This is a genomic window from Microbacterium sp. NPDC057659, assembly GCF_042799915.1.
Taxonomy (GTDB): Bacteria; Actinomycetota; Actinomycetes; order Actinomycetales; family Microbacteriaceae; genus Microbacterium.
On record NZ_JBHVHU010000004.1, the window covers coordinates 1 to 111,422 of the forward strand.

Genomic DNA, 111,422 nt, shown 5'->3' on the forward strand with positions numbered 1-111,422 from the left:
AGGGGGGACCCTGTGGGAGAGTAGGACACCGCCGAACTCCTTCTAAACGAAAGAGCCACCCAAAGCTGGGTGGCTCTTTCGCGTTAACACGGACTTGATTTGACTTCCCCTGGGCCTCGGCTATGGTCGTTGGTTACGCCAGCCATCAGAAGGGGAAGCGATAACCATGTCTGGAAAGACACCGCAGTCACGCGCAGGAAAGAAGGCGCCCAAGCTCTCGTTGAAGGAGAAGAGAGCGGAGAAGCGGGAGCCGGAGACGTTCATCAAGCCTCGCAAGGGCGCGAACGCCTGACACGACTCCATCTCCTGCGGGCGTCGCCGCGGACCGTCTTCCGGTTCGCAGCGGCGCCCGTTCTCTTTTCAGGACACCGCTCTCACGTGCCCGTCGAGGGTGCAATCCGGCGAGACAACGCGGTGGCTGCGGCACGGGTCGCCGATGCGATGGCCTCTTCGTCCGCGTCCCCCTCCCAGGTGACGGCGACCGCGGCCGCCGGCCAACCGGCGTGGTCGAGCACAGCGACTCCGATCGACCGGAATCCCGGTGTCACCTCGCCGTTCTCGGTGGCGTGCCCGTGCTGTCTCGCAGCCTGCAGGAGCTCTCTGAGCTGTCGTGGGGAGGACGGCCCGTTGCCGGTCCGATCGGTGAAAGCACCTGCATCCGGGTACAGCGCCCGTACCTGGGCCCGGGGCAGCGCCGCGAGCATCGCCCGCCCTGTCGCCGTGAGGTGCGCGGGCAGGCGCACACCCACATCGGTCACCAGCGCCGGACGGCGCACCGCACGCTCCTCCACGATGTACAGCACGTCTCGTCCGCTCATCACCGCGAGATGCGCGCTCTCACCGAGACGGTCGGCGAGTCCGGCGACCAGCGGGCGGCCGAGTCGCGCCAGCGGCTCCTGCCGGGCGTAGCCCCCGGCCAGCTCGAATGCGGAGGTGCCGAGGCCCCAGCGGCGGTCCTGCGCGAGATGCACCACGAATCCGTGCTCCTCGAGCGTCGCGAGCAGGTGATAGATCGTCGAGCGCGGGATGCCGAGGTCGCGCGCCAGCGCCGATGCGGCGACGGGCGCGGGACGGCGTGCCAGATGGCGCAGGATGCGCAGGGTCTGGTCGGCCGCCGGCACCTGCGGCCGGTGGTCGGCATCGTCTGAGATCACAGACAAAGGATGCCACATTCCTCTGTTTCCGGGGCGGGCCCGGGTGTGGAATCGAGGTATGCCTCAGAACTCCTCGGTCGTCGTCGGCGCCGCACCCCTCGCGCCGGCCGATGTCGTCGCCATCGCCCGCCATCACGCATCCATCGTCATCGATGACGGAGCGCTCGGACGTGTCGCCGAATCGCGCCGCGTCATCGACGCCATGGCCGCCGACCCGGTGCCGCACTACGGCGTCTCCACCGGCTTCGGCGCCCTCGCAACGACCTTCATCGCTCCCGAGCGCCGCCGCCAGCTGCAGGTCAGCCTGATCCGCTCGCACGCCGCGGGCACCGGCCCCGAGGTCGAGACCGAGGTTGTCCGCGCGCTGCAGCTTCTGCGTCTGCAGACTCTGGCCTCAGGCCGCACCGGTGTCCGCCCGGTGGTCGTCGAGACCTACGCAGCCATGCTCAACGCCGGCATCACTCCGCTGGTCCGTGAGTACGGTTCGCTCGGCTGCTCCGGCGACCTCGCCCCGCTCGCGCACGTCGCCCTGTCGGCGATGGGCGAGGGGGAGGTGCGCAATGCCGATGGCGACCTGGTCGCGGCATCCGACGCTCTCGCGGCAGCCGGCATCGAACCGCTCGTCCTCGAGGAGAAGGAGGGGCTCGCCCTCATCAACGGCACCGACGGGATGCTGGGCATGCTGGTGCTCGCCCTGCACGACCTCGAGATGCTGATCACCACGGCCGACCTCTCGGCGGCGATGTCGATCGAGTCGCAGCTGGGCACCGACGCGGTGTTCGCCGCGGACCTCATGGCCCTGCGCCCGCAGGTCGGGCAGGCTGCGTCCGCCGCGAACCTGCGCGCGTTCCTCGGCGACTCGCCCATGGTCGCCAGCCACAAGGGACCGGATGACGGACGGGTGCAGGACGCCTACTCGCTGCGCTGCTCACCACAGGTGCACGGTGCCGCTCGCGACACGATGGCGCATGCCACCATGATCGCCGAGCGCGAGCTCGCCTCCGTCGTGGACAACCCCGTCGTCACGGTCGACGGACGCATCGAGTCCAACGGGAACTTCCACGGTGCCCCCGTCGCCGCAGTGCTGGACTTCCTGGCGATCTCGGTCGCCGATGTCGCATCCGTGTCGGAGCGCCGCACCGACCGCGCGCTCGACCCGGCGCGCAGCCACGGCCTGCCGCCGTTCCTCGCATCGGAGGTGGGCGTCGACTCCGGGCTGATGATCGCGCAGTACGCCGCCGCCGGCATCGTCTCCGAGCTGAAGCGCCTCGCCGCACCGGCATCCGTCGACTCGATCCCGTCGTCGGCAATGCAGGAGGACCACGTGTCGATGGGCTGGTCCGCGGCACGCAAGCTGCGCCGCTCGATCGACGGGCTCGCCCGCGTGCTGGCCATCGAGATCCTCACCGGCGCTCGTGCCCTCGACCTGCGCGCACCGCTCGAAGCGGGACCCGCGACCGGTGCCGTGCGCGACCTGGTCCGCACCGTCGCCGGCGGCCCCGGCCCCGACCGGTTCCTCTCGCCCGAGATGGAAGCCGTCACCGAACTCGTCACCTCGGGCGCCGTCGCCCGCACCGCGAAGGAGAACGCGAATGTCTGACGCCACCCAGTCCGGCCCCACCCTGCACGACCCGTCCCGCAGCATCCGCGCGCCGCGCGGCAACGAGCGCACCGCGAAGAGCTGGGGCGCCGAGGCCGCCAAGCGGATGCTGATGAACAACCTCGACGCCGAGGTCGCCGAGCACCCCGAGGACCTCGTGGTCTACGGCGGCACCGGTCGCGCGGCGCGGTCGTGGGAGGCGTACGACGCGATCGTGCGCACCCTCGACGAGCTCGAGCCCGACGAGACCCTGCTGGTGCAGTCGGGCAAGCCGGTCGGCGTGTTCCGCACCAACGAGTGGGCGCCGCGGGTGCTGATCGCCAATTCGAACCTCGTCGGCGATTGGGCCACCTGGCCGGAGTTCCGCAGGCTCGAGGAGCTCGGGCTGATGATGTACGGCCAGATGACCGCCGGATCCTGGATCTACATCGGCACGCAGGGCATTCTGCAGGGCACGTACGAGACCTTCGCGGCCGTCGCCCGATCGCTCGGCAAGGACTCGCTGAAAGGCACCCTGTCGCTCACCGGCGGTGCCGGCGGCATGGGCGGTGCGCAACCGCTCGCCGTCACCCTCAACGAGGGCGCCGTGCTGATCGTCGACGTCGACGAGTCGCGCCTGTCGCGCCGGGTCGACCACGGCTATCTCGACGTCTACTACACCGACCTCGACGAGGCCGTCGCCCGTGCGGTCGCCGCGAAGGAGGCCGGTGAGGCGCTGTCCGTCGGCATCGTCGGCAACGCCGCCGAGGTGTTCCCCGAGCTGCTGCGCCGCGGTGTGCCGATCGACATCGTCACCGACCAGACCAGCGCGCACGACCCGCTCGCCTACCTGCCCATCGGCATCTCCGTCGCGGACTGGAAGGCCGAGGCCGAGCGCGACCCGGAGGAGTTCACCCGCCGCTCCCGGGAGTCGATGGCCGCGCACGTCGCCGCGATGGTCGCGTTCCAGGACGCCGGTGCCGCCGTGTTCGACTACGGCAACTCGATCCGCGCCGAGGCCAAGCTCGGCGGGTTCGACCGGGCCTTCGAGTTCCCGGGCTTCGTGCCGGCCTACATCCGCCCGCAGTTCGAAGAGGGGCGCGGCCCGTTCCGCTGGGCTGCCCTCTCCGGTGACCCGGAGGACATCTACAAGACCGACCGCGCCATCGCCGAGTTGTTCCCCGAGGACAAGGCGCTGCACCGCTGGCTGGAGAAGGCCGGCGAGAAGGTGCACTTCGAGGGTCTCCCGGCCCGCATCTGCTGGCTCGGCTACAAGGAGCGCCACCTGGCGGGCCTGAAGTTCAACGAGATGGTCGCCTCGGGCGAGCTCTCCGCCCCGATCGTCATCGGCCGCGACCACCTCGACTCCGGCTCCGTCGCCAGCCCCTACCGCGAGACCGAGGCCATGAAGGACGGCTCCGACGCGATCGCCGACTGGCCGCTGCTGAACGCGCTGCTGAACACCGCATCGGGTGCGAGCTGGGTGTCGCTGCACCACGGCGGCGGTGTCGGCATCGGCCGCTCCATCCACGCCGGGCAGGTCACGGTCGCCGACGGCTCCGACCTGGCCGCCCAGAAGCTCGAGCGGGTGCTCACGAATGACCCCGGCACCGGAGTCATGCGACACGTCGATGCGGGCTACGAACACGCCAAGGACATCGCGCGCGAGCGCGGTCTCACGGTGCCGATGGGCCTCTGATGTCGACGCTCATCACGAACATCGGCGAGCTGACGACCAACGCTCGCCCTGAGCCCGACGAAGGGCCGGCTGACGACCGCCTCGGCACGCTGCACGACGCAGCGGTGCTGATCGAGGACGGCAGGATCGCGTGGGTGGGAGCCTCGGGGGATGCTCCCGCCCACGCGGATGAGGTGGTGGATGCCGGCGGACGCGCCGTGATCCCCGGCTTCGTCGACAGCCACAGCCACCTGGTGTTCGGGGGCGATCGCGCCGCCGAGTTCGAGGCTCGGATGGCCGGCCAGAAGTACGCCGCCGGCGGCATCCGATCCACCGTCGCCGCGACGCGCGCCGCATCCGATGACGAGCTGCGCGAGCGACTGCGCGGCTTCGTCCGCGAGCTGCTCACGCAGGGCACCACGACCGTCGAGATCAAGAGCGGCTACGGCCTGGATGTCGCAACCGAGGAGAAGCTGGTGCGGCTCGCGGCCGAAGTCACGCCCGAGGTCACCTACCTCGGCGCACATGTCGTGCCGGCCGAGTACGCCGACGACCACGACGGGTACGTCGACCTGGTCGTCGGGGACATGCTCGACGCCTGCGCGCCGCACGCGCGCTGGGTCGACGTGTTCTGCGAGACAGGCGCGTTCACCGTCGCGCAGTCCCGGCGGGTGCTCGAGGCGGGCATCGCGCGCGGCCTGAAACCGCGCGTGCACGCGAGTCAGCTCGGCCCCGGTGAGGGTGTGCGGATGGCGGTCGAGCTCGGCGCGGCATCCGTCGACCACGGCACCTACCTGACCGACGACGACATCGCCGTACTCGCGGCGAGCGACACGGTGCTGACGCTGCTGCCCGGCGTGGAGTTCTCCACCCGGCAGCCGTACCCCGATGCCCGTCGGCTGATCGACGCCGGCGTCACGGTCGCGATCGCCTGCGACACCAACCCCGGTTCGAGCTTCACGAGTTCGATGCCGTTCTGCATCGCGGTCGCCGTGCGCGACATGCGGATGACGGTGGCCGAGGCGGTCTGGGCTGCCACGGCCGGCGGCGCGGCCGCATTGCACCGCGACGACATCGGCGTGATCGCGCCGGGCAAGCGCGCCGATCTGGTGCTGCTGGACGCCCCGACGCGGGTGCACCTGGCCTACCGACCCGGTGTTCCGCTCGTGAAGCAGATCTGGAAGGACGGGGTCGAGGCGCTCTGACCGGTGCCCGCACCTCGCTCCGGGCGTAGCGTGGAGGCATGGCTCGGATCCTGATCGTCGGCGGCCACGGAAAGGTCGCCCTTCTGCTCGCTCCTCTTCTCGTCTCCCGCGGCGACGAGGTCACGGCGGTGATCCGCAACCCGGCCCACGCGGCCGAGGTGCGGCTCACCGGTGCTGAACCCGTCGTGTTCGACATCGAGCACGAGGACCGTGCCGCGTTCGCCCGGCTGATCGCAGGCCACGATGCGATCGTCTGGTCGGCCGGCGCCGGCGGCGGCTCGCCGGAGCGCACCCGCGCCGTCGACTTCGAGGCGGCGGTGCGGTCGATGGATGCCGCGAAGGATGCCGGTGTGCGGCGCTACGTCATGGTCTCCTACTTCGGCTCTTCGCCGGATCACGGCGTGCCCGAGGGGAATTCGTTCCACGCCTACGCCGAGGCGAAGGCCGCGGCCGACGAGTACCTGCGCGCGACCTCGCTGGACTGGACGGTTCTCGGTCCCAGCAGTCTCACGCTGGGCGCGGGCACCGGACTGATCGACGCAGAGGCCGAGAGCTCCGCAAAGGTGTCGCGGGCCAACGTGGCCCTGGTCATCGCCCAGGCTCTCGTCGAGCCCGCGACCATTCGGCGCACGATCCGGTTCAACGACGGCGGGCGCCCCATCGCGGAGGCGCTCGCCGGCTGACGCGGCCTCAGCGCAGCACGGCGATCGCTGCGCGGTCGAGCAGCCAGGCCGCGAACAGCGCGATTCCGAAGCCACCCAGCCCGGTCGCCCACAGTGCCGCACCGACACCGCCGAACAGCACCGTCTCGAGCACGACGCGCGCAACCGTCGGCAGGGTGATTCGCGCCCTCGGCGAGAGGAACAGCCCCCACACCACGGCGATGAGCACCGGAACTGCGACCGCGGCGACCCACGACCATCCGCCCGGCGCCAGCCGCCATGCGGCCACGGCCGCACCCGCGAGCAGCGCGAGCTCCAGCAGGAAGCGCACGATCAGAGCCGCGCGCCGACCGGTGCCCGCGGACTCGAACGGATCCTCGCCGTTCATCCGGCGCCGACGAGTCCGGCGAGCAGCTCCAGTACGCACAGCGCCGCGAGGCGCACGGTGCGGCCGTCCTCGGCGTCGACCGTGGCGTCCACCTCGGCGAGGTCGGCGCTGGTGACCCTGGCGTCCGCTCCGACCGCACGCGTCAGCGCGCGCAGCTCCCAGGCGGCGAGGCCGCCGGGCACGCTCGCGGGGCAGCCGGGTGCGACGGAGCGGTCGCACACGTCCACGTCGATGTCGAGATGGATGCGGGGATCCGCTCCGGCTCCGGCGATCTCGAGTGCCTCCGCCGTGACATCGGCGATGCCGCGCGCCCGCAGCTCGTCGAGCGTGATCACCCGGATGCCCCAGTCCGCGGCGCGCTGCGCGTAGGCGGCGGAGTTCGCGTAGTCGGCGATGCCGATCTGCACGATGCGACGCGGGTCGAGGCGCTCGCCCGCCGGGGCATCCTCGACGAGGCGGCGTACCGGGGTGCCGTTGGACACGCCGTCGCGCAGGTCGAAGTGGGCGTCGAAGGTGATCAGGCCGGTCGCGGCCGCGCCGCGCGCGACCGAGTAGGTCAGCGAGTTGTCACCGCCCAGGGCGATCACCCGGCGGCTCGCCGCGGCGAGCTCCGCGACGCGGGTGACCGTGCGCTCGGTGCCCTCGTCGCCGTCGGGGTCGGGGACGTCGCCGGCGTCCACGATCCGCAGCGCCTCATTCAGATCGACGACGGGCGGCCCCATCAGCGTCGCGCTGTACCGGGGGAGGGCCTCGCGGATCGCCACGGGCGTCGCGTGCGCGCCGGTCGGGGACAGCGACGTGCGCCAGACCGGTACCCCGACGATCGCCGCATCCGCCCGGGCGCCGTCGAAGGCGGGCCAGGCTCCGGCGCGGGGCCAGGACGGATCGTGCGACAGTGCCATGAGGAGTCCCTTCGACTCGGATGCCGGATGACGCATCCGGGTTTCAGGGTGTCACACCGCGGTGAGCGGCGGATCGCGGGTCGCGGGCGAACTGTCTGGCCCACGAGACAGCAGGTCACACCGGGATCAGTGCATGAGCGAGGGCGAAGATCGCCACGCCGGCGAGGGCGCCGACCACCGTGCCGTTCAGGCGGATGTACTGCAGGTCGCGTCCGACCATGAGCTCGATCTTCTCGGTGGTCTCTGCGGGGTCCCAGCGCTCGATCGTGTCGGTGATGATCGAGGCGATGTCGTGCCGGTAGCGGTCGACGGCGAAGACCGCGGCATCCGTCACCCAGCCGTCCACGCGGCTCTGCAGCGCAGCATCCGTCGTCAGCCGCGTGCCGATGTCGGCGATCGCCGATGCGGCGCGCGTGCGCAGCCCGCTCTGCGGGTCGTCGAGGGAGCGGATCAGGCCGGTCTTCGCGGCCTGCCAGGCCTCCGCCGCCAGCGCGGCGACGCGCGGGCTGTCGAACAGCCCGGTCTTCGCGTTCTCGAGCTTCGCGCGCATGGACGGATCGTGCTGCAGCCGATCGGCGAGGCGGGCCAGGTATCCGTCGATCGCGATCCGCGCCTGATGCCGCGGATCGGCCTGCACCGCGTGCACGAACTTCACCGCTTCGCGGTAGACGGTGTCGTCGACGAGCCGATGGGCGACCCCGGGAACCCAGGACGGCAGCCGCCGGGACACCAGGCCCTGGAAAGCGTGCGCATTCGCGTCCAGCCAGGTCGCGATGCTGTCGACGGCGAGGTCGACGGCGCCATGGTGCGCGCCGGCGTCGACGATGCGCTCCAGCCAGGCGCCAGCCGGCGGGCCCCACTCCGGATCGACCAGGTTCTGACGGGCGAGGTCGGCGATCACATCGCGCACGTCGTCGTCGCTGAGGGCGTGCAGCACGGCGGTCGCGACCGTCGCGCCCTCGGCACCGACCCGCTCCGCATGGGCGGGCCGGCTCAGCCATTCGCCGAGCCTGCGCGCGACGTCGGTCTGCTCCAGCTTCGTGCGCACGACCTCCGCCGAGAGGAAGTTCGTCTCGACGAACTCGCCCAGGCTGCGCCCGATCTCGTCCTTGCGGTTCGGGATGATCGCCGTGTGGGGGATCGGCAGGCCGAGCGGATGCCGGAACAGCGCCGTCACCGCGAACCAGTCCGCCAGGGCACCGACCATCCCGCCCTCGGCCGCGGCGCGCACATACGAGAGCCAGGGGTGCCGATCCTCGAGCGCGAAGGCGATCACGAACGCGATCGCCATGAACAGCAGGGCGCCCAGCGCGACGCCCTTCATCCTGCGCAGGCCGCGCAGCCGCTCCTGATCGGCGGCGGACAGAAGCGCCATCGGGGTACGCGACATGCCCTCATCCTGCCACGACGGGTACCCTCGATCTGTGATCGAAGACATCAAGAAGCGTGCTCTGCACCGCACCAGCATCCTCGAAGGTCAGCTGCGCGGCATCGCGCGGATGATCGAGAGCGACGAGTACTGCATGGACATCATCACGCAGTCGCGCGCCGTGCAGCGCTCCCTGGAATCCCTGAACCGGCTGCTGCTCGAGAACCACCTGCGCACGCACGTGACGCACATGTTCGAGGAGGGCGGCGAACAGCGCGAGCAGGCCGTCGACGAACTGCTGAAAGCATTCGACTTCCACAGCAAGTAAGTCGTGAAGCGACGGATATCGTCGCTCCGAGACCGTTTCGCAACTGTTTCCGCTTCCGTTGTGCCCTCGGGTGTGAAAGACTCCCTCCACTGAGATTCTCAATGAGGAGGATGAATGGCTGATACCCGGGCCATGGCAGGCGGCGTCGACATCACCGGCGTCACGAAGCTGTATGGAGACGCGACCGCCGTCGACGACCTGACTCTGCACGTCGAGCAGGGCGAGTTCCTCTCGCTGCTCGGACCGTCCGGCTGCGGCAAGACCACAACGCTGCGGATGATCGCCGGGTTCGAGCACCCGGATGCGGGAGACATCCGCATCTCCGGTCGCAGCGTGCTGGGCGAGCCGCCGTACCGGCGCGAGGTGAACACGGTCTTCCAGGCGTACGCCCTCTTCCCGCACATGACCGTCGCCGAGAACGTGGCATACGGCCTGCAGCAGCGCAAGGTGCCCAAGGCCGAGCAGCGCGAACGCGTCGCCGAGGCGCTGGACATGGTGCAACTGCGCAGGTTCGCGGACCGGAAGCCCACCCAGCTCTCCGGCGGCCAGCAGCAGCGCATCGCGCTGTCGCGGGCGCTGATCAACCGCCCCGCCGTGCTGCTGCTCGACGAGCCGCTCGCCGCCCTTGACCGTCAGCTGCGCGAGGAGATGCAGCTCGAACTGAAGCTGCTCCAGGCCCGGCTCGGCACCACCTTCGTGTTCGTCACCCACGACCAGGCCGAGGCGCTGTCCATGAGCGATCGGATCGCCGTGATGCGCGCCGGCCGGATCGAGCAGCTCGACACCCCGTCCGCGGTGTACGACGAACCGGCATCCGCCTACGTCGCGTCCTTCATCGGCCAGCAGAACTTCCTGCACGGCGTGGTGGCCGTCGGCGGCGCGGCCCTCGACACCAGTAACGGCGCGGTGCACGGGCGCTGGGGCGGAGCCGAGGCACCGGCCGGATCAGCGGCCGTCGCGGCCATCCGCCCGGAGTTCGCGCGTCTCGCGCCGGCGGGGTCGGACGGCCCGGGCATCGACGGCACTGTGCTCGGGGTCTCACACCTCGGTGAGACCCTGCAGATCGCCGTGGACGTCGCCCGCGACCGCGCATTCCTGGTGCGCATCCCCGCGCCGACCGCCCCGGCGGTCGCCGTCGGCGACGCCGTGCGCTGCACCTGGAGCCCCGACGACGTGCGTCTGTTCGCAGACGACCAGTCGCTCTCCGCCGCGACCCACGTCATCGCGCTGCCCAAGGCGGCGGCCTGATGGCGCAGCCGCCGGTCCGCGTACTCGCGCACCGCGGCGCCGCCGGCATCCTGCGCTCCGAACTCACCCGCCGCGGGTTCCTCGCGACCGCGCTCGCCGCCGGCGGCACCATGCTCTTCACCGCCTGCGCGCCGCCGAAGGGGGCCGTGTCGGCGCCCGCCAGCGGCGGTCCGCTCGAGGACCGGCTGTCGATCTACACCTGGAGCGACTACGACGACCCCGAGGTGCTGGACGCGTTCACGAAGCAGTCCGGCCCGAAGATCGTCGTCGACGCGTTCAACTCCAACGAGGAGCTGATCGCCAAGCTCGTCGCCGCGCGCGGCACCTCGGGCTACGACATCGTGGTGCCGACCGGCGTGTTCATCGAGCCGATGGCGCAGAACGGACTGCTCGAGAAGCTCAACCTCGACCTGATCCCGAACCTCGCCACGATGAACCCTGCGTTCATCCACCGCGCCTGGGATCCGGGGAACGACTACTCGATCTGCAAGGCGTGGGGCACCACCGGCTTCGTCTACGACAAGAAGGTGATCTCGCGCGAGCTGACCTCGTGGGCCGACTTCATCGACGCCGCCCAGAACGAGGCATCCGGCAAGACCTCCCTTCTGGACGATCCTGCGCCGCTGTGCGGCGTGTACTTCTGGTCGCACGGCATCGACTGGAACACCACGAAGAAGGCCGACCTGGACGCCTGCGAGAAGTTCATGACGAAGCAGGTCGCACCGCACGTCTCGGCGTTCGACTCGGCCCCCGGCGGGCAGATCATCCCGCAGGCCACCCATGCGCTGGTGCAGACCTACAACGGCGACGCCCGCACCGGGATGACCGAGTCGGATGACCCGGAGCGCTGGCAGTGGGTGCTCGGAGCACCCGCCACCGAGCTGTGGATGGACAACTGGGCGATCGCGAAGGGCGCGCCGCATCCCGAGGCGGCGCATGCGTTCATCAACTACATCATCTCGCCCGACGTGCAGCTGGCGCAGGTCGACTACATCGGGTACGACACCGGCGTGCAGGGAGTGCAGCAGCAGGCCGAGGAGGCGGGGCTGGACATGCTCGACATGGTGTTCTTCGAAGAGGAGCAGATCAAGACCATGCACGAGGGCAGATTCACCAGCGCACAGGAGCGCATCGTGGAGATCTGGAACGCGACCAAGGCGGCCGCCGGTGCGTAAGGTCGCTCTGGCGCTGCCCGCCTGGGCCTGGCTCGTCGTCTTCTTCGTCGTCCCGATCGGCGTCGTGGTCTGGTACAGCTTCGGCTACAAGCCCAGCATCTTCGCCACCAACGCGAACGACAAGCTGTCCTTCGACCGATACATCGAAGCCCTCTCGCCGACGTTCTTCGCGACCTTCCAGAACACGCTGTGGGTCGGGATCGCCGGCACCGTGCTGTGCCTGCTGATCGGGGCGCCCGTGGCGTACTGGATCGCCATCAAGTGCGCGCCCAGCCGGCGCAGCCTGATGCTCGTGCTGGTCATGGTGCCGTTCTGGACGAACTTCCTGGTGCGGACGATCGGATGGCAGATCATCCTCGCCCCGGAGGGCTGGTTCTCGCACGCGCTGCAGGCCATCGGCGTCATCCCGGGCCCGCTGAACCTGCTGAACTCCCGCGGTGCGGTGCTGCTCGGCGTGGTCTACAACTACCTGCCGCTGATGATCCTGCCGCTGTTCGTCGCCTTCGACCGCGTGAGCGGACCGCTGCGCGAGGCCAGCAAGGACCTCGGCGCCAACAGCTGGACCACGTTCCTGCGCATCACGGTGCCGCTCGCGCAGCCCGGCATCATCGCCGGCGTGCTACTGGTGTACATCCCGCTGATGGGCGACTACATCACGGCCACGGTGCTGGGCGGGGCGAAGGGCAACATGGTCGGCCAGATCGTGGCCAGCCAGTTCCAGACCGCGCAGAACTGGGCACTCGGCTCGGCGATGGCGGTGCTGCTCATCCTCATCATCGGCCTGTCGATCGCCGTGGCGGCCGGCCTCATCTGGCTGATCTCGCTGCCGATCCGCAGACGCAACAGTCTCGTCCTCGGGGAGGCATAATGACCGCGGTCCAGAACCGTCCGGCATCCGTCCGCCGTGCACCGCGCAACTGGAGCGCCATCCTGCTGCCCGTCTGGGCGACGCTGGTGTTCGTGTTCCTGTTCCTGCCGATCGCCGTGGTGATCGTGCACTCCTTCAACGTCGGCCGCCTGTTGATCTCGTGGGATCACTTCGGCTTCGACTCCTTCGCGGCGATCGTCACGAAGGCGGCTGTGCGCGACGCCGTGCTGGTGTCGCTGCGCACCGGTCTGATCGCCGCCGTGTTCGCCACGGCTCTGGGCACGCTGGCCGGCATCGCGATGGCGCGCACGCCCGGCCGCTGGGTGCCGTGGTTCCTCGGGCTGCTGCTGCTGGTGTCGGTGACGCCCGAGATCGTCGACGCGGTCGCGCTGCTGCCGTGGCTCGTCTTCCTCGGGCAGGATGCCGGCATGTGGGTGTTCAACGACGGCACCGTGCGCCTGGTCGTCGGTCAGTCGCTGTTCTCGATAGCGATCGTGTCGTACATCGTGCGGGCGCGACTGGTCGGCCTGGACGCGAAGCTGGAGGAGGCCTCGGCCGATCTCTACGCGCCGCCGGTGCGCACGTTCATGAAGGTGACTCTGCCACTGGCGATGCCGGCCGTGCTGGCCGGCTTCCTGCTCTCGTTCACGCTCGGCCTGGACAACACGGTGGTCTCGGCCTTCGTGCAGGTCTCCGGCACCACTCCGTGGCCGGTGTACGTGCTGAGCGCGCTGCGCAGCGGTCTGCGGCCCGAGATCGCCGCGGTGTCGACGGTGATGCTCGTGCTCACCCTCGGCGCGCTGGCGCTGGTCGCGGTCGTGCTCAAGCGGGCAGGCGACTCTGCGGCCGACATCGCACGGACGATGGCGGGCGGCTGAGCCGTCCTTCGTCTCGCTTCGCTCGCTCAGGAGCCGGGGCAGGGAGAGGATCGCTCGCTCAGGAGCCGGGGCAGGGAGAGGATCGCTCGCTCGGGAGCCGGGGCAGGGAGAGGGGCGCTCGCTCAGGAGCCGGGGCACGCAAGAAGGGGGAGGATCCGCGGATCCTCCCCCTTCTTGCGTGCCGGGTCAGGCGGTGGTGTAGCCGTCCGCCACGGTGAGCGCCTCGTCGATCCCGGCGAGGCCGCGCACCAGGTCGTCCTCCGAGATGACCAGCGGCGGCGCGATGTGCGTGCGGTTGAAGTGCAGGAACGGCCACACGCCGCCCTCCTTCGCCGCGGCCGCGAAGGCGCCCATCGGGGCGGCATCCGCACCGGCTGCGTTGAACGGCACCAGCGGTTCGCGGGTCTCCTGATCGCGCACCAGCTCGATCGCCCAGAACAGGCCGCGACCGCGCACCTCGCCGACCGACGGATGCTTCGCGGCCATGGCCTGCAGGGCAGGCTCGACGACGCGCGAGCCGAGGTCGCGCACGCGCTCGAGGATGCCGTCGCGACGGAACACCTCGAAGGTCGCGACGCCGGGCGCGCAGGCCAGCGGATGCCCGGAGTAGGTCAGCCCACCGGGGAACGGCACCTCGTCGAAGTGCTTCGCGACACGGTCTGAGATCACGACGCCGCCGAGCGGCACGTAGCCCGAGTTGACGCCCTTCGCGAAGGTGATCAGGTCGGGCCTCGCGCCGAAGGCGTCGATGCCGAACCACTCGCCGAGGCGGCCGAAGCCGACCATGACCTCGTCGGCGATGTACAGGATGCCGTGCCGGTCGCACAGCTCGCGCACGCCGTCGAGGTAGCCGGGCGGCGGGATCAGCACGCCGTTGGTGCCGACCACGGTCTCGATGATGATCGCCGCGATCGTGGACGGACCCTCCAGCAGGATGGTCTGCTCGAGGTGCTCGAGGGCGCGCTGCGACTCCTCCTCGATCGTCGTGGCGTGGAACGCCGAGCGGTACAGGTACGGTCCGAAGAAGCGCACCGTGCCGTTGTCGCCCACGTCGTTCGCCCAGCGCCGAGGGTCGCCGGTGAGCGAGATCGCCGTCGCGGTGGAGCCGTGGTAGCTGCGGTACATCGAGAGCACCTTGCGGCGGCCGGTCACCTGGCGGGCCATGCGCACCGCGTACTCGTTGGCGTCGGCGCCGCCGTTGGTGAAGAACACCTTCTCGAAGCCCTCGGGCGCGACGCCCGCGATCAGCCGCGCGAGCTCGCCGCGGACGTCGTTCGCCATGGAGGGCTGGATGGTGGCCAGCCGGCCGGCCTGCCGCTGCACGGCGGCGATCAGGTCGGGGTGCTGGTGACCCAGGTTCAGGTTCACCAGCTGGCTGGAGAAGTCGAGGTAGGTGTTGCCCTGGTAGTCCCAGAACGTCGATCCCTCGCCGCCGGCGACCGGCACCGGGTCGATCTTCGCCTGAGCGCTCCAGGAATGGAAGACGTGGGCGCGGTCGTCCGCGCGCACCCGCGCCTCGGATGATGCGGTCTGTTCAGTCATGATGCTCCTCCTCAGCGGTTGCTCGGGAAGCCGAGATCGACCTGCGCCTCGGTGTGGTCGGGCCAGCGGGTGGTGACGACCTTGGAGCGGGTGTAGAAGTGGATCGACTCCGGGCCGTAGATGTGCGAGTCGCCGAACAGCGAGGCCTTCCAGCCGCCGAAGGAGAACGCACCCACCGGCACGGGGATCGGCACGTTCACTCCGACCATGCCGACCTCGATGTCGAACTCGAACTGGCGGGCGGTGCCGCCGTCACGGGTGAAGATCGCGGTGCCGTTGCCGAACTGGTGGGCGTTGATGAGGTCGACCGCCTCCGCGTAGCTGTCCACGCGGACGATGCCGAGCACCGGGCCGAAGATCTCGTCCTCGTAGAGCTTCATGCCGGGCTTCACACCGTCGATCAGGCTGATGCCGGTGAAGAAGCCCTCGCTCTCGATGCGCTGGCCCGCTGCCACCCGCTGGGTGCCGTCGATGAGCACGGTCGCGCCCTCGGCCTCGGCGCCGGTCACGTAGGACTCGACCCGGTCGCGGTGCTCGCGGGTGATCAGCGGGCCCATCTCGCTCGCGGCATCCGTGCCGTCACCGATGCGCAGATCCTGCACCTTCTCGGTGATCGAGGCGATGAGCGGCTCGGCGACGTCGCCGACGGCGACCAGCACAGACACGGCCATGCAGCGCTCGCCGGCGGAGCCGTAGGCGGCGGAGACGGCGGCGGCGGCAGCGCCGTCGATGTCGGCGTCGGGCATGACGACCATGTGGTTCTTCGCGCCGCCGAGGGCCTGCACGCGCCTGCCGTTCGTGGACGCTCGCTCGTAGATCGACTTCGCGATCGGGGTGGATCCGACGAAGCTCACCGCCTTGACGTCGGGGGAGTCCAGCAGCGCGTCGACGGCGGTCTTGTCGCCGTTGACGACGTTCAGCACGCCGTCGGGCAGGCCCGCCTCCTGGAAGGCCCTCGCCAGCCAGATCGCGGCGGACGGGTCCTTCTCGCTGGGCTTGAGCACGACGGTGTTGCCGCACGCGATCGCGGAGGCGACCATCCAGAGCGGCACCATCACCGGGAAGTTGAACGGGGTGATGCAGGCGACGACGCCGACCGGCTGCTTCACCGAGTGCACGTCGACGCCGCGGGCGACCTGCTCGGCGCGCTCGCCCTTGAGCAGGTGCACGAGGCCGGCGGCGAACTCCACGTTCTCGATGCCGCGGGACACCTCGCCGGCGGCATCCGAGAGCACCTTGCCGTGCTCGCTGGTGACGATCGCCGCGAGCTCGGGGGTGCGGTCGGCGAGGATCTGGCGCAGGCGGAAGAACACGTCGGCGCGCTTGATCAGGCTGGTCGCGCGCCAGGCGGGCAGCGCGGCCTTGGCTGCGGCGATCGCGCGCTCGGTCTCCTCGGCGCTGGCGACGGCGACCTGGCGGTGCGCCTCGCCGGTGGCGGGGTTGTAGACGGGCAGCGTCCTCGCTGCCTCGGCGCCCTCGACGCCGTTGATCCAGTGGGGAACGAGAGTCATCTGCTTCTCCTTATCGAACACTCTGACCGATGCGGAGGCGCACCGGGATATCCTTAGCCTGACGCTGATCGGGAGGACGTCATGGCCGCAGATCGTCAGGATTCGGAAGTCATTCGGACAGAACGTCCGGATGCGGGTGCGGTGATCACCGTCGCCGACGCGCTGGCGATCCCTGCGCTGCGAGCCGGGCATCCGGGGGTGCTCGTCGGAGGCGATGCGCTCGAGACTCCGGTGCGCTGGGCGCACATCTCCGACAGTGAGGACGTCGCGCGGATGCTGGCGGGCGGCGAGCTGCTGCTCACCACGGGCGCGGGCTGGCCCGGTGCGGAGGATCGGCTGCGCGCGCTGGTCGACGCGCTGCACGCCGCGCACGCCGCCGGCGTGGTGCTCGAGCTCGGCGGACGGTTCCCGGCCGTGCCGCCCGCGCTGGTGCAGGCATGCCGCGAGCACGGCCTGGCGCTGGTCGTGCTCGAGGAGGAGGTGAAGTTCGTCGCGGTCACCGAGGCGATTCACCGCCTGATCACCCGGGTGCAGTTCGACGCGCTGCAGGCCAGGCAGCGGGTGCACGACCTGTTCACCGGCCTGAGCCTGCGCGGGGCGCCCGCCGGAACCGTGGTGCGCGAGACCGCCCGCATCGTCGGAGCGCCGGTGCTGCTGCGGACCGCGGCCGACGAGACGGTCGCCTTCGACGCCGCCGGTCGCGAGGAGGCACCGGTGCTCGACGCGTTCCGCGACGGCGAGGTGTGGGAACGGGTCACGGTCGAGGCACGTGGCGCCCGCTGGGGCAGACTGCACGCGCACCCGGATGCCGGGCACCCGGCCGGAGTCCTCACCGTGCTGGAGAGCGCGGCCACCGCGCTCGCGCTCGGGCGCCTGGCCGACGGCGACGATCGCGCCTGGGAGCGTGCGGCCAGCACCGCGCTGGTGCGCGACCTGCTCGACGAGTCGTTCGCGACGCCCGCCGACGCCCGCGCCAGGCTCGAGGCCGGCGGGTTCGGGGTTCGAGACCGGGTGCTGCACACGCTCGTCGTGCGCGACGCGGATACCGGGATGCTCGACACCGTGACCGCGCCGTTCGCCGCACACGGTGCCGTGCGACAGGCCGTGGACGGGCGGGACGGGATCGTGCTCGTGTCGCTGCCCGCCGGCATCCGTTCGGGTGAGATGGATGCGCTGCTCGCCGCGGTCGCCGATGCGCTCGCCGCAGCGGGAACGGGAGCGGCCTGGGGGCCACGGGCCGACGGCGTCGAGGGGCTCGCCGCATCCGTGCGCGCCGCGCGCGTGCTCGCCGCGCGCGCCGCGGCCGGCACCGTCGCGCGCGGGGACGGCAGGCCGCTGATCCGGCTGGCGGGGGAGCTACAGGGCGATCCGCGGCTGGCCGCGCTGCGCGACGAGCTGCTCGCCCCGCTGGAGGAGTGGGATGCCGCGCATCGCGGCGACCTGGTGGAAGTGCTGCGCGCGCTGGTCGCGCACCCCACCAGCCGCACGGCCGCGGCCGCGGCATCCGGCCTGTCCCGCTCGGTGTTCTACCAGCGCCTGGAACTGATCGGCGACCTCACCCGTGCCGACCTGGAGGACGGCGAGACGCTCGCCGCCCTCCAGCTCGCGCTGCTGGTGTGAGCAGGCTCAGGCGATGTAGACCTTGCGCACCGTCTCGGCGACGGTCCACGTGGTGCGCATTCCTTCGGCGAGGCGCACCACCGAGCCGGGGCCGATCGGCAGGTCGGGCAGCGCCGGGTCGTCGAAGGCGATGACGGCCGCGCCCGAGAGCACGACGAACAGTTCATCGGCCTCGGTGTCGGTCGCCACGCCTGGGGCCATCTCCCAGATGCCGATCTCGCGATCGCCGGTGTCGTCGAGCACGGCGACGGCCGCGGTCGGCGCACCCGCGATCACGGCCGAGGCGGGCAGCGCCTCGTGGTCGAGCGCGAGATCGGCGAGCGCGGTTCCGGCGGCGGGCAGCGCGGTCACGAGTCGAAGCCCATGCCGACGGCGTCGAGCACCTTCAGCAGCGGGCCGCGGCGACCCTCGTTGTGATCGGCACGGTCCATGGCCGCGCGCACCATGTTCACGCCGATCGATGCGGCAGGCTCCGGCGGGAACGGGATCGGCTTCTTGCGCACCATCTCCAGCTCGGTGCGCTCGGTCTGCTCCCCGGCGAGCTTGTCCAGCATGACATCGGCGCCGAAGCGAGACGCACCCACCCCCAGCCCGGTGAAGCCGGTCGCGTAGGCGACCCGGCCCTTCCGTGCGGTGCCGTAGAACGCGCAGAACCGGCTGCACGAGTCGATCGCACCGGCCCAGCGGTGGGTGAAGCGCAGCCCCTCGAGCTGCGGGAACGTCGTGAAGAAGTGCTCCGCCAGCTTGCGGTGGCTCTCCATGCGGTCCTCGTACTCCGAGCGCACCTTGCCGCCGAAGTGGTAGACCGCGTCGTAGCCGCCGAACAGGATGCGGTTGTCGGCGCTGAGCCTGTAGTAGTGGAACTGGTTGGCGCTGTCGGCCAGACCCTGACGGTTCGACCAGCCGATCGACGCCAGCTGCTCGGTGCTCAGCGGCTCGGTCATCAGCACGTAGTCGTACACCGGCACCGTCATCAGCGCGTTGCGCTTGAGCAGCGAGGGGAAGACGTTCGTCGCCAGCGCGACGTGCTGCGCGCTCACGCGACCGCCGTCGGTCACCAGGCCGACAGGGCCTGAACCGTCGCCCTCGAGACGCGAAACCCGGCTCTGCTCGTAGATCTCCACGCCCAGGTCGGCGGCGACGCGGGCGAGCTCCAGGCCGAGCTTGGCGGGATGCACCATCGCGCAGCCCTCCTTGTCCCACGCGCCGGCCAGGTAGGTGTCGGAGTGCACTTCGGCCTGCACCGCCTCGCGATCGAGGAAGCCCTCCTCGTCGCGCAGCCACTCCACCTGGTGCGGCTCGACGGCCAGCGCCAGCTGACCGGTGCGCTCGAAGTCGGCCTTGATGTCGTACCGGCGGATCGACTCCTCGATGCCGTCCAGGTTCTCCAGACCCATCCGTTCGAGCTGCTCGATCTCGTCGGGCCAGCGGCTCAGGCCGTTCTCGTGGCCGTGGGTGAGGCTCGCCTCGCAGAAGCCGCCGTTGCGGCCGGTGGCCGCCCAGGCGACGCGGGAGGCCTCGAGGAGCACGACCCTGCGCTGCGGGTCGCGCTCCTTGGCGCGGATCGCGGTCCACAGGCCGGTGTATCCTCCGCCGACGATGGCGAGATCGGCGTCGATCTTCGCGGTCAGGCGAGGGTGCTGTGTGCGGTGCACGTCATCGAGCCAGAAGACCGCGAAGGCGGTGTCCTGCAGCGCGTGATCGACGACGGTCGGGTTCGGGCGACGGCGTTCGAAGACCGTGGTACCCATCTATATCATCCTCTCGGGTGGCATCCGCCGGGGGCGGCTGGTGGGGTCGTCAGAGCCGGGCCGCCGCCTCCCCGAGCACGCCGCGCAGGATGCTGCCGATCTCGCGGAACTCGGCGGGACCGATGGTCAGCGGCGGTGCGAGCTGGATGACGGGGTCGCCGCGGTCGTCGGCGCGGCAGTACAGCCCCGCCTCGTACAGCGCGGGGGAGAGGAATCCGCGCAGCAGCCGCTCGGACTCCTCATCGTCGAAGGTCTCCTTGGTCGACTTGTCCTTCACCAGCTCGATGCCGAAGAAGTAGCCCTCGCCGCGCACGTCGCCGACGATCGGAAGGTCGAGCAGGGTCTCGAGCTCGGCGCGGAACAGCGGGGAGTTCTGCACGACGTGCTCGTTCAGGCCCTCCTCCTCGAACAGGTCGAGGTTCTCCAGGGCGACGGCCGCCGAGACCGGATGCCCACCGAAGGTGTAGCCGTGCGGGAACATCGCGTCGCCGCTGGCGAACGGCTCGTGGATGCGGTCGCTGATGATCGTCGCGCCGATCGGCGCGTATCCGCTGGTCATCGCCTTCGCGCAGGTGATCATGTCGGGCACGTAGCCGAGGCGGTCGCAGGCGAACATCGAGCCGAGCCGGCCGAACGCGCAGATCACCTCGTCCGAGACGAGCAGCACGTCGTGCCGGTCGCAGATCTCGCGCACCCGTGCGAAGTAGCCGGGCGGGGGAGGGAAGCATCCGCCGGAGTTCTGCACCGGCTCGAGGAAGACCGCCGCGACGGTGTCGGCGCCCTCGAACAGGATCGCCTCCTCGATGCGGTCGGCGGCCCAGCGCCCGAACGCCTCGAGGTCGTCGGACGGCGCTCCCATCTCGGCAGCGCGGTAGAAGTTCGTGTTCGGCACCCGCAGGCCGCCGGGCGTCACCGGCTCGAACATCGCCTTCATCGCCGGGATGCCGGTGACGGCGAGCGCGCCCTGGGTGGTGCCGTGGTAGGCGATCGAGCGGGAGATCACCTTGTGCTTGCCCGGCTTGCCCTGCGTCTTCCAGTAGTGCTTGGCGAGCTTGAACGCGGTCTCGACGGCTTCCCCGCCGCCGGAGGAGAAGAACACCCTGTTCAGGTCTCCCGGCGCGTAGCCGGCCAGTCGCTCGGCCAGCTCGATCGCCGCGGGGTGCGCGTACGACCACAGCGGGAAGAACGCCAGCTCCTCGGCCTGCTTCGCGGCGGCCTCGGCGAGCCGGCGCCGGCCGTGGCCGGCATTGACCACGAAGAGGCCCGCCAGCCCGTCGATGTACTTCCGCCCCTCGGCATCCCAGATGTGGTGCCCTTCGCCGCGCGTGATGATGGGCACCTCCGGGAGCGTGGACTGCCGGGAGAAGTGCATCCAGAGGTGGTCGCTCGCGCTGGCGCGCAGGCGGTCGGCGTCGTAGGTCATCGGGTCCCCCAGTTGTAGAGCTGCTTGTGCAGGCGGGCGTAGACGAAGGTGTCGGTGGACAGCACCCCGGGGATGCTGCGGATGCGGCGGGCGAGCAGCTCGAGCAGATCCTCGTCGCTCTCGCACACGACCTCGGCGAGTACGTCGAAGCCGCCGAGCGTGACGACGACGTAGTCGATCTCGGCGATCTCGGCGAGGGCGGCGGCGACCGCCTCGGGGTCGCCGCTGACGCGGATGCCGATCATCGCCTGGCGCAGGAAGCCGAGCTGCAGGGGATCGGTGACTGCGACGATCTGCATCACGCCGGACTCCGTCATGCGCTGCACCCGCTGGCGGACGGCGGCTTCGCTGAGCCCGACCTCGCGGCCGATATCGGCGTACGCACGCCGGCCGTCCTCCTGGAGCAACTCGATGATGGTCTTCGACACATCGTCGAGAACAGCGTGCTTCTGCTTTGAGGCCATGTGCTGATCCTGACACTCCAGAGCATCTCTGGCAACAGAATCCGTCGGATTTAATGCTGAGAACAACTGATCTCGTTGAATTGTCGTAGCATGAACCCATGCTGACAACGGTGTTGCGCAACGTGATCGCGGGTCGCGCCGCGGAGGTCCCCACCGAGGCGACCATGGACCTGATCGACCCGGCGACCGAAGAGGTCTACGGCCGAGCGCCCATCTCCGGCGCCGTCGAGGTCGACGCAGCCTATGCCGCCGCTGATGGCGCCTTCGCGCAGTGGCGCGATGCCACCCCCGCCGACCGGCAGCTCGCGCTGTTCCGCATCGCCGAGGAGATGAAGGAGCGCGCCGAGGAGTTCGCCGACCTCGAGTCGCAGGACACCGGCAAGCCCCGTGCGAGCCTGGTCGCCGATGAGATCGACCAGTCCGTCGACCAGCTGCGCTTCTTCGCGGGCGCCGCGCGCAGCCTCGAGGGGCGAGCCGCGGGGGAGTACCTCGCCGGGCACACCTCCTATGTGCGCCGCGAGCCGGTCGGCGTGATCGGGCAGGTCACGCCCTGGAACTACCCGCTGAACATGGCGGTCTGGAAGATCGGCCCCGCGCTCGCCGCCGGGAACGCCGTCGTGCTCAAGCCCGCCGAGACCACCCCGCAGAGCACGCTGCTGCTGGCGGAGGTGGTCGCGAACCACACCCCCGAGGGCCTGTTCAACGTCGTGCTCGGAGACCGCGAGACCGGACGGATGCTGGTGGAGCACCCTCGTGCCGACATGGTCGCGATCACCGGCTCCGTGCGCGCCGGCATGGAGGTCGCGAAGTCCGCGGCATCCGATCTCAAGCGCGTGCACCTCGAGCTGGGCGGCAAGGCGCCGGCCGTGGTCTTCCCCGACGCCAACCTCGAGAAGGCCGTGGAGGGCATCGTCACCGGCGCGTACTTCAACGCGGGCCAGGACTGCACCGCGGCCACCCGCGTGATCGTGCACGAGAGCATCCACGACGAATTCGTCGCGGCGCTCGTCGCGCGCACCCACACGCATGCCCGCACCGGCGGGCCGCATGAGGACGGCATCCTCTACGGCGCGGTGAACAGCCGTGCCCAGCTCGACGGCGTCTCCGGTTTCATCGAGCGGCTGCCCGCCCACATCCGCGTCGAGACCGGTGGACGGCGTCAGGGCGACCGGGGCTACTTCTGGGAGGCGACCGTGCTCTCGGGCGTCCGCCAGGACGACGAGGTCGTCCAGCGCGAGATCTTCGGGCCGGTGCTCACCGTGCAGTCGTTCTCGGATGCGGACCAGGCACTCGCCTTCGCCAACGGCGTCCCGTTCGCGCTCGCCGCGTCGGTCTGGACCCGCGATCACGCGACGGCGATGCGGTTCACGCGCGATCTGGACTTCGGATGCGTGTGGGTGAACACCCACATCCCGTTCGTGTCCGACATGCCGCACGGCGGCTTCAAGCACTCCGGCTACGGCAAGGACCTCTCGCAGTACGGGTTCGACGACTACACGCGCCTGAAGCACGTGATGTCGGCGCTGCAGGTCTGAGGGCGCTCGGCCTCGCCCGCGGACGCCGATGCGCACGCCTGCCGCAGGGAGGCGTGCGCATCGGGTCGGGGTCAGTCGGCGGCGTGGATGTCCCTGTCCTTGCCCTCCGGGGCGATGAGCATCGCGATCCCCGCAGCGATGAGCACGACGATCCAGAACACGGCCACAGGCCAGACGGCGCCGGCAGCGACGACCAGTCCTGTCGCGATCAGCGGCGAGAACCCCGCCCCGAGGGTGGAGGCCGACTGATAGGCGACCGAGGCGCCGGAGAATCGCAGCGAGGTCGGGAACTGCTCGGCGACGAACGCGCCCACCGGGCCGTACACGAGACCCTGGACGAGGCCGTTGCCCAGCACGATCGCGAGCGCGAAGCCCCACACCGTGCCGGTGCCCAGCAGGAGGACGATCGGGAACGCGAGGACGGCTCCGAGCGCGCAGCCGGCGACGATCACCGCCCGTCGTCCGATACGGTCGCTCACCTTCGCGGCGAGGATGCCGATCACCACGGTGAGCACGGCTGCCACGGCCTTCCAGTTCAGCACGCCGGTGCGGTCCGCGCCGTGCTCGACGGCCTCGGCGACGCCCCAGACGGTCATCAGCCCCTGCGTCGAGGTGAACGCGAGGACGGCGAGCAGCGACAGCACGACGGCACGCCAGTGATCACGCAGAACCTGGACGATCGGCACCCGGGGGCGCGTCGCCTCCGCCCGCTCCGCCAGGCGCTGGAAGTTGGGGGTCTCGGCGACCTTGAGACGGATGATGAGCCCGACTCCGACGAGCACGATGCTGAACAGGAACGGGACGCGCCAGCCCCAGGTCAGGAACTGCTCGTCGGGGAGGACGGAGAAGAGCCCGAGCATCAGGGTCGCGAGCACAGCGCCGACGGGCCCGCCCGCGCTGGAGAAGGCGGCGGCGAGGCCGCGGCTGCGGGCCGGCGAGTGCTCGAGGGCCACGAGCGTGGCGCCGCCCCACTCGCCGCCCACGGACACGCCCTGCACGACGCGAAGCACCACGAGCACGATGGGGGCGACGATGCCGATCTGCGCCGTGGTCGGCAGCAGGCCCATGAGCGTGGATGCCGCACCCATCAGGACGAGCGTGAGCACGAGCACGGCCTTGCGGCCGCGGGTGTCGCCGAAGTGGCCGAAGATCACGCCGCCGAGAGGGCGTGCGACGTAGCCGACCGTGAACGTGGCGATCGAGGCGAACAGCCCGAACTCCGGCCCGAGGCCTGCGAAGAACACCTGGCTGAACACGATGCTGGCCGCCGTCGCGTACAGCACGAAGTCGTAGAACTCGATCATGCTGCCCATGAAGCTGGACATGATGACGCGCCGCATCTCGCGCGTCGTCAGCGACGGCTGGGTGCCGTCGGCGCTGTGCGGCACGCCGGCGGCCGGGGCTTCGGGGGTCATCTTCTCTACGGTATTGCGGGTCATCATCGACCTCTCTGAGCGGGGTGGGAACTCGGTCTCGGGTGGGAGTCAGGCGACGGCGCGGGAGCGGGCGCCTTCGAAGGTCAGGGTCTGCAGGTCATCGGGCACGATGACCGCGCGGTCGTCGCCGCACTCGGCCAGCCATTGCCGCGTGGAATGGTGACCGGGCACCAGATGGTGCAGCGCGAGTCGCGCGGCACCCGCCTCGCGGGCGAGGTCGATCGCCTCGAGCACGCTCGTGTGCGACCGGCGGTGATGGTCGACCGAGGCGCGGGACGTCGCATCCGTCGCGCCGCCGTACTGGCGGTCCACCCAGTCGAAGCTGATCGCCTCGTGGAGCAGAAGGTCGGCGCCGGCGGCGAGACGGGCCATATTGGCGGTCTTCCGCGTGTCCCCGGAGATCGCGATCGTCGCATCCTCGGTCGTGAACCGGAACCCGAACGCCGGAGCGATCGGCGGGTGCTCGACGAGGATGGCGTCGACGCGGACGCGGTCGTCCTCGAACACGGTGAACGGCTCCATGTCGGGGGTCATCGCCTCGTTGGGGTGATAGCCGATGCCCTCGGGGAGCGTCACGTCGCGCGCATCGAAGAGGTCGAGCGGCGAGGGACGCAGTGCGTCCAGCACGCGGTCGTTGAGATCGGTGGCGTGGGCCTCCATCAGCAGCCGGAACATGTCCGCGGTCCCCGGCGTGGGCAGATGCGGTGCGACGGGCCTCGGAGGCACGATCGCCCGTGAGGACACGGGCGGGGTCATCCCGCGGTCACCGGGGCCGATGATCGGGATGCGCGAGCCCCCGCCGGAGAGTCCGAACATGCCGAACAGGGCGATGTTCGCCAGATCCGTCGTGTGGTCGGAGTGCAGGTGGGTGAGGAACACTCCGCCGAGCTGGTCCATCGTGAATCCGGCCCGGGCGAACTGACGTCCGGCGCCGATGCCCGCGTCCACCAGGTAGACCCGATCGCCGACGACGACCGCGGTGGAGATGCCGAAGCGGGAGTGCGCGTCGATCGGGGTCCACCAGCGCGGTCCGCCTGCGGTTCCGAGTGCGACCACGGATGTGCCGGTCATGGTTGTCCTCCCAGTCCGTTCGGGGTGATGCCTCCATGGTGCGGGTCGTGGAATCATTTGAAAAACGGGAAAATCAGAATGAATCCATAAGGAGAAGCGATGATCGGCAGCACGCTGCGGCAGCTCGAGTACTTCGTCGCGGCCGTGGACATCGGCACGGTCAGTGGAGCGGCCGCCCACTGCAGGGCTTCGCAGGCCGCCGTGTCGGCGGCGCTGAACGACCTCGAGCGTGCGCTCGGCATGCAGCTCCTGGTGCGCCGTCCGGCCAAGGGGGTCACCCTGACCGGCGGCGGCCGGAGCGTGCTCCCGATCGCGCGCCGGATGCTGGACGACGCGGCCGAGCTGGCCGAGGTCGCCGCATCCGAGCACGGCGACGTCGCGGGCCCGCTGCGGATCGTGTGCACGAACGCGCTCTCGCCGCGTGTGCTGCCGCTGCTGGCGGCGACCTTCGGCGCCCGGCACCCGCGGGTGGATCTGGACGTGAGCGACGGGCTGGCGACCGAGGTGCAGGAACAGGTGCTCACCGGAGCCGCGGACGCGTGCCTGCTCTATCGCAGGCAGCTCGGCGAGGGACTCGACGCTCGGACGGTGCGCGTGGTCGAGCCCTACGCGGTCCTCGCCGCCGACCATCCGCTGGCGTCCCGGGACGACCTCGCGCTCGGCGAACTGGCCGGCGAACAGCTGATCATCGTCCGAGCGGCCGAGTCCAGCCGCGTGATCGAGGCCCTGATGGAGGATGCCGGGATCGAGCCGCATCCCGGATGGTCCTTCTCGAACCCCGAGACGGTGCGGGCGATGGTGGCGCACGGACTCGGCTACTCCGTGTTCAGCGGCAGGCCGGTCGGAACGGAGGCCTTCGACGGGCGACGCGTCGCCTATGTGCGCGTGAGCGACGAGGTCGCGCCGAACGAGGTGGTGCTGGCGGTGCCGCGAGGGCAGCGCCCGAACGCGAGGCTGGACGCGCTGTGGGCGATGCTCGGTGAGGCCGCGGTGCAGGCGGCGTTCGGGTGACCGTGGCCTCGGAAGCTGTCGGACGCCGCGGGGAACGGCATCGGGGCCGGATCAGACGGTCGGGATGCTCAGCGTCTCGGTGTCGGGGTGCGGACTGGGATCGCGGTGCCGCAGGTCGGGGAACGCCCTGACGAAGACCACCGCGACGATGACGCCGGCGATCGCGAACAGCGCCGCCGCCAGGTACGCGCCCTGCGGGCCGCCGTGGTCGATGAGGAAGCCGGCGACGGCGGAGCCCGCGGCGGCGCCGATCAGCTGCCCAGTGCCCGCCCAGCCGAACGCCTCGGCGGTCTCGGAGAACTTCACGCTCGCTGTGGTGATCGCGAACAGCACCGCAAGGGCCGGGGCGATGCCGATGCCGGCGGCGAACAGCGTGCCGCCGAGCCAGAAGACGTTCAGCGACACCATGGTCAGCACCAGGCCGACGGCGACGATCGTGAGGCGACGGGCCATCGCCCACGGTCCGATCGGGATGTGGCCGAGGCCCAGCCCGCCGACCAGGCTGCCCACCGAGAACACGGCGAGCACGAGCCCCGCCTCGAGACCGCCGTGCCCGAAGGTCGAGACGACGCCGACCTCCACGGCGGAGCAGGCGCCGATGAGCAGGAAGCCGATGATGGTCGCGAGCAGCACCGGGGGCTTGAGCACCACCCGGCCGAACGCGCGGCGGCTGCGCGGGATGCGCACCCGGCCGACCTCGGGGGAGAGGATGAACCACGCGCCGCCGCCGATGAGGATGGCCGCGACGAGCAGCAGGCCCTGCACCGTGCCGATGCCGGTGGAGACCAGGGTGATCACGACCGGCGCCACGATCCAGATGATCTCCTGCAGCGAGGCGTCCAGCGAGAACAGCGGCGTCAGCTGGGAGGAGTTCACCAGCTTGGGGTAGATGGTGCGCACGGCCGACTGCACCGGCGGGGTGGACAGACCGGCGATCATGCCGAGCGCCATGTAGCCGGGCAGGTTCAGCGGCAGCAGCGCCAGGCCCAGCACCGAGAGCACACAGACGGCGAGGGTGAGGGTGAGCACCCTGCGCATTCCCCACGCGCCCATCCAGCGACTCGTCACGGGCCCCGCGACGGCCTGGCCGACGGACGCCGCGGCGAGCACGAGTCCGGCCTCGCCGTACGACCCGGTCTGCTGCTCGACGTGCATGAGGATCGCCAAGCTCATCATCCCGTTGGGGAAGCGCGCCACCAGCTGCGCGGCGATCATGCGCGCGACGCCGGGCGTGCGAAGAAGGTCCCGATATCCCGCCACGAGCCAACGATATCCGACACGCCGCGACACGCCGGAGCGTCCTCTCCACAGAAAATCCGATGTCGGTGCCCCGGCGTAGCGTCCGGTCTGTGGATGGATTCCGATCCGGCCTCCGCGACCCGCAGGATCTCGCGGTTCGGGGCCGCCGGGGAGGGCTTCCGAACTGTGGATGGATGCGTGGAGAACCTGTGTCGAACCCGTGGAGAACGGTGGAAAACTACAGAGATGTAACTACTAGCCCTTGTGGTCGCATCCAATGTCCGTCCCTATATGTAGTATTGAAGTCCCGGCGGGGGGTCTGCCGGAAAAGTAACGTTTTGAGGGGAAGAGATGTCGATCACCGTCTACACCAAGCCTTCGTGCGTGCAGTGCAACGCCACCTATCGTGCGCTCGATGCCAAGGGCATCGAGTACGAGGTCCACGACCTCTCCGCCGACGCCGACGCTCTCGAGCAGGTCAAGGCTCTGGGGTACCTGCAGGCGCCGGTCGTCGTCACCGACGAGGACCACTGGTCGGGCTTCCGTCCCGACAAGATCGACGAGCTGGCATCCCGCCTGGCGTGATGCCCTTCGGCGGCGCTCAGGAACCGGGTGAACTATGAGCCCAGTCGCCACCGCCGCGCCGCTCCTGGTCTTCTTCTCGAGCGTCTCGGGGAACACCGCCCGCTTCATCGACAAGCTGGGCCTCCCCGCCCGCCGCATCCCGCTGCACCGACAGGACGAACCGCTCGTCATCGACGAGCCGTTCGTCCTGGTCACCCCCACCTACGGGGGCGGGCAGGGGAGCGGCGAGGAGAAGGGCGCTGTCCCGAAGCAGGTCATCCGGTTCCTCAACGATGAGCGCAACCGCAGCCTGATCAGGGGAGTGATCTCCGCGGGCAACACGAATTTCGGCGAGTCGTTCTGTCTCGCAGGCGAAATCATCAGCCGTAAGTGCCGCGTGCCGCACTTGTACCGGTTCGAACTCTTCGGCACGCAGGACGACGTCGATCGCGTGAGCGACGGATTGGAACGATGGTGGACAGCACAGTGACCGAGACGGTGGCCTTCAAGACGAACCCGGCATACGAGGGGCTCGACTATCACGCCCTCAACGCCATGCTGAACCTGTACGACGCGAACGGGAAGATCCAGTTCGACGCCGACAAGCGCGCGGCGCGGGAGTACTTCCTGCAGCACGTGAACCAGAACACGGTGTTCTTCCACTCTCTCAAGGAGCGCCTGGACTACCTGGTCGAGAAGGAGTACTACGAGCCCTCGGTCATCGAGAAGTACTCGTTCGACTTCATCACGAAGCTCAACGAGTTCGCCTATGGCAAGAAGTTCCGCTTCGAGACCTTCCTCGGCGCGTTCAAGTACTACACCAGCTACACGCTTAAGACCTTCGACGGCAAGCGCTACCTCGAGCGCTTCGAGGACCGCGTCGTGATGACCGCCCTCGCACTCGCCGACGGCGACGAGAAGCTCGCGACCTCGCTGGTCGACGAGATCATCTCGGGTCGCTTCCAGCCCGCTACCCCGACCTTCCTCAACGCGGGCAAGGCGCAGCGCGGCGAGCTCGTCAGCTGCTTCCTGCTGCGCATCGAGGACAACATGGAGTCGATCGCGCGCGGCATCAACTCCGCCCTGCAGCTGTCCAAGCGCGGCGGCGGCGTGGCGCTGCTGCTCAGCAACATCCGCGAGTCGGGTGCGCCGATCAAGCAGATCGAGAACCAGTCCTCCGGCATCATCCCCGTGATGAAGCTGCTCGAAGACAGCTTCAGCTACGCCAACCAGCTGGGCGCGCGTCAGGGCGCCGGCGCGGTGTACCTCAACGCGCACCACCCCGACATCATGCGGTTCCTCGACACCAAGCGCGAGAACGCGGACGAGAAGATCCGCATCAAGACGCTGTCGCTGGGTGTCGTCGTGCCCGACATCACGTTCGAGCTGGCGAAGAACGGCGAGGACATGTACCTCTTCTCGCCGTACGACGTCGAGCGCGTCTACGGCGTGCCCTTCGGAGACATCTCGGTCACCGAGAAGTACCGCGAGATGGTCGACGACCCGCGCATCAAGAAGACCAAGATCAACGCGCGCGAGTTCTTCCAGACCCTCGCCGAGATCCAGTTCGAGTCGGGCTACCCGTACATCATGTTCGAGGACACGGTGAACAAGGCCAACCCGATCAAGGGCCGGATCAACATGTCCAACCTGTGCAGCGAGATCCTGCAGGTGAACACCCCGACCACCTACAACGAGGACCTTTCGTACGGCCAGATCGGCAAGGACATCTCCTGCAACCTGGGCTCGATGAACATCGCGCTGGCGATGGACGCCGACGACCTGGGCAAGACGGTCGAGACGGCCATCAGGGCGCTGACCGCGGTCAGCAACCAGAGCCACATCGGCTCGGTCCGCTCGATCGAGGACGGCAACGACCGCTCGCACGCCATCGGCCTCGGCCAGATGAACCTGCACGGCTACCTCGCCCGCGAGCACGTGTTCTACGGCTCGGAAGAGGGCCTGGACTTCACGAACATCTACTTCTACACGGTGCTGTTCCACGCGCTGCGGGCCTCGAACGAGCTCGCGATCGAGCGCGGCGTCGCCTTCGACGGCTTCGAGGACTCCACCTACGCGTCCGGCGAGTTCTTCGACAAGTACATCGACCAGGCCTGGGTGCCCGCCACCGAGAAGGTCAAGGAGCTCTTCGCCGGCAAGCACATCCCCACTCAGGAGGACTGGGCTGCGCTGAAGGACTCGATCCAGAAGCACGGCATCTACAACCAGAACCTGCAGGCCGTGCCGCCGACCGGCTCGATCTCCTACATCAACAACTCGACCTCGTCGATCCACCCGATCGCCTCGAAGATCGAGATCCGCAAGGAGGGCAAGCTCGGTCGCGTGTACTACCCGGCGCCGTTCATGTCGAACGACAACCTGGAGTACTACCAGGACGCGTACGAGATCGGCTACGAGAAGGTCATCGACACCTACGCCGCCGCCACCCAGCACGTCGACCAGGGCCTGTCGCTGACGCTGTTCTTCAAGGACACCGCCACCACTCGCGACATCAACAAGGCCCAGATCTACGCCTGGAAGAAGGGCATCAAGACGATCTACTACATCCGGCTGCGCCAGATGGCCCTCGAGGGCACCGACATGACCGAGTGCGTCTCGTGCATGCTGTGATCGTCCGGTCCGAGAAGAACAAGGAACAAGAATGACCCCCTCTCCGAAGCTTCAGCTGGTCAGTCACGTCGACGCGATCAACTGGAACCGCATCGAGGACGACAAGGACCTCGAGGTCTGGAACCGCCTCACCGGCAACTTCTGGCTGCCCGAGAAGGTGCCGCTGTCGAACGACGTGCAGTCGTGGAACACGCTGACGCCGGATGAGCAGCTGCTCACCATGCGGGTGTTCACCGGCCTCACGCTGCTCGACACGATCCAGGGCACGGTCGGCGCGGTGTCGCTGATCCCGGACGCGATCACGCCTCACGAGGAGGCGGTGTACACCAACATCGCGTTCATGGAGTCGGTGCACGCGAAGAGCTACTCCTCGATCTTCTCGACGCTCGCGTCGACCAAGGAGATCGACGAGGCGTTCCGCTGGTCGACCGAGAACCAGAATCTGCAGAAGAAGGCGCAGATCATCCTGGACTACTACCGCGGTGACGACCCGCTGAAGCGCAAGGTCGCCTCCACGCTGCTGGAGTCGTTCCTGTTCTACTCGGGCTTCTACCTGCCGATCTACTGGTCGTCGAAGGCGAAGCTGACGAACACGGCCGACCTCATCCGCCTGATCATCCGCGATGAGGCCGTGCACGGCTACTACATCGGCTACAAGTACCAGAAGGGCCTCGAGCAGGAGACCCAGGAGCGCCGCGACGAGCTGAAGGACTACACCTTCTCGCTGCTGTACGAGCTCTACGACAACGAGGTGCAGTACACGCAGGACCTCTACGACGGCGTCGGCCTGACCGAGGACGTCAAGAAGTTCCTGCACTACAACGCCAACAAGGCGCTGATGAACCTCGGCTACGAGGCGATGTTCCCGTCCACCGTGACGAACGTGAACCCGGCGATCCTCTCGGCCCTGTCGCCGAACGCCGACGAGAACCACGACTTCTTCAGCGGTTCGGGCTCCTCGTACGTCATCGGCAAGGCCGAGGCCACCGAGGACGACGACTGGGACTTCTGATCATCCCTGGTCAGAGCGCGATTCTCTGACAACGACAACGCCCCCGGCGTCTGCTCATCACGAGCGGATCGCCGGGGGCGTTTCATGTCTCTGCCCACACGCTGCCCACACTTCTACGACACGGCCGTCTTCCGCGCGCCGCTCATAGCGGCGGCCGCTCATCGAGAGCGGTTCACGGGGGCGTTTCAGTGTTCGATGCGGGAGTGCTCACCGAGGCGGTGCCACGTGCGGTTGTGGTAGACCAGCGCGTCACCGGACACCCCGGGGTCGACGTCACGCTCGATGTGCGACTGCAGCGCGTGCGCGGCGAACACGGTGGCCGTCCCGGTGTCCATGCGATTGACGACTGCGCAGCGCACCCAGGCGCGCACGTCGTGGTAGACCGGCTCTCCGGTGATCAGGCGTGACCAGCGGTGCGTCTCGGCGAAGCGGTCGATGCCGCTGCTCGCACCGAGCTTCGCCACATCGAGGTCGTGTGCGTCCAGGAGGTGCACGACGACGGTCTCCGCACGTGCGAGCACATCAGACGCCGACGACAGAGCCGAGATCGAGAAGATCAGCAGCGGGGGATCAGCGCTCACCGATGCGACCGACGTCGCCGTCAGCGCGACCGGCCCGTCGCCGGCGTCTGCCGTGATGACGGCGACACCGCCGGGGTGCCCCCGGAAGAGCGACTTGAGCTCGTCGGGGGAGAGCGAGGCGGAGAAGCCCTGCGTCCGCGTGTCGATCTGCGCGATGGCGCTCAACGGCCCAGCTCCTCGCGAACGATGTCGGCGCCCGCGCTGAGCGCGCTCAGCTTCGCGGATGCGATGCTCCGGGCGAACGGCGCCATGCCGCAGTTCGTGCTGGGGAGCAGCTTGTCCGCATCGACGAACTCGAGCGCCCTGCGGAGAGTGTCGGCGACCTCTTCCGGAGTCTCGATCGTCTCGCGCGCCACGTCGATGGCGCCGAGCATGACCTTCTTGCCGCGGAGGAGCTCGATGAGCTCCATCGGGACATGCGAGTTCTGACATTCGAGTGAGACGATGTCGATCCCCGACTGCTGCAGGAGCGGGAACGTCTCCTCGTACTGCCGCCACTGCGACCCGAGGGTCGCCTTCCAGTCGTTGTTCGCCTTGATCCCGTAGCCGTAGCAGATGTGCACGGCGGTCTCCGCGCGCAGTCCCTCCGTCGCCCGCTCCAGTGCCGCGATGCCCCAGTCCCGCACCTCGTCGAGGAAGACGTTGAACGCGGGCTCGTCGAACTGGATGATGTCGACGCCGGCCGCCTCGAGCTCCCTCGCCTCCTGGTTGAGGATCGTCGCGAACTCCCATGCCAGCTTCTCGCGGCTCTGGTAGTGGGCGTCGTAGAGGGTGTCGACCATCGTCATGGGGCCGGGAAGGGTCCACTTGATCGGGCGATCGGTTGTGGCGCGCAGCAGCTTCGCGTCATCGACGAACACGGGCCGTTCGCGTCGCACCGCGCCGACCACGGTCGGCACGCTCGCGTCATAGCGATCGCGGATGCGCACCGTCTCTCGCCGCTCGAAATCGACTCCGCTGAGGTGCTCGATGAACGTCGTGACGAAGTGCTGGCGGGTCTGCTCCCCGTCGCCGATGATGTCGATGCCGTTGCGGCTCTGCTCCTGGACGGCGAGACGCAGCGCATCCCGCTTGCCCTCGAGCAGTTCGTCCCCCTCGAGCCTCCACGGGGACCACAGGGTCTCCGGCTGCGCGAGCCACGACGGCTTCGGCAGGCTGCCGACGATCGAGGTGGGCAGGAGCGTCTGCATGCTCGAAGATCCTCCGCGGGTCATGCGACTCGAGCGGGGCGCTTGGCGGCCCAGTGGTCCAGCACGGTCCGGTGGGGCTTGATGAAGTGCTCCTCCGTGTACTTGCCCTGCGTGACCGCGAGCTGACTGCGCTCGACGCGGTCGTACGAGATCTGGGTCCGCGAGTAGTCCTGCGAGTCCAGGCTGGGCCGGTAGACCGATGCGGCGGCCGAGTTCGCGTTGTAGATCTCCGGACGATAGATCTTCTGGAACGTCTCCATGGTGCTGATCGTGCTGATGAGCTGCAGGTTCGTGTAGTCGCCCAGCAGGTCACCACGGAAGTAGAACGCCAGCGGCGCCACGCTCCCGCGCGGCATGAAGTACCGCGCCTGCAGGCCCATCTTCCCGAAGTACTCATCGGTCAGCGAGTAGGCGTCCTGCTCGTACTCGTCGCCGAGCACCGGGTGCTGGTTTCCGGTGCGCCGATAGGTCTTGCTCGTCGACACGCTGATGCAGACGACGGGCGACTGCGGGAAGCGCTTCTGGTAGGCGGCCGAGTCGAGGAAGTGCTGGAACAGCTTCCCGTGCAGGTCGCCGAAGTCCTCGGGGACGGCGGGGCCGGTCGGACCGACGCCGGCCGCCGGCAGCACCACGCTGAAGTCGAAGTCCCGCACGAAGGACGAGAAGTTGTTGCCCACGATCCCGTGCGTGCGGATGCCGGTGCGCCGGTCGACGACGTGGGTGTCGAGGACCTCGATGAGTGGGAACTGCCGGTCCGCGCCTTCCGCCGTGAAAGTCAGCTGCGCCGAGATGATCTCCAGTTCGACCTCGTAGCGGTCACCGTTCGGGTTGTCCCAGCGCGCGAGATCGTTGAACCGGTTGTTGATCATCGTGAGGGTGTTGCGGAGGTTCTGCTGACGGTGCTCACCGCGGGCCAGGTTGGCGAAGTTCGTGGTGATCCGGGAGTTCTCCGAGGGGCTGTAGTCCTCGTCGAAGCGGGTGGTGGTGATGCTGAAGGTGAAGTCGTCGTCCGCCATGGTGGCCAATCCTGAGGGTGGGGGCCGCGCTCGGCCTCTGGAAGCAGTCCCTCCATCGTGCGGGAGCCCGCGGGATATCGGGTAACTCGTATCGACTATGCATTCATATAGTGTCTTCCTATGGCTAACGCATCGAACGGTCTGACCCTGCAGCAGCTGCGGTACTTCATCGAGGTTGCGGCCGAGGGGTCGATCTCGGGTGCCGCTGACGTGCTCTACGTCGCCCAGCCGACCATGTCGGCGGCGATGAAGGATCTCGAGGCCCGAGTGAGCCGTCCCCTCCTCGTCCGCTCCGCCCGCGGTGTCACGCTCACCGATGACGGTGCGGAGTTCCTCGGATATGCACGACAGGTCATCGAGCAGGTGGAACTGCTCGAGCAGCGCTACCTCGGCCGACCACCATCACGGCGCCTGCTCGGGGTGTCTGCACAGCACTACTCCTTCGCGGTGGACGCCCTCGTCCGGATGGTCAAGGCCACGGAAGCGGCGGAGTACGAGTTCTCGCTGCGGGAGACCCGCACCTGGGACATCATCGAGGACGTCCGGACGCTCCGCAGCGAAATCGGCATCCTCTACCGGAACGACTTCAACCGCAGGGTGATCGACAAGCTGCTCCGGGACTCGGGGATGGCGTTCCATCCCCTCTTCCTCGCCAGCCCGCACATCTTCATCGCCCGGAACAACCCCCTGTCCGCTCACGCACGCGTCACTCTCGACGATCTCGCGGACCTGCCGCGGCTGACCTTCGATCAGGGGGCGAACAACTCGTTCTACTTCGCCGAGGAGATCCTCTCCACCCTGTCGAGCAAGCAGGAGATCCGCGTCGCCGACCGTGCGACGATCTTCAACCTCATGATCGGCGTCGGCGGCTACACGATCTCGACGGGCATCATCAGCGACGAGCTCGATCCTGAGATCGTCGCCATCCCTCTCGAGGTCGACGAGCGCATCGAGATCGGCTGGATCGGTCATGCGGCGATCCCGCTCACCGAGTTGGCACAGCGCTATCTCGATGAGGTGCGGGCCGTCGTCGCCGGTTTCGGCGTGGAGCTGCTCGGCTGAAGGCCACCGAGGACGACGAATGGACTTCTGACCCGGAGCGGTCTCACGGAGGGGCGGATGCTGCGCGCGCGGCATCCGCCCCTCCGTCGTCTCAGCGGGACACGCGCTCGAGCCAGCTGCTCAGCTCCGTCGCGAGAGCGACCGGCTGGTCGAGCTGGATGAGATGCCCGGCGCTCTCGATCAGCGCGAGCGAGGCGTGCGGAATCGCGGACCGCAGTCGGTGCGCCCGGTCCACGGGGATCCAGGTGTCGTCCGCGCCCCAGACGATGTGCACGGGCTCGGTGATCTCGCCGTAGCGCGGCTCGACCTCGTCGGTGAACCGCTCGTCGGCCTGGGCGATCTGCCGGTAGAACGCGGCCTGCCCGGCGTCGCCGAGCCAGGGGCTCACGAGCATCTCGAGGTCGTCGTCGCGCAGGCCGCGGTGACTCGCGCTGCGCACGTACGCCTCGATCGCGGCCCGATGGATGTCAGGCGGAAGCTGCGCGAAGACGTCGGCATTCTCCCTCACCAGAGTGAAGAGGGGCGATCCCCACGGCGACAGCGCGACGACGTCGATCAGGCACAGAGAGCGGAACGTCGCCCCGTGAAGCAACCGCGCCCGCAGGGCCACGGCGCCGCCGAAGTCATGGGCGACGATGTGTGGGCGCTCGAGCCCCCAATGCCGCAGCAGGTCGACGAAAAGCTCGGCCTGCACACCGAGATCGACCGCATCATCCGCTGACTTCGATGACCGTCCGTATCCGGGCATGTCCCAGAGATACACGGTGAATCGCCGCGCGAGCGCAGTGGCATATGGCCGCCACAGCGACGACGACCACGGCGTCCCGTGCAGGAGGACGAGCGGCGGGCCCTCACCCAGGCGCTCGCAGAAGACCTCGCGTCCCCGCCACGGGAACATGTCGTCCGCATCGCCGGTGCTCATACCCGCATCCTGGCAGCAGGGGCCGACATGGAGGTGAGGCAGGGCGGCGCCGGGCAGTCGGCGCCGCCCCGCCTCTCGTCAGCGGGCGATCGCGGCGAGGCTCGCGACCGTGGCGGACACGGCATCGGCGAGCTCCCGGCCCTTCACCGCGAAGTGGCGCGTGAAGTACTCACGGTGCTCCATGTGTTCGTGGAACTGATGCGGCGTGAGCACAGCGGAGAACACGGGCACGTCGGTGTCGAGCTGCACGCGCATGAGCGCGTCGACGACGGTCGCGGCGACGAAATCATGGCGGTAGATCCCGCCGTCGACGACGAGCGCGCTCGTCGCGATCGCGTCGTAGCGGCCGGTCCGGGCCAGGCGCTTCGCGTGCAGCGGGATCTCGAACGCGCCCGGCACGCGGTGCACGTCGACCTCGTCGATGCCGAGCTCGGTCAGGCGCTCGAGGAACGCGGAGACCGCCTGCTCGACGATCTCGGCGTGCCACTGCGCGGCGACGATGGCGATTCTGGGCATGGTGGACTGCTCCTTCTGTCCTCTCTCATCCGGACTGTGACCGTCGGCTCCGGAATCGCACCGGATCGGCGGTCCCCACCATGGGGACCGTTCGCGGGCTCGCGCGGACTGGCCGCGACACCGCCGGTGGGGAATCTCACCCCGCCCTGAGGACGGTTCGACGCTATCACCGGGATCGGCGCGGCCGCTCTCGACGGCAGATCGGGCAGCGGGCCTTTGTTACGTAACCTGATTTCCCGAGGTTACGCGGACGCTGGCCACGAAATACCTGCCCTCATACCGTGAAGGTCATCCCTTCACCGACCCGAGGAGCACGAGCGTGACCACCACCGTCGACAGCCTGGCCGTGCTGCTGGGACGAGCCGCCGACTCCGGCGAGCTGCCCGTGCGTGACGAGGTGCTCACGCACACCCGCGAGGCCTACGCCGCGCTCTACGAGTCCCCGCAGGTGCTGCCGACGACGACGCTGCACGCGCTCGCGGCGCTCGTCGCCCGTCATCAGGGCGGCGCCGAGCTGGCCGCGCATCACGCGGCCCTCGCCGACCCGGCAGTGCTCGAGCACGACCTTCCCTTCGATCCGAAGCTTCGCGCGATCATCGAGCACGTCGAGCTGGTCACGGTGTCGCCCGGGCTCGTCACCCGCGACGACCAGCTCGCACTGCAGATCGCGGGCGTGGCCGCCGACGAGATCGTGCTGATCAGCCAGGTAGTCGCCTACGAGAGCTATCTGCTCCGCGCGCTGCACGGCCTCGACCTGCTGGGCGGAGGGCGTCCGGCCCGCTACGACGGTCCTGTCCGCGAGACGGTCGCGCACGGCAGGACGCACACCGCAGAGACGCGTACCTACCTGGGCAGCGAGATCCCGCAGCACTTCACCCGCGAGGTGCTCGCCTGGGAGCCGTGGGTCCCAGCGATCGAAGTGGCCGACCTGACCGCGGAGCAGGCGGAGTCGTTCGCGGCCAAGGCCACCACCAACTCCGAGTACTTCCGCCTGCTCGCCCGGGTGCCGGCCGTGCTGAAGGCGCGCAGCGCCCTCGACAACGCAGTGTTCCTCGGTCAGGACGGACTGCCCCGCGGTGAGCGCGAGCTGGCGGCCGCGGTCACCAGCAAGGTGAACGGCTGCATCTACTGCGCCTCGGTGCATGCCCGCAAGGCGGAGTTCCAGACCAGGCGCACCGACGACATCGACCGTCTTCTCGCCGTGCGCCTCGAGCGGGACGCCGATGACGTGGCACTCGGCACCGACCCACTGGCCGACGGCCAGGACGAAAGGTGGGCCGCCATCATCCGCTTCGCCGCGCGCCTCTCCGAGCTGAGGCCCACGGCGACGCCGGACGACATCGCCGCACTGCGTGCGGTCGGGCTGGACTCGGACGAGATCTCGGATGTCGTGTTCTCGACGGCGTTCTTCGCGTGGGCGAACCGCTTGATGCTCAGCCTCGGCGAGCCCGCCGTGCCCGGCCGCCGCGCCGAGGCCTGACCCTTGTTTCCCGCTTTCTGCTCCATCCCGAAGGAATCCTGATGCCGAACGCACTCGCCTCCCGTCCCGCGCGGACGATCCAGCTCAGCCTGCTCGCAGGCGCGACCGCCGTGCTGCTCACCGGCTGCGGCACCGTCACCCCCGAGGCACCCGCGGCCGCCGAGGAGGACGCCGCGATCACGGTGACCGATGATCAGAACCGCACCGTCACCCTCGACGGGCCGGCGAAGAAGGCCGTCGTGCTGAACAGCTACGGCAACGAGTTCGTCCGCGCGATCGGCGCCGGCGACACCGTCGTCGGCGTGGACAGCGTCTCGCTCGAGCGACTGCCCTTCCTACCGGTCGAGAAGTCGGATGTGATCGCCCAGGGCCTCAACGAGCTCAACTACGAGGCGATCGCCGACCTCGACCCCGACGTCGTGATCCTGCCCCGCAACGCTCCGTGGGAGGAAGCGGCGACGCAGCTGAAGGCGTTCGACATCCCCGTCGTGGTCGCGACGGCGTGGGACTACGAGGTCTTCGACGACACGATCGACCTGCTCGGCGAGGTCTTCGGCGAGCAGAAGGGTGCCGCGAAGGTGAAGGCCTTCCATGACGAGATCACCGGCGTGCTCGACGAGCACCTCGAGGGCGTCGACACGAAGCCGGTCTACCTCGAGACCGTCGATCCGTATCTCACCGTTCTTCCGGGCTCGGGCTTCCACGCTCTCATCGAGGCGGCCAAGGGCGAGAACATCTTCTCGGATGCCGCCGGTGGCGACGCGCAGGAGGAGCTGACGGTGGAGCCCGCCGAGGTCGTCGTGCGCAACCCCGCGCTCGTCCTCCACGAATACGAGCCGGCCGCGACGCCCGTCGACCCGGCGAAGTTCGCCGCGACCCGCAAGGAGATCGCCTCCCGGCCGGGATGGAGCGGCATCGACGCGGTCGCCGACGACCAGGTCTACGTCGCCAGCGGCTACGCGACCAGCGCCCTGGCGAAGTCGATCGGAGCGCTCTACCTCGCGAGCTGGCTGCACCCGGAGGAGTTCGAGGATGTGGATCCCGACGACTACCTGGAGCGCTGGATCACCGACTTCCAGGACACCGACTTCGCCGGTGTCGACGCCTACATCAGCACACCCTCGGGGTCCTGAGCATGACGCAGTCGACACTGCCGACGGACGCTCCGGCGCGGGGAACCGCGCCGGAGCCGGCGTCGTCCGACGCCGAGCGGGTCGCTCCGGTGCTCGCTCCGGAGGACGCCGAGACGGATGCCGGCGCTCGGGACGGCCACCGCCGTCGCACGCTCGCCGACCGACTGTCCCGTGCCCGCGCGATCACCCTGATCATCGCTGTGGTCCTCACCGTGCTGGCCATCGGCGTCTCGGTCGTGATCGGATCGGCCGGCATCACACTCGCGGATGTGTGGAGGTCGGTGCAGCTGGCGATCTTCGGCGGCACGCTGCCGGCCGACTTCGCCCGCACCTTCTCGATCATCACCGAGCTGCGCTTCCCGCGCGCGCTGCTGGCGTTCATCGCCGGGGCCGGCCTGTCGCTGGCGGGCGCGCTCATGCAGGGGCTGCTGCGCAACCCGCTGGTGAGCCCGTTCACCCTCGGCGTGTCACCGGCCGCAGCCTTCGGCGCCGCGCTCGCCATCACGATCTCGGGCGCCACCACGCTCCCGGCCTGGGTCATCATCCTGAGCGCCCTCGGCGTCTCGCTCGCGGTCTCCGCACTCGTGCTCGGCCTCGCCTCGGCGAAGCAGATGGCAGTCGCGGCGCTGCTGCTGCTCGGCATCGCCATCACCCAGCTGTTCGAGGCGCTGACCGCGGGGCTGCAGTTCGTCGCCAGCGAGAACACCCTGCAGGCGATCGTGCGCTGGACCTTCGGATCGGTGAACGACGCCACCTGGAACGATGTGCAGATCGTCGGCGCCATCGTGCTGGTTGCGCTCCCGGTGACGCTCTGGTTCGCGAAGGACCTGAACGCGGTCGCCTTCGCCGGCGACGACGCGGCCAAGAGCCTCGGCGTGAACGTGACCGCACTGCGCGTGGGGCTCATCGGCGTCTCGGTGCTGCTCGCCGCGGTGGTCGTCAGCTTCTGCGGAGTCATCGGCTTCGTGGGCCTGGTCGGCCCGCACATCGCCCGGCTCATCATCGGATCGGACCACCGCTACCTGCTGCCGTTCTCGGTGCTCACCGGCGGTCTGCTGCTGCTCGTGGCCGACACCGTCGGCCGCACCATCCTCGCCCCGGCGGTCATCCCGGTCGGCATCGTGGTGGCGTTCATCGGAGCGCCGATCTTCATCAACCTCATCCTCACGCGCAGGAGCAGCCTCCGATGAGCCTCGAGATCACCGACATCGAATTCTCGTACCCGGGTCACACGGTGCTGAAGGGCGTCTCGCTCGAGGTGCAGCAGGGCAGCTTCTGCGCGCTGCTCGGCCCGAACGGGTCCGGCAAGTCGACGCTCACGAAGATCCTCGCCGGCGTGAACCGTCCGAGCGCGGGACGCGTGCGCTTCGACGGAGTGGACCTGCTCTCACTGCGTCGCCGCGAGCACGCCCGCACTGTCGGTTACGTGCCGCAGTCCGCCGAGGCGCCGTTCGACCTCACCGTGCGCGAGGCCGTGCTGCTCGGGCGGACACCGCACTACGGCCTGCGCCCGGGACGCAAGGACTGGCAGAAGGTCGACGACGCCATCGAGCTGCTCGGTCTGACCGAGCTCGAGAGCCGGCGGCTGTCGGAGCTCTCCGGAGGTCAGGCGCAGCGCGCCATCGTCGCCCGCGCGATCGCGCAGGACACCAGGCTGCTGCTGCTCGACGAGCCGACCAGCGCCCTCGACCTGCGCTACCAGGTCGAGACGCTGCAGCTGGTCCGCTGGATCACGCGCCAGCGCGGCATCACGGCGCTGATCGCGATCCACGACCTGAACCACGCCGGCCGGTTCTGTGACCAGACCGTGCTCCTCAACGGCGGCCGGATCGTGGCATCCGGCTCCCCGCTCGAGGCCTTCGAAGCCGAGCTGCTGCGCGAGGTCTACGGGCTGGACGTCACCGTCGAGGAGCGCGACGGGTACGCCGAGGTGCGACCGGTCGTGCACGAGCTGGAGTACCAGATCTGATGTCCGCGGCGGAGCGCGCCGAGGTCGTCGACGTGGTCGTCGTCGGCGGTGGTCCGCGCGCGGTCGCGACCGTTGAGCGCTTGGACGCGCGGGTGCGAGCGACGGATGCCGCGCCGGTGTCCGTCGTCGTCATCGACGCCGTCGAGGTCGGTGCCGGGGCCACCTGGCGCACCGATCAGACCGCGCAGTTCCTGAACAACACCACCTCGGACGCGACGACGATCCACCCCGACCGCTCGACCCCGATCGACGGGCCGCTCGGCGACGGGCCGACCTTCGTCGAATGGGCGCGCGAGGTGAGCGCCCGCGGAGCGCATGACGTCGCGTGGGCGTTCGCGGAGGCGCAGCGGATCACACCCGGCTCCTTCCCGACTCGGCGGCTGCAGGGCGTCTACTACAACGATCAGCTGGCGCGGGCCGCGGAGCGCGGTGGCGTGCGTCTGACCCGCGTGCTCGGTTCGGTCGTCGATCTCGAGCGCGACGCCGACGCGCGGGTCGTCCGCCTCACGGATGGGCGGCAGTTCCGCGCCGACGCCATCGTGCTCGCCCAGGGCATGGTGCAGGCCGAGGCTTCCGCGTCCGTGCGGGCGTTCGCCGACAACGCTGTCCGGCTCGGTCTGCTCTACATCGATCCGGGCATGCCCGCGGAGAAGCCGTGGCATCTCGTCCCGGCCGGCGAGCCGGTCATCGCGCAGGGGCTCGGCGCGAACTTCTTCGATGTGGTCGCCGAGCTGACCGCAGGACGCGGCGGGCGTTTCCATCCCGTCGCGGATGATCCGCACGGGCGGCTGCGCTACGTGCCCAGTGGCGCGGAGCCGATCGTGCACGCGGCCTCGCGCCGCGGCGTCCCGTACCGCTCGAAGGGCGACTTCGGCGACGGCCCCGTGGTGAAGCACACACCGTCGATCGCGACGGCAGACTGGTTCGATCGGCTGCAGGCGGCTCCGACGGGCTCGGTCGACTTCGCGGCCGAGGTGTGGCCGACGATCGCCGCTGAGCTCGGCCTCGCCTGGCTGCAGGCCGTCGAGGCGCGGCATCCTGGGGCGGTGCTCGGCGGGCTGGATGTCGCGCGGGACGCGCTGATCCGGGCGGCCGCCGCTGATGCGGCATCCGCCGACGAGCGCACCTGGGCAGGTGCGGTTCCGCACACGGATGCTGCGCTGGCCGCGCTCGTGGCGGAACCGGGGAACCGGTTCCGCATCGAGGAGCTGCGCCGCCCGACGCTCGGCCGGGCCACCCGTCCCGGCGAGTGGGACGCCCACGTGGCCAGGCTCGTCGAGGACGAACTCGACTCGCTCGCCGATCCCGCGGGCAGCCCGCGTCAGGCCGTGAACCTCGCGATGGGCGCGCTGCGCGGACGGGCATCCCGCCTCGCCGTGCAGGGCGTGCTGACGGCCCGGTCGCAGGTGCGCGACATCCAGGGGTGGTTCAACGCCGACGGGCTGTTCCTGGCGAGCGGCCCGCCCGCTTCGCGCGTGCGCGAGGTGCTCGCACTGATCGAGGCGGGCATCGTGCGGCTGGTCGGACCCGAGACCTGGATCAGCGTCGACGAGGAGAGCGGAGCGTTCCGCGCCCGCTCGGCGATCACCGGCAGGGATGTCTCCGCCCGCTCGCTGATCGAGACGCGCATGTCCAAGGGCAAGGTCCCGAACACGAGCGACCCGCTGCTGCGGACACTGCTCCGACGGGGCGATGCCCGCATCCACACCCTGCGCGACGCGTCCGGGGCGTTCGAGACGGAGAGCCTCGAGGCGCTCCCGCGCCAGGACACCGAGCACCCGCTCTCGCTGGTCGACGCCGCAGGGCGGCCCGATCCCCGAGTGCTCGTGCTCGGCATCCCGGCGAGCAGCACGCAGCCCGGCAGCGCGATCGGTGCGGCGCCCGGTGTGCCGTCGCCGCTGCTCGCCGGCGCCGACCGCGCCGCCGCGGTGATCCTCGGCCTGCTCGCCGAGGCGGATGCGGCCCGGCCGCTCGAGGCGCTCGCGCGCTGAACAGCGCCGACGTGGACGCGGGCTCCGGCTCGATCGGAGTGGCGGATGCCGCATCCACGGGTGCATCGCAGGTCGTTCAGATGCTCACGCGGAGTACGGCTGGATCTTGAGCGCTCGGGCGAGGTGCGCGGCGTTGGCCGCAGCCGTCTTCGTGGACTGCGCGACCTTCTCCGGAGTGGAGGGAAGGTCTTTGTAGTCGGTCTTGTGCATCGCCTCGCCGTTCCAGTACACCGACCCCTGCGCGGGGAGGGAGAAACCGACGTCGTCGAGGGCCTGGAAGAGGACGGCGGCGATATGGTGGGCGCCGTCCTCGTTGCCGACCACCGCGGCGATGGCGACCTTGTCGAACAGGCTGGGCCGCCCCTGCTCATCGGTCTCGCTCAGCTCGGCGTCGAGCCGTTCGAGGACGCGTTGAGCGACGCTGGAGGCCTGGCCCAGCCACGTCGGCGTCGCGAACACGACGATGTCGGCCGCGAGCACGCGGGCGCGCAGCTCGGGCCATTCGTCGCCATCGCCCATGTCGGTCATCACGCCGGGCCGGATGTCGTGGTCGACCGCTCGGATGCGGTCGCCGACGACGCCGTGCTCGGCGAGCTCGGCGAGGATCTGCTCGCCGAGCACATGGGTGCTCGACTCGGCGGGGGAGGGCTTGAGCGTGCAGTTGATCATGAGTGCTGTCAGTTGCGGGTCCATGCCGGCACGGTAGGCACTTCGGCGTCGCTCCGCCCAGGGGGTTCCATGGATGGTGCCGGTGCGCTATGACATGTTCGGGGCGGCAGCGCGTCTGTCAAGCCCCTTCTGATCCCTGCAGGCACAGGGAAACCTGGCCTCACGCGGCACCCGGCCGCGGAATGGAGGACACCACCATGGGCATCGGAACAGGAATCGTTCTGTTCGTCATCGGCGCGATCCTCGTGTACGCGCTGAACGTGCAGGTCGACTGGATCGACCTCGATCTCGTCGGCTACATCCTGATGGGCGCGGGTGCGGTCGTCTTCGTCATCGGAATCGTGATGATGCTGCGCAGGCGCCGCACCGACACGATCACGCGCACGACTGTCGATCCCGACACCGGTCAGCCGGTGAGTCGGCAGTCGACACGTGCGACCAACGACGAACTGCCGTGAGGGAAGCGGGGGGAGGGGGCGGCGCGGGATGCGCCGCCCCCCTTTTCTCACGCCTGGGCGCCGTAGTCCGGGATCTGCTGCAGGGTCCAGGTGTTGCCGTCCGGGTCGTCGAAGGTGACGAACCGCCCCCAGGGCTGCTCATCCACGCCGCCGGCGGGGACGCCGAGGCCGCGCAGGTGCGCGAGTGCCTCGTCGGCATCGGGCACCACGACCTGGATCGTGTTCTGCAGTCCAGGGGCGAGGTCGTTGCCCATACCGGTGCCGAACGCGATGGAGCAGGCCGAACCGGGAGGGGTCATCTGCACGAAGCGCAGCTCGTCGTTCACCTGGTGGTCGTGATCGGCGTTGAAGCCGATCTTCACGTAGAAATCCTTCGCCCGGTCCACATCGGTGACCGGCACGTAGATGAGTTCGATCTTCCAGTCCATGTCGCACACTCCTCCGTGACGGCAGGCGATCCACCGCCGGGTTCCACATTAGGCAGAGCCTCCGACACGGTGACGAGCGGATGTCGGAGGCCGGGCAGATGATGAACGCATGGACTCTCTACGACTCCGGCCATGGTCGGAGGATGACCTGGGCCTGCTGCAGGCAGCGAACACCGCGGCGATGACGGCGCATCTGAACGGTCCCGAGACCGAGCAGCAGGTGATCGATCGGCACGCCAAGTACCTGCGTCTGTGGAGGGAGGGCACGGCGAGAACCTTCGTGATCGTCGACGAGCAGGGGCGTCCACTCGGCTCGATCGCGCACTGGGGCGCCGAGTGGCGCGACCAGCCGGTCCGTGAGGCCGGGTGGTTCGTGCTCCCCGAGGCGCAGGGACGGGGCGTGTCCTCCCGAGCGATCGAGCTGCTGATCGAGGATGTGCGCGAGCATCGCGGCGATGCCCGCTACCTGACCGCGTACCCCTCGGTCGACAACGCCGCATCGAACGGGGTCTGCACGCACGGCGGCTTCGAGCTGATGGGCACGAAGACCGACGAGTTCCGCGGCGCCGAACTGACCTTCAACGAGTGGGTGCTCGACCTGGAGCGCCTGCCTTAGAGTCCCCGGTGCCCGGCCCACCGGGCCCCGGCTGCGGTCGCCGCGCCCGTGATCAGCGCGTCGATCTCGGGGGAGTGCCGCACGTTGAACGACACGTAGGCGCCGCGCCCGCCGGCGACCGGCCGTCCGTACGCCTTCGCCGCGAGCATCCCGTCCGGCAGCAGCCGCACGGTGATCGACTGCAGCTCGAAGCGTTCGCCTCGGCGCTCGTCCTGCCAGCGCAGCTCCTGCGGGACGCTGACGTTCAGTGCGAGCGCGCCGATCTCGATGCCGTCGTCCATCCCCCGAGGGTACCCGCACCGGAATCGGCTGTCGCGGAGAAGAGCACGGGAGTAAAATCGCGGCGAGGGGCACCCGTCGTACGCCCTGATCGCCGTGGCGCTGCGCTGGGCCGGCGTGCGGATGTCGAGGCCCCTTGTTTGGGGATCATCATGTTCGAGAATCTCACGGCCATGGCTGTGCTCCCGGCGAAGGACCTCGAGCGCGCGAAGCAGTGGTGGCGCGACGTCCTGGGGCGCGACCCGAAATTCACCGACGAGATGTCCGGGAACGCGTTCTACGACGTCGGCGGAACCATCGTGCTGGTGTACGCGACCGGCTTCGCCGGCACCGCGCAGAACACCGCGCTCACCCTCGAGACCGACGACCTCGATCGCGATGTCGCGGCGCTGCGAGACCGCGGGGTCGTGTTCCACGACTACGACTTCCCCGGTCTGAAGACCGTCGACGGGATCGCCGATCTCGGCGGGGAACGCAGTGCGTGGTTCAGCGACAGCGAGGACAACATCATCGCGCTCGGTGAGCCGACGGCTGAGATGCGGGAGCTCGCCAGGGCGGTCCGCTCCGGCGCGGCGGGGTGACGCTCAGCTGCGGTGCGCGCTGTAATACGCGAGGAGCGCCTGCGTGGAAGCATCCTGGGCGGCCACGGCGTCCGCGTCACCCTCGATCGCAGGGGCGATCTGCAGGGCGAGCTGCTTGCCCAGCTCGACACCCCATTGGTCGAAGGAGTTGATGCCCCAGATCGTGCCCTGCGTGAACGTGATGTGCTCGTAGAGCGCGATCAGCTGGCCGAGCACTGACGGCGTGAGCGCCGGCGCGAAGATCGACGTCGTCGGACGGTTGCCGCTGAACGTGCGCGCCGCCACCAGCGCGCCGGTGGTGCCCTCGGCCTCGACCTCTTCCGCGGTCTTGCCGAACGCCAGAGCCTTCGTCTGCGCGAGGAAGTTGGCCAGGAACAGTCCGTGCACGTCACGGCCGTCGTCCTGCAGCGGGTAGGCGGGGTTCACGAAGGCGATGAAGTCGGCGGGGATCAGCCGTGTGCCCTGGTGGATCAGCTGGTAGAACGCGTGCTGGCCGTTGGTGCCCGGCTCGCCCCAGAACACCTCGCCGGTGTCGGTCGTCACCGGTGATCCGTCCCAGCGCACCGACTTGCCGTTGGACTCCATCGTGAGCTGCTGCAGGTACGCGGGGAAGCGGCTGAGCTGCTGCGCGTACGGCAGCACCGCGTGCGACTGCGCGCCGAGGAAGTTCACGTACCAGACGTTCAGGAGCCCCATCAGGACGGGCACGTTGCGCTCCAGCGGCGTCGTGCGCACGTGCTCGTCGACGGCGTGGAAGCCGGACAGCAGCTCGCGGAACGCGTCGCGGCCGAAGGCGATCGCCAGCGACAGGCCGATCGCCGAGTCCACCGAGTAGCGTCCGCCGACCCAGTCCCAGAACCCGAAGGCGTTGGCCGGGTCGATGCCGAAGGCTGCGACCTTGTCGAGTGCGGTCGAGACGGCGACGAAATGGTGCGCGACGGCGTCCTGCCGGCTCGCGTCGTCATCGGAGATCGCCCCGGATGCCGCGAGACCGGCCCACAGCCAGTCGCGCGCGAGACGCGCGTTGGTGAGGGTCTCGAGAGTGGTGAACGTCTTCGAGGCGACGATGAACAGCGTCGTCTCCGGGTCGAGGTCGGCGGTCTTCTGCGCGAGGTCGGTGGGGTCGATGTTCGACACGAACCGTGCCTGGATCCCGGCATCCGCGTATGGCTTGAGAGCCTCGTAGACCATCACCGGCCCGAGGTCGGAGCCGCCGATGCCGATGTTCACGACGTGCGTGACCTTCTTGCCCGTGATGCCGAGCCAGTCGCCGGAGCGCACGCGGTCGGCGAAGACGTACAGCGCCTCGAGCACCTCGTGCACGTCGGCGTCGACGTCCTGTCCGTCGACGACGAGCGTCGGCTCGGCGTCGACCGGGCGACGCAGGGCCGTGTGCAGCACCGCGCGGTCCTCGGTCGTGTTGATGTGCGTGCCCTCGAGCATCTGCGCGTAGCGCTCGGCGACGCCGGTCTGCTCGGCGAGCAGCACGAGGGCATCCCGGATCTCGTCGGTGACCAGGTTCTTCGACAGGTCGACGTGCAGGTCGGCCAGGTCGAGGGCGAGACGCTCGACCCGCTGCGGATCGGCATCGAACCAGCCGCGCAGGTCGGGCGAGAAGGACTCCCGCAGCGAGGTGAGGTCCGCCCAGGCGGAGGTGCGCGTCGGGTCGATCGGAGCGTTCATCCCCTCACGGTAGCGCGCCCCGGCATCCGCGTCGTGAACGTTGCGGCGGGCGCCGGACTGTTGCCGGCGCACACGTGGCGCCCAAGCGCGGGGAGTACGGTCGGGCGCATGCGTGAGAGGACGCCGGATCGCTCCGGGGCCATCGACCTCGTCCGCATCATCGCGGTCGGGGCGATCGTCGCCGGGCATGTGTGGACCCGCGAGGTCACCGCGGACTGGCTGTACACCTGGCACGTCCCGGTGTTCTTCGTCCTGTCCGGCTATCTGTGGCGACCGGAGCGCTCCCCGCGCACCGAACTCGTGCGGCGCACCCGGTCGCTGGCGTATCCATACGTCACGTGGCTCGTGATCCTGACCGTCGTGCTGCTGCTCGTGCAGGGGCCGGGGCCCGACACCCGGCAGCAGATCGCGGGCGGGCTGGCGGGCGGCGGGATCGCCGGAATGCCCTACATCACGCTCTGGTTCGTGGGCGCACTGTTCTTCTCGACGCTGTTGTTCCGGATGCTGCAGTCGCTGCCTCCGGCGGTCACATGGGTCGTCGGAGTGCTCGGCGCTGCCGCCGGCTGGCTGTGGGGTCCGGCCCTGGCGGACACGCCTCTCGGCACCGGCTTCGCCGTCACCTGCCTCGTCTATCTGCTGGTCGGAGACGGTCTCCGACGTCTGCGCGACAGGATCCCGGCGGCTCCGCTCATCGGCCTGCTGCTGGTCGGCTCGAGCGCCGTGCTGATCGTCACCGGGCTGTCCGCCCCGCTCGACATCAAGCAGGGCGACTACGGCACCCCCGTGCTCTCTCTGCTGGTGTCCTCCGGGATCTCGGTCGGGCTGATCCTGCTCGTGGAGAGCGTCGTCCGCCCGGGTGGGTTCTCCCGCCTGTGCACGTTCCTCGCGCTGCCGCTTCTGGTCGTGGTGCTGGCCCATCCGGTGTTCCTCTGGCTGCCGTGGCCGCCGTGGCCGACCTTCGCCGCGGCGGTGCTGGTGCCGCTCGTGGTCGGACTCGTGGCGATCCGCACCCCGGCCGCGCAGTGGATCACCGGGCAGCGGCGGATGCCGCGGCATCCGAGCGCTTCCGTCGCGGAGTAGCGTTGCAGTCATGAAGACTGTGCCGTTCGGATCTGAGACCGCCCCCGCCGTCATCGCCGGAATGATGCGCATCCCCGACAAGACCGATGCGGAGGTGCGCGAGCTCTACGACACGGCCCGTGAGGCCGGTGTGGACTTCTTCGACCACGCCGACATCTACGGCGGGGCGATGCACGTCTGCGAGGACCGGTTCGCCTCCGCGCTCAACCTCAGCACCGCCGAGCGCAGCGAGATCACCATCCAGACCAAGGCCGGCATCGTGCCAGAGCACCAGATGTTCGACTTCTCCTACGAGCACCTCATCGCACAGGTGGAGGGCTCGCTGAAGGCGCTGCGCACCGACTACATCGACGTGCTGCTGCTGCACCGGCCCGACGCCCTCGTCGAACCGGAGGAGGTCGCTCGCGCGTTCGACGAGCTCAGCGCCTCGGGCAAGGTGCGCGCTTTCGGCGTCTCGAACCACACGCCGCGCCAGATCGATCTGCTGCGCACGGCGGTCACGCAGCCGCTGATCGCGAACCAGCTGCAGCTGTCGATCACGCACTCGCCGATCATCGCGCAGGGCGTGGCGGCGAACATGGACGGCGCCGTCCAGAGCGTCGTGCTCGACGGCGGCGGCATCGTGGACTACTGCCGCATCAACGGCATCACGATCCAGGCCTGGTCGCCGTTCCAGGCCGGATTCTTCAACGGGGTGTTCCTGGACAACCCGGACTACCCCGAGCTGAACGCCGTGCTGAAGCGCCTCGCGGCCAAGTACGACGTGACTCCGCTCGGCATCGCCACCGCGTGGATCACCCGGCACCCGGCGAAGATGCAGGTCGTGCTCGGCACGACCACCCCGCAGCGGGTGGCTGATGCAGCGGCAGGCGCCGACGTTGAGCTGACCCGGCCCGAGTGGTACGAGCTGTTCCGCACGGCGGGACACATCGTCCCGTGAGCCCGATCATCTCCGCGGCGGAACTCCGTTCTCTCGTCGAGGACGGCGGGGTACGCGTCCTCGACGCGCGCTGGAAGCTCGGCCGCGACGACGGTCGCGAGCAGTACCTCGCCGGGCACATCCCCGGCGCCGTGTTCGTCGACGTCGAGGGCGAGCTGTCCCGGCATGCGGACCCTCGCGACGGGCGGCATCCGCTGCCCTCCGACGACGCGTTCGCGGCGGCCGTGCGCCGCTGGGGCGTGCGATCCGGAGTGCCAGTGGTCGTCTACGACGACGCAGGGATGCTGGCCTCCTCGCGCCTGTGGTGGGCGCTGCGGCGCGCCGGTTTCGTCGACGTGCGCGTGCTGGACGGCGGCTGGCGGGCCTGGCTCGCCGCGGACGGCGATGTGCAGACCGAGGAGGACCCGGTCGAGGCGAGCGACATCCGGATGGAGGCCGCGGGCGATGCGGGCGCGATCGACACGGCCGGCGCTGGCGCGTGGCCGGAGACGGGCGTGCTCGTCGACGTGCGGGCCGCGGAGAGGTACCGCGGCGAGACCGAGCCCATCGATCCGGTCGCAGGTCACGTGCCAGGCGCGGTCAACCTCCCCATCGTGCAACTGCTCACCGAGGACGGCCGGTTCCGGCCCGCCGCCGACATCGCGGCGGCGTTCGATCGGGTCGGTGCGACGGCGGACATTCCGGTGGCGGCATATTGCGGATCGGGCATCACTGCGGCGCAGTTCGCTCTCGCGGGCGCGCTGATCGACCGTGAGGTGACCGTGTATCCGGGGTCGTGGAGCGCTTGGTCGAACCGGCCGGAGCTGCCGGTCGCGACCGGTCCCGCGCCCGAGCGCGCACCTTAGACTGAGGGCATGCCCGTGCTCTCGATTCTCGTCCTCGCTCTGACGGTCGTGGCGCTGATCGACATCATCACCCGCGACGACTCGCAGGTGAAGCACATGCCCAAGCTCGTGTGGATCCTGCTGGTGGTGTTCCTGCCGCTGATCGGCGGCGTCCTGTGGTTCGCGATCGGGCGGGAGTACCCCGAGGGCGGCATCCGGCTCGGGCGCGAGCGGCGGGAGCGACCCGCGCAGCGGCAGCCTTCGGCACCGGTCGCGCCGGCGCGACCGGTCGACACGCGCAGCACAGAGGAGCAGATCGCCGACCTCGATCGTGAGATCGAGGAATGGCGCCTGCGCGACGAGATCGCCAAGCGCCGGAAGGACCAGCCGGGCGAAGAGGCCTGACCCCGCTCACGCCGCGGTCGACTCCCGGCCGAAGGACTCCTGCACCGCACCTACGAGATCCGGGTACCGGAACCTGTACCCGGCCTCGGTGAGCCGCTCCGGCAGCACCCACCTGCTCTTGAGGATCAGCTCGGTCTCGGTGCGGATGCCGATCGCACCGAGCTCCAGCATCCATCGGGGCATCGGCGGACCGAACCGCACGCCGAGCACGCGACGGACCGTCGCCATGAACTCCGCGTTGTCGACCGGGTTCGGCGACGCCGCGTTGACCGGCCCCGCGAGCTCGGGGTGTGCCTCGAGGAAGTCGATGATGCCGACGATGTCGTCCACGTGCACCCAGCTGAATCGCTGCCGGCCCGCGCGGGCACCGGGGAAGTGCCCGGTGCCGGCTTCGCGGCGTCTGCGGCTCACCGGCCACCGGCCGTCGTGCTGTGCCCCGCCGAGTCCGAGGGCGGCCAGCCGGCGCAGAGGGGCGAGCACACCGCCGTCGCCGAGCACGATCGCGCTGCGCAGTGCCACGCGGCGGGTCGACGGCAGCGGATCGGCGAAGAGTGCGCGCTCCCAGGCCTTGGCGACCTCGACGGAGAATCCGGTGCCGAGTTCCCCGGTCGCCTCGGTCATCGGCCGGTCTTCGGCGTGCCGGTAGATCGTCGCGGTGGACGAGTTCACCCACAGCGCCGGCGGGGCGGCGGCGCCGACGATCGCCCGGCTGAGCGCGGTCGTCGTGTCGAGCCGGGACGAGAAGATCTCGGCGCGGTTCTCGGGGGTGTAGCGGCAGTTCACGCTCTTGCCGGCGAGGCCGATCACCAGTGCCGCGCCGTCGACGGCGGCGTCGATGCCCGCCTGATCCGCCCAGGTGAGGTCGGCGCCGGAGCGGGAGATCGTGACGACCTCGCGGCCGGCCGCGCGATGGTGGGCGGCCAGGTGGCTGCCCATGAAGCCGGAGGGGCCTCCGATCACGACTCTGCCACCGGTCATCGTCGGTCCTCCTCGATGCGATAGACGAATGTCCCGCCGTACTCGTAGACGCGGCCGATCAGCGGCAGGTCGATCGTGACGTCCACGCGTTGCCGGCCGGTCACGGAGTCGTGCGCCTCGCGCAGCCCCACGACGGGGGAGAGGATGCCGGGGACCCGTACCCGGAGTCTGCCGAGTCGCACGCCGACGGCTCTGCTCCGCAGCAGCACCGCGCCGTCGGCGACCCGCGCCTCGAAGCTCGCGCTCACCGTCGCGGGGTCACCGAGCTCGTCGACGAGGCGGCCGCTCGGCGCCAGGCGGACGGAGTCGTGCATGGTCCAGTCGCCGGCGGGGAGCCGGAGTGTGCGCGCCGCCGTCGCCCGGCCCGCCATCATCCGGTTCTCGACCCGGAACGGGATGCCCGTGTGCCGGCCTGCGATGAGGACACTGCGGCGCTGCAGCGGTCGCAGGAACGGCGCCAGCCACCGGTGTCGCGGGCCGACCCTGTCGAAGACGCCCTCGCCGATGCCGACCTGCCCGCTGCCCACTCCCGAGAAGTACGCCTGCAGAGCGGGATGCAGTTCGCGCAGATGCGGACCCAGCGCAAGCGCGTACGGGGAGGTCATGACGCCAGGGTATCGCCATATTTGAACATGTTCAAGAATTGGCCACGGTGCGCAGAATCGCGCCCCGCGGCATCCGATGCCGCGGGGCGCGAATCCCGCTGTCAGCGGGTGACCTCGGTGAACCCGTCCGCGGTGAACGCGGCACGGTCCGCCTCGCCGTTGAGCACCACGCGACGGCCGTCGCGCAGCATCACTCCGTCGACGAACGCGCCGCGTCCCTGCGTGTTCGGGTCGGTGGTGTATCGCCAGCGCAGCTCGTTCGTGCCGGCGGGCAGAGCGGCGGTCGCCTTGCCCCAGTCACGGTGGCCCTGGTTGTCGAAGGTGCCGTCCGTCCTCACCGTGCGGTCGTCGAACCGGACGAGGTACGGCACGAGCGCCCAGGTCGCACCGCCGTCCGACGACGCCTCCAGTGCGAAGACGTCGGTCTCCTCCAGGTCGGCGAACACGTCGAAGGACAGCGACAGATCGTCGCTCGTGGGCACCGCCACCGAGAGCGTGTGCTCCGCAGCATCCTGCGTCCCGCCGAACCACTCCGTCCTGCCCTTCTGCGGCGAGACGGCCAGTGCTTCGGCGAGACCCTGGGCGATCGCGCGACGCGACGGGTTGTTCGAGCCCCAGTTGCGGCTCGGGTGCACCCGGTTCGTCAGCAGCACCGCGAACGAGCGCGAGCGGAAGTCGATCACCAGCGAGGTGCCGGTGTATCCGGTGTGCCCTGCCGTGGTGTCCGAGCTGAGCCCGCCCATGTACCAGAGCTGGTTCAGCTCGAAGCCCAGGCCGTGCGAGTCACCCGGGAACTCCGTGTTCTCATCGGTGATCATCGCCTGCACGGACTTCTCCGACAGGATGCGCTCGCCGCCGTAGCTGCCGCCGTTCAGCAGCATCTGCGCGAGGATCGCCATGTCATGCGTGGTGGAGAACACGCCGGCGTGGCCGGCGACCCCGCCCAGGCTCCAGGTGTTCTCGTCGTGCACCGATCCCCACACCATCCCGCGGGCGGGGGAGACCTGGTACTCGGTGGCAGCGATGCGCGGCTTCAGGCTCGCATCCGGGTTGTACCCGGTGTCGACCATCTTCAGCGGGTCGGTGATGCCCTTCGCGACCAGCACATCGAGCGATTCACCAGTGAGCCGCTCGGCGAGCACGCCCAGCGAGATCAGGTTCAGGTCGGAGTACTCGTACACCGTTCCCGGCGGGTTCTTCACCGGGACGTCCATCACGGCCTTGATGCGCGCGGCCTTGTCGGGGTAGTCGCGCCACAGGGGCAGACCCGAGACCAGACCGGAGGTGTGTGTCAGCATCTGCCGGATCGTGATGGTCTCCTTGCCCCCGTTCGCGAACTCCGGGACGTAGCTGCCGTACGTCGCGTCGAGGTCGACGAGGCCCTTCTCGACCAGCTGCATGATCACGATCGAGGTGAACAGCTTGCTCACCGAGGCCATGTCGTAGATCGTGTCCTGCGTCGCTTTGATGCGCTGGTCCTCGGGCAACTTGGTGGTGCCGTCCTTGTACAGCAGCGAGTAACCGGTCGCGTGCTCGCTGATGATGCGGCCCTGGTGACCCATCACGCCGACCGCCGACGCGTACATCGGCTTCACCGCGGGATCGGTCGGGGTGGCGAAGCCGTCGATGGCCTTCCACGCCGCTTCGATCGGCGCCGGATCCAGGCCGAGCGCCTCTGGGGTGCTGTCGCGCAGAGTCGTGCTGCTCTTCATGAATCCCTCGAACGGCTGATCGAACTGACCTGTGCGTCCCTGCCCCGTGGCATCCGCGAAGGCCGGCGTGAGCGCACCCGTCGCGAGCAGGCCGGCGGTGGCGAGCGCCGCGAGCGCGACGCGACCGGTGCGGCGCATCATCGCGGCCCCCCGTACAGCAGGAACGGCTCGGTATCGTCGCGGAACTTCTGGAGCTCCGGCTGCCAGGCGGCGATGATCTCCTCGGCGGATGCTCCGGCCTCGAGCTGCTCCTGGAACCGGCCGGAGCCGGTGAGCAGGCCGATCCACCGGCCGCCGTCCCCGCGCCAGTCGAACTCAGGATAGAGCCGTCTGGCCTCGACGATCATGTGCGTGGCGACGGCGATCGCGTCGACCTTCGCCGCATCCATGATGTGCACCTGGACGCCGGCGCAGACCACATTGGCGTTCTTCGAGAACGTCGGTGTGAAGTACGCCTCGCGGAACTCCACACCCGCGAGCTTCTTCGCGTTCAGCGCCTGCGCCCAGCGGTAGTCGATGTACGGGGCGCCGATCAGCTCGAAGGGCCGGGTGGTGCCGCGGCCCTCCGACCAGTTCGTCGCCTCGACCATCCCGGTGCCCGGATACAGCGTGGCCGTCTCCGGCGTCGGCATGTTCGGCGACGGCGGGATCCAGCGGTCGGCCTGGTCGGGTCCGACCATCTCGCGCCGCCACCCCTTCGCCTGCACGACCTGCAGGTCGTCCAGTTTCGCGACACCGGCGCGCTCCATGAAGGTCGCGTTGAAGAACAGCGCCAGTTCGCCGACCGTCATGCCGTGCTGCTGCGAGATCTCCAGCAGCCCGACACCCGAAGTGAAGCCCGGACGCAGCACCGGCCCGCGGGCCCTGCCGCCGATCGGGTTCGGGCGGTCGAGCACGACGAAGCGCATGCCGCCCACCTGCGATGCGGCCTGCATCGCCGTCCACATCGTCCAGATGTAGGTGTAGAAGCGCGCACCCACATCCCGGATGTCGAAGACGACGGTGTCGATGCCGGAGGTGGTGAAGAATCCGGCCAGCTTCGTCACCGTCGCGCCGTATGCGTCGTAGACCGTGACGCCGGTGCGCGGATCGACAGAGGTCTCCTCGGCTTCGCCGGCCTGCGCGGTGCCGCGGAAACCGTGCTCGGGACCGAACACCGCCTTCAGGTCGACGCCGCGCGCGACCATGTCGTCGACGATGCTGGTGAAGTCCTCCAGCACGCCCGTGGGGTTGGTGATCACGCCGACCCTGCGGCCGGCGAAGATGCGCCATTTGTCGGATGCCGCGATGTCGGCGCCGGTGCGGATGCGCCGACCGCCTGCGGCGGACGCGGACGCCGTGCCGGCCGTGGCCGAGGTGCCGGCCATCGCGACGCCGGCGGCCGTGGCCGCGGCGACGCCTGCCGCGCCGAACAGGCCTCGTCTCGAGATGCTCATGTCTGCTTCTCTCCTCATCGTTCCGGGGTCACCAGGTGAGTCCGTGGCCGAGCGGGTACAGGATCTGGGTCGGGTCGGTGCCGGAGTAGATGTCGACCGGCAGCTTGCCGCTCGGGCTGATCTCGCCGGTGATGACCTTCGCCAGCGAGGCGAGTGCGGGCATCGCGTACGAATAGGTCGCGATGTAGTCATCCACCTCGCCGAGTTGGTTGATGTCGTACGGGGTGCCCACGCCGGCCACGACGAGGTGCGTGTCCGTGGCATCCAATGCGGCGACCAGCGCCCGCTGCGTGCTCGCGGCCTTGACGCCGGTGGTGAGCACCACAGTGACATCCGCGTCCCGCGCGGCGGCAGCGGCCGCGGTGATCTGCGCCTGCGTCGGAGCGGTGCCCGTCGTCAGCACGGTGGTGGTCGCGCCTCGCGCGGTGAGCTGAGCGGCCAGGTTCTGACCCGTGCTCACGCCGTACCCGGTGACGAGCACCTTCTTGCCGGTGATGCTGACCGGCAGGGCGCCGTTCTCGTTGCGCACCACGGTGGTGGTGCGGTCGGTGATCTTCTCGGCTGCTCGGAGGTTCGACCGCTTGCCCACCTTGTCCATCACCTTCGACACGTCGACCTTCGGATGCTTCGTCACGCCCTGGTTGTACTTCATGACCAGGATGCGCTGCACCGACTCGTCGATGCGCTGCTCGGTGAGCCTGCCGGATGCCACCGCGTCCTCGACGGCACGGTACGCCTCTTGCGGCGCCGCAGGCAGCAGCAGCTGGTCGACGCCGGCCTCAAGGGCGCGGACCGCGACCTCGCCGTCGCCGTACTTCTGTCGCACAGCTGCCATCTCGAGGCCGTCGGTGACGATGACGCCCTTGAAACCGAGGGCCTCGCGCAGCTGGCCGGTGACGATCTTCTTCGACAGGGTGGCGGGGTCGCCGCTGTCGTCGAGGGCCGGCATCACGATGTGCGCGGTCATGATCGAGTCGACGCCCGCGGCGATCGCGGCCTTGAACGGCGGCGCGTCGATCTGCTGCCATTGCTCGAGCGTGTGCGTGATCAGCGGCAGGCCGCTGTGCGAGTCGGTGGCGGTGTCGCCGTGTCCGGGGAAGTGCTTGGCGGTCGCGACGATGCCGGCGTCGTCCTGGTAGCCGGCGACCGCGGCTGCGGTCAGACGCGAGACGAGGGCGGGATCGGACGAGAAGCTGCGCACGCCGATCACGGGGTTGTCCGGATTCACATTCACGTCGGCGTCGGGGGCGTTGTCCTGCTGGATGCCCATCGCCAACAGCTCCTGGCCGGTGATCGCCGCGGCCCTGCGGGTGTCCTTCGAGCTGCCCCCGGCGCCGAGCGCCATGCTGCCCGGGAACAGGGTGGCGGGGGAGCCGATGCGGGTGACGATGCCCTGCTCCTGGTCGGTGCTGACCAGCAGAGGGATGCCGGCGCCGGCATCCGCCGCGGCATCCTGCAGACCGTTCGAGAGCGTGGCGACCTGCACCGGGTCGGTGACGTTGTCGCGTGCCGAGAACAGGATGAAGCCGCCGGGCTCGTACTCCGAGATGATGCCGGCCGCGTCGGACTGGCCGTACAGTGCGGTGTTCCGCGCATCCTGTGTGGTGGCCGTCTGGCCGTACGCGAACAGGATGAAGAGCTGCCCGATCTTCTCCTCCAGCGTCATCGACGCCAGGGTGCGACGGGCGTACTCCGCGGCGCGGTCCTTGGCGTGCGAGGCGGACTGGCCGCCTGTCGCCGGTGGGGTCTCCGCTGTCGCCGCCGTGACCGGGGCAAGCCCGACCGCCAGCGCGAGCGCCGCGGCGGTCGCGACCGACCGTCGGAAAGATATGTTTCGCATGACGCCACTCCTCGATGAGTTTCGTCCCCAGCTTCGCCCACCCCAGGGCGTCGCCAGCCTAGCCCTCTCAGACCCGTTCTGAATAGGGGGCTAACTATTTCGGTCGCTCAGTCGCCCTTCAGTCGCACCTGTCGCTCATGCCCGGTCTCGGAGAGCTCCGCGATGTCGTCGCGTGACTTCAGGAAGTCCGAGAAGGACCGATAACCGAGCGCCTTTTCGCTGAAAGACGGGTCCATGCGGCGCATCTGGGTCTTGATCGTCGAGCTGTGCAGCCACTCGTCGGCGTCGGCCTTGTCATGCCCCAGGCGCAGTGCACGGATCAGCAGCGCGGATGCCTCGATCTGCTCCTCGGAGGTCAGATCGACGTCGTCATCGACCGGTGCGGCAGGTGCCTTCTTCGTGTTCCTGCGCTTCGCTGCGGGCTTCTGCGCGGGTTCCGGATCCGAATCTTTTGTATCGGATGTTGCGGGTTCTGTCGCCTGCGGGGCATCCGCCTTGGGGGCGCTGCGCGGCTTCGCCGCGCGCTTCTCGATGATGAGCCTGTCGACGCCGGGCAGCGAGTCGTAGGACTCGAACTGGTCGCACGCGGCGGCCAGCGACTTCGCCGTGGAGCCCGCGACGCCGACGCCGATCACGTAGCGGCCGAGGCGCTTGCAGCGCTGCGCGAGCGGCACGTAGTCGCTGTCGCCGGCGACGATCACCACATGGGTGAGGTCGGGCAGCCGGAACATGTCCTCCACCGCGTCGACGGCGAGGCGGATGTCGGCGCCGTTCTTCGCGTACGCGGCGGCAGGGAACAGCTGCACCAGGTCGACCGCACGGGCGACCAGCTGCGAGCGGTACTCGGCGTTCACCGGCGACGACCAGTCGGCGTAGGCACGGGTGAGCACCAAGGTTCCGAACGACGACGCGTAGTCGATGATCGCGCCGACATCGATGACGGCGCGGCTCAGCCGCTCGGCCACCTCGGCGTCGTGCGGGTCGTCAGCGATGCGCTGCCGGTCCTTCGAATAGGCGTTGCGGCCGTGCACCCGGTCGTACCAGGAGATGACGATGTTGTCGAAGTCCAGGTAGACCGCGACGCGGGCATCGGTCTCATCAGCCATCAGGCCTGCTCCTCTCCGGGGTAGCGCACCCCGATCTGGCGGCGGATCTCGTCCAGCGCTCCCATGATCTCCACGGTCTCGGCGATCGGCAGGATGTCGCCGGCGATGTTCCCCTCGGCGACCAGACGCTCGGCGGCGAGGGCCTCGAACTGCATGCCGCGGCCGTCGATCTCGGTGCGGTACTCCTCGAGCACCTCCCCGTCGGGCGCGACGACACGGAACGAGGTTGCCGCGTAGAAGACCCGGTCGACCTCGATCCTGGCCTCCGTGCCGACGATCGCGGCGGTGTTCGGCCCAGCGGCGCGCGACGACGACAGGCTGGTCGAGACCGCGCCGCCCGCGTGCGTCATGACGGTCGCGACCTCGGCATCCGCTCCGGTGTCGAGAAGGCGACCCGATGCCTGGATGCTGGTGGGTGCGCCCAGTACGTCCCAGATGAACGAGATCGGGTAGATGCCGAGGTCGAGCAGCGCGCCGCCGCCGAGCTCGAGCGCGTTGATGCGGTGCGAGGGATCAGTGGGCAGGCTCTGGGTGTGGTCGGCCATCACCGCGCGGATCTCGCCGAGTGTGCCGGCCGCGAGGATCTCGCGGATGCGCACCATGTGCGGCAGGTAGCGGCTCCACATCGCCTCCATGGCGAGCAGGCCCTTCTCGGCGGCGAGGGCCTGCAGGGCCTCTGCCTCAGCCCGGTTGACCGTGAACGCCTTCTCGACGAGCACGTGCTTGCCGTGCTCCAGCGCGAGGCGGGCGTTCGCGTGGTGCATCGGATGGGGTGTCGAGACGTAGACGATGTCGACGTCGGGGTCGGCCACGAGCGCCTCGTACGAGGCGTGCGCGTGCGGGATGTCGAACCGCGCCGCGAAGGCGTCCGCCGATTCCTGCGAGCGGGAGCCGACCGCCCTGACATCGAGGCCCGCGGTGCGGAGGTCGGAGGTGAAGGCGGTCGCGATGCCGCCGGTGGCGAGGATTCCCCAGCGCAGTCCAGTCATGGTTTCAGCGTAGCGGGGCTACCCTTCCTCTCGTCGCTGCGCTCCTCGCTCGGGAACCGGGCCAGAGCGCGCTGACGAAGGGTCGGAGTCCGGGGGCCCGACACCCCCGGACTCCGAGTCAGAGGAGCGCGAGCGCGCGCTCGAGGTCCGCGATGAGGTCGGCGGGATCCTCCAGGCCGACCGAGACGCGGACGGTGCCCAGCGAGATGCCCGCCGCGGAGCGCTGCTCGGCGTTCAGGTGGTTGTGGGTCATCAGCGCCGGGTGCGCGACGATGCTGCGCGCATCGCCGATGTTCGCGATCAGACGGAACGTCTGGAGCCCGTCGATGAGTCGGGCGACCCGCTCGAGCTCGTCCTCGTCGCCGTCGGGAGCGAGGTCGAAGGAGAACACCGAGGGCACGCCGCGCGGCAGGTAGCGTCCTGCGAGCTCGTGCCACGGATTGCCGGCGAGGCCGGGGTGGTGCACGGCGGCGATCTTGGGGTGGCCGGCGAGGTACTCGGCGATCTTCAGCGCGGAACCGCTCTGGCGCGACACGCGGAGGTCGAGCGTCTCGATGCCCTGCAGGATCTGCCACGCGTTGAACGGCGAGAGCGCGGGGCCGAGGTCGCTGACGTACTTCGACTTGGCCAGCACGGTGAACGCGCGGGTCGGGCCGAACTCCTCCCACGGCACGACATCGCCGAAGCGGTGCTGCGAGCGGGTGAGCTGCGGCCACTTCTCGGGCTCCGCGCCGAAGTCGAAGCTGCCCAGGTCGACGACGACGCCGCCGAGAGAGGTGCCGTGTCCTGCGAGGAACTTCGTCGCCGAGTGCACCGAGAAGTCGGCGCCGTGCTCGCCCGGGCGGATGAGGTAGGGGGTGCCGACGGTGTTGTCGATCACGAGCGGGACGCCCGCGTCATGCGCGATGTCGGCGACCAGACGGATGTCGAGAACCTGGGCGATCGGGTTTGCGACGGACTCGGCGAAGAACACACGGGTCTGCGGGGTGACGGCCGCGCGCCAGGCATCCGCGTCGTCCTGGTCGACGAACGTCGTCGTGATGCCGAAGTCGTCGAGGGTGTCCTGCAGCAGGTCGACCGAGCCGCCGTAGAGCTGGTTGGCAGCGATGATGTGCCCGCCGCGGCCGGCGAGGGCGAGCAGGGTGATGGCGACGGCCGCCTGGCCGGAGGCCACGGCGACCGCGCTGACGCCGCCTTCGAGCGCCGCGACGCGCTCCTCGAGGATCAGCTGGGTCGGGCTGGAGTTGCGGCTGTAGATGATGCCCGACTTGCGCAGCGCGAACAGGTCGGCCGCCTCCTGCAGATTCGCGAACTCGTACGCGGCGGTCTGATGGATCGGCGGCACCGCCGTGCGATGCTGCACCCCCGCCGCGAAGCCGTGCTGCACCTGTGCGGTCGCGAAGGAGGCAGCGGCGGAGACGGTGTCGGGGGAGGTCATCCCCCTATCTTCTTGTGCGTGCTCCTCCGGCGCCGTCCATGTGTCGAACTATTGCAGTCCCGGGAATGGATCAGCGGATCAGGGGATCAGGACGATCTTGCCCTGCACGGCGTGGGACTCGACGAGCTCGTGCGCACGGGCGGCCTCGGCCAGCGGCAGCTCGGGACCGAGCTCGACGGAGAAGTCGCCTGCGACGAGCAGGTTGATCGTCAGCGGGAGCGCTTCCGCGCGCCAGGAGAGCTGTTCCTCGGTGAGCGGCTCGGGGCTGCCGCCCGAGTACGCGTGGATGCCGAAGGATGCGGCATCAGGCCCGCGTACGATCGTCGCGATCCGATCGCGGTCGGCGACGAGATCGAGGGATGCCTGGATCGCCTCGTCCGTGCCCGCGCAGTCCAGCACCACGTCGACGCCCTGAGGGGCCGCTTCGCGCACCCGGTCCTCGAGACCCTCGCCGTAGGAGATCGGGATCGCGCCGAGCTCGCGCAGCCGATCGTGCCTGGCCGGGCTGGCGGTGGCGATCACCGTGGCGCCCCACAGCACCGCGTACTGGATCGCGGCCTGTCCGACCGCACCCGAGCCGGCATGCACGAGCAGCGTCTCGCCCTTCGCGACGCGCAGCGAGCGCAGCGACTGATACGCGGTGCCGACCGGGATCGCGAGCGCTGCGCCCTCCGCGGCGGTGACGCCGTCGAGCAGATGGGCGAGGTGGGCCACCGGCACGGTGAGCAGCGTGGCATAGGTGCCGAGGGTGTCGCGGATGGCCACCCGGTCGCCGACGGCGAAGCCGCTCACGCCCGTTCCGACGTGGGCGATGGTGCCCGCGCCGTCGAAGCCGACGTGCCGCGGCTCGGTGAGCGGCGGCAGCGGGCGGCCACCGCTGCGCTGTTTGGCGTCGATCGGGTTCACTCCGGCCGCCTCGATGCGCACCACGACCTCGCCCTCGCCCGGAACAGGATCCGGCACCTCCACGAGGCGGAGGACGTCAGGTGAGCCGATTTCCGAGAACACGATCGCGCGAGCCATGCTGCCAGGCTAACGCGGGTGGCCGACGGCGGGGTCAGCGGGCGGCGAGGGCCTTCGTGATGCGCTGCGGCGAGACCGGCTGGGCGGTGCCGAGGCGCTGCGCGAAGAGGCTCACGCGATACTCCTCGAGCAGCCACCGCACGTCGACGAGGTGCGCGGGGGCGTCGGCCGGAAGCGGCACGGCGCCTCCGGCATCGGCGAACATCGCCGCCATCCGCTCGTACTCGGTCATGCGGGTGCGGTCCTTGCCCGGGGCATCGGCGAGCCCGCGCAGGCGCTCGACCATCCCGTCGAGATAGCGGGGCAGGTGGGCGAGCTGCGCGACTCCGGTCTCCGACACGAAACCCGGATGCACAAGTCCGCTCAACTGCGACCGGATGTCGTTCAGCGGGGCGAGAAGCGCGAGCGAGTTCTCCTTCTTGATGCCGCGCTCCACGTCGCGCGACTTCGTGAGGATGCGGGCGACGAGCGACACGCACGCGAACAGCTCGTCGACCAGCGCCGCGTTCACGGCATCCCGCACCCGCGCGAACTCCGCCTCGGAGCGCACGACCCCGCCCGGTGCCGCACGCTCGATGAGGGCGCGCGCGACAGCGGTGCGGCAGTCCTCGATGAGCGCCTGCACGTTCTGGTAGGGCGATGCCGCGAGCGCGAGCTTCTCCGGAGCTGTCAGGTGCTCCTGCACATAGGACGACGGCGAGGGCACGTTCAGCAGCACCAGGCGCAGCACGCCGTCGCGGGTCGCCGCAGCCGCGGCATCCGCCGTCGCCTCGACGCGCAGAGCGACCGCCCTGCCGGTGTCGACCAGCGCAGGGTAGCCGCGCACGATCCCGCCCGCGACCTTGGTGTCGAGCACCTCCGGCAGGTCTCCGAGATCCCAGGTGGTGAGTCCGTCGCGCTCGATCGGGCCGCGAGCGGAGGCTGCGGCGACGGATGCCGCCGCAGCCTGGGGCTTGCCGCTGCGGCGCCCCTTCGGCTCGTCGCCGCGCGAGATCTGCCGCGCGACGCTCTGCCTGGCGCGACCGGCCAGCTGGTCCTGCAGTTCGCCGAGGTCGCGGCTCGAGCCGACCACGCGGCCGCGCTCGTCGACGGCGCGGAAATTCATCCGCAGGTGCGAAGGCACTCGCTCCATCTCGAAGTCCGCCGCCGACACCTTCTGGTTGGCCAGCGGCAGGATGCGCCGCGCCAGGGCCTCCACGAGCGAGAGCGGCGGCTGCCCGGCGTGCTTCTCAGGACCGGCATCCGCCAGCTCCGCGCCGAACTTCTCGGCCCAGTCCGCGGCGGGCACGACGTGTCGGCGGATGGCCTTCGGCAGCGCGCGCAGCAGTGCCGTGATCAGCTCGGCGCGCAGCCCGGGCACCTGCCAGTCGAAGCCGGTGTCCCGCACCTGCTGCAGGAGCGCCAGGGGGATGACCACACTCACACCGTCGTCGGGCGCGCCGGGCTCGAACCGGTACGCGAGCCCCAGCACCTGATCGCCCTGCGGCCAGCGTGTGGGGAACTCGCTCTGATCGGCGCGCTCATCGTCGTCGACGAGGTCGCTCTCGCGCATGACGAGCAGCTTCGGCGTCTGCGCGAGAGTCTCGCGCCACCACTTCTCGAAGGATCGCACGTCGTATACGTCGGCCGGAATACGTTCGTCGTAGAAGCGGAAGACCGCCTCGTCGCCGGCGAGGATGTCGCGCCTGCGCTCGCGCTCCTCGAGCTTCTCCAGCCGCCGGCGCAGCTCCGCGTTGGCGCGCCAGAAGGCGCTCACCCGCTTGTCGATCCTGGACGGATCCCACTCGCCCTCGACGAGGGCGTGCCGCACGAACAGCTCGCGGGCGCCGGGGCGATCGATGCGGGCGAACTGCACGCGCCGCCGCGGGATGATCTCCACGCCGAACAGCGTCACCTTCTCGGACGCGACGGCGGCGCCGGCATCCTTCGACCAGTGCGGTTCGGAGATCTGGCGCTTGGCGAGGTCGCCGGCGAGGGCCTCGGCCCATGCCGGATCGATCTGAGCGACCGTGCGCGCGAAGGTGCGCGAGGTCTCCACGATCTCGGCGGCCATCACGGCAGGCGGCGACTTCTTGCGCAGCGCCGATCCTGGGAAGATCGAGAACCGGATGCCGCGCGCGCCGCGGTACTCGGCGATGCGGCGCTTGCCGTTCTTGTCCTTGTTCTTGTTCGCGCTCGGGCTGGCGGTGCGCTCGTCGAGGATGCCGATCTGCGAGAGCAGGCCTGCGAGGATCGCGCGGTGGATGGCGTCGCCCGCGCCGGTCGTTGAGCGCTCGTCGTCTTGCGCCGCGGCTCCTGTGCGCCCTTCGTCTCGCTTCGCTCGCTCAGGAGCCGCGGCGGGGGACTTCGGGCTCTTCACGAGCGTCCGCAGTTGGCGGTGCACGTCGAACCACTCGCGCACGCGCACGTAGTTCAGGTGCTCGCTGCGGCACATCCGTCGGAACGCGCTCGACCCGAGTTCCTTCTGCTGCTCGCGCAGGTGATTCCAGAGATTCAGCAGGGTCAGGAAATCGCTGGCCGGGTCCGCGAAGCGGGCGTGCATACGGTCGGCCTCGTCGCGGACGCCCTGGGGCGCCTCCGCTGACGGCCGCTCGCGCACGTCCTGGATCGAGAGCCCGGCGACGATCGGCAGCACGTCGTGGGTCACTCCGGCGCGCCCCGCCTCGACCAGCATCCGGGCGAATCGTGGGTCCATCGGCATGCGCGCGATGTCGCGGCCGATCCGGGTCAGCCGCGGCGCGCCGTCGCGGGAGGCGACGACGGCGCCCAGCTCGCCGAGCAGGTCGAGTGCGGCCTTCACGCCGCGGGAGTCCGGGGGAGTGAGGAACGGGAACTCGGCGATGTCGCCGAACCCGAGCGACAGCATCTGCAGCACGACCGACGCGAGCGAGGTCCGAAGGATCTCGGGCTCGGTGAACTCGGGCCGCTTCTCGAAGTCGTCCTCGCCGTACAGGCGGATCGCGATGCCGTCGCTGGTGCGGCCGGCGCGGCCGGAGCGCTGATTGGCGGATGCCTGGGAGACGGCTTCGATGGGCAGGCGCTGCACCTTCGAGCGGTTGCTGTACCGCGAGATGCGGGCGGTTCCCGTGTCGACGACGTATTTGATGCCGGGCACCGTGAGGCTGGTCTCGGCGACGTTCGTGGCGAGGATGACGCGGCGTCGCACGCCGGCCACCTTCGACGGTTCGAACACCCGGTGCTGCTCGGCGGCGGAGAGGCGTCCGTACAGCGGCAGCACCTCGACCGGCGCGGTCTGCGAGCGGTATGCGGCGCGCACGGCGTCTGCCGCATCACGGATCTCGGCCTCGCCGGGCAGGAACACCAGCACGTCGCCGGCCGGCTCGCGGTCGAGCTCTCGCAGTGCGCCGACGAAGGCGGTGACCTCGTCGCCGGGCTCAGGTTCGGCGGGCTTCTCCTCGGCCTCGTCGACCAGCGGCCGGTACCGGATCTCGACCGGATAGGTGCGGCCGGAGACCTCGATGATCGGGGCTGGAGCGCCCGAAGGGCCCGAGAAATGCGCGGCGAAGCTCTCCGGGTCGATCGTCGCCGAGGTGATGATGACCTTCAGATCGGGCCGCTCGGGCAGGATGCGGTGCAGGTAACCGAGCAGGAAGTCGACGTTGAGGGAGCGCTCGTGCGCCTCGTCGATGATGATCGTGTCGTATCGGCGCAGCAGCCGGTCGCGATGGATCTCATTGAGCAGGATGCCGTCGGTCATCAGCGCGATGCGCGTCGCATCCGAGACCTGATCGGTGAAGCGCACCTTGTAGCCGACCAGGTCGCCGAGCTCGACGTTCAGCTCCTCGGCGACGCGCTCCGCGATCGTGCGGGCGGCGAGCCGGCGAGGCTGGGTGTGCGCGATGCGCTCGCGGCCCAGCTCCAGGCAGATCTTCGGCAGCTGGGTGGTCTTGCCCGATCCCGTGGCGCCGGCGACGATCACGACCTGGTGGTCGCGGATGGCGTCGGCGATCTCGCCCCGCGCGGCGGAGACCGGCAGCTCGGGCGGATAGACGATGACGGGCGAAGACATAGCCCTCCATCGTATGCCGAAGTCGGGGGGACGGGGTCGCTCGACCATTGACTCGCAAACAAGTTTGCAGTACAAAGTAGATATGGATCACGAAAAGGAAGATGTGCCGCTGTCGCCCGAGCAGATGCTCGCGCTCCTGCAGGACCAGCAGCGCACGGTGACCGGCCGGATGGCCGGCTTCGTGCCCTGGATCCTGGTGGCCTGGGGAATCGCCTGGCTGGCGGGCTTCCTCCTGCTGTGGATCGATGTGAACCAGCATCCGCAGGATCCGACGCCTTCGCTCTGGGCCGGCGTCGCCTTCGCGGCGCTGCTGATCGCCGCCGGGCTGGTGTCGATGGTGCTCGGCATCCGTTCCGGGCGAGGGCTGCGCGGCACCAGGGACAGCGCGATCACCGGCATCGTCTACGGCAACACCTGGTGGGTGGGCAGCATCGCCGTCGTCGTGATCGGCCAGGCTCTGCTGATGCGGGGCATGCCCGAGGCGCTGCTCTCGGTGTACTACCCGAGTGCCTTCATCGTCTTCGCCGGAATCATGTACATCATGTCCGGGCTGATCTGGCGGGCGTATCCGATGGTCGCGCTCGGTCTCTGGTCGGTTGCGATCGGTGCCCTCGGGGCGCTGCTGCCGGTGCCGGCGAACTACCTGCTCTTCGCGATCGCCGGCGGCGGCGCGTATCTGCTGATGGCGGGGTGGACCGCATGGTGGGTGCACATCGCCCGCAGTCGCGTTGCGAGCCTGGAGGGGCGCCATGCCTGACCTCGATCCCGTCATCCATGCCCAGGCGCGGCTGCGCATCGTCGCCGCTCTCGCCACGCTCGAGAAGGACGATCAGATCACGTTCCCCCGGCTGCAGGAGGTGCTCGACATGACCGCCGGCAACCTCTCCACGCACCTGCGCAAGCTCGAGGACGCCGACTACGTCGCCGTGGAGAAGACGCACAAGGGCCGCACGCCCGTCACCTACATCGCACTCACCACGAAGGGTAGTCGGGCCTTCGAGGACTACACCGCGCAGCTGCGCGCTCTGCTGGGAGGAACGACATGACACTGGCATCCTTCGATCGCGTCACGCATCGCTTCGGCGCGCTCACCGCCGTCGATGACGTCACGCTGGAGATCCCGGAGGGACAGATCCTCGGACTGCTCGGACCCAACGGTGCGGGCAAGTCCACCCTGCTGTCACTGCTGCAGGGGCTGCGCCGGCCGACATCCGGTGCGGTGCGTCTGTTCGGCGGCGACCCGCGCGACCCGTCGTCGCGGATGCGCCTGGGCAGCACCCCGCAGGAGACTGCGCTGCCCGAGACTCTGCGGGTGGGCGAGGTGCTCGACTTCGTGGGGAGTCATTTCCCCGAGCGGGTGGACACGGGTGAACTGGCCGAGCAGTTCGGCTTCGACGATCTGCTGAAGCGCCAGACCGGTGGCCTGTCCGGCGGGCAGCGCCGCCGCATCTCCGTGGCGCTCGCATTCGTCGGCGCGCCGCGGCTGGTCCTGCTCGACGAGCCGTCGACGGGTCTCGATGTCGATGCACGGAGGGTGCTGTGGGACGCGATCCGCGCCCGGCACGCGGAGGGGGTGACCGTCGTCGTCACCAGCCACTACCTGGAGGAGATCGAGGCGCTCGCCGAGCGAGTGGTCGTCGTCGACCAGGGTCGTGTCGTCGCTGACGACACGCTGCGGGGCGTGCTCGGCAGAGTCGCCAGGTCGCGCGTCACGCTGCGCACGACGGATGCCGGTGCCGTGATCGCCCTCGCGGATGACGCCCCGGCCGTGACCGACGACGGCGAACTGACCCTCATGGTCACCGACTCCGACGCGTTCGTGCGACGGCTGGTCGGCAGCGGCCTCGACTTCTCAGAACTCGGCGTGCGCGGCGCCTCCCTCGAGGAGGCTTTCCTCGCATTGACCCGCGAACCGGAAGCCGCTGCGGAAGGAGGCGTCCGATGAGCGTTGTCTCTCTGACCGCCGTGCACGCGAAGTACAACCTGCTCGAGACCCTGCGGGTGCCGATCGCCGTGATCGGCTCTCTCGCCTTCCCCGCCCTGGCGACGCTCTTCTTCGTGGTGCCGAGCACCGCCGTGGCTGAGAACCCCGAGTACGCCACACAGGCGATCATCTCGATGAGCGTGTTCGCGGTGATGGTGAACGGGCTGTTCTCGTTCGCGCTGACGGTCGCCGAGAACCGGGCCACGCCGTGGGACCCCTACCTGCGCACGCTCCCGGCCCCTGGCATCGTACGGGTGCTCGCGCACGTGTTCTCGACCGGAGTGCTCGGACTGATCTCGCTGCTGCCGATCATCGTCATCGGTGCACTGTTCACCAGCGCCGAGGCATCCGTGCTCCGGGTGATCGCAGGGCTGCTCGCGATCGTCTTCGCGGCGCTGCCCTTCATGTTCATCGGCATCTGCATCGGCTACGCGATGTCGCAGAAGGCGGCGATCGCGGTCGTGCAGATCGCCATGTTCGTGATGGCCTTCGCCGGCGGGCTGTTCCTGCCCCCGATCATGTTCGCCGACTGGCTCGACACTCTCTCGAAGTTCTTCCCCTCACGGCAGGCGCGGGAGTTCGTGATCTGGGCCGTGCAGGGCGGCGATCTGCCGTGGTGGTCCTGGACCGGCATCCTGTTCTGGACCGCCGTGTTCCTGCTGCTGGCGCTCGTGCTGTTCCGTCGCGACGAGGGCAGGCGGTTCCGCTGAGCTGCCGCCGGCCGCAATCGGGCGTCATGTTCGCGGCCGGTCGATGTGCGCGGCTCCTAGGCTCTGCCCATGACCCACAACCGACGCCGTTCACTCCTGATCTCACCGACGGACGCGATTCCCGAGGGAGCACGCTATATCGAGGCCCATTTCTCCCAGCCTGCGGACTGGGCGCCGGTGATCCCTGGCGCTGTTCTCGCCTCGCTCGAGAACGGCACGATCGCGGCGGCTCCGTCGCGAGGGATCGGCCGCTTCCCGCTGCCTGAGAAGGAGGACTTCGCTGCGGTGCTGGACGGCTGGGGCATCACCGCCCGGACTCCGGTGGTCGTCTATGCGTCGACCGCCGACGATGCGAAGGTGGCTGCCCGCGCGTGGTTCGTGCTGCGGAGCGCCGGGGTGTCCGATGTCCGTGTGCTCGACGGCGGAGCCGCGGGCTGGGCTGCGCGCACCGGTGCGATCGATGTGGAACCGGCGCCGTCATCCCCGTCGCCGGTCGTGGCGATCGACGGCGACCGCGCCGCCGTGATCGGTGCGACGGGTGTGCTGCTCGATGCTCGTCCGGTCTCCGCCTACGATGCCGGTCGCATCCCCGGCGCGCTCAGCGCTCCCGGCGCCGACGTGTTCCGGGACGGCTACCTGCTTCCGGACGACGAGCTGGCTGAGTGGGCTGCGCCGCTGCTGCCCGAGCACGACGCTCCGATCGGGGCGTACTGCGGCGGTGGGGTGGCTGCGGCCGGCACCGTGTTCGCCCTCACCGTTCTCGGCCGCGATGCCGGCCTCTATGCCGGATCCTGGTCGCAGTGGGGCAACGACCCTGAGCGGCCGGTGGAGCGCTGACGACGATCGCAGGACGTCGAGGAGGGGAGGCCCGCATCGGACCTCCCCTCCTGTCTGATCAGATCATCCACTCCGGCGGTTCGATCGGGTCCTCGATCTCGCGCAGCACGCGATAGATGTCGCTCTCCCGCGCCAGCAGTTCGGGATCACCGTGCACCCGCGGACGCCCAGCGGAGACCGTGATCTCCCGGGCGATCCGTCCGGGCCGGGGCGAGAGCACCACGATCCGGTCGGCCAGGTAGACGGCCTCGCCGACGTCGTGGGTGACGAACACCACGGTGCGTCGGCGCTCCGCCCACAGTGCCAGGAGCTCCTCCTGCAGCTGCAGTCGCGTGAGATGGTCGACCGCGCCGAACGGCTCGTCCATCAGCAGCACTTCCGGGTCGGCGGCGAGTGCGCGGGCGATCCCCGCGCGCTGCTGCATGCCGCCCGACAGCTCGTGCGGGTATGCACGGGCGAAGCCGCCGAGACCCACGCGCTCCAGTTCGGCGAGGGCGCGCCGTTCCCGCTCCTTCGCCGGCACGCCGGCCAGCTCCAGGCCGATCGCGACGTTCGACAGCAGGGGCTGCCACGGGAACAGCGCCGGATCCTGGAACACCATCCCGAGCTCGGCGCGCGGGCCGGTCACCGGGTCGCCGCGGAACGACACCTCACCGGCATCCGGTCGCTGCAGGCCGGCCAGTATCTCCAGCAGCGTGCTCTTGCCGCATCCGCTCGGCCCGAGCAGCACGAGGAACTCGCCGTCCCGTACGGTCAGCTCCACGTCGTCGAGTGCGAGCGTCGTCTTCTGCGCGCTGCGGTACTCGCGCGAGACGCCGGAGAGCGTGAAGACGTCGTCGCTCATTCGGCGTCCTTCGGATCGGGGTAGGTGAACTCCTTGACGAACTCCTCCGGGATGAAGCGGAGGTCGGTGTACTTGTCGACGTCGAAGCGCTTGTCCTGGTGGCCCACGGCGATCTCGACGTCCTGACTCTTGTCCACGGCGTCGAGGTCGAGCGCCGCGTTGTTCTCCCAGATGACGTCCTCGAGCTCGATGGCCTTCTCGACGGCTTCGGGCGCGATCGCCGGCAGCTTCTTCGTGAGCCACGGCACATACTCGTCATAGTGGGTCTTCGCGTAGTCGTATGCCGTGAAGTACGCGCGCAGGGCCTTGCGGAGCAGCTCCGGGTGCTCTGCGATCGTCTTCGTGCCGGCGATGATGTCGCCGGTCTGATAGGTCGGCAGGTAGTCCCAGCCGCGGGCGAGGGTGGTCGTCTTGCCTTCGAGCTCGCCGAGCGCGGCGAACGGCTGATGGATGATGGTGGCGTCCACCTGCCCCGTCGTCACGGCGCCGTACGCCTTGTCGAACACCCCGGATGCGACCGTGGTCACGTCGGATGCCTTGATGCCGTGCGCCTTCAGGATCTCCAGCGCATAGGTCTCGAGTCCCGATCCGGGGACGGCGATCCCCACCTTCTTGCCCTTCAGGTCCTCGACGCTGTGGATGCCCTTTCCACCGATCAGCCAGAACGGCCCCTTGGTGCGGAATCCGGCGGCCACGATGCGGATCGGAGCTCCCTGTGCGGCGGCGCGCAGATGGGAGTTGGTCGGGCCGAAGGCGATCGTGACATCGCCCGATCCGGCGGAGACGACGTTGTCGTCGGTCTGGACCCAGTCGACCTTCAGGCCCTGGTCCTCGAAGATGCCGTTCTCCTCGGCGAAGCGCAGGGGGAGGGAGGTGTACTCGGTGGCGTCCTGGAGGCGGATCGTCTGCAGGCCGTCGGCGTTCTCTCCGTCGGGAGTGGCCGCGGCGGAGACACCGCAGCCGCTGACGGCGAGTGCGGCCGCGAGCAGGCCGGCGGCGGTGAGGGCGAGGCGGGTCGTGCGAGTGAGGCGTGGCATGGTCTTCCTTCTGGTCGTGATGCGAGGGATGGTGCGAGGTGGTGCGAGGGAACGATCAGCGCTGTTTCCAGCGGAGCAGGAACCGGCGCTCGAGGAGATTCACGAGGCCGATGATGGCCACCGCCATGACGGTGACGTAGATGATCAGGGCGAACAGGGCTGGTGTGTCGTACAGGCTCACTGCGCGCTGCACGAGATACCCGAGCCCGCCCTGTGAGGCGACCATCTCGGCGAAGATCGTGATCACCAGCAGGCCGGCGGCCTCGATGCGGATCGCGGTGACGATCGGAGCCGCCGCCGAGGGCAGGATCACCTTGCGGATAATCTGGGCGCGACTCGCCCCGTAGGCTCTGGCGACCTTGAGGTGCTTCTCCTCGACGTTCTTGATGCCCGCCATCGTGTTGAACAGGGGGACGAACAGCGAGAACAGGAAGACGACCGCGATCTTGTGGTCGATGCCGATGCCGAGATACAGCGTGAGCAGCGGGATCAGCGTCACCTTCGGAATGGCGTAGATCGCGCTCACGAAGGGGCTGAAGAAGCGGCCGGCGCCGCGGGACAGCCCGAACCAGATGCCGAGCGCGACACCGGTGAGGATGCCGAGGACCGTGCCGATGAGTCCGGCGTAGAGCGTGATGCCGGTGTGCATGAGCAGGTTCTGCGTGGTCAGGAGCTCCGGGAACTCTGCGAGCACCTGCGTGGGCGAGGCGAGGTAGATGGGCGGCACCGTGCCGCTGTCCACCAGCCACTGGGCGAGCAGAAGGAGGGCGGCGACGAGGGCGATCTGGCCGGTGATACGCAGCGCTGTCGTGCGCGGTGCCTCCCCGCGGTGCGAACGACGAGGGCGGCTCCTGCGGAGGGCGCCGAGCGCGGCCGGATCGGCACCGGACGCCAGGCCGGCCGCGGCGGTCATGCTGCGTCCTGCTCCGCGGCATCCGGCGTCGGGATCAGCGCGTCCTCGGCGATGCCGAGGTTGCCGGCCAAGGTGTCGTGCTCGTACTCGGTGCGGAAGATCCCGCGGCGCTGCAGTTCCGGGACGACCTGGTCGACGAACGCGTCGGCGGGGCCGCGGTGATAGGGCGGGAAGATCTGCACTCCGTCGAGCGCCTCCTCCTCGAGGTGCGTCTCGAGCCAGTCCGCCAGAGTCGTCGCATCGCCGATGACGGCGCCCTGTGCGTAACGGTGGTTGAGAGTGAAGCGGTAGAGGTCGGAGAGCGTGAGGTCCTCGCCGAGCGTGGGGATCACGACGTCCTTCAGCCATCGTCGGTCGTCGTCCGCCTGGCGCTGCTGGCCGGCGACCCGCCGGGACGGCCCGGCCTCCTCGCTGACGAGATCCTTCAGGCTGTCCGGCCCGATCGCGTCGAGGTCGATGAGCGCTGTGACCTTCTCGTTCTCCCGCACCTCGGACAGGTCGATGCCGAAGGTGCGCGAGAACGCGGCCGGCAGCTGGGTCGTCACCTGGAACTCCTGCACGGTGCGGAACTTCTCGCGGGCCTCCCGCACCGTTCCGCCGAGGAACGGGGTGATGCCGGGAATGATCTTGAACGACTCGGGATCGCGGCCGAGTGTGGCGATGCGTGCCTTGTGCGCGCGGTAGTGCTGCCGCCCGCCCTCGAGACCGAAGTACGGCGAGAAACGGATGTGCGCCAGCTCGGCGCCGTAGTCCAGCGACTCCGCTGACATGCCCACGTGCACGTTCGGGATCTGCGACTGCACGGGCGGCGGCGCGTTGAGCGGACCGCGAACCCGGAAGAACTCGCCCTCGAAATCGATGCGGCGCCACGACCCGGGACGCACCAGGGCGCCGCCCTGCTTGTCATCCAGGATGAAATCGCGGTCCCAGCTGCCGAGCAGCTGGTTCAGCGCGACGGTGAACTCGCGTGCGCGGATGTACTTGGTCTCTTCGGTGGGCAGATTCTCGCCCTCGAAGTTGAGCTCAGGACCGCCGGAACGGTCGATGCCGAACACGATGTTCAGCGCTGCGCGCCCCCGCGAGAAGTTGTCCAGCGTCGCGATCTGGCGGGCCACGGTGAATGGATGCTCGAAGCTGGAGTTCACCGAGACCAGGAAGCCGACGTCGCGGGTCACGGCAGCGGCGTAGCCGGCGAACACGCTGCTGTCCCAGCGGTGGATGCGCTGCACGCTGTCGGCCTCGCTGGCCAGTGAGCTGCCGGCGAAGATGTAGTCCAGCTTGCCGCGCTCGGCGATGCGGGCGATGTCGACGATTACGCTGGGGTCGATCAGGCCCTGATTGTTCGCCTCGGGAAGGCGCCAGGCGCGCAGGTCCCATCCCGTTCCGTAGGCGGCGAGTCCGATGTGCAGTTGCTTGCGGGGTGGCGTTGGCATGAGCGGCTTCCTGTGGCGTGGGGACGAATGTCCTCCGACGGTAGGAGAAGCTCAGGGCGTGCGCGACGAGGCGTCGTCACCGGCCGACACGCGCTGCAACAACGGAGTCATGCGCGGTCACGGACTGCAACACATCGCCGTGACCGGCGAGATGTCCCGGCATCCGTTTCGGGTCCGGATGCCGGGACGAGAGGGTCAGAAGTGCGTGCCGCCGTCGATGCGCACCTCGGTGCCCGTGATGAACCTGCCGTCGGAGCTGGCGAGCATCGCCACGACGCCGGCGACCGACTCGGGGCCCGCGAAGCCCTGGCCGATGGCCGGGGCCAGCTTCATGAACAGGCTCATGTCCGCGTCCTCGGGCAGGCCGGGGCCCTGGCTCTGCTTGCTCTGACCGGAGCCGTCGGTCATCCCCGACGAGATCGAGCCCGGCTGCACGGCGGTGAAGCGGATGCCCTGCTTGGCGTACTCGGCGGCGAGCGCGTGCGTCATCGACTGCACGCCGCCCTTGCTGGCGGCATAGGCGGCCATGTACGGGTGCGCGAACATCGCCGAGGTCGAGCTGAAGTTGACCACGGCCGAGTCGTCACCCTCGAGCAGCGCGGGGATCGCCTCGCGGATCATCAGGAAGGTGCCGACCAGGTTCACCTGGATGACCTGCTGGAACTGGTCGAGGGTGGTCTGCGCGGTGTGCGAGGAGCGCAGGATGCCTGCGGCGTTGACCAGCACGTCGAGACCGCCGAGTACCTCGACGGCGGCGGCGACTCCGGACTTGACGGAGGCCTCGTCGGCGATGTTGACCTCGACAGTGGTCAGGCGCTCGGCGTCGGCGCCGGCCTTGCTGACGGTGTCGGCGAGGCCGGCAGCGCTGACGTCGGCGGCGACGACGTGGCCGCCTTCGGCGAGCATGCGCAGCACTGTCGCCTGGCCGATGCCCGATCCGCCCCCGGTGACGAGCGCGCGGCGGCCTTCATAGCGGTTCATGGTGTTTCCCTTCGTCGGTTCCGGGTCCGGAGAATCGGATCCGCTTCGTCATGCCTAAATGGCACAACGTGTCATATTGTCACTAAACGCACGAGAAGAGAAGTTATTCCCGTAGCCTCGGAGCATGGATGCCGCGCCAGGACTCATGAGCAGACGCAAGGCGCAGACGGCGCGCGAGATCGCGCAGGTCGCCGCGGGGATGTTCGCCGCGCACGGGGTCACCGGCGTCACCGCCGCCGAGATCGCCGAGGCGGCAGGTGTCTCGCTGCGAACGTTCTACCGTTACTTCGCCACCAAGGAGGATGCCGTCGCTCCGATCCTCGAGATCGGGGCGGCCCGCTGGCAGTCGGCGTTCGCCGATGCGTCCGGTGACCTGGCATCGGCGATCCCCGGCATCATCGCCGCGCAGCTGACGCCGTCCTCGGCGGTGGAGCGCGAGGCCCTCGCCGGCATGCGCCCGCTGCTGCGAGCCCTCGCCGAGGATCGGGAGCTGCGCGCTGTGTGGGATCGCGTGAACCACGAGTCGGAGCTGCGACTCACCGAGCTCGTGCTCGAGCGCGGCGGTGATCGGTTCGACGCGCGCCTGCTCGCCGCCGCTGCGACGGAGTCGATCCGGATCGGACTCGAGGAGTGGGCGGCCGGTGACGCGCCGACGGAGGGTGACGGGTCCCCGGCATCCCTCGCCGTGCGTGCGTTCGCCGCACTGTCACCTGTCATCACAAGCCCCTAGGCTGGACCCATGATCATCCCCACTCGCTCTTTCAACGATGGCTACGACATCCCGCAGCTCGGCTACGGCGTCTTCAAGGTCGACCCGGCCGAGACCGAGCGTGCGGTCTCGGAGGCGCTCGAGATCGGCTACCGCCACATCGACACCGCTGCGATCTACGGCAACGAGGAGGGCGTGGGCGCTGCTATCGCCAAGAGCGGCGTGCCGCGCGACGAGCTGTTCATCACCACCAAGCTCTGGAACGACCGTCACGACGGCGACGAGCCGGATGCTGCGATCGCGGAGAGCCTCGAGAAGCTGGGCCTCGACCACGTCGACCTGTATCTCGTGCACTGGCCGACGCCGGCGCGCAACAACCACGTGCACGCCTGGGAGAAGCTGATCGGCATCCGCGACCAGGGCCTCGCGACCTCGATCGGCGTCTCGAACTTCCTCGTGCCGCACCTGGACGACATCGTGAACGCGACCGGTGTGACCCCGGCCGTCGACCAGATCGAGCTGCACCCCGCCTACCAGCAGCGCGAGGTCACCGACTGGGCCGCCGCGCACGGGGTGCAGGTCGAGGCCTGGGGCCCGCTCGGTCAGGGCAAGTACGACCTGTTCGGCACGCCGGCCGTCGCCGACGCCGCCACCGCCACCGGCAAGACCCCGGCGCAGGTCGTGCTGCGCTGGCACCTGCAGAAGGGCAACATCGTGTTCCCGAAGTCGGTGCACGCAGAGCGCCTGCGCGAGAACATCGACGTCTTCGACTTCGAGCTCTCGGATGCGCAGATCGCCGCGATCGACGCGATCGACCCCGGCGACGGCTCGGGCCGTGTGAGCGCACACCCCTCAGAACTCAACTGAGCGGACTCACGACGCATGTCGTCGTGAGTCGTCCGATGACGCCTCGTGTCCGCATCATCTGCGGCACGGGGCGTCTCGGTGTGTACGGTCTTGGCATGCCTGCTCCCTACCGCGTGGTCGCCGTGTCCGGATCGCTCCATGAACCCAGCAAGACGACCGCCCTGGTGCGGGCGATCGCCGATGCCGTGGCCGACCGCGCCGATGTCGATCTCCGTGTCATCGAGCTCACGGAGATCGGGCCGCTGTTCGCCGGCACCCTGCGGCGCGATCGCCTGCCGTCAGAGATCGAGGTGCGCCTGCGCGAGATCGAGACGGCCGATCTGCTGATCGTGGGCACTCCGGTCTACCGGGCGTCGTTCACCGGCCTGTTCAAGCACCTCTTCGACTTCGTCGACCAGTACGCGCTCGTCGGCAAACCCGTGCTGCTCGCGGCGACGGGCGGAGGGGAGCGGCATGCACTGATCCTCGAGCACCAGCTGCGTCCGCTGTTCGCGTTCTTCCAGTCGCTGACCCTGCCGCTGGGAGTGTATGCGAGCGATTCGGACTTCGACGGGTACCGGATCACGTCGCCGGAGCTCGTGACGCGGATCGAGCTCGCGGCCGAACGGGCCCTCCCTCTGGTCGGTTACGCCGTCGAGCGGGATCCCCGCGCCGTCGCGGTGTTCTGAGCTCGGCCCCGCGCGACCGGGACCGCGTGGACGTCGGCGGCGTAGCGTGGGGGCATGCGCAACCGCCTGGCCGGCACCCTCAGCCCGTATCTGCGTTCGCACGCGGACAACCCCGTGGCCTGGCATCCGTGGGGGCAGGAGGCGTTCGACGAGGCCCGGCGCCGTGATGTGCCGGTGTTCATCTCGATCGGCTACTCCACCTGCCACTGGTGCCATGTGATGGCGCGGGAGTCGTTCTCCGACGCGGCCACGGCCGACCAGTTGAACGCGGGGTTCGTATCGATCAAGGTCGATCGTGAGGAGCATCCCGAGGTGGACGCGGCCTACATGGCCGCGGCATCCGCCTTCACGCAGAACCTGGGCTGGCCCCTGAGTGTTTTCGCGACGCCCTCGGGGCGCGCGTTCCAGGCCGGAACGTACTTCCCGCCGGTCGCCCGCGCCGGAATGCCCTCGTTCCGCGATGTGCTCTCCGCTGTGCAGGAGGCCTGGCGGGACCGACGCGAGGTGGTGGTCGAGCAGGCGGATGCCGTGGCATCCGCTCTCTCGCAGATCGTTCCCGAGCCGTCGTCGCTGCCCACGACGTCGCAGCTGGCGGAGGCTGCTGCGCAGGTCGCGGCACGGGAGGACCGCGTGCACGGCGGATTCGGAGGAGCGCCGAAGTTCCCGGTCGCGACGACGCTGCGGTTCCTGCAGATCGTCGGGCCGGTCGCGCCCGTGGAGCGTGCGCTGACGGCGATGGCGGGCTCTGAGCTGCGGGACGAGGACGGAGGGCTCTTCCGGTACGCGACGCAGCGGGACTGGACCGTGCCGCACTACGAGCGCATGCTCACCGACAACGCCCAGTTGATGGACGTCGCGCTCGCCGCGGGGCGTGTCGACGTCGTGCACGGAATCGCGGACTTCCTGCTCGGGACGCTGCGGCGCGAGGGCGGCGGCTTCGGCGCCGCGCAGGACTCGGAGTCGTGGATCGACGGACAGCGCAACGAGGGCGGGTACTACCAGCGGCCGGTCGCTTCGCGGGTGGGGCTCGAGCCGCCGGCGGTCGACGGCAAAGTGCTCACGGGGTGGAACGGCCTCGCGATCGGCGCGCTCGCCCGCGCCGGCGCGGTGCTGGGTGAGCCCTCGTGGGTGCGCGCGGCTGAGGATGCGGCGCGCTTCGTGCTGGCGACGAACCGCTCGGCGGACGGCAGGCTGGTGCGGTCCTCGCTGGACGGGGTCGCCTCGGCCGCCGTGGCGACGACGGCGGATGCCGGGCTGCTGGCCGACGGCCTGTTCGCGCTCGCGCTCTCGACCGGCGAGGCGACCTGGGCGACGGCTGCGCTGGACGTGCTGGATGCGCCCGTCGTGGCGGATCCGGTGCTCGCCGCGCAGGACATCCCGGTGGCGGGCGACGACAGCGACGGGGACCTGCCCTCGGGCACCGCGGCGCTCGCCGCGGCATCCCTCACCGCGTGGCGATTGGGGGCGTCGGTGTCATACTTCGATCGCGCGAGCGGACTGGTGGCGGGGCTCGCGGCGCGGGCTCTGGAGCATCCGTTCGGCTACGGCGCGCTGCTGCGCGTCGCCGCCGGACTGGTGTCGGCGCCGCGGCAGATCGTCGTGGTGGCCGGCTCCGACGCGCTCGCCGAGGCCGCGCGCCGGGCGGATGCCGACGTCGTCGCGATCGTCACGCCGACGCAGGCGCGCGCCTTCGCGGATGCCGGGTTCGAGCTGTTCTCCGAGAAGGACGCCGTGGAGGGCGTGGCGTACGACTGCCGCGACTTCGTGTGCAGGTTGCCGACCAGTGATCCGGGGGCGCTCGCTCCGGGGCGCTGAGGAGTGAGATCACGTGTGTATTGACAGATTGACACACGATGCGTCATCGTGTGTATCAACCGATCAGTACACGGAAGGGGGCTGCGATGGGCGGTCCGGGGACCATTCTCATCGTCATGGCGATCGCGATCATCGTTGCGATCGTGTGGCTGATCGTCCATCGCCGTGGGCGGGCCGAGCTTCCCGAGCGCATTGCGCCGGTCGTGGCGGCGGCGCGGCGCCGGGTGCTGTTCGCCGTGCTCACTGCCCTGCTCGTGTTCGTGATCGGAGCGGCCCTCGGCCTGATGCTGCCTGACCTGCTCGGGCTGCCGCTGGCGGTGACGCCCCTGGTCTCAGCGGCCGCAGGACTGCTGGTGTACGCGGCGACTCCACCGCGCGACGTCGAAGTGGACGCCGACGAGCCGCGCTCCGCCCGACTCGAGCATCGCTCCTGGCGGTCCTTCATCCCCCGCGGCTGGGTGCACGCGTGCATCGAGATCGTCGTGGTCTTCGTGGCAGTGGTCCTGTGCTGCGGCGTCACCGCCACGGACGACGAGCAAGGTCGGTCGCGGGCGATCGGCTTCACGGTCGGTGGCGAGGCTGCGGCGGGAACCCCGTACCCGGGCTGGTACTACGGTGTGCCGGCCCTGATCGGGCTCGCGCTGCTCGTCGCCGCGACGATCGTGGCGCTGCAGGGGATCGGGTCGACCGCGGTGTTCCCACGCCCGGAGGACGCGGAGAGCGACGCGCAATGGCGTCAGGCCTCGGCATCCGTCGTGCTCAAGCTGTCCATCGGCGCGGTCTTGCTCTCGCTCGGTGGCATCGCGTGGACGGCGGGTGCCTTGATGAGCGTCACGGCCTCGAGCGCCGGGGCGCCCGCGGTGTGGGTGGTCGTCGGCAACATGCTGCTCTGGGGAGGCATCGTCGCGTTGGTCCTCAGCGTCGTCAGTGCGACCCTTGCCGCCCTGACCGCGTTCACGGTCGGGGAGCGGATGTCGACCGCGCCGGAGTCGGTCCGGTGATCACGCTCGACCCGGCCGGTGCGGTCGCTCCCTTCGAGCAGATCCGATCGCAGCTCGCCGACGGCATCCGTTCCGGTGAACTGCCGGGCGGCCGCCGGCTGCCGTCGATCCGGCAGCTGGCGGGCGACCTTCGCGTCGCGGCCGGAACCGTCGCGAAGGCGTACGGGGCACTCGAGGAAGAGGGGCTGATCGAGACCAGCCGCGCGCGCGGCACGCGGGTGCGCGCCGGGCACGCCTACGACGACACGGTTCGGGACGCAGCGCAGGCATTCGTCGCGGCATCCGCGGGGCTGACTCTGGAACAGGCCCTCGGCGCGGTGCGCGCGGCATGGGACGTATGACGGGGCGGAGCGCTCGCGGAATGAGTGCCGCCGCACGCCCTGACCTGCCGAGCCAGCCGGAGCAGGAACGCCTCGATCGAGGCCCGTGTAGCGTGGGCGCACGTGGGCGACGACATCGAGCGGCTGATCGCGCGGACGCGCGCCTGGTTCGAGGCGCCGGAGCAGGTCTCGTTCTATGCGGCCGGGAATCGCGAGGGGCCGACCGAGCTCGAGTCGTCACTGCTCGAACGTCTGCGGCCGCGCGGATGGGACGTGCTGGATCTCGGCTGCGGGGCCGGGCGGCTGGCCGTCCCGATCGCGCTGCAGGGCAATCGGGTCACGGGCGTCGACGTCAGCTCGCCGCTGATCGGGGCTGCGCAGGATTTCGCACACGAACGTGGTGCAGATTCGGTGGAGTTCGACGTCGTGACCGGAACAGAGGTGTCATTTCCGCCGGCGTCGTTCGACCTCGTCCTCTCCGTCAAGCACTACTGCTACGTCCCGGGACGGGAGAGCCGACGCCGGCTGCTGAATGACGTCGCGGCGGTGCTTCGCCCGGGTGGACGTCTGCTCGTGACCAGCCACCTCGTGCCCACGGAGGGCGAGGCTCTCGAGAGCCTGCAGGATGACCCGGTCCATCACGCTGCGGCGGCAGAGTTCAGGGGACTCGAGCCGCTCGACACCTTCAGCGATGGACAGGGGTACGTGCACTGGTTCACCCGCGGCTCGCTCCTGGACGAGCTGTCCGCGTTCGGGCGGATCGACAGCGTCGAGGAGAGTGCTGACGGGACCCAGATCGGCGTCATCCTCAGGAGGTGACGGTCTGACGGCCTCGTCGTGGTGCCTGCCGGAGGTTCCGTGAGGAGGTCGCGTCATTGTCTTGTCGCGGGGTGTCTCCTGTGCGTGATGGCCGAAAAGTCGCTTCAACCTGGGGTTTAACGTTTGATGCGAAAAGATGTTCGAATGTCGGTGGCCGTCGGTTGAATAGGGGGTATGAACAGCGTCGTGGTGGACCGGTTGGTAACTCTGGAGGCAGAGCTCGCCGGTGTGCTCACGGACGCGTTCGAGGGAGAAGAGCTTCCTGATCTGCCGGATGCGGAGCTGATGCGTCTGCTGGATGTCGCGGGCCGGATCCAGCGGCGCGTGGACGGGGTGCTGGTAGAGGCGGCGGTGCAGGTGCGGGACCGGTCGGAGGGGCTTCGGGATGAGCGGCTGACGACCCGGCACGGATGCCAGCGGCCGGTCGACCTGCTCTCGATGGCGTGCCGGATCGACAGGGCTCACGCGGCGCGGATCGTCCGCGCCGCCGGATACGCGGCTCGGGCGAGGGGGATCACGGACGGGGCGTTCCTGCCCGCGAAGTACGACCGGCTGCGCGGCGCGCTGCTCGCGGGGGACGTCGGGCTGGGCGGCCTGGTGGCCGGGGCGGATTCGATCGAGCACTCTCGCACGAGGATCAGCGACGAGCAGCGGGTGGCAGCGGACCGGCTGGTCGCCGCCTACGCAAGCGGGGTCGTCCTGCACCCCGAGTCGGGTGCAGAGATCGGACGGGTGCCGGTCCCGTCGCCGGCGGAGGTGGGCGACTTCTCCCGGGCGGTGGTGACTGCGCTGGATCCGGACGGTGCCGAGCCGGATGACGAAGTCGCCTCGCGGAATCGGGGGATCAGATTCGGCAGACTCCGCGACGGTGTCTATCCGGTCTCCGGTGGACTGCTGCCCGAGGTGTACGCGCAGTGGTGCCGGCTCAACGACGCCCTGCTCAGCCCGCGGTCCGGTGCCGGAGTCTGCTTCGACGACCCCCTCGATTCCGCCGAGAACCCGAACGGGGGCAGTGACACGGGGGACGACCGCACCAGGGCGCAGAAGCTGCATGACGCGCTGGCGACGATCCTGACCGTCGCGGCCCGCGGCGGGGAACTGCCCGACCTGGGCGGCGCCGCGCCGACGCTCGTGGTCACGGTCACCGCGGCGGACTACGCCGCAGGTACCGGGTTCGCGCACGTGGACGGCGCTGATGCCGGTACGGTCCCGGTGCGGGTGGCCGCGCAGTCCGGGTGTGCGGGTGGCATCCAGAGGGTGATGTTCGATGGTCGAGGCCGCATCGTGTCGCTGAGCACCAGTGGGAGGGTCTTCAACGCATTGCAGCGGAGGGCGATCATCGCCCGCGACGGCGGGTGCGTGATCCCCGGCTGCACGATCCCCGCGACCTGGTGCGAGATCCACCACGTTCACGAGTACGCCCACGGCGGCCGCACGCACACCGACAACGGAGTCGCGCTGTGCTGGCATCATCACCGCACCCTGCACCTGTCGCACTGGCAGATCCGGTTCAGAGCAGGCATCCCCGAGATCCGCGGCCCCGCCTGGTGGGATCACCGCCGCGACTGGCACCCCACCGGCGGAGGCCGACGACACACCCTCACCAGCCGCGCGAGCCCCTGAACTCGGCAGGCAAGGTCCGCCATGCACTTGCTCACGGCGGAACGGCGCTCAGCGCGTCACGGATGACGTCGGGCTGCGACCTCGGTCGCAGCGGCCGACGTGGGCTCGTAGGCGGCGGCGAAGCTCACCGACAACCGCGCGCCGCCGTGCCGGCATCATCGGGCACGTCCAGCCGTGCGCGGCGAGGCTTCCCGTGCTGCCTCCTCGTCAGCGTTCGATCTTGACCTTCTTGACGACCGCCGCATCCGGCGCGCCCCCGACCGTGCACTCCACGATGCTCTCGACCTCGGCTCCGGCGGCGGAGGTCACCGTGCCGCCGAACTTCACGTACCAGGCATCCCCGACGATCCGCGATTCGAGCGGATCGAGCTTCGGACTGCCGTTCCACGTGTCGGGGTCGACCTCGGCCTGTGCTGCATCGTTGCACGCCGTGGTGGCCTCGCTGTAGGTCAGCCCGGAAGCCGTCTCGGTGAGCGCAGTCGCCGAGTCAGACGCCGTGCTCGTCGCGGTGGGTCTGACCACGGGTTCCGGTTTCGGACCGAAGGCCTGCGCGAGGGCGACGATCACGACCAGGACGACCGCCCCGAAGACGGGAACCGTCCACCAGGTCCGATACCAGGGCTTCAGCTGCTGAGGGTTCTGCGCCACCAGGCAACACTATGGCAACCGGTCTCAGCACAGACTCCGAGCACCTCACCCGGTAGTGTTCTCCGGGGCCGAATCGGCCGTCGAGAACACGGGGAGAACGCATGTCGGTTGGTCTGCTGGCGGTCGTCGACGACATCCTGAGCGCCGCGATGAAGGCATCCGCGAAAGCCGCGGGAGTCGTGATCGACGACGCCGCCGTCACGCCGCAGTACGTGCAGGGACTGACGCCGGCGCGCGAGCTTCCCGTCGTCGTGCGCATCGCGCTCGGGTCGCTCGGCAACAAGTTCCTCATCATCATCCCGGTGGCGCTCGTCCTCACGGCGTTCGCACCCGCAGTGCTGCCCTACCTGCTGATCGTCGGCGGTGTGTACCTCTGCTTCGAGGGCGCCGAGAAGGTGCTCGAGTGGTTCGGTTTCGGGCACGGCCACGAGGACGAGGGCGCGCGTGACGAGAAGCGCCTGGTCTGGGGTGCGATCCGCACCGACCTGATCCTCTCGACGGAGATCATGCTCATCTCGCTGGCCAGCCTCGACAAGGGGCTCGGCTTCTGGCAGACGCTCATGATCCTCGCCGTGATCGCCGTGGTCATGACGGCCGTCGTCTACGGGGCTGTCGCTCTGCTGGTGAAGATCGACGACATCGGCTTGAAGATGGCCAAGAACCCGGTGCGACGCGTGCGGCACACCGGAACCCGCATCGTGCGCTCGATGCCCGCCGTGTTCCGCGTGATCAGCGTGGTCGGCACCGTCGCCATGCTCTGGGTCGGCGGCCACCTCGTGATCGTCAACATCGGCGAGGTCGGGTTCCACCTGCCGGCCGACCTCTTGCACGGCGTCGAGGAGCTGCTCGCCCCTCTCGGCGGTTTCGTCGTCTGGCTCGGCGACACCGCGATCTCCGCCGTCGGCGGACTGGTCGTCGGTCTCATCATCGTCGGGATCGTGCTTGGCGTCGGCCGCCTCTTCGGCCGCCGTCCGAGCTTCGACGAGGGACACCACAAAGCGACCCCGGAAGAGGTCGCTCAGCGCTGATTGCGCGGATGCTGCCGGGCGGTGCGCTCGTTGCCCCGGCGGTAGTTCCCGGTCACCCGGGCCATCAGCAGCTGCGCATCCCCGCGCTCGACGTCGTCGAGGAACTGGGCGGCGCGCGCACCGCGCAGCACCGTCGCCGTCCTGCCGTGGTGCGTGATCACGACGTCGGCACCGCGGATGCTGTAGGAGAAGCCGTTCGGCGCGGGCATGTGTCAGCCCCTGCCTTCGTCTGGATGGATGCCGCGGAACTCCACAGGACGTCCGCGCCGGTCGTACGTGACGGCCGTGCTGACGGAGAGGTCGATCCCGGGGAGGATCGGGATCCGGCGGGGGCGACCCGAACCTCCTCCGGTCCGTGAGCCGGTGACCGTGACATGCTCCAGGCCCTGCAGACCGAGGATGAAGTCCTCGCTCGCCGAGTACGTCATCGCGTCGATCAGGATGTCCAGGGTGCCGGGCCAGCGTGATCTCGAGCTGGGCTCGGCCCACCGTTCTCGTCGCGGTCCCAGCCCTCCACGGCCGTCCGTGAAGGCGAAGGAGCCGATCGCCGTGCGCTCCCGCAGGAATCGGTCCCGCAGATCCGTGGCGAGCAGGATCGATCCGCCGGGGTTGCCCCGGAGGTCGAGGGTCAGGTGATCGGACACCTGTGCTCGCGAGAAGATGTCATCGAACGCCGCGTGCAGGTCGACGCGGGCATCGAAGGCGCGGACACGGACGCGGAGATCGCCGTCAGACCCGCGCGCGACCCGTACCGTGTCGTCCGCGGTCGGCGGCACCGCTGGTTCGACCCAGTCCGCCTCCTGCCCGAAAGGTCCACGCGCATGGAACGTGCGCTCCTCGCCCGTGAAGGCGAGCGCGCGCCGCGCGCGCACCTGCGACAGTTGCTGAGGCGAGGCACCTACCGTCCGGATGAAGTGCCCTGCGTGCTCGATCTCCACGGTCCACCCGGGGCGCACACCGACCAGCCACGCGGCGCTGTCGGCCGGCACCTCGCTCAGATGCACGCCGTCGGCGTCGAGCGAACCCCGATAGGGAGGGTTGAAGGACCCCGGCCCGCGAGCCTTGATGCCGGTGTGAGCGTCTCCGAGTTCCGCCAGCCATGCGGCGGCGAAGTCGGAGAAGTCGTCGACGGCAGGCGTCTCGCCGAGGTGCCGCGCGCAGATCGCGTCCCAGTCGAGACCGCGGAGAGAGAAGTACGGATAGGTGTTCCCGACCTCCTCGCGCACGAGCGCGGTGGCCTCCTCGGCGGAGGCCACCGGCTCGACGACGACCTCCTCGACGTCGCGACCGATCAGGCTGTGCACGGCGTTCAGCGTGGCGATGAACTCCGCCTCCGTCGCAGCGACCGAGACCAGCCGGCCGGGGGCATCCCAGCGCAGCCTCGGCGCGGCATCCGATGAGGGGTCGATCACCCAGGCATCCTCGCCAGCCTCCGCCGCGCGGAGCACCAGGCGTCGCCCGAGGACGGTCTCGAACTCCTCCTTCTCGTCGGCGATGAGGCGGCGCAGTCCTTCGCTCAGGGGGAGCGCGGAGAGATCGAGGACGAGGTCCGGTGCTGTCACGCCGGCCTCAGGTCGTCTTGATCTGGTACTGGATCATGCCCGAGCGCGTGGCGACGCGGTCGTAGAGCCCCCGCGCCGTCTCGTTCGTCTCAGCGGTGAGCCAGTAGACCTTGGCGGAGCCGTTCCGCTCGGCCCAGTCCCGCACGTGCTCGATCAGCAGGCGGCCGGCACCGGCGCCGCGAGCATCCGGTGCGACGAACAGGTCTTCGAGGTAGCAGTAGTCGGTCGTCGTCCACGTGGCGGGGTGCGCCAGCCAGTGCACGACACCGATCGCCCTGCCGTCGTCGTCGCGCGCCAGCACGCCATGGATACCGGATGCCGGGTCGACGAGGCGCGCGAACGTCGCAGTCGTCGTCTGCTCATCGAGCGTCGCCTCGTAGAAGGTCAGGTATCCGTTCCACAGCGCGAGCCACTCGTCGAAGTCGGCGGGCGTGATGGGGGCGATCGTCGTCATCCGACGAGGCTATCGGGCACAGACCCGATCGATCAGATCCAGCCCGGCATCCAGTTGTGCACGAGCCAGAACTCGTAGGGCACGCTCATGCCGGTCCACACCGGATAGAAGAACGCCGACAGCAGCGTCGCGACGACCAGGAACACGACCACGGTGCGCTGCCCGGCCTGGCGCCGCGACAGCGGGGCATCCGCTCTGCCGGCGAGCGATCTCAGCGCGACGGCCAGCGCGATCACGACGAACGGCACCATCACCACCGTGTAGAACTGGAAGATCGTGCGCTCGGGGTAGAGCAGCCACGGCACGTAGGTCACGGCAAGGCCGATGAGGGGCATGGTGAACGCCGGTCCTACCGGCTGCCGGTCGATCAGCCCGCGCACGAACCGGTACAGCAGGTAGAGCGCGGCGGCCATGCCCGCGAACCAGATCAGCGGGTTCGGCACCGACGAGATCACCGAGATGCAGTGATCGGTGCCGCATCCGCCCTGTTCGTTGCCGACCCAGATCGCGGTCGGGCGCATCATGAGAGGCCACTGCCAGGCCGGGCTCGCGTACGGATGCGAGGCGTGCAGGTTGACGTGGAACCCGTAGATCGCCTCGTGGTACTTCCACAGCTCGGCCAGCGCGTTGCCACCCGCGGAGCGGCCGTACCCGCCCGCGGTGACCAGCCATCCGGTCCACGAGATCAGGTACGTCAGCAGGGCGGCCGGCACCATCAGCAGGAACGAGATCGGACCTTGCCTGAAGGCGGCATCCGTCGGCCAGAACACGACGCCGGCGCGCCGCCGCGCGAGCGCGTCGGCGACGACGACATAGATGCCGAGTCCGGCGAGCACGTACAGCCCCGACCATTTGACGGCGGATGCGGCGCCCAGCGCAACGCCGGCGGCGATCAGCCACGGCCGACGCCAGAGCAGCCGGCCGAGCGTCGGCTCGCCGTCGAGGGGATCCGGTTTCTCGACGTAGGGGATCGCGCGTCGCCGGTCGTAGAGCACGAACAGGAAGCCCAGCAGCACGAAGAAGGTGAGGATGCCGTCCAGCAGCGCGATCCGGCTCAGCACGATGCTGATCCCGTCGATCGCCAGCAGGTACCCGGCGATCGTCGCGACCACGCGCGAGCGCGTCAGCTCCTTCGTGATCAGGTAGACGAGCAGCACTGAGAGAGTGCCGATGATCGCCGTGGAGATGCGCCAGCCCACGCTGGATCCTGGGCCGAACGCAGCCATGCCCAGAGCGATGAGCCACTTGCCCAGCGGCGGATGCACCACGAAGCTGCCCTCGGTGCCGAGCGCACTCGTGTCGCCCTTCAGCAGAGCCTCGTTCGCACCGTCGCCCCAGGTGGCCTCGTAGCCGTTCGCCCACAGCGACCAGGCATCCTTGACGTAGTACGTCTCGTCGAACATGATCGCGTTCGGATGCCCGAGGTTCGTCAGCCGCAGCACGGCGGCGAGCACGGTGACCAGCAGCGGCGGAAGCCACCGCATCACCCGATCCCAGCGGGGTACGGCGATGATGCGATCGCGGAGGGCTTCGAGACGGGTCGAGCGCCACTCGACGGGCGGCAGCAGCGGAGCGGTCTCGGTCACCCTGAGAGCTTAGCCATCCGACCCTGTCCAGCCCTTGTGCCGGAACCACCACCACATGCCGCCCGCGGAGATCGCCATGGTGCCGAGGCCGAGCAGCACGAAGGACCACGGGCCGGTGAGCAGATGTGTGACCTCCCAGCCGAAGTTCATGCCGAAGAACCCGGTGAGAAAACTGAGCGGCAGGAAGATCGACGCGATGATCGCCAGCTGCTTCGAGGTCTCGCCCTGCCGGTTCGCGACCGTGGACAGGTACAGGTCGGTGCACCCCGACACCATCTCGTGGTACGAGTCGAGCTCGTCGGTGATGCGGATCAGATGGTCGTAGATGTCGCGGAAGTAGTCATGGCTGTCGGCCTCGAGCCCGGCGAGATCGGCGATCACCTCGACCTCGCGGGCGAACACGTCCCGCATCGGCACGACGGCTCGGCGCAGCTTCAACAGCAGACGTTTCAGCCGGAACGTCGCTTCGAGCTCCGCCTTGCCCGCGCCGGAGACGATGGCGTCCTCGAGCTGATTGATCTCGTCATCGAGGTCGGAGAGGATCGGGAAGAAGCTGTCCACCACGACGTCGATGATCTTGTAGACGTAGTACCGCTCCGACTTCGGCGCGGGGGAGCGCTCCAGCAGGGTTCTGACGCGCTGCAGGTCGGTGAAACGGTCGCCGTGCACGGTGACGATGAAGTCGCCGCTGAGGTGGCAGTGCACCTCTTCGAGGGGATGCTCGTTCTCCTGCTCCGGCTGCACCTCGATGCCCGCCTGCAGCACGAGCAGCGCGGTGTCGCCGTAGGTGTCCAGCTTCGGTCGCTGCCCGAACTTCACGGAGTCCTCGACGGCGAGCGGATGCAGCCCGAGGAGTGCACCGAGACGCTCGATGTCCTCCTTCGGCGGAGAGACCAGGTCGAGCCAGAAGAACTCGCCGCGCTCACGGAGAGCGCGGATCTCGTCGGCGTCGACGGAGTCGAGGATCCGGATGGCGGATGCTGTCACGGCACCAGCCTAAGCTGGGCGGGTGATCATCCTGGCGGCCACTCCGATCGGCAATCTCGGCGATGCATCCCGGCGACTGATCGAGGTGCTCGAGAACGCCGAGGTCGTCGCCGCGGAGGACACCCGCACCACGCAGCGGCTGTTGCAGGCGCTGCAGATCGACAACCGACCGAGACTGATCGCGCTGCACGACCACAACGAGAAGCAGAAGGCATCTGAGCTGGTCGCGCTCGCCGCGGAGCAGGACGTCGTCGTCGTGAGCGATGCCGGGATGCCCGCAGTGAGCGACCCCGGCTACGGGGTCGTCGCCGCCGCGGCAGAGGCCGGGGTCACCGTGACCGCCATTCCGGGGCCGAGCGCCGTGCTGATGGCTCTGGCGATCTCGGGCCTGCCCACGGATCGCTTCACGTTCGAGGGCTTCCTGCCGCGCAAACCGGGGGAGCGGCGGTCCTCCCTGACCGCGCTCGCCGCGGAACCGCGCACGATGGTGTTCTTCGAGTCGCCGTCCCGCCTGGCCGCCTCGCTCGCCGACATGGGCGTCGCCTTCGGCGACGACCGCCGCATCGCCGTGTGCCGCGAACTCACCAAGCTCTACGAGGAGGTGCGCCGCGGCACGGCATCCGAGCTGGCAGCCTGGGCGGAGCAGGGTGTGAAGGGTGAGATCGTCGTGGTCGTCGAGGGCGCCGCGCCCGTCGCCGTCTCCGCAGAGGATGCTGCCGCGCAGGTGCAGGCACTCGTGGCGTCCGGGATGCGTCTGAAGGATGCCTGCGCCGAGGTCGCCGCGGCGACCGGTCTGAGCTCTCGCGACCTGTACCAGCAGGCGCTGGCGGCGAAGAAGGCCTGAATCTCGCGTGACCGACTCGAAGATCGCCGCCGCCTACGACTCCCGCGCCGCGGAGTACATCGCGCTCGTCGGCGACATCGACCAGATGGAGGCGCCGGACGTCGAGCTGATCCGCAGCTGGCGGGACTCGACGCCGGGGCCGCTGCTGGACGCCGGCTGCGGGCCGGGTCTCTGGACGGCGTTCCTGAACGACGGCTCGCACGACGTCGCGGGCATCGACCTGTCACCCGAGTTCGTCCAGGCCGCGCGGCTGCGCCATCCCGGCATCGACTTCCAGGTCGCCTCGTCCCGTGAGCTTCCTTTCGAGGATGCCTCGTTCGGCGGCATCCTCGCCTGGTACTCGCTCATCCACACTCCGCCCGAGGATTTGCCGGCGATCCTCGCGGAACTGGCCCGCGTGCTCGTCCCCGGCGGCAGCATCCTGATCGGATTCTTCGACGGCGAGCCGCGCGAGCCCTTCGCCCACGCCGTCACGACCGCCTATTTCTGGTCGGCCGAGGCGCTCGCGGCTCTGCTTGCAGACGGCGGATTCGCTGTGGTCGCGTCCGAGCGCCGCAACCGGCTGTCCGGTGCCCCGAGCGTCCGCCCGCACGGGGCGATCACGGCGACGCGCTGCTGATCGAGGCGCCAGCTCCATCAGGCGGCGCCCGCACGGCGAAGAGACAGCAGGATGACTCTGATCACGGCCAGGGCGAGCAGCACCAGGCACGCGATCGCGATGGCGATCGCTGCGGGCATCCCCACAGCCGGCTCGACCGCGCAGCCGATCGCGTCCACCCCCGGTGCGGGGTCCTCGCACCGCCCCACCTGATCTGCGAACGTCAGGAACACCACGACCGGCGCCAGGATCAGCACCAGGACCCACACCCACAGCCGATCAGGCTGCCTCCGTCCAGATGCTCCCATACCCCCATACCCAACCCCCGAACGCACGCCGGGGCAACCCCAGAAGCTCGAGCGGGCCGGGACGTTCCCGAAGCGAGCATCGGGGAGGAGCGAAGGGGAGGGGCCACGCTCTGCGAGCGCAGGGAACGTCCCGGTGCGCGCGCCCTCCGACATCCGCTCCTCGGTCACAGGGCCAAGACTCTTGCCCATCCGCCCTAGAATCGAACGCATGCCCGCAGGCGAATCGTTCTACATCACCACGCCGATCTACTACCCCAGCGACGTGCCGCACATCGGCCACGGCTACACGTCCGTCGCCGTCGACACTCTCGCGCGCTGGCACCGCCAGGCGGGGGACGACACGTGGATGCTCACCGGCACGGACGAGCACGGTCAGAAGATGCTGCGGGCGGCGGCCGCGAACAACGTCACGCCGCAGGAGTGGGTGGACAAGCTCGTCACCGAGTCGTGGTTCCCGCTGCTGAAGACGCTCGACGTCGCCAACGACGACTTCATCCGCACCACGCAGGAGCGGCATGAGAAGAACGTGCAGGTCTTCTTCCAGAGGCTGTACGACGCGGGCTACATCTACGCCGGCGAGTACGAGGCGCTGTACTGCGTGGGCTGTGAGGAGTTCAAGCCCGAGTCCGAGATCGTCGACGGCACGGGTCCTTTCGAGGGCCTGAAGGTCTGCGCGATCCACTCCAAGCCGCTCGAGCTGCTGCAGGAGAAGAACTACTTCTTCAAGCTCAGCGAGTTCCAGGACCGCCTGCTCGAGCTCTACAAGACCGAGCCCGACTTCGTGCGTCCCGACTCTGCGCGCAACGAGGTCGTCTCGTTCGTCAGCCAGGGGCTGAAGGACCTGTCGATCTCCCGGTCGACCTTCGACTGGGGCATCCCGCTGCCCTGGGACGAGTCGCACGTCATCTACGTGTGGGTCGATGCGCTGCTGAACTACGCCACGGCGATCGGCTACGGCTCCGATCAGGCGACCTTCGACCGCCGCTGGCCCGGCTACCACGTGGTCGGCAAGGACATCCTGCGCTTCCACGCCGTGATCTGGCCGGCCATGCTGATGGCTGCCGGGCTCGACGTGCCCAAGGGCGTGTTCGCGCACGGGTGGCTGCTGGTCGGCGGCGAGAAGATGTCGAAGTCGAAGCTCACCGGCATCGCGCCGACCGAGATCACCGATGTGTTCGGCTCGGACGCGTACCGGTTCTACTTCCTGTCGGCGATCGCGTTCGGTCAGGACGGCTCGTTCTCGTGGGAGGACCTCTCCGCCCGGTACCAGGCCGAGCTCGCGAACGGCTTCGGCAACCTGGCATCCCGCACGATCGCGATGATCGAGAAGTACTTCGAGGGCGTCGTTCCCGCGCCCTCCGAGTACACCGAGCAGGATCTCGCCGTGCAGAAGATCGTGGCCGAGGCCGCGAAGAACGCGGATGCCGCGATCGACAGCTTCCGCATCGACGAGGGCATCCGCGCGATCTGGACGATCGTCGACGAGCTGAACGGCTACATCACCGAGAACGAGCCGTGGGCTCTGGCCCGCGACGAGGAGAAGCGCGATCGTCTTGCGACCGTGCTCTACACCTGCGCTGAGGGCCTCCGGGCCCTCGCCGTGCTGCTCTCGCCGGTGATGCCGCAGTCCACCCAGAAGCTCTGGGCGGCGCTGGGCGCCGAGTCGCTCGGCGCGCTCACGGCGCAGCCGATCCGCGAAGCCGGTGCGTGGGGCATCCTGCAGCCGGGCTCCCAGGTGAGCGCGCTGGCACCGCTGTTCCCGCGCGTCGAGCAGACCGTCTGACCCCCGCCGGACTCCGGCACCACGTGAGGGAGAACATGAGCTCTGAAGCACGCACCAGTGCGGATGTCGCGGGCGCGCCCGCCGATGTCGCCGCGAAGGTCGAGCAGTTCCTGCTGGGCGAGAAGTGCACGATCGCGCAGAAGACGCCGGACGGCCTGACCATCTGGTTCGTCACGCGCAAGACGATGCTGTCGTGGGAGCTCGAGGGCGCGGTCACGATCACGCCCGCCGCGCAGGGCAGCCACATCGAGCTCGTGCTGAACACCCACCACAACCGGCCGACGGCGCTGATGGATGGCCCCAAGAACGAGAAGGCCGCGAAGAAGCTCACGGAAAAGCTCACCGCGGCACTGTGATGGCTGACACATACGTGAAGGAACGGTCGACCGACGGACGCAAGGATCTGCGCTATCCGCCCGCGCCCGAGCCGCTCACCGTGCCGGTGTACGACAATCACGCGCATCTGGAGATCACCGACGGCGACGAGCCGCTGTCGCTGATGGAGCAGCTCGATCGGGCCGCCGCCGTCGGCATCGCCGGTGTCGTGCAGGCTTCGGGTGACATCGAGTCCTCGCGCTGGGCGGTCGCCGCCGCCGAGCAGGATGCCCGGGTGCTCGCCGCTGTCGCGATCCACCCGAACGACGCACCCGTCTATGCCGCCGAGGGCCGCCTGGACGAGGCGATCGCGGTGATCGACGAGCTCGCGGCGCATCCGCGCACCAGGGCGATCGGCGAGACCGGGCTGGACTACTTCCGCACCGAGGAACAGGGCAGGCCTGCGCAGCACGAATCCTTCGAGGCGCACATCGCGCTCGCCAAGAAGCACGGCATCGCGATGCAGATCCACGACCGCGACGCCCACGACGACGTGCTCGAGACGCTCGCGCGCGTCGGTGCTCCTGACCGCACGGTGTTCCACTGCTTCTCCGGCGACGACGCGATGGCGCGGGTGGCGGCGGATGCCGGTTACTGGCTGTCCTTCGCGGGCAACGTCACGTTCAAGAACGCTCAGAACCTGCGCGATGCGCTGCACGTGGCACCGCTGGAGCGCATCCTCGTCGAGACGGATGCTCCGTTCCTGACGCCGGTGCCGCTGCGCGGCCGCCCCAACGCCCCCTACCTGGTGCCGCTCACGGTGCGCTTCATGGCAGCCGAACTCGACGTCGACGTCGACGAGCTGTGCGCGCAGCTGGCCGCGAACACGCTCGAGGTGTACGGCTCATTCGAGTGATGACGCGATCCTCTTCGGATTGACGAACAGGGTCTCGGTCTGCTCGAGCTCCATGCCCTTGGTCTCGGGGATGCGCCACATCACGAACAGGAACGACAGGGCGGCGAACAGCGCGTACATGCCGTAGGTGAGGGGCAGAGACCAGGCCGACATCGCCGGGAAGCTGACGGTGATGAGGAAGTTCGCGATCCACTGCGCCCCCGCTGCGACGCCGAGCGCCTTTCCGCGGATGCGGCTGGGGAAGATCTCGCCGAGCAGCACCCACACGATCGGTCCCCACGATGCACCGAAGCCGACCACGAACAGGTTCGCCGCCACCAGAGCGATCGGCCCCCACGGCGCCGGCAGCGTGACCGCACCGTCGGCGCCGGTCACCGAGAACGCGAAGCACAGGGCCATCGTGCCGAGCGCGACCGTCATGATCGCTGAACCGGTCAGCAGGATCGGCTTGCGGCCGACCCTGTCGACAAGGAAGATCGCGATGAGCGTGACCAGCACGTTGACGATGCCCGTGATGACGCTGATCCCGAAGGAGTCGCTCTCGGCGAAGCCGACGGACCGCCAGAGCGTGGTCGAGTAGTAGAAGATCACGTTGATGCCGACGAACTGCTGGAACGTCGAGAGGATGATGCCGACCCACACGATCGGCTGCAGCCCGAGGGCCTTGCCGCGCAGCGAGACACCGGCGTTGCGGCGATCGGTCTCGATGGCCGAGGTCAGCTCGTTCATGGTCTTGTCGAGATCGACCGGCGGCACCAGCCGCGCGAAGATCGCCCGAGCCTCGTCCGACCGCCCCTTGGCGATCAGGTAGCGCGGCGACTCGGGCACCGTGAACGACAGGATTCCGTAGACCGCGGCGGGGATGACGCCGACGATGAACATCCACCGCCAGGCGTCCAGCCCGAACCAGAGCGGGCTGTCGGCGGTGCCGGCCGACCAGGCGAGCAGGGCGTCGGACAGCAGCGCGACGAAGATGCCGAACGTGATCGCCAACTGCTGCAGCGAGGCCAGCCCGCCGCGGATCTGCCTCGGCGCGATCTCGGCGATGTACGCCGGTGCCACCACAGAAGCGATGCCGATGCCGAGCCCGCCGATCACCCGCCACAGGGCGAGGTCCCAGACGGCGAAGGCGAGGCCCGAGCCGAGCGAGCTGACGAAGAACATGATGGCGCCGAGGAACATCACCCGCAGGCGTCCCCACCGGTCGGCGAGGTTGCCGGCGATGATCGCTCCTGCGGCGCACCCGAGCAGCGCGATCGCGACCACGAATCCGGTGACGACCGAGTTCAAGGCGAAGTCGTGCTGGATCGAGTCGACGGCGCCGTTGATCACCGACGAGTCGAAGCCGAACAGGAAGCCTCCGACCGCGGCTGCGACGGAGAGTCCGATCGCGCGGCGGCCGTATGGGCCGCGCAGTGTGAAGGAACCTGTGGGTACCGCATCCGAGGCGCTCATGCGAGTCAGGATACTCAGGCACGCGCGTCGAGTGCCGCATCAGCGCGCCACTAGTCTGATCGGGTGCGCTTCCTCGACGAGATCACCCTGCAGGACGACTTCGTGCGGCTGGAGCCGCTCGGACAGGAACACGCGGATGACCTGGCCGCCGCTGCCGCGACGATCACGAACGCCTGGTACACGTCGATCCCCGCCCCCGGTGACGTTCCCGCTGAGATCGATCGACGACTCGCACTCCGCGAAGCGGGAATGATGAATCCCTTCGCCGTGCGTCGTCTCGCCACCGGCACGGTCGTCGGCACGACGACGTACTGCAACATCGACCAGCCCAACCGGCGTGTCGAGATCGGCTACACCTGGCTCGGAACCTCCGCGCATCGCACTGAGGTCAACCCCGCGATGAAGCGCCTGATGCTCGCGCACGCCTTCGACACCTGCGATGCGATCGCCGTCTCGCTGCTGACGCACTTCCACAACAGACAGTCGCGCGCGGCTATCGAGCGCCTGGGTGCCAGGCTCGACGGCATTCTGCGCAACCACCGGATCATGCCGGACGGATCGCTGCGCGACACCGCCGCGTATTCGATCCTTCCGCACGAGTGGCCCGCTGTGCGCAATGGACTGGATGCCCGGCTCGGTTAGACCTCTGCCGACGGCTCCGCATCGATCACCGGGGGAGCGGCGGCGACGTGGCCGATCGAGCGCCACATCAGCACGAGGGTGAGCGCCGCACCGGCGAACGCGAACCACCACGGAGCAGTCGGGCCCCACAACTGTGCGATGACGCCGCCGAGCGCCTGCCCCAGCACCATGCCGCCGAACACTCCGACCATGTTCACCGAGCCGACCCTGCCCTGCAGTTCATGCGGCACCAGTCGCTGCCGGACGGTGGTCGAGATCGTGCCCCAGACGAACGCGTAGGCGCCGAACACGAACAGGATCACCAGTGCGACCCAGCCCGTCGTGGTGAGCGCCATGGCCAGGTGCATCAGTACCTCGAGCGTCAGGCACACGCGCATCAGAGTCGCGAACGACACATGCCGCTCCAGCCAGCCGAAGCTCGCCGTGGCGATCAGGCCGCCGAGTGCGGAGGCAGTGGTCAGAGCGCCGTAGCCGACGGGTCCCATCCCGAGGTGCTCGGTCGCGTACAGCACGAGCACGCCCCACGGCGCCGCCCAGGTCACGTTGAACAGCAGGATGATGGCGATCAGGGTGCGCACCGGCTTGTTGTGCCACGCCCAGCGGAGACCCTCCGCGATGTCGTGCCGGATGTGGGTCTTCCCGGCATCCGCCTCGGTCCCTGAGCCCGACGAAGGGCGCGCCGGCACCGGCTGCCGGGCGATCCGCGAGACGAGCAGCACGGCCAGCGACACGCACAGCACCTGCAGCAGGAACGGCCAGAACGACCCGATGGCGAAGAGGAACGCGCCCAGCGGAGGGCCGGCGAGCTGGTTCGCGACGAGGAACCCGGCCTGCAGACGGGCGTTGCCGATGCCGAGGTCGGCCGGCTTCACCATCATCGGCAGCAGCGTGCCGCTGGTGGTGTCGGCGAACACCTCGGCCGTGCCGTACAGGAACGAGACCGCCAGGACGATCCAGACGTTCGCGGTGCCGGTGACCAGGAAGAACACCAGCGCGAGCACGACCACCGACCGGATGCCGTTGGCCAGCATCACCAGCATCCGTCGCTCCACGCGATCGGCGATCGCACCGGCGTGCAGGCCGAACAGCAGCCAGGGTAGGAACTGCAGCATCGCCCCGGATGCCACCAGGATCGGCGACGACGTCATCGAGGCGATCAGCAGCGGGGAGGCGGCGAGGGCGATGCCGTCGCCGATGTTGCTCGTCCAGGCCGCGGACATCAGCCAGCGGAAGTCTGTGCCCAGGCGGCGGGGTGCGATCAGTTCGCCGAGGGAGGTCACCGCATGATCCTACGGGGATACGCGAGAATGGACGCATGACCGTCTCCCTGCTCGGCGCCGCCGACATCCGCCGCCTCGCCGCCGAGCTCGACGTCACCCCGACCAAGAAGCTGGGGCAGAACTTCGTCGTCGACGCGAACACCGTGCGCAAGATCGTGCACGCCGCGTCGGTGCAGGCGGGGGAGCGGGTCGTCGAGATCGGCCCCGGCCTCGGCTCCCTGACCCTCGCGATCCTCGAGACCGGGGCATCCGTCACCGCCGTCGAGATCGACCACCGTCTCGCCGAGCGGCTGCCGCAGACCGCGCGAGAGCAGGGCGTGCCCGACGGTGCGCTCACCGTCGTCGACGCGGACGCCCTCCGCGTGACCGAGCTGCCGGGCGACCCCGAGGTGCTGGTCGCCAACCTGCCCTACAACGTGTCGGTCCCCGTGCTGCTGCACTTCCTCGAGACCTTCCCCGGCATCGCGCGTGGCGTCGTCATGGTGCAGGCCGAGGTGGCGGAGCGCCTCGCCGCGAAGCCGGGATCGAAGATCTACGGAGCCCCCAGCGTCAAGGCCGCCTGGTACGGCCCGTGGAACCTGCGCGGCACGGTCTCGCGGCAGGTGTTCTGGCCCGTGCCGAACGTCGACAGCCTGCTGGTCGGGTTCGAGAGGGACGCCGACCCGCGCGGCTCCGAGGACGAGCGGCGCCGCACCTTCGAGATCGTGGACGCCGCATTCAACCAGCGCCGCAAGATGCTCCGCCAGGCGCTGTCCGGACTCTTCGGCAGCTCGGCCGATGCGTCCGCCGTGCTGGAGTCCGCCGGCGTCGCCCCGACCTCCCGCGGCGAGGACCTCACGGTCGACGACTACCACCGCGTCGCGCTCGCCGCCGGCTGAGAGCGCGGTCGCCGAGCCGGTAACCTGGCTGGATGACCGAGCCGCGAATGCTCCCGCGCACCCCCGATCTGCACCGTCCTTACGCCGCTGATCCGGACCGCTACGACAAGGTGGGCTACCGCCAGGTCGGCACCTCAGGGCTGTACCTGCCGCCCATCTCGCTGGGCCTGTGGTGGAACTTCGGCGACAACATCCCGCTCGACAACCAGCGTGCGCTGCTGCGGCACGCGTTCGACAGCGGCATCACGCACTTCGACCTGGCCAACAACTACGGACCTCCTCCCGGGTCGGCGGAGAAGAACTTCGGCCGCATCCTCGCCGAGGACCTGAAGCCCTACCGTGACGAGCTGATCATCTCGTCGAAGGCCGGCTGGGACATGTGGCAGGGCCCGTACGGGTATCTCGGCAGCCGCAAGTACATCATCGCCAGCGCCGAGCAGTCCCTGACGCGGATGGGCCTGGACTACGTCGACATCTTCTACTCGCACCGTGTCGACCCCGACACCCCGGTGGAGGAGACCGTCGGCGCCCTGGACACCCTGGTGCGCCAGGGCAAGGCCCTCTACGTGGGCATCTCGTCGTACTCCGCAGAGCGCACCGCCGCAGCAACGGCCGTCGCTCGCGAACTGGGCACTCCGCTGGTCATCCACCAGCCGTCGTACTCGATCCTCAACCGCTGGATCGAGGACGGACTCACCGACACGCTGCGCTCCGAGGGACTCGGCGCGATCGCGTTCACGCCGCTCGCGCAGGGCCTGCTGACCGGCAAGTACCTCGCCGACGGCACCGCCGAGCGCGCGCAGAAGCGCGGGTCGCTTCCCGACGGGCCGGTCTCCGAGCAGGGGCTCGCAGTGCTGCGCGGGCTCAACGACATCGCGGTCGAGCGCGGGCAGACGCTCGCGCAGTTCGCGCTGCAGTGGACTCTGCGCGACCCGGTCGTCGCGTCCGCGCTGATCGGCGCCTCGCGGCCGGAGCAGCTCGACGAGAACCTCGCGGCGGTGAGCGGGCCGGCCTTCACCTCCGAGGAGCTTGCGCGCGTGGACGCTCTCGCGAACGGCATCGACGTGAACCTCTGGTCCGTCTCGTCGGACCTGTGAGCCCGCGATGAGTCTCGCGGCGCGCTCGGATGCCGTGCATGTGCGCGCTCCGGGCAAGATCAACATCTACCTCGGAGTCGGCGCGCGCCGCGATGACGGCTACCACGCCCTCGCGACCGTGTTCCAGGCGGTCTCGCTGTACGAGGACGTCTACGCGTCACCGGCATCCGATTTCTCGCTGACGGTGTCGGGCGATGTCGACGCGAGCACCGTGCCGCTGGACGACCGCAATCTCGCGATGCGCGCTGCGAAGCTGGTCGCGCAGGCCGCCGGCGTCACCGACGGCGTCGCCCTGCACCTGCGCAAGAGCGTCCCGGTCGCCGGCGGAATGGGCGGTGGATCGGCGGATGCCGCAGCAGCACTGGTCGCCTGCGACGCGCTCTGGGGTACGGAGCTCGGGCCGCACGCCCTGCACGACCTGGCATCCCGTCTGGGCGCCGACGTGCCGTTCGCGCTGCACGGCGGCACCGCCGTGGGCACAGGCCGCGGCGAGCAGCTGACGCCGGCGCTCGCCCCGGGCCGCTTCGACTGGGTGCTCGTGCCCAGCGCCGAGGGGCTCTCGACCCCGGCGATCTACGGCCGCCTCGACGAGCAGCGTGCCACGGTCGGCGCACTCGCCGACGACCCCCCGCTGTCGCTCGACGTTCCCGTCGCCGTGCTCCAGGCGCTGCGCGCGGGCGACCCGCTCGCACTCGCCCCTGGCATGATCAACGACCTGGAGCCGGCCGCCGTCGCCGAGCGCCCCCTGCTGGATCACATCCTCGCGGAGGGCGTGCGTGCCGGCGCGCTGACGGGCATCGTCTCGGGCTCGGGCCCTACCATCGCCTTCCTCTGCGCAGGACCGGACGCTGCGCGCGCCGTGCAGGACGAGCTGCTCGCGATCGGCCGGGAGGCCCTGCACGTGCACGGCGCCGTGCCCGGCGCCCGCATCATGTCCTGAGGGTCACAGTCCCCGCATCCGGGCGTGCAGAGCCTTGACCTCGTCGGCGAACTCGGCGACGGGGCCCGCGACCTCGATACCGGGCGCCACGGCGTTGATCGGCAGCGGGGAGACCGGACCGGACGGCACGCCCCATTCGGCGAGCCAGCCCACCAGCTGCACGGTGCCTGTGGCGTAGACGATCCGGCCCAGCCCGACCCAGGCATGCGCGGCCGAGCACATCGGGCAGTGCTCGCCCGAGGTGAAGGTCACGGCCGTGGCGCGCTGCTCCGGCGTGAGGTTCTCCGCCGCCCAGCGGGCGATCTCGAACTCCGGATGCCGGGTGGCGTCACCGTCCTTCACCCGGTTGCGGTCCTCGAACAGCACGGTGCCCTCGGCATCCGCGATGAGTGACCCGAACGGCTCGTCGCCGTCGTCCAGCGCCTCGGCGGCGAGGTCGACGCAGCGGCGCAGCAGCGCGGACTCGGTCTCGGTGGGGGAGTAGAACGCGGTCATGCTCCGAGCGTAGTCACACCCGCGCGGCACTAGCCTTGAAGGGACATGGCACATCTCCTCGGGGCCGAAGGCCTGCATCTCGAGTACCCCACCCGCGTCGTCTTCGACTCCGTCACGCTCGGCGTGGAGGAGGGCGACCGCATCGGCATCGTGGGTCGCAACGGCGACGGCAAGTCGAGCCTGCTCGGCATGCTCGCGGGACTCCGCGAACCGGATGCCGGCCGGGTGACCGTGCGCGGCGGAACGACGATCGGCCGCCTCGACCAGGCCGACACCCTCGATGACGCGCTCACCGTGGGCTTCGCCGTCGTGGGGGACACTCCTGAGCACGAGTGGGCCGGGGACGCTCGCATCCGCGACGTGATCTCGGGCCTCGTGGCCGACCTCGGCTGGGACACTCCCGTCGCTTCGCTGAGCGGCGGCCAGCGCCGCCGCGTGTCGCTCGCCAGACTGCTCGCCGGCGACTGGGACGTGCTCTTCCTCGACGAGCCCACCAACCACCTCGACGTCGAGGCGATCACCTGGCTGGCCGAGCATCTGAAGAACCGGTGGGCGAAGAACTCCGGCGCGCTGCTGGTCGTGACCCACGACCGCTGGTTCCTCGACGAGGTCTGCAACGCCACCTGGGAGGTGCACGACCGGATCGTCGAGCCGTTCGAGGGCGGCTACGCCGCCTACATCCTGCAGCGCGTGGAGCGCGATCGGATGGCGGCGGCATCCGAGGCCAAGCGGCAGAACCTGGCGCGCAAGGAGCTCGCCTGGCTGCGCCGGGGCGCTCCCGCTCGCACCAGCAAGCCGAAGTTCCGCATCGATGCCGCCAACGAGCTGATCGCCGATGTGCCACCGATCCGCGACTCGGTGTCGTTGCAGTCGCTGGCCGTCTCGCGCCTCGGCAAGGACGTCGTCGACCTGCTGGACGCCGGGGTCGCCTACCCTTCGTCGAGCTCAGGGGCCGAGATGAAAGAGGTGCTCAAGGACGTCGAGTGGCGCATCGCACCGGGAGAGCGCACCGGCATCCTCGGGGTGAACGGCGCGGGCAAGTCCACGCTGCTCGGCCTGATCTCGGGTGCCGTGCAGCCCACCAGCGGGCGGGTCAAGCACGGCAAGACCGTGCAGGTGCGCACGCTCACGCAGCGGCTCGACGAGCTCGACCAGCACTGGAACGACCCGGTCCGCACGGTGATCAACGGTCTTCGGACCTCGTACACGTTCGGCACCGGCTCGAAGGCGCAGGACCTCACTCCCGGCCAGCTGCTGGAGCGTCTCGGATTCACCTCGGCCCAGCTGTCCACGCCGGTGAAGGACCTCTCCGGTGGCCAGCAGCGCCGCCTGCAGCTGCTGCTCGTGCTGCTCGACCAGCCCAACGTGCTGATCCTCGACGAGCCCACCAACGACATGGACACCGACATGCTCGCCGCGATCGAGGATCTCCTCGACTCCTGGCCGGGCACGCTGCTCGTGGTCAGCCACGACCGGTACTTCCTGGAGCGCGTGACCGATCAGCAGTACGCGATCCTCGACCGGCACCTGCGGCACCTGCCGGGCGGAGTGGACGAGTACCTTCGGCTGCGCGCCGCGCAGGAGCGGACGGATGCCTCGGCCCCTTCCGCGCCCGCCGCTGCGACGGCTCCGGGGCTCGACGGCGCAGCCCGCCGCGCCGCCGAGAAGGAGCTGGCCGCGCTCGAGCGCAAGATGCAGAAGCTGAACGGCGACATCGACAGGGCGAAGCACGCCCTCGCCGATCATGACCAGTCCGACTACGCAGGTCTCGGCGAGAAGATGAAGGCCATCCAGACCCAGCAGGACGAGGTCGAGGAACTCGAGCTGCGCTGGTTCGAGCTCACCGAGCAGCTCGGCTGAGCGCCCGTCACGAGGACTGGGCCGCGAAAGCGATCAGCAGCATCGTCACGAGGAATCCGCACAGGTAGTTGATCCACAGGAACTTCCGCCAGCCGCGGTTCGCGCGGGCGGAGTCCTTATCGCTGACGAAGGCGTAGGGCGCGGCGGCGAGGAGATAGGGGACCGCGAGCACGGCGGCGAGCGCGCCCGGCCAACCGGTCGTGAGCACCAGCAGGCCGGCCGCGGTCCAGCAGACGAGCGCGAAGCGCACGGTGCGCGCAGCTCCGAGGACGGTGGCGATCGAGGCGATGCCGCCCTCCCGGTCCGGGATGACGTCTTGCACGGCGCCGAAGGCATGACTGGCCATGCCCCAGAGGAAGAAGGCGCAGAGGACCGCGACGAGTCCCCAGGTGAACGTGCCGTCGGCGAGTACGACGCCGTAGACGGCGGGGCTGACGAAGTGCACGCTGGATGTCGCGGAGTCCAGGCCCGGCACTTCCTTGAAGCGCATCGGCGGTGCCGAGTAGGCGACGACGGCGAACAGGCTCACCGCGAGCACGAGCCAGGAGAGCGGCGAGCCCATCGCCGCGAGTGCGGCGATGAACGGCACGCAGAGCACGGCGGAGGCGATCAGGATGCTCCGGTGGCGTGATCGCGGCAGCACCGCGCCCTCCACTCCGCCCTTGCGCGGGTTCGCAAGATCGGACTCATGATCGAACACGTCGTTGATGCCGTACATCGCGAGGTTGTACGGGACGAGGAAGAACAGTGCTCCGACGATCAGTGCGGCATCCACTTCCCTCGCCGTGAGGAGATAGGCGGCCGCGAACGGGTAGGCGGTGTTGATCCAGCTCAGCGGCCGGGACACGGCGAGAAGGTCATGGATCATCGTGCCTCCTGAGCACTCCCCAGAGGGCGGGAAGCAGGATCACTGCCGCGAGGGGGTACGCGAAGTCCTCGATGGGGGCCGCGCCGATCATGAGTCCCGAGACCCGTTCGTCGTCGGCGTAGGCGAACAGGCCCGCGGCGATCATGAGGTTGTCGAAGACGGCAGTCAGGACGAGCAGCACGCCGGCCGTGATGGCCAGCGCCGTCAGCGACAGCGGTGTTCGTCGCCGTACGAGGATGGCGAAGACGACGGCGATGGCGAGGAAGACCGCGGAGAGTGCTGGATAGGTCATCGCTCACCTCGGCGCCGGTCGAGTGCGCGCTGGACGCCGCACGCCAGCGTCATGGTCAGCTGACAGAGGAAGAGCAGGAACACCGGCTCCTCCAGAGGCAGCTCGGGCGCCAGGAGGATCCCGGTCGAATACGGATTCTCGCCGCGGAAGAAGATCCCCAGCGCGATGCCCGCGGCGTCCCACAGCAGCAGGAAGGCGACGCCGATCGCGAGGACGCTCGCCGCCCGCAGCGGGTCGCGTCCGAGGAACAGGCCGAGCCGGATGTCCAGGGCGATGACACCCGCGAGCGAGATCAGCAGCAGGATCAGGTACAGCGCGTTCACAGCGGCTCCGGGAGCGGGGTCGCCGTGCGGTCCCCGCGCAGGCGCTTGAGCACGAGTTCGGCGCTGATCAGGCACATGGGCAGTCCGATCCCGGGAATGGTCGACGCTCCCGCGAGGAGCAGCCCCTTCACGCGCGGTGAGGTGTTCCGGCCCCGGAGCACCGCGCTCTGCCGCAGCGTGTGGGCCGGGCCGAGGGCTCCGCCTCGCCAGGCCCCGAATTCGCGCTCGAAGTCGGCGGGGCCGACGCTCCGCCGCACGACGATGCGCTCGCGTAGCCCGGGGATCCCGCACCAGGCGGAGATCTGGTCGATGGCGGCGTCGACTGCGCGCTCCACGCCCGGGGATCCTCCGCCGTCGAGGCCGCCGCCGCCGATGTCGGGGTCCGCGGGGACGGGCACCAGCACGAACAGATTCTCGTGGCCGGGGGGCGCCACGGCGTCCGACGCGCTCGGTCGGCAGATGTACAGCGAGGCGGGGTCGGGGATCCGAGGACGGCCGCCGTAGATGTCATCGAAGCCCGCATCCCAGTCCTCCGCGAAGAGCAGGGTGTGGTGAGCGAGCTCCGGGAGTTCGCCACGGACGCCGAGCATCGCCAGTACCGCACCGGGACCCGGATCCCTGCGGCGCCACCAGCTCTCGGAACGGCTGCGGTACGCCGGCGCGAGCAGCTGCCGCTCCGTGACGCGGAGATCGGCGGTCGAGACCACGACGTCGGCGGGGAGGACCTCGATCCCCTCGGGGCCCTCCACCTCCACGCCGACGGCGGCACCGTCCCTGACGATGATCTGTCGCGCCCTTGTCCCGGTCGTCAGCGTCGCGCCATGGCCGACGGCGAGACCGGCGATCGCGTCGATGACGGCGCTGAAGCCCCCGCGGGGATAGAGCACGCCCTGTCCGATGTCCAGATGGCTCATCAGGTGGTACATGCTCGGTGCCCGGGACGGTGACGTGCCGAGGAAGACCGCGGGGTATCCGAGGACGCGCTGCACGCGGGGATCGCGGGAGCTCCGCCGGATCATCCTGTCGAGAGGCTCTCCGAGAAGGCGGGCGAGCCGGGGGAGCCTCGCCAGGAGCGCGGGGTCGAGGAACGGCCGGAGGGACTCGTAGCTGCTGTAGAGGAACGAGGATGTGGCCAGCGAATACGTGTCCGCGGCCGAGGTCAGATACCGGTCGAGGGTGTCGGCCGACGCGGGGTCCAATTCGGTCAGCGCGGCGACGGCGTTCTCCGCAGGCAGGTCGAAGGGCGTCGGATCGCCCTCGAAGAAGACCCGGTATGCAGGATCGAGGCGGAGCAGGTCGAGCTGCTCGGCGGCGGAAGTGCCGAGCAGCCGGAAGAAGTGGTCGAAGACCTCCGGCATCAGATACCAGGACGGCCCGGTGTCGAAGACGAAGCCCCGGGACTCCCAGCGTCCTGCTCTGCCGCCGAGCTCGTCGCGGGCCTCAACGAGGACGACGTCCAGCCCTTCGTTCGCGAGCAGGGCTGCGGTGGCGAGCCCGGAGATGCCGCCGCCGATCACGACGGCGCGTTCGGCGGTGCTCACCCGATCACCCGCCCGAGGGCCGCTCCGGAGACGAGCCGCAGCTTGACGGACGTCGGCACGGATACGCGTCGTCGCCTCAGCTGTTCGACCGGGGTCGTTCTGAGTTGTTCGTTCAGGCGGCCGAACAGCGCGGCGGCGGCGGCGGTCGCTCGCCGGGAGCCCGGAGGCAGTCGTCGTATGGCGGAGCGCGCCGCCGTCAAATCATCGTCGATCTCGTCCACCATCGCGTTCTTGTCCGCCTCGGTGAGACGCCCTCCCCGCGTACCCGGGATGTACTGCCGTCCGAGGGAGTCGACGTCATCCGCGAGGTCGCGGAGGAAGTTCACCTTCTGGAAGGCGGCGCCGAGGCGACGAGCGCCCTCTTCGAGATGATCGTCGATCGGCGTCCCCGGCGACTCGGAGGCGAAGACGCGCAGGCACATCGACCCGACGACCTCGGCAGAACCGTGGATGTAGCGCCGGAAGGTCTCGCGGTCGTACTCGACGGGATCCAGGTCCATCCTCATCGATGCGAAGAACGGCCGCAGCAGCTCGGCGGTGATCCCGGTCTGGCGCGCGGTGACGGCGAACGCGTGCACGACGAGATTCGCACTGAAGCCGCGCGCGATGGCGGCGATCGTCTCCTGCTCGAGCTCGTCCAGGATGCTGCGCGTCGTGCCTGGATCGAGACCGGCCTCGACGGCGGGACCGTCGACGATCTCATCGGCGACCCTGACCAGTGCGTAGACATCGGCGATGCCCTGTCTGACGTCGCGGGGGAGCAGACGGCTCGCCAGCCCGAACGACGTCGAGTAGGCCTGGATGATGCGTCGTGAGGACGTGCGCGCCGTCGTCGTGTACAGGGCGAGCCCCTCCGCTCTGCTCATGACTGCCGCTCCGCGCACATCGCCGCGATGTCTGCCAGAGCGTCCTTCAGCGCGGACGGCAACGGCGCGGTATCGATCGCCCGGCGGGCTCTCGCGAACTGTTCGTCGACGGCACGCTGCATCCGCGCCGATGCGCCGGAGGCTGTCAGGGCACCGCGCATCCGTGCCGCGTCGCCCTCTTCGAGCGGCGCGCGCCCGAAGAGATGCTGCACGTCGCGCCATTCCGCGGTCTCCTCGGCGAAGGCGATCAGCAGCGTCCGCTTGCCCTCACGCAGATCACCGCTGACCGACTTGCCGGTGCGATCCTCAGTTCCGAACACGCCAAGGACGTCGTCGCGCAGTTGATAGAGCACGCCGAGTTCGCGCCCGATCCGCTCCAGGGCGGTGACGCGTGCCGCTTCGGCTCCGGCGATGATCGCCCCCGTGCGCAGAGGGGCGGCACAGGAATACGTCGCGGTCTTCTGTGCCATCGTCTCGAGGATCTCGGCGGGCGACGGGGAGGCCATCCCTCGGCCTGCGGCCACGTCGGCGTGCTCGCCGGCGACGGCGTCGAACAGAGCGTCGTCGATCATGCGGTGCATCTCTCCGGCGACGCCGTGCGGCAGATCGGAGACGAGCGCGTGAGCACCGCTGATGAGGAGGTCGCCTGCGAGCATCGCCGACGCCGTGCCCCACGCGGTCGCGTCGTCCAGAGGTCGCCCGGCGTCGATCGCATCCGCGGTGAACAGTCCGGCGAGGTTGGGTCGACCACGGCGGACGAGGTCCCCGTCGAGGACGTCGTCGTGGAGGAGGAGCGCGGTGTGCAGGATCTCGAAGGCGGCACCGGCGACCTCGGCGGAGCGGCGGTCCGCGCCGCCGAGATGGTCGTGGGACAGCAGTACCAGCCTCGACCGCAGGCGCTTGCCACCATCGGCCGCCTCACGGGTTCTGCGCCAGAGAAGCGCGTGACCCTCGCTCCGCGTCCTCGCGCGCTCCTCGCGCTCCGTGAAGAAGCGGCGGATCGTCGCCTCGACGCCGGTCCTCTCCATCGTGGCGCTCATGCCGCCCGCTGCCATGCTGCGGCGCGGATCTCGCCGTCTGCACGTGAGAGCTCTGCGGCCTGGCTCACGAGCCAGGGGCTGAAGGCCCACGGGGCGGCCGTGAGGGCGATCGCGAGATCCCGGGGGTCGACCCAGCGCAGTTCCATCGCCTCTGCCGCCACGAGGACCGGGTCGCCGAGGGCACGGGCCGTGTACACGGGGCAGACCTCGTTCTCCACGGTGCCCGAGGCGTCTACCGCGCGGTAGCGGAAGTCGGGGAGCTCCAGGCGGATGTCTGCGAGTTCCAGCCCCAGCTCCTCGCGCGCCCTGCGCCTCACCGCGTCGGGTATCGGCTCGAACGGCTGGGGGTGGCCGCAGAAGGCGTTGGTCCAGGTGCCGGGCCACGTGCGCTTGCCCAGAGCGCGTCTGGTGATCAGGACCCGGCCGTGCTCGTCGAGGACGTGACACGAGAACGCGAGGTGCAGTGGGGTGCGGTCGTGGTGCACCTCCGCCTTCTGGGCGACGCCGCGGGGCGTGCCGTCGTCATTGAGCAGCACGACGCGTTCCTGAGCCGTCACCATTTCTCTCTCCTGTCTAGTTGCTAGCCAGGCTAGCTTTCTCCGAATCATATAGCTTCGGTGAGCTAAAGTCATGGTCATGGCGAAGCCGATCCCGCCCAGAGCCGCGCCGGTCGCACTGCACGACCCACGTCGTCTGGATCCGGACGAGGAGATCGTGCGACGGTCGCATCTCTCCGACGACGAGCTCGCGCAGGTCGTCCGGGTGCTCGATGCGATGCACCGGTGGCGTGAGGCGGAGCGCGCCATGAGCGAGGAATCGCAGCGGTACATGAAGCTGGGCGAGACCGACATGAGGGCCCTTCGGCTGCTCATCGCCGCGCAGCGGCAGGATGCCGTCGTGACACCCGGCGACATCGCCGCGCACCTCGGCGTGTCCACGGCGTCGGTGACAAAACTGCTCGACCGCCTCGAGAAGGGCGGGCACATCCGCCGACGGCCTCATCCGACGGATCGACGCCGTCTGTCGATCGAGGTGACGGCGCGGACGCGGCGGGCTGCCAGGGAGAGCGTGGGGCGCTCGCACGCGCGGCGCTTCGACGTCATCGCCGCTCTCTCGGCCGAGCAGCGTGCCGTCGTCGAGGGCTTCTTCGACGACCTCGCCGCGACTGCAGACCCTGACGGGGAGCGCGAAGGGCACTGAACGGCTGCGCCATCCGCGACGCGGGAATACTCTGATCGGGACGGCGCTTGGCATACTCAGCGGTCCGCTCCTGCGCGTCCCGTCGTCGTTCTCCCAGGAGGTGTCATGGAAGGTCTCGAGGTCACCGTCCTGCTGGGCGCGACCATCGTCGTGGGCGCGATCATCGCGCCGCGGATACGGCTCGCGCTGCCGCTCGTGCTCGTCGTGCTCGGGCTGCTTCTCGGCTTCGTTCCCGCCCTGCGCGAGATCCAGCTGCCGCCCGAGACGGTGCTGCTGCTGTTCCTCCCGGTCATGCTGTTCTGGGAGAGCCTGACCACGTCGCTGCGGTCGATCCGCCGCGACTTCCGCTACATCCTGCCGATGAGCACCGTGCTCGTCGTCGCGAGCGCCTTCGCCGTCGCCGGCGTCGCCGTGCTGTTCGGCCTGCCGTGGGAGGCCGCACTGATCCTGGGTGCCGCGGTCGCACCGCCGGATGCCACGGCCGTCGCCGCCCTCGGCCGCCTGCTGCCTCGGCGGATGTTCATGAAGCTCAAGGCGGAGAGCCTCACCAACGACGGCACCGCGCTCGTGCTCTACGCGATCGCGGTCTCGCTCGCGATGGGATCCCGGATCACCCCGCTGTCGGTCACCTGGATGGTCGTCGTCTCCTACGTCGGCGGCATCGCCGCCGGGGTCGCGGTCGCCGGCCTCGGCTATCTGGTGCTGCGCCGCATGAGCTCGACGATCGTGATCAACGTCACGCTGCTGCTCCTGCCCTTCACGGCGTTCCTGGTGGCCGAGCTGGTTGAGGCGTCCGGCGTGCTCGCCGTCGTCGTCGCCGGCCTGATCGTGGCGGCGATCGCCCCGAGCATGACGACCGCCGCATCCCGCAGGCAGGCGGATGCCGCGTGGCCGTTCGGCGTGTACCTGCTCAACGGCGCACTGTTCGTGCTGATCGGCATCGAGGTGCAGTACGTCGTGCACGAGATCTCGGCTGCGATGATCGGATGGCTGGCGCTGGTGACCGTCGCGGTGTGGCTGGTGCTGCTGGCCGTGCGTCTGCTGTTCCAGTTGCTCACCGCGCCGTTCAGCAGGCACGCGTCGACGCTGCCGCCACGCACACGGGCACGAGCCTGGATCGTCAGCACCGTCGCGGGTATGCGCGGCGCGGTGTCGCTGGCGATCGCGCTCTCGGTGCCGCTCGCCACGGGCGCGGGAGACGCCGTCGAGGGCCGGGACTCCGTCATCTTCGTCACCGCCGGCGTCATCCTGCTCAGCCTGTTGGTGCAGGGCCCGCTGCTGCCCGCGATCGTGCGCTGGGCGAAGATCCCCGTCGACCACGCCGAGGACGAGGAGTACGAGATGGCAGAGCGTGCCATCTCGGGTGCAGCGCTGGCCGCGCTGGACGAGCTCGCCGCCGAGCACGGTGTCAGCGAGGAGGTGCGGGACCGCGCCCGCCGAGAAGGGTACGAGGCGCTCGAACTGGCCAACGCGCGCACCCTGGAGCGCGAACGCGCGCTCATCGACGCCGAGGTCGGCGCGATGGAGGCCATGCTCGACGAGCCGGACCCGCTCGCCATGGAGTCCGCGGTCGACCCGGCGATCGGGGGACCGGGTGCGCCACTGCAGATGCTCGCCGTCTCCACCGACGTCGACGTGCTGCAGCGCTCGCCGCTGGTGCGCCACGACGAGGCCACGCGTCTCAAGCTCGCCCTCATCGAGCGCAAGCGCACCGTGCTGCACGGGCTGCGTCGCTCCGGCACGGTCGACGACCTCATCGTGCGCCGGATCGCCGCGCGGATGGACCTCGAGGAGGTGCGTCTGCGCGGCATCGAGGAGCTCGGCTGACGCC

Annotated in this window: 108 protein-coding genes, 1 pseudogene and 1 riboswitch; of the genes and pseudogenes, 55 read left to right on the top strand and 54 right to left on the bottom strand. The window is 69.5% G+C overall.

Annotated features, from left to right (window positions below; all coding sequences use genetic code 11):
- Positions 1–374: 374 nt before the first annotated feature.
- Positions 375–1,172, bottom strand: a complete 798-nt coding sequence (locus ACFVAE_RS16420) for an IclR family transcriptional regulator (protein WP_378894445.1) — start codon at positions 1,170–1,172, stop codon at positions 375–377.
- A 40-nt stretch (positions 1,173–1,212) separates the two neighbouring features.
- On the opposite strand from ACFVAE_RS16420, the gene hutH reads away from it, so the two are divergent.
- From hutH to ACFVAE_RS16440, 4 genes are read left to right on the top strand one after another with little or no spacing between them, the layout of a single operon-like run.
- Complete coding sequence (hutH, locus tag ACFVAE_RS16425; protein ID WP_378894448.1) at positions 1,213–2,754, top strand: histidine ammonia-lyase; 1,542 nt, start codon at positions 1,213–1,215, stop codon at positions 2,752–2,754.
- Positions 2,747–4,432: a urocanate hydratase gene (gene hutU / locus ACFVAE_RS16430; RefSeq protein ID WP_378894451.1), complete on the top strand. Its 1,686-nt coding sequence runs from the start codon at positions 2,747–2,749 to the stop codon at positions 4,430–4,432. The genes hutH and hutU overlap by 8 nt, the downstream gene beginning before the upstream one ends.
- Positions 4,432–5,616, top strand: coding sequence for an imidazolonepropionase (gene hutI / locus ACFVAE_RS16435; RefSeq protein WP_378894454.1), 1,185 nt, complete (start codon positions 4,432–4,434; stop codon positions 5,614–5,616). Before hutU ends, hutI begins: the two co-directional genes overlap by 1 nt.
- 38 nt (positions 5,617–5,654) lie before the next feature.
- Complete coding sequence (locus ACFVAE_RS16440; protein ID WP_378894457.1) at positions 5,655–6,299, top strand: NAD(P)H-binding protein; 645 nt, start codon at positions 5,655–5,657, stop codon at positions 6,297–6,299.
- A 7-nt stretch (positions 6,300–6,306) separates the two neighbouring features.
- On the opposite strand, the gene ACFVAE_RS16445 is transcribed toward ACFVAE_RS16440, so the two are convergent.
- The 3 genes from ACFVAE_RS16445 to ACFVAE_RS16455 form a co-directional block, all read right to left on the bottom strand.
- Positions 6,307–6,666, bottom strand: a complete 360-nt coding sequence (locus ACFVAE_RS16445) for a YrdB family protein (protein WP_378894460.1) — start codon at positions 6,664–6,666, stop codon at positions 6,307–6,309.
- Entirely contained in the window at positions 6,663–7,568 is a 906-nt protein-coding gene (locus ACFVAE_RS16450) for an agmatinase family protein (protein ID WP_378894463.1), read from the bottom strand. Before ACFVAE_RS16450 ends, ACFVAE_RS16445 begins: the two co-directional genes overlap by 4 nt.
- Before the next feature lie 115 nt (positions 7,569–7,683).
- Positions 7,684–8,958: a DUF445 domain-containing protein gene (locus ACFVAE_RS16455; protein WP_378894466.1), complete on the bottom strand. Its 1,275-nt coding sequence runs from the start codon at positions 8,956–8,958 to the stop codon at positions 7,684–7,686.
- 34 nt (positions 8,959–8,992) lie between these two features.
- Between ACFVAE_RS16455 and ACFVAE_RS16460 the strand changes: the two genes are divergently transcribed.
- From ACFVAE_RS16460 to ACFVAE_RS16480, 5 genes are all read left to right on the top strand, one after another.
- Positions 8,993–9,265 carry a metal-sensitive transcriptional regulator gene (locus ACFVAE_RS16460; protein WP_378894469.1) on the top strand — a complete coding sequence of 91 codons (273 nt, stop codon included), beginning with the start codon at positions 8,993–8,995 and terminating at the stop codon, positions 9,263–9,265.
- 114 nt (positions 9,266–9,379) lie between these two features.
- Positions 9,380–10,513 (top strand): ABC transporter ATP-binding protein, encoded by a 1,134-nt coding sequence (locus ACFVAE_RS16465; protein ID WP_378894472.1) that lies wholly within the window; start codon positions 9,380–9,382, stop codon positions 10,511–10,513.
- Positions 10,513–11,688, top strand: a complete 1,176-nt coding sequence (locus ACFVAE_RS16470) for a spermidine/putrescine ABC transporter substrate-binding protein (RefSeq protein WP_378894475.1) — start codon at positions 10,513–10,515, stop codon at positions 11,686–11,688. The genes ACFVAE_RS16465 and ACFVAE_RS16470 overlap by 1 nt, the downstream gene beginning before the upstream one ends.
- Positions 11,681–12,556: an ABC transporter permease gene (locus ACFVAE_RS16475; RefSeq protein ID WP_378894478.1), complete on the top strand. Its 876-nt coding sequence runs from the start codon at positions 11,681–11,683 to the stop codon at positions 12,554–12,556. Before ACFVAE_RS16470 ends, ACFVAE_RS16475 begins: the two co-directional genes overlap by 8 nt.
- Positions 12,556–13,434 (top strand): ABC transporter permease, encoded by an 879-nt coding sequence (locus tag ACFVAE_RS16480; protein ID WP_378894481.1) that lies wholly within the window; start codon positions 12,556–12,558, stop codon positions 13,432–13,434. Before ACFVAE_RS16475 ends, ACFVAE_RS16480 begins: the two co-directional genes overlap by 1 nt.
- A gap of 186 nt (positions 13,435–13,620) precedes the next feature.
- On the opposite strand, the gene ACFVAE_RS16485 is transcribed toward ACFVAE_RS16480, so the two are convergent.
- On the bottom strand, positions 13,621–14,976 hold the full coding sequence (locus tag ACFVAE_RS16485; protein WP_378894484.1) for an aspartate aminotransferase family protein: 1,356 nt from the start codon (positions 14,974–14,976) through the stop codon (positions 13,621–13,623).
- Positions 14,977–14,987: 11 nt separating this feature from the next.
- Positions 14,988–16,487, bottom strand: a complete 1,500-nt coding sequence (locus tag ACFVAE_RS16490; protein ID WP_378894487.1) for a CoA-acylating methylmalonate-semialdehyde dehydrogenase — start codon at positions 16,485–16,487, stop codon at positions 14,988–14,990.
- Positions 16,488–16,628: 141 nt separating this feature from the next.
- On the opposite strand from ACFVAE_RS16490, the gene ACFVAE_RS16495 reads away from it, so the two are divergent.
- Positions 16,629–18,107, top strand: a complete 1,479-nt coding sequence (locus tag ACFVAE_RS16495) for a PucR family transcriptional regulator ligand-binding domain-containing protein (RefSeq protein WP_378894489.1) — start codon at positions 16,629–16,631, stop codon at positions 18,105–18,107.
- A 6-nt stretch (positions 18,108–18,113) separates the two neighbouring features.
- Here the strand turns inward: ACFVAE_RS16495 and ACFVAE_RS16500 are convergent, their stop codons facing one another.
- From ACFVAE_RS16500 to ACFVAE_RS16515, 4 genes are read right to left on the bottom strand one after another with little or no spacing between them, the layout of a single operon-like run.
- Positions 18,114–18,458, bottom strand: a complete 345-nt coding sequence (locus ACFVAE_RS16500; RefSeq protein WP_378894492.1) for a cupin domain-containing protein — start codon at positions 18,456–18,458, stop codon at positions 18,114–18,116.
- A complete protein-coding gene (locus tag ACFVAE_RS16505) occupies positions 18,455–19,858 on the bottom strand; it encodes an NAD(P)/FAD-dependent oxidoreductase (RefSeq protein WP_378894494.1) in 1,404 nt (467 codons plus the stop codon). Before ACFVAE_RS16505 ends, ACFVAE_RS16500 begins: the two co-directional genes overlap by 4 nt.
- Positions 19,859–19,907: 49 nt before the next feature.
- The gene (locus ACFVAE_RS16510) at positions 19,908–21,281 is read right to left on the bottom strand and encodes an aspartate aminotransferase family protein (RefSeq protein ID WP_378894497.1); all 1,374 of its coding nucleotides are present in this window, start codon (positions 21,279–21,281) and stop codon (positions 19,908–19,910) included.
- The gene (locus ACFVAE_RS16515; RefSeq protein WP_378859735.1) at positions 21,278–21,745 is read right to left on the bottom strand and encodes an Lrp/AsnC family transcriptional regulator; all 468 of its coding nucleotides are present in this window, start codon (positions 21,743–21,745) and stop codon (positions 21,278–21,280) included. The genes ACFVAE_RS16510 and ACFVAE_RS16515 overlap by 4 nt, the downstream gene beginning before the upstream one ends.
- Before the next feature lie 98 nt (positions 21,746–21,843).
- On the opposite strand from ACFVAE_RS16515, the gene ACFVAE_RS16520 reads away from it, so the two are divergent.
- Positions 21,844–23,280 carry a gamma-aminobutyraldehyde dehydrogenase gene (locus tag ACFVAE_RS16520; protein WP_378894498.1) on the top strand — a complete coding sequence of 479 codons (1,437 nt, stop codon included), beginning with the start codon at positions 21,844–21,846 and terminating at the stop codon, positions 23,278–23,280.
- A gap of 71 nt (positions 23,281–23,351) precedes the next feature.
- Here ACFVAE_RS16520 and ACFVAE_RS16525 read toward each other — a convergent pair whose 3' ends face one another.
- Both ACFVAE_RS16525 and ACFVAE_RS16530 read right to left on the bottom strand, forming a co-directional pair.
- Complete coding sequence (locus ACFVAE_RS16525; protein ID WP_378894500.1) at positions 23,352–24,695, bottom strand: MFS transporter; 1,344 nt, start codon at positions 24,693–24,695, stop codon at positions 23,352–23,354.
- A 69-nt stretch (positions 24,696–24,764) separates the two neighbouring features.
- Positions 24,765–25,787 carry an MBL fold metallo-hydrolase gene (locus tag ACFVAE_RS16530; protein WP_378894502.1) on the bottom strand — a complete coding sequence of 341 codons (1,023 nt, stop codon included), beginning with the start codon at positions 25,785–25,787 and terminating at the stop codon, positions 24,765–24,767.
- Positions 25,788–25,886: 99 nt separating this feature from the next.
- Here ACFVAE_RS16530 and ACFVAE_RS16535 point away from each other — a divergent pair, with 99 nt between their 5' ends.
- Positions 25,887–26,798 (top strand): LysR family transcriptional regulator, encoded by a 912-nt coding sequence (locus ACFVAE_RS16535; RefSeq protein WP_378894504.1) that lies wholly within the window; start codon positions 25,887–25,889, stop codon positions 26,796–26,798.
- 51 nt (positions 26,799–26,849) lie between these two features.
- Here the strand turns inward: ACFVAE_RS16535 and ACFVAE_RS16540 are convergent, their stop codons facing one another.
- Positions 26,850–28,058 (bottom strand): MFS transporter, encoded by a 1,209-nt coding sequence (locus ACFVAE_RS16540; protein WP_378894507.1) that lies wholly within the window; start codon positions 28,056–28,058, stop codon positions 26,850–26,852.
- Between the two features lie 330 nt (positions 28,059–28,388).
- Between ACFVAE_RS16540 and nrdH the strand changes: the two genes are divergently transcribed.
- From nrdH to nrdF, 4 genes are read left to right on the top strand one after another with little or no spacing between them, the layout of a single operon-like run.
- A complete protein-coding gene (gene nrdH / locus ACFVAE_RS16545) occupies positions 28,389–28,622 on the top strand; it encodes a glutaredoxin-like protein NrdH (protein ID WP_378859738.1) in 234 nt (77 codons plus the stop codon).
- Between the two features lie 34 nt (positions 28,623–28,656).
- A complete protein-coding gene (nrdI, locus tag ACFVAE_RS16550) occupies positions 28,657–29,091 on the top strand; it encodes a class Ib ribonucleoside-diphosphate reductase assembly flavoprotein NrdI (RefSeq protein WP_378894510.1) in 435 nt (144 codons plus the stop codon).
- On the top strand, positions 29,073–31,232 hold the full coding sequence (nrdE, locus tag ACFVAE_RS16555) for a class 1b ribonucleoside-diphosphate reductase subunit alpha (RefSeq protein WP_378894513.1): 2,160 nt from the start codon (positions 29,073–29,075) through the stop codon (positions 31,230–31,232). Before nrdI ends, nrdE begins: the two co-directional genes overlap by 19 nt.
- 31 nt (positions 31,233–31,263) lie before the next feature.
- Complete coding sequence (gene nrdF, locus ACFVAE_RS16560) at positions 31,264–32,244, top strand: class 1b ribonucleoside-diphosphate reductase subunit beta (RefSeq protein ID WP_378859741.1); 981 nt, start codon at positions 31,264–31,266, stop codon at positions 32,242–32,244.
- A 185-nt stretch (positions 32,245–32,429) separates the two neighbouring features.
- Here the strand turns inward: nrdF and ACFVAE_RS16565 are convergent, their stop codons facing one another.
- Genes ACFVAE_RS16565 through ACFVAE_RS16575 form a run of 3 tightly spaced genes read right to left on the bottom strand, consistent with a single transcriptional unit; the run spans position 32,430 to position 35,031 of the window.
- Positions 32,430–32,981, bottom strand: coding sequence for a flavin reductase family protein (locus ACFVAE_RS16565; protein ID WP_378895042.1), 552 nt, complete (start codon positions 32,979–32,981; stop codon positions 32,430–32,432).
- 5 nt (positions 32,982–32,986) lie between these two features.
- A complete protein-coding gene (locus tag ACFVAE_RS16570) occupies positions 32,987–34,015 on the bottom strand; it encodes a methionine synthase (RefSeq protein ID WP_378894516.1) in 1,029 nt (342 codons plus the stop codon).
- Between the two features lie 20 nt (positions 34,016–34,035).
- Positions 34,036–35,031, bottom strand: coding sequence for a DUF1852 domain-containing protein (locus ACFVAE_RS16575; protein ID WP_378894518.1), 996 nt, complete (start codon positions 35,029–35,031; stop codon positions 34,036–34,038).
- 120 nt (positions 35,032–35,151) lie between these two features.
- On the opposite strand from ACFVAE_RS16575, the gene ACFVAE_RS16580 reads away from it, so the two are divergent.
- Positions 35,152–36,093 carry a LysR family transcriptional regulator gene (locus ACFVAE_RS16580; RefSeq protein ID WP_378894521.1) on the top strand — a complete coding sequence of 314 codons (942 nt, stop codon included), beginning with the start codon at positions 35,152–35,154 and terminating at the stop codon, positions 36,091–36,093.
- A gap of 91 nt (positions 36,094–36,184) precedes the next feature.
- On the opposite strand, the gene ACFVAE_RS16585 is transcribed toward ACFVAE_RS16580, so the two are convergent.
- Both ACFVAE_RS16585 and ACFVAE_RS16590 read right to left on the bottom strand, forming a co-directional pair.
- A complete protein-coding gene (locus ACFVAE_RS16585) occupies positions 36,185–37,015 on the bottom strand; it encodes an alpha/beta fold hydrolase (RefSeq protein WP_378894523.1) in 831 nt (276 codons plus the stop codon).
- A 78-nt stretch (positions 37,016–37,093) separates the two neighbouring features.
- Positions 37,094–37,537, bottom strand: a pseudogene (locus ACFVAE_RS16590) (6,7-dimethyl-8-ribityllumazine synthase); the annotation flags it as partial.
- Between the two features lie 7 nt (positions 37,538–37,544).
- Positions 37,545–37,689, bottom strand: a riboswitch (FMN riboswitch).
- 161 nt (positions 37,690–37,850) lie between these two features.
- Between ACFVAE_RS16590 and ACFVAE_RS16595 the strand changes: the two are divergent.
- From ACFVAE_RS16595 to ACFVAE_RS16615, 5 genes are read left to right on the top strand one after another with little or no spacing between them, the layout of a single operon-like run.
- Positions 37,851–39,011 carry a peroxidase-related enzyme gene (locus ACFVAE_RS16595; protein WP_378894525.1) on the top strand — a complete coding sequence of 387 codons (1,161 nt, stop codon included), beginning with the start codon at positions 37,851–37,853 and terminating at the stop codon, positions 39,009–39,011.
- A gap of 41 nt (positions 39,012–39,052) precedes the next feature.
- Positions 39,053–40,144 carry an ABC transporter substrate-binding protein gene (locus tag ACFVAE_RS16600; RefSeq protein WP_378894528.1) on the top strand — a complete coding sequence of 364 codons (1,092 nt, stop codon included), beginning with the start codon at positions 39,053–39,055 and terminating at the stop codon, positions 40,142–40,144.
- Between the two features lie 2 nt (positions 40,145–40,146).
- Positions 40,147–41,334 carry a FecCD family ABC transporter permease gene (locus tag ACFVAE_RS16605; RefSeq protein WP_378894531.1) on the top strand — a complete coding sequence of 396 codons (1,188 nt, stop codon included), beginning with the start codon at positions 40,147–40,149 and terminating at the stop codon, positions 41,332–41,334.
- Positions 41,331–42,113 (top strand): ABC transporter ATP-binding protein, encoded by a 783-nt coding sequence (locus ACFVAE_RS16610; protein WP_378894533.1) that lies wholly within the window; start codon positions 41,331–41,333, stop codon positions 42,111–42,113. Before ACFVAE_RS16605 ends, ACFVAE_RS16610 begins: the two co-directional genes overlap by 4 nt.
- The gene (locus ACFVAE_RS16615; protein WP_378894536.1) at positions 42,113–44,104 is read left to right on the top strand and encodes an FAD/NAD(P)-binding protein; all 1,992 of its coding nucleotides are present in this window, start codon (positions 42,113–42,115) and stop codon (positions 44,102–44,104) included. The genes ACFVAE_RS16610 and ACFVAE_RS16615 overlap by 1 nt, the downstream gene beginning before the upstream one ends.
- Positions 44,105–44,188: 84 nt before the next feature.
- On the opposite strand, the gene ACFVAE_RS16620 is transcribed toward ACFVAE_RS16615, so the two are convergent.
- Positions 44,189–44,797 carry a flavodoxin family protein gene (locus tag ACFVAE_RS16620; protein ID WP_378894539.1) on the bottom strand — a complete coding sequence of 203 codons (609 nt, stop codon included), beginning with the start codon at positions 44,795–44,797 and terminating at the stop codon, positions 44,189–44,191.
- A gap of 173 nt (positions 44,798–44,970) precedes the next feature.
- Between ACFVAE_RS16620 and ACFVAE_RS16625 the strand changes: the two genes are divergently transcribed.
- Entirely contained in the window at positions 44,971–45,231 is a 261-nt protein-coding gene (locus ACFVAE_RS16625) for a DUF6458 family protein (protein ID WP_378894542.1), read from the top strand.
- Positions 45,232–45,278: 47 nt separating this feature from the next.
- On the opposite strand, the gene ACFVAE_RS16630 is transcribed toward ACFVAE_RS16625, so the two are convergent.
- A complete protein-coding gene (locus ACFVAE_RS16630; protein ID WP_378894545.1) occupies positions 45,279–45,659 on the bottom strand; it encodes a VOC family protein in 381 nt (126 codons plus the stop codon).
- A 109-nt stretch (positions 45,660–45,768) separates the two neighbouring features.
- On the opposite strand from ACFVAE_RS16630, the gene ACFVAE_RS16635 reads away from it, so the two are divergent.
- Complete coding sequence (locus ACFVAE_RS16635; RefSeq protein ID WP_378894548.1) at positions 45,769–46,275, top strand: GNAT family N-acetyltransferase; 507 nt, start codon at positions 45,769–45,771, stop codon at positions 46,273–46,275.
- Here ACFVAE_RS16635 and ACFVAE_RS16640 read toward each other — a convergent pair.
- Positions 46,272–46,556 carry a hypothetical protein gene (locus ACFVAE_RS16640; RefSeq protein WP_378894551.1) on the bottom strand — a complete coding sequence of 95 codons (285 nt, stop codon included), beginning with the start codon at positions 46,554–46,556 and terminating at the stop codon, positions 46,272–46,274. The genes ACFVAE_RS16635 and ACFVAE_RS16640 overlap by 4 nt on opposite strands.
- A 150-nt stretch (positions 46,557–46,706) precedes the next feature.
- On the opposite strand from ACFVAE_RS16640, the gene ACFVAE_RS16645 reads away from it, so the two are divergent.
- Positions 46,707–47,135, top strand: coding sequence for a VOC family protein (locus ACFVAE_RS16645; RefSeq protein WP_378894554.1), 429 nt, complete (start codon positions 46,707–46,709; stop codon positions 47,133–47,135).
- Between the two features lie 3 nt (positions 47,136–47,138).
- Here ACFVAE_RS16645 and pgi read toward each other — a convergent pair whose 3' ends face one another.
- Positions 47,139–48,818: a glucose-6-phosphate isomerase gene (pgi, locus tag ACFVAE_RS16650; RefSeq protein ID WP_378894557.1), complete on the bottom strand. Its 1,680-nt coding sequence runs from the start codon at positions 48,816–48,818 to the stop codon at positions 47,139–47,141.
- Between the two features lie 108 nt (positions 48,819–48,926).
- Here pgi and ACFVAE_RS16655 point away from each other — a divergent pair, with 108 nt between their 5' ends.
- The 4 genes from ACFVAE_RS16655 to ACFVAE_RS16670 are packed head-to-tail and all read left to right on the top strand — an operon-like array spanning position 48,927 to position 52,067.
- A complete protein-coding gene (locus ACFVAE_RS16655; protein ID WP_378894559.1) occupies positions 48,927–49,898 on the top strand; it encodes an acyltransferase family protein in 972 nt (323 codons plus the stop codon).
- 10 nt (positions 49,899–49,908) lie between these two features.
- Complete coding sequence (locus ACFVAE_RS16660; protein WP_378894562.1) at positions 49,909–50,838, top strand: aldo/keto reductase family oxidoreductase; 930 nt, start codon at positions 49,909–49,911, stop codon at positions 50,836–50,838.
- Positions 50,835–51,683 (top strand): sulfurtransferase, encoded by an 849-nt coding sequence (locus ACFVAE_RS16665; RefSeq protein WP_378894565.1) that lies wholly within the window; start codon positions 50,835–50,837, stop codon positions 51,681–51,683. Before ACFVAE_RS16660 ends, ACFVAE_RS16665 begins: the two co-directional genes overlap by 4 nt.
- 9 nt (positions 51,684–51,692) lie before the next feature.
- A complete protein-coding gene (locus tag ACFVAE_RS16670; RefSeq protein ID WP_378894568.1) occupies positions 51,693–52,067 on the top strand; it encodes a PLD nuclease N-terminal domain-containing protein in 375 nt (124 codons plus the stop codon).
- A 6-nt stretch (positions 52,068–52,073) separates the two neighbouring features.
- Here the strand turns inward: ACFVAE_RS16670 and ACFVAE_RS16675 are convergent, their stop codons facing one another.
- The 10 genes from ACFVAE_RS16675 to hrpA all read right to left on the bottom strand — a co-directional run bounded on the left by ACFVAE_RS16675 (position 52,074) and on the right by hrpA (position 67,224).
- On the bottom strand, positions 52,074–53,045 hold the full coding sequence (locus ACFVAE_RS16675) for an epimerase (protein ID WP_378894571.1): 972 nt from the start codon (positions 53,043–53,045) through the stop codon (positions 52,074–52,076).
- Entirely contained in the window at positions 53,042–53,650 is a 609-nt protein-coding gene (locus tag ACFVAE_RS16680; protein ID WP_378894574.1) for a DUF4166 domain-containing protein, read from the bottom strand. The genes ACFVAE_RS16675 and ACFVAE_RS16680 overlap by 4 nt, the downstream gene beginning before the upstream one ends.
- Positions 53,651–53,751: 101 nt before the next feature.
- Positions 53,752–55,503 (bottom strand): serine hydrolase, encoded by a 1,752-nt coding sequence (locus ACFVAE_RS16685; RefSeq protein ID WP_378894576.1) that lies wholly within the window; start codon positions 55,501–55,503, stop codon positions 53,752–53,754.
- Complete coding sequence (locus ACFVAE_RS16690; RefSeq protein WP_378894579.1) at positions 55,500–56,798, bottom strand: exo-beta-N-acetylmuramidase NamZ domain-containing protein; 1,299 nt, start codon at positions 56,796–56,798, stop codon at positions 55,500–55,502. Before ACFVAE_RS16690 ends, ACFVAE_RS16685 begins: the two co-directional genes overlap by 4 nt.
- 28 nt (positions 56,799–56,826) lie before the next feature.
- Entirely contained in the window at positions 56,827–58,638 is a 1,812-nt protein-coding gene (locus ACFVAE_RS16695) for a glycoside hydrolase family 3 protein (protein WP_378894582.1), read from the bottom strand.
- A gap of 107 nt (positions 58,639–58,745) precedes the next feature.
- Positions 58,746–59,744, bottom strand: a complete 999-nt coding sequence (locus ACFVAE_RS16700; RefSeq protein WP_378859824.1) for an NYN domain-containing protein — start codon at positions 59,742–59,744, stop codon at positions 58,746–58,748.
- Positions 59,744–60,733 carry a Gfo/Idh/MocA family protein gene (locus ACFVAE_RS16705; protein WP_378894585.1) on the bottom strand — a complete coding sequence of 330 codons (990 nt, stop codon included), beginning with the start codon at positions 60,731–60,733 and terminating at the stop codon, positions 59,744–59,746. Before ACFVAE_RS16705 ends, ACFVAE_RS16700 begins: the two co-directional genes overlap by 1 nt.
- Before the next feature lie 118 nt (positions 60,734–60,851).
- Positions 60,852–62,171 (bottom strand): O-acetylhomoserine aminocarboxypropyltransferase/cysteine synthase family protein, encoded by a 1,320-nt coding sequence (locus tag ACFVAE_RS16710; protein WP_378894587.1) that lies wholly within the window; start codon positions 62,169–62,171, stop codon positions 60,852–60,854.
- Positions 62,172–62,249: 78 nt separating this feature from the next.
- On the bottom strand, positions 62,250–63,194 hold the full coding sequence (locus ACFVAE_RS16715) for a zinc-binding alcohol dehydrogenase family protein (RefSeq protein ID WP_378894590.1): 945 nt from the start codon (positions 63,192–63,194) through the stop codon (positions 62,250–62,252).
- Between the two features lie 34 nt (positions 63,195–63,228).
- Entirely contained in the window at positions 63,229–67,224 is a 3,996-nt protein-coding gene (gene hrpA, locus ACFVAE_RS16720; RefSeq protein ID WP_378894592.1) for an ATP-dependent RNA helicase HrpA, read from the bottom strand.
- An 82-nt stretch (positions 67,225–67,306) separates the two neighbouring features.
- On the opposite strand from hrpA, the gene ACFVAE_RS16725 reads away from it, so the two are divergent.
- The 5 genes from ACFVAE_RS16725 (at position 67,307) to ACFVAE_RS16745 (ending at position 70,755) form a co-directional block, all read left to right on the top strand.
- A complete protein-coding gene (locus ACFVAE_RS16725; RefSeq protein WP_378894595.1) occupies positions 67,307–67,981 on the top strand; it encodes a hypothetical protein in 675 nt (224 codons plus the stop codon).
- Complete coding sequence (locus ACFVAE_RS16730) at positions 67,974–68,270, top strand: transcriptional regulator (protein ID WP_378894598.1); 297 nt, start codon at positions 67,974–67,976, stop codon at positions 68,268–68,270. Before ACFVAE_RS16725 ends, ACFVAE_RS16730 begins: the two co-directional genes overlap by 8 nt.
- Positions 68,267–69,169 carry an ABC transporter ATP-binding protein gene (locus ACFVAE_RS16735; protein WP_378894600.1) on the top strand — a complete coding sequence of 301 codons (903 nt, stop codon included), beginning with the start codon at positions 68,267–68,269 and terminating at the stop codon, positions 69,167–69,169. The genes ACFVAE_RS16730 and ACFVAE_RS16735 overlap by 4 nt, the downstream gene beginning before the upstream one ends.
- Complete coding sequence (locus tag ACFVAE_RS16740; RefSeq protein ID WP_378894602.1) at positions 69,166–69,918, top strand: ABC transporter permease; 753 nt, start codon at positions 69,166–69,168, stop codon at positions 69,916–69,918. The genes ACFVAE_RS16735 and ACFVAE_RS16740 overlap by 4 nt, the downstream gene beginning before the upstream one ends.
- A 69-nt stretch (positions 69,919–69,987) precedes the next feature.
- Positions 69,988–70,755: a sulfurtransferase gene (locus ACFVAE_RS16745; protein WP_378894604.1), complete on the top strand. Its 768-nt coding sequence runs from the start codon at positions 69,988–69,990 to the stop codon at positions 70,753–70,755.
- A gap of 58 nt (positions 70,756–70,813) precedes the next feature.
- Here the strand turns inward: ACFVAE_RS16745 and ACFVAE_RS16750 are convergent, their stop codons facing one another.
- The 5 genes from ACFVAE_RS16750 to ACFVAE_RS16770 form a co-directional block, all read right to left on the bottom strand.
- Positions 70,814–71,599, bottom strand: coding sequence for an ABC transporter ATP-binding protein (locus ACFVAE_RS16750; RefSeq protein ID WP_378894606.1), 786 nt, complete (start codon positions 71,597–71,599; stop codon positions 70,814–70,816).
- Positions 71,596–72,636 (bottom strand): ABC transporter substrate-binding protein, encoded by a 1,041-nt coding sequence (locus tag ACFVAE_RS16755; protein WP_378894609.1) that lies wholly within the window; start codon positions 72,634–72,636, stop codon positions 71,596–71,598. The genes ACFVAE_RS16750 and ACFVAE_RS16755 overlap by 4 nt, the downstream gene beginning before the upstream one ends.
- A gap of 55 nt (positions 72,637–72,691) precedes the next feature.
- Positions 72,692–73,549 (bottom strand): ABC transporter permease, encoded by an 858-nt coding sequence (locus ACFVAE_RS16760; protein WP_378894612.1) that lies wholly within the window; start codon positions 73,547–73,549, stop codon positions 72,692–72,694.
- Positions 73,546–74,982, bottom strand: coding sequence for an LLM class flavin-dependent oxidoreductase (locus ACFVAE_RS16765; protein ID WP_378894615.1), 1,437 nt, complete (start codon positions 74,980–74,982; stop codon positions 73,546–73,548). The genes ACFVAE_RS16760 and ACFVAE_RS16765 overlap by 4 nt, the downstream gene beginning before the upstream one ends.
- Positions 74,983–75,177: 195 nt before the next feature.
- Complete coding sequence (locus ACFVAE_RS16770) at positions 75,178–75,963, bottom strand: SDR family NAD(P)-dependent oxidoreductase (RefSeq protein ID WP_378894618.1); 786 nt, start codon at positions 75,961–75,963, stop codon at positions 75,178–75,180.
- Between the two features lie 124 nt (positions 75,964–76,087).
- Here ACFVAE_RS16770 and ACFVAE_RS16775 point away from each other — a divergent pair, with 124 nt between their 5' ends.
- The 8 genes from ACFVAE_RS16775 (at position 76,088) to ACFVAE_RS16810 (ending at position 83,785) form a co-directional block, all read left to right on the top strand.
- Complete coding sequence (locus ACFVAE_RS16775) at positions 76,088–76,693, top strand: TetR/AcrR family transcriptional regulator (protein WP_378894621.1); 606 nt, start codon at positions 76,088–76,090, stop codon at positions 76,691–76,693.
- 9 nt (positions 76,694–76,702) lie between these two features.
- On the top strand, positions 76,703–77,539 hold the full coding sequence (locus ACFVAE_RS16780) for an aldo/keto reductase (protein WP_378894624.1): 837 nt from the start codon (positions 76,703–76,705) through the stop codon (positions 77,537–77,539).
- Positions 77,540–77,634: 95 nt separating this feature from the next.
- A complete protein-coding gene (gene msuE, locus ACFVAE_RS16785; RefSeq protein ID WP_378894627.1) occupies positions 77,635–78,207 on the top strand; it encodes an FMN reductase in 573 nt (190 codons plus the stop codon).
- Positions 78,208–78,261: 54 nt separating this feature from the next.
- Positions 78,262–80,022 carry a thioredoxin domain-containing protein gene (locus ACFVAE_RS16790; RefSeq protein ID WP_378894630.1) on the top strand — a complete coding sequence of 587 codons (1,761 nt, stop codon included), beginning with the start codon at positions 78,262–78,264 and terminating at the stop codon, positions 80,020–80,022.
- 86 nt (positions 80,023–80,108) lie between these two features.
- A complete protein-coding gene (locus ACFVAE_RS16795) occupies positions 80,109–81,023 on the top strand; it encodes a hypothetical protein (protein ID WP_378894633.1) in 915 nt (304 codons plus the stop codon).
- Positions 81,020–81,364 carry a GntR family transcriptional regulator gene (locus ACFVAE_RS16800; RefSeq protein ID WP_378894635.1) on the top strand — a complete coding sequence of 115 codons (345 nt, stop codon included), beginning with the start codon at positions 81,020–81,022 and terminating at the stop codon, positions 81,362–81,364. The genes ACFVAE_RS16795 and ACFVAE_RS16800 overlap by 4 nt, the downstream gene beginning before the upstream one ends.
- Before the next feature lie 102 nt (positions 81,365–81,466).
- Entirely contained in the window at positions 81,467–82,162 is a 696-nt protein-coding gene (locus ACFVAE_RS16805) for a class I SAM-dependent methyltransferase (protein ID WP_378894638.1), read from the top strand.
- Between the two features lie 174 nt (positions 82,163–82,336).
- Positions 82,337–83,785 (top strand): DUF222 domain-containing protein, encoded by a 1,449-nt coding sequence (locus tag ACFVAE_RS16810; protein ID WP_378894641.1) that lies wholly within the window; start codon positions 82,337–82,339, stop codon positions 83,783–83,785.
- Positions 83,786–83,992: 207 nt separating this feature from the next.
- Here the strand turns inward: ACFVAE_RS16810 and ACFVAE_RS16815 are convergent, their stop codons facing one another.
- Positions 83,993–84,433 carry a hypothetical protein gene (locus tag ACFVAE_RS16815; protein WP_378894644.1) on the bottom strand — a complete coding sequence of 147 codons (441 nt, stop codon included), beginning with the start codon at positions 84,431–84,433 and terminating at the stop codon, positions 83,993–83,995.
- Positions 84,434–84,534: 101 nt separating this feature from the next.
- Between ACFVAE_RS16815 and ACFVAE_RS16820 the strand changes: the two genes are divergently transcribed.
- A complete protein-coding gene (locus tag ACFVAE_RS16820) occupies positions 84,535–85,461 on the top strand; it encodes a DUF808 domain-containing protein (protein ID WP_378894645.1) in 927 nt (308 codons plus the stop codon).
- Here the strand turns inward: ACFVAE_RS16820 and ACFVAE_RS16825 are convergent.
- From ACFVAE_RS16825 to corA, 5 genes are read right to left on the bottom strand one after another with little or no spacing between them, the layout of a single operon-like run.
- Positions 85,452–85,670, bottom strand: coding sequence for a hypothetical protein (locus ACFVAE_RS16825; RefSeq protein ID WP_378894648.1), 219 nt, complete (start codon positions 85,668–85,670; stop codon positions 85,452–85,454). The two genes, ACFVAE_RS16820 and ACFVAE_RS16825, sit on opposite strands and share 10 nt — an antisense overlap.
- A gap of 3 nt (positions 85,671–85,673) precedes the next feature.
- Positions 85,674–87,023, bottom strand: coding sequence for a S41 family peptidase (locus ACFVAE_RS16830; RefSeq protein WP_378894650.1), 1,350 nt, complete (start codon positions 87,021–87,023; stop codon positions 85,674–85,676).
- 7 nt (positions 87,024–87,030) lie between these two features.
- Positions 87,031–87,477 carry a GNAT family N-acetyltransferase gene (locus ACFVAE_RS16835; RefSeq protein WP_378894653.1) on the bottom strand — a complete coding sequence of 149 codons (447 nt, stop codon included), beginning with the start codon at positions 87,475–87,477 and terminating at the stop codon, positions 87,031–87,033.
- 32 nt (positions 87,478–87,509) lie between these two features.
- The gene (locus tag ACFVAE_RS16840; protein ID WP_378894656.1) at positions 87,510–89,063 is read right to left on the bottom strand and encodes a dolichyl-phosphate-mannose--protein mannosyltransferase; all 1,554 of its coding nucleotides are present in this window, start codon (positions 89,061–89,063) and stop codon (positions 87,510–87,512) included.
- Positions 89,064–89,072: 9 nt separating this feature from the next.
- The gene (gene corA / locus ACFVAE_RS16845; protein WP_378894659.1) at positions 89,073–90,050 is read right to left on the bottom strand and encodes a magnesium/cobalt transporter CorA; all 978 of its coding nucleotides are present in this window, start codon (positions 90,048–90,050) and stop codon (positions 89,073–89,075) included.
- 22 nt (positions 90,051–90,072) lie between these two features.
- Between corA and rsmI the strand changes: the two genes are divergently transcribed.
- Entirely contained in the window at positions 90,073–90,894 is an 822-nt protein-coding gene (rsmI, locus tag ACFVAE_RS16850; protein WP_378894662.1) for a 16S rRNA (cytidine(1402)-2'-O)-methyltransferase, read from the top strand.
- Positions 90,895–90,901: 7 nt separating this feature from the next.
- Positions 90,902–91,513 (top strand): class I SAM-dependent methyltransferase, encoded by a 612-nt coding sequence (locus ACFVAE_RS16855; protein ID WP_378894665.1) that lies wholly within the window; start codon positions 90,902–90,904, stop codon positions 91,511–91,513.
- A gap of 17 nt (positions 91,514–91,530) precedes the next feature.
- On the opposite strand, the gene ACFVAE_RS16860 is transcribed toward ACFVAE_RS16855, so the two are convergent.
- Positions 91,531–91,800: a hypothetical protein gene (locus ACFVAE_RS16860; protein ID WP_378894668.1), complete on the bottom strand. Its 270-nt coding sequence runs from the start codon at positions 91,798–91,800 to the stop codon at positions 91,531–91,533.
- A gap of 208 nt (positions 91,801–92,008) precedes the next feature.
- Here ACFVAE_RS16860 and metG point away from each other — a divergent pair, with 208 nt between their 5' ends.
- The 3 genes from metG to ACFVAE_RS16875 are packed head-to-tail and all read left to right on the top strand — an operon-like array spanning position 92,009 to position 94,814.
- The gene (metG, locus tag ACFVAE_RS16865; protein ID WP_378894671.1) at positions 92,009–93,583 is read left to right on the top strand and encodes a methionine--tRNA ligase; all 1,575 of its coding nucleotides are present in this window, start codon (positions 92,009–92,011) and stop codon (positions 93,581–93,583) included.
- A gap of 35 nt (positions 93,584–93,618) precedes the next feature.
- Complete coding sequence (locus ACFVAE_RS16870; RefSeq protein WP_378894674.1) at positions 93,619–93,939, top strand: hypothetical protein; 321 nt, start codon at positions 93,619–93,621, stop codon at positions 93,937–93,939.
- Positions 93,939–94,814: a TatD family hydrolase gene (locus ACFVAE_RS16875; RefSeq protein ID WP_378894677.1), complete on the top strand. Its 876-nt coding sequence runs from the start codon at positions 93,939–93,941 to the stop codon at positions 94,812–94,814. The genes ACFVAE_RS16870 and ACFVAE_RS16875 overlap by 1 nt, the downstream gene beginning before the upstream one ends.
- On the opposite strand, the gene ACFVAE_RS16880 is transcribed toward ACFVAE_RS16875, so the two are convergent.
- The gene (locus tag ACFVAE_RS16880) at positions 94,803–96,269 is read right to left on the bottom strand and encodes a sugar porter family MFS transporter (RefSeq protein WP_378894680.1); all 1,467 of its coding nucleotides are present in this window, start codon (positions 96,267–96,269) and stop codon (positions 94,803–94,805) included. The two genes, ACFVAE_RS16875 and ACFVAE_RS16880, sit on opposite strands and share 12 nt — an antisense overlap.
- A 63-nt stretch (positions 96,270–96,332) precedes the next feature.
- Here ACFVAE_RS16880 and ACFVAE_RS16885 point away from each other — a divergent pair, with 63 nt between their 5' ends.
- Positions 96,333–96,911: a GNAT family N-acetyltransferase gene (locus ACFVAE_RS16885; protein ID WP_378894683.1), complete on the top strand. Its 579-nt coding sequence runs from the start codon at positions 96,333–96,335 to the stop codon at positions 96,909–96,911.
- Here the strand turns inward: ACFVAE_RS16885 and ACFVAE_RS16890 are convergent.
- On the bottom strand, positions 96,908–98,191 hold the full coding sequence (locus ACFVAE_RS16890) for an MFS transporter (protein ID WP_378894686.1): 1,284 nt from the start codon (positions 98,189–98,191) through the stop codon (positions 96,908–96,910). The genes ACFVAE_RS16885 and ACFVAE_RS16890 overlap by 4 nt on opposite strands.
- Before the next feature lie 35 nt (positions 98,192–98,226).
- Here ACFVAE_RS16890 and rsmA point away from each other — a divergent pair, with 35 nt between their 5' ends.
- The 3 genes from rsmA to ACFVAE_RS16905 are packed head-to-tail and all read left to right on the top strand — an operon-like array spanning position 98,227 to position 101,106.
- Positions 98,227–99,069: a 16S rRNA (adenine(1518)-N(6)/adenine(1519)-N(6))-dimethyltransferase RsmA gene (rsmA, locus tag ACFVAE_RS16895; protein ID WP_378894688.1), complete on the top strand. Its 843-nt coding sequence runs from the start codon at positions 98,227–98,229 to the stop codon at positions 99,067–99,069.
- 32 nt (positions 99,070–99,101) lie between these two features.
- On the top strand, positions 99,102–100,166 hold the full coding sequence (gene mgrA, locus ACFVAE_RS16900; RefSeq protein ID WP_378894691.1) for an L-glyceraldehyde 3-phosphate reductase: 1,065 nt from the start codon (positions 99,102–99,104) through the stop codon (positions 100,164–100,166).
- A gap of 7 nt (positions 100,167–100,173) precedes the next feature.
- The gene (locus ACFVAE_RS16905) at positions 100,174–101,106 is read left to right on the top strand and encodes a 4-(cytidine 5'-diphospho)-2-C-methyl-D-erythritol kinase (RefSeq protein WP_378894693.1); all 933 of its coding nucleotides are present in this window, start codon (positions 100,174–100,176) and stop codon (positions 101,104–101,106) included.
- A gap of 3 nt (positions 101,107–101,109) precedes the next feature.
- Here the strand turns inward: ACFVAE_RS16905 and ACFVAE_RS16910 are convergent, their stop codons facing one another.
- Positions 101,110–101,601 carry a nucleoside deaminase gene (locus ACFVAE_RS16910; protein ID WP_378894695.1) on the bottom strand — a complete coding sequence of 164 codons (492 nt, stop codon included), beginning with the start codon at positions 101,599–101,601 and terminating at the stop codon, positions 101,110–101,112.
- Positions 101,602–101,646: 45 nt separating this feature from the next.
- On the opposite strand from ACFVAE_RS16910, the gene ACFVAE_RS16915 reads away from it, so the two are divergent.
- The gene (locus ACFVAE_RS16915; RefSeq protein ID WP_378894697.1) at positions 101,647–103,461 is read left to right on the top strand and encodes an ABC-F family ATP-binding cassette domain-containing protein; all 1,815 of its coding nucleotides are present in this window, start codon (positions 101,647–101,649) and stop codon (positions 103,459–103,461) included.
- 7 nt (positions 103,462–103,468) lie between these two features.
- Here ACFVAE_RS16915 and ACFVAE_RS16920 read toward each other — a convergent pair whose 3' ends face one another.
- From ACFVAE_RS16920 to idi, 7 genes are read right to left on the bottom strand one after another with little or no spacing between them, the layout of a single operon-like run.
- Complete coding sequence (locus tag ACFVAE_RS16920; RefSeq protein ID WP_378894699.1) at positions 103,469–104,329, bottom strand: prenyltransferase; 861 nt, start codon at positions 104,327–104,329, stop codon at positions 103,469–103,471.
- Positions 104,319–104,621 (bottom strand): lycopene cyclase domain-containing protein, encoded by a 303-nt coding sequence (locus ACFVAE_RS16925; RefSeq protein WP_378894701.1) that lies wholly within the window; start codon positions 104,619–104,621, stop codon positions 104,319–104,321. Before ACFVAE_RS16925 ends, ACFVAE_RS16920 begins: the two co-directional genes overlap by 11 nt.
- A complete protein-coding gene (locus tag ACFVAE_RS16930) occupies positions 104,618–104,944 on the bottom strand; it encodes a lycopene cyclase domain-containing protein (RefSeq protein ID WP_378894704.1) in 327 nt (108 codons plus the stop codon). The genes ACFVAE_RS16925 and ACFVAE_RS16930 overlap by 4 nt, the downstream gene beginning before the upstream one ends.
- Positions 104,941–106,485 (bottom strand): phytoene desaturase family protein, encoded by a 1,545-nt coding sequence (crtI, locus tag ACFVAE_RS16935; RefSeq protein ID WP_378894707.1) that lies wholly within the window; start codon positions 106,483–106,485, stop codon positions 104,941–104,943. The genes ACFVAE_RS16930 and crtI overlap by 4 nt, the downstream gene beginning before the upstream one ends.
- A complete protein-coding gene (locus ACFVAE_RS16940; protein WP_378894709.1) occupies positions 106,482–107,351 on the bottom strand; it encodes a phytoene/squalene synthase family protein in 870 nt (289 codons plus the stop codon). The genes crtI and ACFVAE_RS16940 overlap by 4 nt, the downstream gene beginning before the upstream one ends.
- The gene (locus ACFVAE_RS16945; RefSeq protein ID WP_378894711.1) at positions 107,348–108,391 is read right to left on the bottom strand and encodes a polyprenyl synthetase family protein; all 1,044 of its coding nucleotides are present in this window, start codon (positions 108,389–108,391) and stop codon (positions 107,348–107,350) included. Before ACFVAE_RS16945 ends, ACFVAE_RS16940 begins: the two co-directional genes overlap by 4 nt.
- Entirely contained in the window at positions 108,388–108,951 is a 564-nt protein-coding gene (idi, locus tag ACFVAE_RS16950) for an isopentenyl-diphosphate Delta-isomerase (protein WP_378894714.1), read from the bottom strand. Before idi ends, ACFVAE_RS16945 begins: the two co-directional genes overlap by 4 nt.
- 76 nt (positions 108,952–109,027) lie before the next feature.
- On the opposite strand from idi, the gene ACFVAE_RS16955 reads away from it, so the two are divergent.
- Together ACFVAE_RS16955 and ACFVAE_RS16960 are read left to right on the top strand one after the other, a co-directional pair.
- A complete protein-coding gene (locus ACFVAE_RS16955) occupies positions 109,028–109,591 on the top strand; it encodes a MarR family winged helix-turn-helix transcriptional regulator (protein ID WP_378859050.1) in 564 nt (187 codons plus the stop codon).
- A gap of 105 nt (positions 109,592–109,696) precedes the next feature.
- Positions 109,697–111,418: a Na+/H+ antiporter gene (locus ACFVAE_RS16960; RefSeq protein WP_378894717.1), complete on the top strand. Its 1,722-nt coding sequence runs from the start codon at positions 109,697–109,699 to the stop codon at positions 111,416–111,418.
- The last annotated feature ends 4 nt before the right edge of the window (positions 111,419–111,422 follow it).

Coding starts and splice junctions, on each gene's coding strand:
- ACFVAE_RS16455 (WP_378894466.1), bottom strand. CDS start 8,958: ATGTCGCGTACCCCGATGGCGCTTCTGTCCGCCGCCGATCAGGAGCGG.
- ACFVAE_RS16770 (WP_378894618.1), bottom strand. CDS start 75,963: ATGAACCGCTATGAAGGCCGCCGCGCGCTCGTCACCGGGGGCGGATCG.
- ACFVAE_RS16605 (WP_378894531.1), top strand. CDS start 40,147: ATGACGCAGTCGACACTGCCGACGGACGCTCCGGCGCGGGGAACCGCG.
- hutI (WP_378894454.1), top strand. CDS start 4,432: ATGTCGACGCTCATCACGAACATCGGCGAGCTGACGACCAACGCTCGC.
- ACFVAE_RS16580 (WP_378894521.1), top strand. CDS start 35,152: ATGGCTAACGCATCGAACGGTCTGACCCTGCAGCAGCTGCGGTACTTC.
- ACFVAE_RS16745 (WP_378894604.1), top strand. CDS start 69,988: ATGACCCACAACCGACGCCGTTCACTCCTGATCTCACCGACGGACGCG.
- ACFVAE_RS16570 (WP_378894516.1), bottom strand. CDS start 34,015: ATGCAGACGCTCCTGCCCACCTCGATCGTCGGCAGCCTGCCGAAGCCG.
- ACFVAE_RS16765 (WP_378894615.1), bottom strand. CDS start 74,982: ATGCCAACGCCACCCCGCAAGCAACTGCACATCGGACTCGCCGCCTAC.
- ACFVAE_RS16960 (WP_378894717.1), top strand. CDS start 109,697: ATGGAAGGTCTCGAGGTCACCGTCCTGCTGGGCGCGACCATCGTCGTG.
- rsmA (WP_378894688.1), top strand. CDS start 98,227: ATGACCGTCTCCCTGCTCGGCGCCGCCGACATCCGCCGCCTCGCCGCC.
- ACFVAE_RS16870 (WP_378894674.1), top strand. CDS start 93,619: ATGAGCTCTGAAGCACGCACCAGTGCGGATGTCGCGGGCGCGCCCGCC.
- ACFVAE_RS16470 (WP_378894475.1), top strand. CDS start 10,513: ATGGCGCAGCCGCCGGTCCGCGTACTCGCGCACCGCGGCGCCGCCGGC.
- ACFVAE_RS16585 (WP_378894523.1), bottom strand. CDS start 37,015: ATGAGCACCGGCGATGCGGACGACATGTTCCCGTGGCGGGGACGCGAG.
- ACFVAE_RS16505 (WP_378894494.1), bottom strand. CDS start 19,858: ATGGGTACCACGGTCTTCGAACGCCGTCGCCCGAACCCGACCGTCGTC.
- ACFVAE_RS16660 (WP_378894562.1), top strand. CDS start 49,909: ATGAAGACTGTGCCGTTCGGATCTGAGACCGCCCCCGCCGTCATCGCC.
- ACFVAE_RS16445 (WP_378894460.1), bottom strand. CDS start 6,666: ATGAACGGCGAGGATCCGTTCGAGTCCGCGGGCACCGGTCGGCGCGCG.
- ACFVAE_RS16480 (WP_378894481.1), top strand. CDS start 12,556: ATGACCGCGGTCCAGAACCGTCCGGCATCCGTCCGCCGTGCACCGCGC.
- ACFVAE_RS16860 (WP_378894668.1), bottom strand. CDS start 91,800: ATGGGAGCATCTGGACGGAGGCAGCCTGATCGGCTGTGGGTGTGGGTC.
- ACFVAE_RS16485 (WP_378894484.1), bottom strand. CDS start 14,976: ATGACTGAACAGACCGCATCATCCGAGGCGCGGGTGCGCGCGGACGAC.
- ACFVAE_RS16810 (WP_378894641.1), top strand. CDS start 82,337: ATGAACAGCGTCGTGGTGGACCGGTTGGTAACTCTGGAGGCAGAGCTC.
- ACFVAE_RS16685 (WP_378894576.1), bottom strand. CDS start 55,503: ATGATGCGCCGCACCGGTCGCGTCGCGCTCGCGGCGCTCGCCACCGCC.
- ACFVAE_RS16915 (WP_378894697.1), top strand. CDS start 101,647: ATGGCACATCTCCTCGGGGCCGAAGGCCTGCATCTCGAGTACCCCACC.
- ACFVAE_RS16715 (WP_378894590.1), bottom strand. CDS start 63,194: ATGGCTCGCGCGATCGTGTTCTCGGAAATCGGCTCACCTGACGTCCTC.
- ACFVAE_RS16905 (WP_378894693.1), top strand. CDS start 100,174: ATGAGTCTCGCGGCGCGCTCGGATGCCGTGCATGTGCGCGCTCCGGGC.
- ACFVAE_RS16750 (WP_378894606.1), bottom strand. CDS start 71,599: ATGAGCGACGACGTCTTCACGCTCTCCGGCGTCTCGCGCGAGTACCGC.
- ACFVAE_RS16440 (WP_378894457.1), top strand. CDS start 5,655: ATGGCTCGGATCCTGATCGTCGGCGGCCACGGAAAGGTCGCCCTTCTG.
- ACFVAE_RS16740 (WP_378894602.1), top strand. CDS start 69,166: ATGAGCGTTGTCTCTCTGACCGCCGTGCACGCGAAGTACAACCTGCTC.
- ACFVAE_RS16695 (WP_378894582.1), bottom strand. CDS start 58,638: ATGCGAAACATATCTTTCCGACGGTCGGTCGCGACCGCCGCGGCGCTC.
- ACFVAE_RS16525 (WP_378894500.1), bottom strand. CDS start 24,695: ATGACCCCCGAAGCCCCGGCCGCCGGCGTGCCGCACAGCGCCGACGGC.
- nrdF (WP_378859741.1), top strand. CDS start 31,264: ATGACCCCCTCTCCGAAGCTTCAGCTGGTCAGTCACGTCGACGCGATC.
- ACFVAE_RS16790 (WP_378894630.1), top strand. CDS start 78,262: ATGCGCAACCGCCTGGCCGGCACCCTCAGCCCGTATCTGCGTTCGCAC.
- ACFVAE_RS16925 (WP_378894701.1), bottom strand. CDS start 104,621: ATGACCTATCCAGCACTCTCCGCGGTCTTCCTCGCCATCGCCGTCGTC.
- ACFVAE_RS16530 (WP_378894502.1), bottom strand. CDS start 25,787: ATGACCGGCACATCCGTGGTCGCACTCGGAACCGCAGGCGGACCGCGC.
- ACFVAE_RS16730 (WP_378894598.1), top strand. CDS start 67,974: ATGCCTGACCTCGATCCCGTCATCCATGCCCAGGCGCGGCTGCGCATC.
- ACFVAE_RS16710 (WP_378894587.1), bottom strand. CDS start 62,171: ATGACCTCCCCCGACACCGTCTCCGCCGCTGCCTCCTTCGCGACCGCA.
- mgrA (WP_378894691.1), top strand. CDS start 99,102: ATGACCGAGCCGCGAATGCTCCCGCGCACCCCCGATCTGCACCGTCCT.
- ACFVAE_RS16610 (WP_378894533.1), top strand. CDS start 41,331: ATGAGCCTCGAGATCACCGACATCGAATTCTCGTACCCGGGTCACACG.
- ACFVAE_RS16780 (WP_378894624.1), top strand. CDS start 76,703: ATGATCATCCCCACTCGCTCTTTCAACGATGGCTACGACATCCCGCAG.
- ACFVAE_RS16835 (WP_378894653.1), bottom strand. CDS start 87,477: ATGACGACGATCGCCCCCATCACGCCCGCCGACTTCGACGAGTGGCTC.
- ACFVAE_RS16735 (WP_378894600.1), top strand. CDS start 68,267: ATGACACTGGCATCCTTCGATCGCGTCACGCATCGCTTCGGCGCGCTC.
- ACFVAE_RS16510 (WP_378894497.1), bottom strand. CDS start 21,281: ATGACCTACGACGCCGACCGCCTGCGCGCCAGCGCGAGCGACCACCTC.
- metG (WP_378894671.1), top strand. CDS start 92,009: ATGCCCGCAGGCGAATCGTTCTACATCACCACGCCGATCTACTACCCC.
- ACFVAE_RS16940 (WP_378894709.1), bottom strand. CDS start 107,351: ATGAGCAGAGCGGAGGGGCTCGCCCTGTACACGACGACGGCGCGCACG.
- ACFVAE_RS16640 (WP_378894551.1), bottom strand. CDS start 46,556: ATGGACGACGGCATCGAGATCGGCGCGCTCGCACTGAACGTCAGCGTC.
- ACFVAE_RS16880 (WP_378894680.1), bottom strand. CDS start 96,269: ATGAGCGCCTCGGATGCGGTACCCACAGGTTCCTTCACACTGCGCGGC.
- ACFVAE_RS16955 (WP_378859050.1), top strand. CDS start 109,028: ATGGCGAAGCCGATCCCGCCCAGAGCCGCGCCGGTCGCACTGCACGAC.
- ACFVAE_RS16520 (WP_378894498.1), top strand. CDS start 21,844: ATGCTGACAACGGTGTTGCGCAACGTGATCGCGGGTCGCGCCGCGGAG.
- ACFVAE_RS16705 (WP_378894585.1), bottom strand. CDS start 60,733: ATGACTGGACTGCGCTGGGGAATCCTCGCCACCGGCGGCATCGCGACC.
- ACFVAE_RS16655 (WP_378894559.1), top strand. CDS start 48,927: ATGCGTGAGAGGACGCCGGATCGCTCCGGGGCCATCGACCTCGTCCGC.
- ACFVAE_RS16825 (WP_378894648.1), bottom strand. CDS start 85,670: ATGCCCGCGCCGAACGGCTTCTCCTACAGCATCCGCGGTGCCGACGTC.
- ACFVAE_RS16615 (WP_378894536.1), top strand. CDS start 42,113: ATGTCCGCGGCGGAGCGCGCCGAGGTCGTCGACGTGGTCGTCGTCGGC.
- ACFVAE_RS16420 (WP_378894445.1), bottom strand. CDS start 1,172: ATGTGGCATCCTTTGTCTGTGATCTCAGACGATGCCGACCACCGGCCG.
- ACFVAE_RS16535 (WP_378894504.1), top strand. CDS start 25,887: ATGATCGGCAGCACGCTGCGGCAGCTCGAGTACTTCGTCGCGGCCGTG.
- ACFVAE_RS16620 (WP_378894539.1), bottom strand. CDS start 44,797: ATGGACCCGCAACTGACAGCACTCATGATCAACTGCACGCTCAAGCCC.
- ACFVAE_RS16910 (WP_378894695.1), bottom strand. CDS start 101,601: ATGACCGCGTTCTACTCCCCCACCGAGACCGAGTCCGCGCTGCTGCGC.
- ACFVAE_RS16725 (WP_378894595.1), top strand. CDS start 67,307: ATGGATCACGAAAAGGAAGATGTGCCGCTGTCGCCCGAGCAGATGCTC.
- ACFVAE_RS16465 (WP_378894472.1), top strand. CDS start 9,380: ATGGCTGATACCCGGGCCATGGCAGGCGGCGTCGACATCACCGGCGTC.
- idi (WP_378894714.1), bottom strand. CDS start 108,951: ATGGTGACGGCTCAGGAACGCGTCGTGCTGCTCAATGACGACGGCACG.
- ACFVAE_RS16450 (WP_378894463.1), bottom strand. CDS start 7,568: ATGGCACTGTCGCACGATCCGTCCTGGCCCCGCGCCGGAGCCTGGCCC.
- ACFVAE_RS16760 (WP_378894612.1), bottom strand. CDS start 73,549: ATGACCGCCGCGGCCGGCCTGGCGTCCGGTGCCGATCCGGCCGCGCTC.
- ACFVAE_RS16625 (WP_378894542.1), top strand. CDS start 44,971: ATGGGCATCGGAACAGGAATCGTTCTGTTCGTCATCGGCGCGATCCTC.
- ACFVAE_RS16690 (WP_378894579.1), bottom strand. CDS start 56,798: ATGAGCATCTCGAGACGAGGCCTGTTCGGCGCGGCAGGCGTCGCCGCG.
- ACFVAE_RS16920 (WP_378894699.1), bottom strand. CDS start 104,329: ATGATCCATGACCTTCTCGCCGTGTCCCGGCCGCTGAGCTGGATCAAC.
- ACFVAE_RS16680 (WP_378894574.1), bottom strand. CDS start 53,650: ATGACCTCCCCGTACGCGCTTGCGCTGGGTCCGCATCTGCGCGAACTG.
- ACFVAE_RS16945 (WP_378894711.1), bottom strand. CDS start 108,391: ATGAGCGCCACGATGGAGAGGACCGGCGTCGAGGCGACGATCCGCCGC.
- ACFVAE_RS16630 (WP_378894545.1), bottom strand. CDS start 45,659: ATGGACTGGAAGATCGAACTCATCTACGTGCCGGTCACCGATGTGGAC.
- ACFVAE_RS16600 (WP_378894528.1), top strand. CDS start 39,053: ATGCCGAACGCACTCGCCTCCCGTCCCGCGCGGACGATCCAGCTCAGC.
- nrdE (WP_378894513.1), top strand. CDS start 29,073: ATGGTGGACAGCACAGTGACCGAGACGGTGGCCTTCAAGACGAACCCG.
- msuE (WP_378894627.1), top strand. CDS start 77,635: ATGCCTGCTCCCTACCGCGTGGTCGCCGTGTCCGGATCGCTCCATGAA.
- ACFVAE_RS16755 (WP_378894609.1), bottom strand. CDS start 72,636: ATGCCACGCCTCACTCGCACGACCCGCCTCGCCCTCACCGCCGCCGGC.
- hutH (WP_378894448.1), top strand. CDS start 1,213: ATGCCTCAGAACTCCTCGGTCGTCGTCGGCGCCGCACCCCTCGCGCCG.
- ACFVAE_RS16635 (WP_378894548.1), top strand. CDS start 45,769: ATGGACTCTCTACGACTCCGGCCATGGTCGGAGGATGACCTGGGCCTG.
- ACFVAE_RS16645 (WP_378894554.1), top strand. CDS start 46,707: ATGTTCGAGAATCTCACGGCCATGGCTGTGCTCCCGGCGAAGGACCTC.
- ACFVAE_RS16675 (WP_378894571.1), bottom strand. CDS start 53,045: ATGACCGGTGGCAGAGTCGTGATCGGAGGCCCCTCCGGCTTCATGGGC.
- ACFVAE_RS16490 (WP_378894487.1), bottom strand. CDS start 16,487: ATGACTCTCGTTCCCCACTGGATCAACGGCGTCGAGGGCGCCGAGGCA.
- ACFVAE_RS16775 (WP_378894621.1), top strand. CDS start 76,088: ATGGATGCCGCGCCAGGACTCATGAGCAGACGCAAGGCGCAGACGGCG.
- ACFVAE_RS16875 (WP_378894677.1), top strand. CDS start 93,939: ATGGCTGACACATACGTGAAGGAACGGTCGACCGACGGACGCAAGGAT.
- nrdI (WP_378894510.1), top strand. CDS start 28,657: ATGAGCCCAGTCGCCACCGCCGCGCCGCTCCTGGTCTTCTTCTCGAGC.
- pgi (WP_378894557.1), bottom strand. CDS start 48,818: ATGAACGCTCCGATCGACCCGACGCGCACCTCCGCCTGGGCGGACCTC.
- hrpA (WP_378894592.1), bottom strand. CDS start 67,224: ATGTCTTCGCCCGTCATCGTCTATCCGCCCGAGCTGCCGGTCTCCGCC.
- hutU (WP_378894451.1), top strand. CDS start 2,747: ATGTCTGACGCCACCCAGTCCGGCCCCACCCTGCACGACCCGTCCCGC.
- ACFVAE_RS16820 (WP_378894645.1), top strand. CDS start 84,535: ATGTCGGTTGGTCTGCTGGCGGTCGTCGACGACATCCTGAGCGCCGCG.
- ACFVAE_RS16575 (WP_378894518.1), bottom strand. CDS start 35,031: ATGGCGGACGACGACTTCACCTTCAGCATCACCACCACCCGCTTCGAC.
- ACFVAE_RS16795 (WP_378894633.1), top strand. CDS start 80,109: ATGGGCGGTCCGGGGACCATTCTCATCGTCATGGCGATCGCGATCATC.
- ACFVAE_RS16515 (WP_378859735.1), bottom strand. CDS start 21,745: ATGGCCTCAAAGCAGAAGCACGCTGTTCTCGACGATGTGTCGAAGACC.
- ACFVAE_RS16700 (WP_378859824.1), bottom strand. CDS start 59,744: ATGGCTGATGAGACCGATGCCCGCGTCGCGGTCTACCTGGACTTCGAC.
- ACFVAE_RS16670 (WP_378894568.1), top strand. CDS start 51,693: ATGCCCGTGCTCTCGATTCTCGTCCTCGCTCTGACGGTCGTGGCGCTG.
- nrdH (WP_378859738.1), top strand. CDS start 28,389: ATGTCGATCACCGTCTACACCAAGCCTTCGTGCGTGCAGTGCAACGCC.